Annotated in this window: 112 protein-coding genes, 1 tRNA gene and 1 riboswitch (2 of these 114 only partly in view); of the genes, 54 read left to right on the top strand and 59 right to left on the bottom strand. The window is 66.2% G+C overall.

The window, feature by feature from the left end; translation table 11 throughout:
• The 6 genes from Q1A36_RS03700 to Q1A36_RS03725 all read right to left on the bottom strand — a co-directional run.
• Positions 1-480, bottom strand: partial view of a transcriptional regulator gene (locus Q1A36_RS03700; RefSeq protein WP_299839934.1) — the 5' portion only. The gene continues 1,245 nt to the left of window position 1, outside the view; the window shows 480 of its 1,725 coding nt (coding positions 1-480); it begins with the start codon at positions 478-480; its stop codon lies off the left edge, out of view.
• Between the two features lie 192 nt (positions 481-672).
• Positions 673-2,085 (bottom strand): amidase, encoded by a 1,413-nt coding sequence (locus Q1A36_RS03705; RefSeq protein WP_299839937.1) that lies wholly within the window; start codon positions 2,083-2,085, stop codon positions 673-675.
• A 111-nt stretch (positions 2,086-2,196) separates the two neighbouring features.
• A complete protein-coding gene (locus Q1A36_RS03710; protein ID WP_299839940.1) occupies positions 2,197-2,619 on the bottom strand; it encodes a universal stress protein in 423 nt (140 codons plus the stop codon).
• Positions 2,612-5,461 carry a TRAP transporter permease gene (locus Q1A36_RS03715; RefSeq protein ID WP_299839943.1) on the bottom strand — a complete coding sequence of 950 codons (2,850 nt, stop codon included), beginning with the start codon at positions 5,459-5,461 and terminating at the stop codon, positions 2,612-2,614. The genes Q1A36_RS03710 and Q1A36_RS03715 overlap by 8 nt, the downstream gene beginning before the upstream one ends.
• 83 nt (positions 5,462-5,544) lie before the next feature.
• Entirely contained in the window at positions 5,545-6,516 is a 972-nt protein-coding gene (locus Q1A36_RS03720) for a TAXI family TRAP transporter solute-binding subunit (protein WP_299839946.1), read from the bottom strand.
• Positions 6,517-6,718: 202 nt separating this feature from the next.
• On the bottom strand, positions 6,719-8,041 hold the full coding sequence (locus tag Q1A36_RS03725; protein WP_299839949.1) for an aspartate aminotransferase family protein: 1,323 nt from the start codon (positions 8,039-8,041) through the stop codon (positions 6,719-6,721).
• 42 nt (positions 8,042-8,083) lie between these two features.
• Between Q1A36_RS03725 and Q1A36_RS03730 the strand changes: the two genes are divergently transcribed.
• Positions 8,084-8,629: a carboxymuconolactone decarboxylase family protein gene (locus tag Q1A36_RS03730; protein WP_299839952.1), complete on the top strand. Its 546-nt coding sequence runs from the start codon at positions 8,084-8,086 to the stop codon at positions 8,627-8,629.
• 3 nt (positions 8,630-8,632) lie between these two features.
• Here Q1A36_RS03730 and Q1A36_RS03735 read toward each other — a convergent pair whose 3' ends face one another.
• Genes Q1A36_RS03735 through Q1A36_RS03750 form a run of 4 tightly spaced genes read right to left on the bottom strand, consistent with a single transcriptional unit; the run spans position 8,633 to position 10,849 of the window.
• Positions 8,633-9,289, bottom strand: coding sequence for an alpha/beta fold hydrolase (locus Q1A36_RS03735; RefSeq protein WP_299839954.1), 657 nt, complete (start codon positions 9,287-9,289; stop codon positions 8,633-8,635).
• Between the two features lie 15 nt (positions 9,290-9,304).
• Positions 9,305-9,928, bottom strand: coding sequence for a DNA-3-methyladenine glycosylase 2 family protein (locus tag Q1A36_RS03740; protein ID WP_299839957.1), 624 nt, complete (start codon positions 9,926-9,928; stop codon positions 9,305-9,307).
• Complete coding sequence (locus tag Q1A36_RS03745) at positions 9,925-10,233, bottom strand: hypothetical protein (RefSeq protein WP_299839960.1); 309 nt, start codon at positions 10,231-10,233, stop codon at positions 9,925-9,927. The genes Q1A36_RS03740 and Q1A36_RS03745 overlap by 4 nt, the downstream gene beginning before the upstream one ends.
• On the bottom strand, positions 10,223-10,849 hold the full coding sequence (locus tag Q1A36_RS03750; protein WP_101754188.1) for a GntR family transcriptional regulator: 627 nt from the start codon (positions 10,847-10,849) through the stop codon (positions 10,223-10,225). The genes Q1A36_RS03745 and Q1A36_RS03750 overlap by 11 nt, the downstream gene beginning before the upstream one ends.
• A 65-nt stretch (positions 10,850-10,914) precedes the next feature.
• On the opposite strand from Q1A36_RS03750, the gene Q1A36_RS03755 reads away from it, so the two are divergent.
• From Q1A36_RS03755 to Q1A36_RS03765, 3 genes are all read left to right on the top strand, one after another.
• On the top strand, positions 10,915-11,577 hold the full coding sequence (locus Q1A36_RS03755; RefSeq protein WP_299839968.1) for a pyrimidine 5'-nucleotidase: 663 nt from the start codon (positions 10,915-10,917) through the stop codon (positions 11,575-11,577).
• Entirely contained in the window at positions 11,574-12,767 is a 1,194-nt protein-coding gene (locus tag Q1A36_RS03760; protein WP_299839971.1) for a UbiH/UbiF family hydroxylase, read from the top strand. The genes Q1A36_RS03755 and Q1A36_RS03760 overlap by 4 nt, the downstream gene beginning before the upstream one ends.
• Before the next feature lie 134 nt (positions 12,768-12,901).
• Positions 12,902-13,699 carry a transporter gene (locus Q1A36_RS03765; protein ID WP_299839974.1) on the top strand — a complete coding sequence of 266 codons (798 nt, stop codon included), beginning with the start codon at positions 12,902-12,904 and terminating at the stop codon, positions 13,697-13,699.
• Between the two features lie 9 nt (positions 13,700-13,708).
• Here Q1A36_RS03765 and Q1A36_RS03770 read toward each other — a convergent pair whose 3' ends face one another.
• The 3 genes from Q1A36_RS03770 to Q1A36_RS03780 form a co-directional block, all read right to left on the bottom strand.
• Entirely contained in the window at positions 13,709-14,983 is a 1,275-nt protein-coding gene (locus tag Q1A36_RS03770) for an NAD(P)/FAD-dependent oxidoreductase (protein WP_299839977.1), read from the bottom strand.
• 147 nt (positions 14,984-15,130) lie between these two features.
• The gene (locus tag Q1A36_RS03775; RefSeq protein WP_299839980.1) at positions 15,131-16,810 is read right to left on the bottom strand and encodes a cytochrome c oxidase subunit 1; all 1,680 of its coding nucleotides are present in this window, start codon (positions 16,808-16,810) and stop codon (positions 15,131-15,133) included.
• Positions 16,811-17,030: 220 nt separating this feature from the next.
• Entirely contained in the window at positions 17,031-17,531 is a 501-nt protein-coding gene (locus tag Q1A36_RS03780; protein ID WP_299839983.1) for a cytochrome C, read from the bottom strand.
• Positions 17,532-18,147: 616 nt separating this feature from the next.
• Between Q1A36_RS03780 and Q1A36_RS03785 the strand changes: the two genes are divergently transcribed.
• The gene (locus Q1A36_RS03785) at positions 18,148-18,963 is read left to right on the top strand and encodes a helix-turn-helix transcriptional regulator (RefSeq protein WP_299839985.1); all 816 of its coding nucleotides are present in this window, start codon (positions 18,148-18,150) and stop codon (positions 18,961-18,963) included.
• Here Q1A36_RS03785 and lipB read toward each other — a convergent pair.
• Positions 18,945-19,613, bottom strand: coding sequence for a lipoyl(octanoyl) transferase LipB (lipB, locus tag Q1A36_RS03790; RefSeq protein ID WP_299839988.1), 669 nt, complete (start codon positions 19,611-19,613; stop codon positions 18,945-18,947). The genes Q1A36_RS03785 and lipB overlap by 19 nt on opposite strands.
• 380 nt (positions 19,614-19,993) lie before the next feature.
• On the opposite strand from lipB, the gene Q1A36_RS03795 reads away from it, so the two are divergent.
• The gene (locus tag Q1A36_RS03795) at positions 19,994-20,626 is read left to right on the top strand and encodes a type VI secretion system-associated protein TagO (protein ID WP_299839991.1); all 633 of its coding nucleotides are present in this window, start codon (positions 19,994-19,996) and stop codon (positions 20,624-20,626) included.
• 162 nt (positions 20,627-20,788) lie between these two features.
• Here the strand turns inward: Q1A36_RS03795 and ilvC are convergent, their stop codons facing one another.
• The gene (gene ilvC, locus Q1A36_RS03800) at positions 20,789-21,811 is read right to left on the bottom strand and encodes a ketol-acid reductoisomerase (RefSeq protein ID WP_299839994.1); all 1,023 of its coding nucleotides are present in this window, start codon (positions 21,809-21,811) and stop codon (positions 20,789-20,791) included.
• Positions 21,812-21,940: 129 nt separating this feature from the next.
• Here ilvC and Q1A36_RS03805 point away from each other — a divergent pair, with 129 nt between their 5' ends.
• From Q1A36_RS03805 to Q1A36_RS03820, 4 genes are read left to right on the top strand one after another with little or no spacing between them, the layout of a single operon-like run.
• Complete coding sequence (locus Q1A36_RS03805) at positions 21,941-22,396, top strand: Lrp/AsnC family transcriptional regulator (protein WP_299839997.1); 456 nt, start codon at positions 21,941-21,943, stop codon at positions 22,394-22,396.
• The gene (locus tag Q1A36_RS03810) at positions 22,393-22,860 is read left to right on the top strand and encodes an Lrp/AsnC family transcriptional regulator (RefSeq protein ID WP_299840000.1); all 468 of its coding nucleotides are present in this window, start codon (positions 22,393-22,395) and stop codon (positions 22,858-22,860) included. Before Q1A36_RS03805 ends, Q1A36_RS03810 begins: the two co-directional genes overlap by 4 nt.
• A gap of 30 nt (positions 22,861-22,890) precedes the next feature.
• Positions 22,891-23,352 carry a hypothetical protein gene (locus tag Q1A36_RS03815; RefSeq protein WP_299840003.1) on the top strand — a complete coding sequence of 154 codons (462 nt, stop codon included), beginning with the start codon at positions 22,891-22,893 and terminating at the stop codon, positions 23,350-23,352.
• A 49-nt stretch (positions 23,353-23,401) separates the two neighbouring features.
• Entirely contained in the window at positions 23,402-23,881 is a 480-nt protein-coding gene (locus Q1A36_RS03820; protein ID WP_299840006.1) for a DUF2244 domain-containing protein, read from the top strand.
• Positions 23,882-23,948: 67 nt separating this feature from the next.
• Here Q1A36_RS03820 and Q1A36_RS03825 read toward each other — a convergent pair whose 3' ends face one another.
• Complete coding sequence (locus Q1A36_RS03825; protein WP_299840009.1) at positions 23,949-24,413, bottom strand: GatB/YqeY domain-containing protein; 465 nt, start codon at positions 24,411-24,413, stop codon at positions 23,949-23,951.
• 143 nt (positions 24,414-24,556) lie between these two features.
• Between Q1A36_RS03825 and carA the strand changes: the two genes are divergently transcribed.
• Entirely contained in the window at positions 24,557-25,720 is a 1,164-nt protein-coding gene (carA, locus tag Q1A36_RS03830) for a glutamine-hydrolyzing carbamoyl-phosphate synthase small subunit (RefSeq protein ID WP_299840012.1), read from the top strand.
• A 68-nt stretch (positions 25,721-25,788) separates the two neighbouring features.
• Positions 25,789-28,167, top strand: coding sequence for a glycosyltransferase (locus tag Q1A36_RS03835; protein WP_299840015.1), 2,379 nt, complete (start codon positions 25,789-25,791; stop codon positions 28,165-28,167).
• A gap of 81 nt (positions 28,168-28,248) precedes the next feature.
• Here Q1A36_RS03835 and Q1A36_RS03840 read toward each other — a convergent pair whose 3' ends face one another.
• Positions 28,249-31,059 (bottom strand): glutamine-synthetase adenylyltransferase, encoded by a 2,811-nt coding sequence (locus tag Q1A36_RS03840; RefSeq protein WP_299840017.1) that lies wholly within the window; start codon positions 31,057-31,059, stop codon positions 28,249-28,251.
• Positions 31,060-31,252: 193 nt separating this feature from the next.
• Here Q1A36_RS03840 and Q1A36_RS03845 point away from each other — a divergent pair, with 193 nt between their 5' ends.
• The 3 genes from Q1A36_RS03845 (at position 31,253) to ilvN (ending at position 34,671) form a co-directional block, all read left to right on the top strand.
• The gene (locus Q1A36_RS03845; RefSeq protein WP_299840018.1) at positions 31,253-32,128 is read left to right on the top strand and encodes an arginyltransferase; all 876 of its coding nucleotides are present in this window, start codon (positions 31,253-31,255) and stop codon (positions 32,126-32,128) included.
• Between the two features lie 160 nt (positions 32,129-32,288).
• Complete coding sequence (locus Q1A36_RS03850) at positions 32,289-34,043, top strand: acetolactate synthase 3 large subunit (protein WP_299840020.1); 1,755 nt, start codon at positions 32,289-32,291, stop codon at positions 34,041-34,043.
• 67 nt (positions 34,044-34,110) lie between these two features.
• Positions 34,111-34,671 (top strand): acetolactate synthase small subunit, encoded by a 561-nt coding sequence (ilvN, locus tag Q1A36_RS03855; RefSeq protein WP_101751940.1) that lies wholly within the window; start codon positions 34,111-34,113, stop codon positions 34,669-34,671.
• Between the two features lie 67 nt (positions 34,672-34,738).
• On the opposite strand, the gene Q1A36_RS03860 is transcribed toward ilvN, so the two are convergent.
• Both Q1A36_RS03860 and Q1A36_RS03865 read right to left on the bottom strand, forming a co-directional pair.
• Complete coding sequence (locus Q1A36_RS03860) at positions 34,739-35,101, bottom strand: hypothetical protein (protein WP_299840026.1); 363 nt, start codon at positions 35,099-35,101, stop codon at positions 34,739-34,741.
• A gap of 207 nt (positions 35,102-35,308) precedes the next feature.
• Positions 35,309-36,067 carry a M48 family metalloprotease gene (locus Q1A36_RS03865; RefSeq protein WP_299840029.1) on the bottom strand — a complete coding sequence of 253 codons (759 nt, stop codon included), beginning with the start codon at positions 36,065-36,067 and terminating at the stop codon, positions 35,309-35,311.
• A 233-nt stretch (positions 36,068-36,300) separates the two neighbouring features.
• Between Q1A36_RS03865 and Q1A36_RS03870 the strand changes: the two genes are divergently transcribed.
• Complete coding sequence (locus Q1A36_RS03870) at positions 36,301-36,546, top strand: hypothetical protein (protein ID WP_299840031.1); 246 nt, start codon at positions 36,301-36,303, stop codon at positions 36,544-36,546.
• Here the strand turns inward: Q1A36_RS03870 and Q1A36_RS03875 are convergent.
• On the bottom strand, positions 36,543-36,794 hold the full coding sequence (locus Q1A36_RS03875) for a DUF167 domain-containing protein (protein WP_299840034.1): 252 nt from the start codon (positions 36,792-36,794) through the stop codon (positions 36,543-36,545). The genes Q1A36_RS03870 and Q1A36_RS03875 overlap by 4 nt on opposite strands.
• A 95-nt stretch (positions 36,795-36,889) precedes the next feature.
• Here Q1A36_RS03875 and Q1A36_RS03880 point away from each other — a divergent pair, with 95 nt between their 5' ends.
• Entirely contained in the window at positions 36,890-37,477 is a 588-nt protein-coding gene (locus tag Q1A36_RS03880; RefSeq protein WP_299840037.1) for a nitroreductase, read from the top strand.
• Entirely contained in the window at positions 37,474-38,193 is a 720-nt protein-coding gene (locus Q1A36_RS03885) for an EI24 domain-containing protein (protein WP_299840040.1), read from the top strand. The genes Q1A36_RS03880 and Q1A36_RS03885 overlap by 4 nt, the downstream gene beginning before the upstream one ends.
• Here the strand turns inward: Q1A36_RS03885 and Q1A36_RS03890 are convergent.
• Both Q1A36_RS03890 and mce read right to left on the bottom strand, forming a co-directional pair.
• Positions 38,147-38,419 (bottom strand): DUF1467 family protein, encoded by a 273-nt coding sequence (locus tag Q1A36_RS03890; RefSeq protein ID WP_101751946.1) that lies wholly within the window; start codon positions 38,417-38,419, stop codon positions 38,147-38,149. The two genes, Q1A36_RS03885 and Q1A36_RS03890, sit on opposite strands and share 47 nt — an antisense overlap.
• The gene (gene mce / locus Q1A36_RS03895; RefSeq protein WP_299840045.1) at positions 38,419-38,823 is read right to left on the bottom strand and encodes a methylmalonyl-CoA epimerase; all 405 of its coding nucleotides are present in this window, start codon (positions 38,821-38,823) and stop codon (positions 38,419-38,421) included. The genes Q1A36_RS03890 and mce overlap by 1 nt, the downstream gene beginning before the upstream one ends.
• Positions 38,824-38,969: 146 nt before the next feature.
• On the opposite strand from mce, the gene Q1A36_RS03900 reads away from it, so the two are divergent.
• Positions 38,970-39,707: a response regulator gene (locus tag Q1A36_RS03900; RefSeq protein ID WP_299840048.1), complete on the top strand. Its 738-nt coding sequence runs from the start codon at positions 38,970-38,972 to the stop codon at positions 39,705-39,707.
• Positions 39,708-39,716: 9 nt separating this feature from the next.
• On the opposite strand, the gene Q1A36_RS03905 is transcribed toward Q1A36_RS03900, so the two are convergent.
• The 8 genes from Q1A36_RS03905 to Q1A36_RS03940 all read right to left on the bottom strand — a co-directional run bounded on the left by Q1A36_RS03905 (position 39,717) and on the right by Q1A36_RS03940 (position 48,379).
• Positions 39,717-40,430 (bottom strand): GNAT family protein, encoded by a 714-nt coding sequence (locus tag Q1A36_RS03905; protein ID WP_299840051.1) that lies wholly within the window; start codon positions 40,428-40,430, stop codon positions 39,717-39,719.
• A 23-nt stretch (positions 40,431-40,453) separates the two neighbouring features.
• Positions 40,454-41,623 (bottom strand): DUF1501 domain-containing protein, encoded by a 1,170-nt coding sequence (locus Q1A36_RS03910; protein WP_299840053.1) that lies wholly within the window; start codon positions 41,621-41,623, stop codon positions 40,454-40,456.
• Between the two features lie 9 nt (positions 41,624-41,632).
• Positions 41,633-43,003, bottom strand: coding sequence for a DUF1800 domain-containing protein (locus Q1A36_RS03915; RefSeq protein WP_299840056.1), 1,371 nt, complete (start codon positions 43,001-43,003; stop codon positions 41,633-41,635).
• Positions 43,004-43,078: 75 nt separating this feature from the next.
• On the bottom strand, positions 43,079-44,854 hold the full coding sequence (gene aspS / locus Q1A36_RS03920) for an aspartate--tRNA ligase (RefSeq protein ID WP_299840059.1): 1,776 nt from the start codon (positions 44,852-44,854) through the stop codon (positions 43,079-43,081).
• A gap of 51 nt (positions 44,855-44,905) precedes the next feature.
• On the bottom strand, positions 44,906-45,262 hold the full coding sequence (locus Q1A36_RS03925; RefSeq protein ID WP_299840061.1) for a VOC family protein: 357 nt from the start codon (positions 45,260-45,262) through the stop codon (positions 44,906-44,908).
• 12 nt (positions 45,263-45,274) lie between these two features.
• Positions 45,275-45,934 (bottom strand): CPBP family intramembrane glutamic endopeptidase, encoded by a 660-nt coding sequence (locus tag Q1A36_RS03930; RefSeq protein ID WP_299840064.1) that lies wholly within the window; start codon positions 45,932-45,934, stop codon positions 45,275-45,277.
• On the bottom strand, positions 45,907-46,704 hold the full coding sequence (locus Q1A36_RS03935; RefSeq protein ID WP_299840067.1) for a GH25 family lysozyme: 798 nt from the start codon (positions 46,702-46,704) through the stop codon (positions 45,907-45,909). The genes Q1A36_RS03930 and Q1A36_RS03935 overlap by 28 nt, the downstream gene beginning before the upstream one ends.
• 295 nt (positions 46,705-46,999) lie before the next feature.
• On the bottom strand, positions 47,000-48,379 hold the full coding sequence (locus Q1A36_RS03940) for an FAD-linked oxidase C-terminal domain-containing protein (RefSeq protein ID WP_299840070.1): 1,380 nt from the start codon (positions 48,377-48,379) through the stop codon (positions 47,000-47,002).
• A 169-nt stretch (positions 48,380-48,548) separates the two neighbouring features.
• Between Q1A36_RS03940 and Q1A36_RS03945 the strand changes: the two genes are divergently transcribed.
• The 4 genes from Q1A36_RS03945 to Q1A36_RS03960 all read left to right on the top strand — a co-directional run bounded on the left by Q1A36_RS03945 (position 48,549) and on the right by Q1A36_RS03960 (position 52,380).
• Complete coding sequence (locus tag Q1A36_RS03945) at positions 48,549-49,442, top strand: glycosyltransferase family 8 protein (protein WP_299840073.1); 894 nt, start codon at positions 48,549-48,551, stop codon at positions 49,440-49,442.
• A 10-nt stretch (positions 49,443-49,452) separates the two neighbouring features.
• Complete coding sequence (locus Q1A36_RS03950) at positions 49,453-50,265, top strand: NAD(P)-dependent oxidoreductase (RefSeq protein ID WP_299840076.1); 813 nt, start codon at positions 49,453-49,455, stop codon at positions 50,263-50,265.
• Between the two features lie 97 nt (positions 50,266-50,362).
• Positions 50,363-52,006: a chloride channel protein gene (locus Q1A36_RS03955; RefSeq protein WP_299840494.1), complete on the top strand. Its 1,644-nt coding sequence runs from the start codon at positions 50,363-50,365 to the stop codon at positions 52,004-52,006.
• Between the two features lie 119 nt (positions 52,007-52,125).
• Positions 52,126-52,380: a hypothetical protein gene (locus tag Q1A36_RS03960; RefSeq protein ID WP_299840079.1), complete on the top strand. Its 255-nt coding sequence runs from the start codon at positions 52,126-52,128 to the stop codon at positions 52,378-52,380.
• Between the two features lie 62 nt (positions 52,381-52,442).
• On the opposite strand, the gene Q1A36_RS03965 is transcribed toward Q1A36_RS03960, so the two are convergent.
• The 5 genes from Q1A36_RS03965 to Q1A36_RS03985 form a co-directional block, all read right to left on the bottom strand.
• Positions 52,443-53,000 (bottom strand): F0F1 ATP synthase subunit B, encoded by a 558-nt coding sequence (locus Q1A36_RS03965; RefSeq protein ID WP_299840082.1) that lies wholly within the window; start codon positions 52,998-53,000, stop codon positions 52,443-52,445.
• Positions 52,997-53,644, bottom strand: a complete 648-nt coding sequence (locus Q1A36_RS03970; RefSeq protein ID WP_299840085.1) for a F0F1 ATP synthase subunit B' — start codon at positions 53,642-53,644, stop codon at positions 52,997-52,999. Before Q1A36_RS03970 ends, Q1A36_RS03965 begins: the two co-directional genes overlap by 4 nt.
• An 84-nt stretch (positions 53,645-53,728) precedes the next feature.
• Complete coding sequence (locus tag Q1A36_RS03975) at positions 53,729-53,965, bottom strand: F0F1 ATP synthase subunit C (protein ID WP_101751961.1); 237 nt, start codon at positions 53,963-53,965, stop codon at positions 53,729-53,731.
• A gap of 59 nt (positions 53,966-54,024) precedes the next feature.
• The gene (locus Q1A36_RS03980; protein WP_299840090.1) at positions 54,025-54,780 is read right to left on the bottom strand and encodes a F0F1 ATP synthase subunit A; all 756 of its coding nucleotides are present in this window, start codon (positions 54,778-54,780) and stop codon (positions 54,025-54,027) included.
• A gap of 1 nt (position 54,781) precedes the next feature.
• The gene (locus tag Q1A36_RS03985; protein WP_299840092.1) at positions 54,782-55,159 is read right to left on the bottom strand and encodes an AtpZ/AtpI family protein; all 378 of its coding nucleotides are present in this window, start codon (positions 55,157-55,159) and stop codon (positions 54,782-54,784) included.
• Positions 55,160-55,346: 187 nt separating this feature from the next.
• Here Q1A36_RS03985 and Q1A36_RS03990 point away from each other — a divergent pair, with 187 nt between their 5' ends.
• The 4 genes from Q1A36_RS03990 (at position 55,347) to Q1A36_RS04005 (ending at position 58,370) form a co-directional block, all read left to right on the top strand.
• Positions 55,347-55,712 (top strand): metalloregulator ArsR/SmtB family transcription factor, encoded by a 366-nt coding sequence (locus tag Q1A36_RS03990; protein WP_101751963.1) that lies wholly within the window; start codon positions 55,347-55,349, stop codon positions 55,710-55,712.
• Positions 55,702-56,583 (top strand): PfkB family carbohydrate kinase, encoded by an 882-nt coding sequence (locus Q1A36_RS03995; RefSeq protein ID WP_299840098.1) that lies wholly within the window; start codon positions 55,702-55,704, stop codon positions 56,581-56,583. Before Q1A36_RS03990 ends, Q1A36_RS03995 begins: the two co-directional genes overlap by 11 nt.
• Before the next feature lie 70 nt (positions 56,584-56,653).
• On the top strand, positions 56,654-57,568 hold the full coding sequence (locus tag Q1A36_RS04000; protein ID WP_299840101.1) for a pseudouridine-5'-phosphate glycosidase: 915 nt from the start codon (positions 56,654-56,656) through the stop codon (positions 57,566-57,568).
• Positions 57,569-57,653: 85 nt separating this feature from the next.
• On the top strand, positions 57,654-58,370 hold the full coding sequence (locus Q1A36_RS04005; RefSeq protein ID WP_101751965.1) for a DUF502 domain-containing protein: 717 nt from the start codon (positions 57,654-57,656) through the stop codon (positions 58,368-58,370).
• On the opposite strand, the gene Q1A36_RS04010 is transcribed toward Q1A36_RS04005, so the two are convergent.
• From Q1A36_RS04010 to prfB, 4 genes are all read right to left on the bottom strand, one after another.
• Positions 58,334-59,383: a patatin-like phospholipase family protein gene (locus Q1A36_RS04010; protein ID WP_299840107.1), complete on the bottom strand. Its 1,050-nt coding sequence runs from the start codon at positions 59,381-59,383 to the stop codon at positions 58,334-58,336. The genes Q1A36_RS04005 and Q1A36_RS04010 overlap by 37 nt on opposite strands.
• Before the next feature lie 132 nt (positions 59,384-59,515).
• A complete protein-coding gene (locus Q1A36_RS04015) occupies positions 59,516-60,499 on the bottom strand; it encodes an aldo/keto reductase (RefSeq protein WP_299840110.1) in 984 nt (327 codons plus the stop codon).
• A gap of 85 nt (positions 60,500-60,584) precedes the next feature.
• Positions 60,585-61,127, bottom strand: coding sequence for an isochorismatase family protein (locus Q1A36_RS04020; protein ID WP_299840112.1), 543 nt, complete (start codon positions 61,125-61,127; stop codon positions 60,585-60,587).
• A 24-nt stretch (positions 61,128-61,151) separates the two neighbouring features.
• Positions 61,152-62,279, bottom strand: coding sequence for a peptide chain release factor 2 (gene prfB, locus Q1A36_RS04025; protein WP_299840115.1), 1,128 nt, complete (start codon positions 62,277-62,279; stop codon positions 61,152-61,154).
• A gap of 158 nt (positions 62,280-62,437) precedes the next feature.
• On the opposite strand from prfB, the gene Q1A36_RS04030 reads away from it, so the two are divergent.
• Positions 62,438-62,902 carry a hypothetical protein gene (locus tag Q1A36_RS04030; RefSeq protein WP_299840117.1) on the top strand — a complete coding sequence of 155 codons (465 nt, stop codon included), beginning with the start codon at positions 62,438-62,440 and terminating at the stop codon, positions 62,900-62,902.
• Between the two features lie 190 nt (positions 62,903-63,092).
• On the opposite strand, the gene Q1A36_RS04035 is transcribed toward Q1A36_RS04030, so the two are convergent.
• Positions 63,093-65,642 (bottom strand): PBP1A family penicillin-binding protein, encoded by a 2,550-nt coding sequence (locus Q1A36_RS04035; protein WP_299840120.1) that lies wholly within the window; start codon positions 65,640-65,642, stop codon positions 63,093-63,095.
• 204 nt (positions 65,643-65,846) lie between these two features.
• Here Q1A36_RS04035 and ispG point away from each other — a divergent pair, with 204 nt between their 5' ends.
• The 4 genes from ispG (at position 65,847) to Q1A36_RS04055 (ending at position 69,922) form a co-directional block, all read left to right on the top strand.
• The gene (ispG, locus tag Q1A36_RS04040; protein WP_299840123.1) at positions 65,847-66,971 is read left to right on the top strand and encodes a flavodoxin-dependent (E)-4-hydroxy-3-methylbut-2-enyl-diphosphate synthase; all 1,125 of its coding nucleotides are present in this window, start codon (positions 65,847-65,849) and stop codon (positions 66,969-66,971) included.
• A gap of 41 nt (positions 66,972-67,012) precedes the next feature.
• A complete protein-coding gene (locus Q1A36_RS04045; protein ID WP_299840126.1) occupies positions 67,013-67,561 on the top strand; it encodes a DUF1697 domain-containing protein in 549 nt (182 codons plus the stop codon).
• 113 nt (positions 67,562-67,674) lie between these two features.
• Complete coding sequence (locus Q1A36_RS04050; RefSeq protein ID WP_299840129.1) at positions 67,675-69,258, top strand: flavin monoamine oxidase family protein; 1,584 nt, start codon at positions 67,675-67,677, stop codon at positions 69,256-69,258.
• Positions 69,259-69,271: 13 nt separating this feature from the next.
• Entirely contained in the window at positions 69,272-69,922 is a 651-nt protein-coding gene (locus Q1A36_RS04055; RefSeq protein WP_299840132.1) for a cytochrome c, read from the top strand.
• 75 nt (positions 69,923-69,997) lie between these two features.
• Here the strand turns inward: Q1A36_RS04055 and Q1A36_RS04060 are convergent.
• The 3 genes from Q1A36_RS04060 to Q1A36_RS04070 all read right to left on the bottom strand — a co-directional run bounded on the left by Q1A36_RS04060 (position 69,998) and on the right by Q1A36_RS04070 (position 71,814).
• Positions 69,998-70,074: transfer RNA gene (locus Q1A36_RS04060), tRNA-Ile, on the bottom strand.
• 64 nt (positions 70,075-70,138) lie between these two features.
• Positions 70,139-71,314 (bottom strand): homoserine O-acetyltransferase, encoded by a 1,176-nt coding sequence (locus Q1A36_RS04065; protein WP_299840135.1) that lies wholly within the window; start codon positions 71,312-71,314, stop codon positions 70,139-70,141.
• Positions 71,315-71,388: 74 nt separating this feature from the next.
• Complete coding sequence (locus Q1A36_RS04070) at positions 71,389-71,814, bottom strand: Fur family transcriptional regulator (RefSeq protein WP_299840138.1); 426 nt, start codon at positions 71,812-71,814, stop codon at positions 71,389-71,391.
• A 101-nt stretch (positions 71,815-71,915) separates the two neighbouring features.
• On the opposite strand from Q1A36_RS04070, the gene Q1A36_RS04075 reads away from it, so the two are divergent.
• From Q1A36_RS04075 to Q1A36_RS04090, 4 genes are all read left to right on the top strand, one after another.
• Positions 71,916-72,818, top strand: coding sequence for a metal ABC transporter substrate-binding protein (locus Q1A36_RS04075; protein WP_299840141.1), 903 nt, complete (start codon positions 71,916-71,918; stop codon positions 72,816-72,818).
• Complete coding sequence (locus Q1A36_RS04080; RefSeq protein ID WP_299840144.1) at positions 72,815-73,663, top strand: manganese/iron ABC transporter ATP-binding protein; 849 nt, start codon at positions 72,815-72,817, stop codon at positions 73,661-73,663. Before Q1A36_RS04075 ends, Q1A36_RS04080 begins: the two co-directional genes overlap by 4 nt.
• A 109-nt stretch (positions 73,664-73,772) precedes the next feature.
• Positions 73,773-74,636, top strand: a complete 864-nt coding sequence (locus Q1A36_RS04085) for a metal ABC transporter permease (protein ID WP_299840147.1) — start codon at positions 73,773-73,775, stop codon at positions 74,634-74,636.
• Positions 74,633-75,466 carry a metal ABC transporter permease gene (locus tag Q1A36_RS04090; RefSeq protein WP_299840149.1) on the top strand — a complete coding sequence of 278 codons (834 nt, stop codon included), beginning with the start codon at positions 74,633-74,635 and terminating at the stop codon, positions 75,464-75,466. Before Q1A36_RS04085 ends, Q1A36_RS04090 begins: the two co-directional genes overlap by 4 nt.
• Here the strand turns inward: Q1A36_RS04090 and Q1A36_RS04095 are convergent.
• Entirely contained in the window at positions 75,463-77,160 is a 1,698-nt protein-coding gene (locus tag Q1A36_RS04095) for an amidohydrolase family protein (protein ID WP_299840151.1), read from the bottom strand. The genes Q1A36_RS04090 and Q1A36_RS04095 overlap by 4 nt on opposite strands.
• Positions 77,161-77,201: 41 nt before the next feature.
• Positions 77,202-78,821: a GMC family oxidoreductase N-terminal domain-containing protein gene (locus Q1A36_RS04100; RefSeq protein ID WP_299840154.1), complete on the bottom strand. Its 1,620-nt coding sequence runs from the start codon at positions 78,819-78,821 to the stop codon at positions 77,202-77,204.
• A gap of 220 nt (positions 78,822-79,041) precedes the next feature.
• Here Q1A36_RS04100 and Q1A36_RS04105 point away from each other — a divergent pair, with 220 nt between their 5' ends.
• From Q1A36_RS04105 to Q1A36_RS04115, 3 genes are read left to right on the top strand one after another with little or no spacing between them, the layout of a single operon-like run.
• Complete coding sequence (locus Q1A36_RS04105) at positions 79,042-79,326, top strand: virulence factor (protein ID WP_299840156.1); 285 nt, start codon at positions 79,042-79,044, stop codon at positions 79,324-79,326.
• Between the two features lie 14 nt (positions 79,327-79,340).
• Positions 79,341-80,225: a methylenetetrahydrofolate reductase gene (locus Q1A36_RS04110; RefSeq protein WP_299840159.1), complete on the top strand. Its 885-nt coding sequence runs from the start codon at positions 79,341-79,343 to the stop codon at positions 80,223-80,225.
• Between the two features lie 24 nt (positions 80,226-80,249).
• The gene (locus tag Q1A36_RS04115; protein WP_299840161.1) at positions 80,250-81,230 is read left to right on the top strand and encodes a methyltetrahydrofolate cobalamin methyltransferase; all 981 of its coding nucleotides are present in this window, start codon (positions 80,250-80,252) and stop codon (positions 81,228-81,230) included.
• Between the two features lie 184 nt (positions 81,231-81,414).
• Here Q1A36_RS04115 and Q1A36_RS04120 read toward each other — a convergent pair whose 3' ends face one another.
• The 5 genes from Q1A36_RS04120 to Q1A36_RS04140 form a co-directional block, all read right to left on the bottom strand.
• Positions 81,415-82,185, bottom strand: coding sequence for an enoyl-CoA hydratase-related protein (locus tag Q1A36_RS04120; protein ID WP_299840164.1), 771 nt, complete (start codon positions 82,183-82,185; stop codon positions 81,415-81,417).
• A 78-nt stretch (positions 82,186-82,263) separates the two neighbouring features.
• Positions 82,264-82,731, bottom strand: a complete 468-nt coding sequence (locus Q1A36_RS04125) for a cytochrome c-type biogenesis protein (RefSeq protein ID WP_299840167.1) — start codon at positions 82,729-82,731, stop codon at positions 82,264-82,266.
• On the bottom strand, positions 82,728-84,689 hold the full coding sequence (locus Q1A36_RS04130; protein ID WP_299840169.1) for a heme lyase CcmF/NrfE family subunit: 1,962 nt from the start codon (positions 84,687-84,689) through the stop codon (positions 82,728-82,730). The genes Q1A36_RS04125 and Q1A36_RS04130 overlap by 4 nt, the downstream gene beginning before the upstream one ends.
• Positions 84,690-84,783: 94 nt before the next feature.
• Complete coding sequence (locus Q1A36_RS04135) at positions 84,784-85,305, bottom strand: holin family protein (RefSeq protein WP_299840172.1); 522 nt, start codon at positions 85,303-85,305, stop codon at positions 84,784-84,786.
• Positions 85,296-85,907, bottom strand: a complete 612-nt coding sequence (locus Q1A36_RS04140) for a holin-associated N-acetylmuramidase (protein ID WP_299840174.1) — start codon at positions 85,905-85,907, stop codon at positions 85,296-85,298. Before Q1A36_RS04140 ends, Q1A36_RS04135 begins: the two co-directional genes overlap by 10 nt.
• Before the next feature lie 181 nt (positions 85,908-86,088).
• Between Q1A36_RS04140 and Q1A36_RS04145 the strand changes: the two genes are divergently transcribed.
• Positions 86,089-86,502 (top strand): hypothetical protein, encoded by a 414-nt coding sequence (locus Q1A36_RS04145; RefSeq protein ID WP_299840176.1) that lies wholly within the window; start codon positions 86,089-86,091, stop codon positions 86,500-86,502.
• Positions 86,503-86,649: 147 nt separating this feature from the next.
• Positions 86,650-86,826: a hypothetical protein gene (locus Q1A36_RS04150; protein ID WP_299840179.1), complete on the top strand. Its 177-nt coding sequence runs from the start codon at positions 86,650-86,652 to the stop codon at positions 86,824-86,826.
• 369 nt (positions 86,827-87,195) lie between these two features.
• On the opposite strand, the gene Q1A36_RS04155 is transcribed toward Q1A36_RS04150, so the two are convergent.
• Positions 87,196-88,686 carry an alkaline phosphatase gene (locus tag Q1A36_RS04155; protein WP_299840182.1) on the bottom strand — a complete coding sequence of 497 codons (1,491 nt, stop codon included), beginning with the start codon at positions 88,684-88,686 and terminating at the stop codon, positions 87,196-87,198.
• A 148-nt stretch (positions 88,687-88,834) separates the two neighbouring features.
• Here Q1A36_RS04155 and Q1A36_RS04160 point away from each other — a divergent pair, with 148 nt between their 5' ends.
• Complete coding sequence (locus Q1A36_RS04160) at positions 88,835-89,365, top strand: transposase (RefSeq protein WP_299840185.1); 531 nt, start codon at positions 88,835-88,837, stop codon at positions 89,363-89,365.
• 312 nt (positions 89,366-89,677) lie between these two features.
• On the opposite strand, the gene Q1A36_RS04165 is transcribed toward Q1A36_RS04160, so the two are convergent.
• On the bottom strand, positions 89,678-90,682 hold the full coding sequence (locus Q1A36_RS04165) for a hypothetical protein (RefSeq protein WP_299840188.1): 1,005 nt from the start codon (positions 90,680-90,682) through the stop codon (positions 89,678-89,680).
• 75 nt (positions 90,683-90,757) lie between these two features.
• The gene (gene lepA / locus Q1A36_RS04170) at positions 90,758-92,557 is read right to left on the bottom strand and encodes a translation elongation factor 4 (protein WP_299840191.1); all 1,800 of its coding nucleotides are present in this window, start codon (positions 92,555-92,557) and stop codon (positions 90,758-90,760) included.
• A 100-nt stretch (positions 92,558-92,657) separates the two neighbouring features.
• On the opposite strand from lepA, the gene Q1A36_RS04175 reads away from it, so the two are divergent.
• Positions 92,658-93,083 carry a hypothetical protein gene (locus Q1A36_RS04175; protein ID WP_299840194.1) on the top strand — a complete coding sequence of 142 codons (426 nt, stop codon included), beginning with the start codon at positions 92,658-92,660 and terminating at the stop codon, positions 93,081-93,083.
• On the opposite strand, the gene Q1A36_RS04180 is transcribed toward Q1A36_RS04175, so the two are convergent.
• Both Q1A36_RS04180 and Q1A36_RS04185 read right to left on the bottom strand, forming a co-directional pair.
• Positions 93,080-93,964 carry a DMT family transporter gene (locus tag Q1A36_RS04180; protein ID WP_299840196.1) on the bottom strand — a complete coding sequence of 295 codons (885 nt, stop codon included), beginning with the start codon at positions 93,962-93,964 and terminating at the stop codon, positions 93,080-93,082. The two genes, Q1A36_RS04175 and Q1A36_RS04180, sit on opposite strands and share 4 nt — an antisense overlap.
• Positions 93,961-94,647 carry an HAD family hydrolase gene (locus Q1A36_RS04185; protein WP_299840199.1) on the bottom strand — a complete coding sequence of 229 codons (687 nt, stop codon included), beginning with the start codon at positions 94,645-94,647 and terminating at the stop codon, positions 93,961-93,963. Before Q1A36_RS04185 ends, Q1A36_RS04180 begins: the two co-directional genes overlap by 4 nt.
• 51 nt (positions 94,648-94,698) lie before the next feature.
• Between Q1A36_RS04185 and Q1A36_RS04190 the strand changes: the two genes are divergently transcribed.
• From Q1A36_RS04190 to Q1A36_RS04225, 8 genes are all read left to right on the top strand, one after another.
• On the top strand, positions 94,699-94,884 hold the full coding sequence (locus tag Q1A36_RS04190; protein ID WP_299840202.1) for a heavy-metal-associated domain-containing protein: 186 nt from the start codon (positions 94,699-94,701) through the stop codon (positions 94,882-94,884).
• 185 nt (positions 94,885-95,069) lie between these two features.
• The gene (locus Q1A36_RS04195; RefSeq protein WP_299840205.1) at positions 95,070-95,372 is read left to right on the top strand and encodes a hypothetical protein; all 303 of its coding nucleotides are present in this window, start codon (positions 95,070-95,072) and stop codon (positions 95,370-95,372) included.
• 7 nt (positions 95,373-95,379) lie between these two features.
• A complete protein-coding gene (locus Q1A36_RS04200; protein WP_299840207.1) occupies positions 95,380-96,060 on the top strand; it encodes an NAD-dependent deacylase in 681 nt (226 codons plus the stop codon).
• Between the two features lie 49 nt (positions 96,061-96,109).
• Positions 96,110-96,301, top strand: a riboswitch (cobalamin riboswitch).
• 130 nt (positions 96,302-96,431) lie between these two features.
• A complete protein-coding gene (locus tag Q1A36_RS04205; RefSeq protein ID WP_299840209.1) occupies positions 96,432-97,001 on the top strand; it encodes a TonB-dependent receptor plug domain-containing protein in 570 nt (189 codons plus the stop codon).
• Positions 97,002-98,294, top strand: coding sequence for a TonB-dependent receptor (locus tag Q1A36_RS04210; RefSeq protein ID WP_299840210.1), 1,293 nt, complete (start codon positions 97,002-97,004; stop codon positions 98,292-98,294).
• Positions 98,281-99,084, top strand: a complete 804-nt coding sequence (locus Q1A36_RS04215; RefSeq protein WP_366141542.1) for an ABC transporter substrate-binding protein — start codon at positions 98,281-98,283, stop codon at positions 99,082-99,084. Before Q1A36_RS04210 ends, Q1A36_RS04215 begins: the two co-directional genes overlap by 14 nt.
• Positions 99,081-100,070 (top strand): iron ABC transporter permease, encoded by a 990-nt coding sequence (locus Q1A36_RS04220; RefSeq protein WP_299840212.1) that lies wholly within the window; start codon positions 99,081-99,083, stop codon positions 100,068-100,070. The genes Q1A36_RS04215 and Q1A36_RS04220 overlap by 4 nt, the downstream gene beginning before the upstream one ends.
• Positions 100,067-100,804 (top strand): ABC transporter ATP-binding protein, encoded by a 738-nt coding sequence (locus tag Q1A36_RS04225; RefSeq protein WP_299840213.1) that lies wholly within the window; start codon positions 100,067-100,069, stop codon positions 100,802-100,804. Before Q1A36_RS04220 ends, Q1A36_RS04225 begins: the two co-directional genes overlap by 4 nt.
• A 2-nt stretch (positions 100,805-100,806) precedes the next feature.
• Here Q1A36_RS04225 and parA read toward each other — a convergent pair whose 3' ends face one another.
• Positions 100,807-101,439 carry a ParA family partition ATPase gene (gene parA / locus Q1A36_RS04230; RefSeq protein WP_299840214.1) on the bottom strand — a complete coding sequence of 211 codons (633 nt, stop codon included), beginning with the start codon at positions 101,437-101,439 and terminating at the stop codon, positions 100,807-100,809.
• 276 nt (positions 101,440-101,715) lie between these two features.
• Between parA and Q1A36_RS04235 the strand changes: the two genes are divergently transcribed.
• Positions 101,716-103,971, top strand: a complete 2,256-nt coding sequence (locus Q1A36_RS04235; protein WP_299840215.1) for a hypothetical protein — start codon at positions 101,716-101,718, stop codon at positions 103,969-103,971.
• Between the two features lie 62 nt (positions 103,972-104,033).
• Here the strand turns inward: Q1A36_RS04235 and Q1A36_RS04240 are convergent, their stop codons facing one another.
• The gene (locus Q1A36_RS04240) at positions 104,034-104,357 is read right to left on the bottom strand and encodes an antibiotic biosynthesis monooxygenase family protein (RefSeq protein WP_299840216.1); all 324 of its coding nucleotides are present in this window, start codon (positions 104,355-104,357) and stop codon (positions 104,034-104,036) included.
• A gap of 170 nt (positions 104,358-104,527) precedes the next feature.
• Here Q1A36_RS04240 and Q1A36_RS04245 point away from each other — a divergent pair, with 170 nt between their 5' ends.
• Positions 104,528-105,577 carry a dipeptidase gene (locus Q1A36_RS04245; protein ID WP_299840217.1) on the top strand — a complete coding sequence of 350 codons (1,050 nt, stop codon included), beginning with the start codon at positions 104,528-104,530 and terminating at the stop codon, positions 105,575-105,577.
• Between the two features lie 74 nt (positions 105,578-105,651).
• Here Q1A36_RS04245 and Q1A36_RS04250 read toward each other — a convergent pair whose 3' ends face one another.
• Positions 105,652-106,893 carry a helix-turn-helix domain-containing protein gene (locus tag Q1A36_RS04250; protein ID WP_299840218.1) on the bottom strand — a complete coding sequence of 414 codons (1,242 nt, stop codon included), beginning with the start codon at positions 106,891-106,893 and terminating at the stop codon, positions 105,652-105,654.
• Positions 106,894-107,052: 159 nt separating this feature from the next.
• Positions 107,053-108,282 (bottom strand): 5-aminolevulinate synthase, encoded by a 1,230-nt coding sequence (gene hemA, locus Q1A36_RS04255; protein ID WP_299840220.1) that lies wholly within the window; start codon positions 108,280-108,282, stop codon positions 107,053-107,055.
• Between the two features lie 166 nt (positions 108,283-108,448).
• On the opposite strand from hemA, the gene Q1A36_RS04260 reads away from it, so the two are divergent.
• Positions 108,449-109,575, top strand: partial view of a dipeptidase gene (locus Q1A36_RS04260; RefSeq protein WP_299840221.1) — the 5' portion only. It continues 259 nt past the right edge of the window; 1,127 of the gene's 1,386 nt are visible here — the first part of the coding sequence; the start codon lies at positions 108,449-108,451; the stop codon falls past the right edge of the window.

A 109,575-nucleotide genomic window follows, 5' to 3' on the forward strand; every position in this document is an offset into this window, starting at 1 on the left:
CTGCAGGCTGTCGCGCAGATCGGCCCAGACCGCGCGCTCCATCGCCAGCCAGTCCTCGAATTCCTCGTCGGCAATGTCGAAGCCTTCCAGCAGGTCGACATCGGCGCTGATCCCCGAGGGCAGCGCCCGCGCCTCGTGAATGCTGCGCAGGTCGATCCAGAGGCTGTCCAGTTTCAGGCTCAGCGAGGTGCGATCGACCGTCAGGATCGCCCCCTCCATCTCGGTCAGGGCGCGCTTCAGGTCGCGGATGGTCTGGCGCAGGCTGCCCGAGGCCTTTTCCTCGTCGCTCTCGCTCCACAGCTTGTCGCGCAGCCAGATCCGCGTGCGGGTGCCGCGCGGCGACAGCGCCAGAAGCGCCAGCAGCGCACAGGTCTTCTTGCTTTTCGGGGTCACGTCCCGCCCATCCGCGCCGATCAGGCTGAAGCGCCCCAGCAGATAGAGGCGCGGAAAGCCTGCCATGATGTCGCCTGAATGGGTCATCTCGCCGTCCGAAACTCCGCAGAAGGACATGAAGTCGAAATCGCCAACCGGAAATTAATCAGCTGTGTCCAGATATTGACGACCCAATGTGATTCCACTGTGAATTTAATCCGGCGAAATGTGATCGCCCAACGATTTATTAACAGATCGTGATAGCCACGGCATTTTGCAGTCCGGCGGCAGCGCCCCCGGCTAGATCGCCGGTGGTCGCCGCCCCGGCCAGTCGGTCGCCCTGTGCCACGCCTGACCCATGGCCAGCACCCGCGCATCCGCGCCCACCGGCCCGGCCAGTTGCATCCCCATCGGCAGGCCGGCATCGCCAAAGCCCACCGGCACCGAGAGGCAGGGCAGCCCGGCCAGACTGACTGGCACCACCACCTCCATCCAGCGGTGATAGGTGTCGAGCGGCTGGCCGCCCACCGTCGCGGGCCGGCGCAGGGTCTTGTCGAAGGGCCAGACCTGCGCCGAGGGCAAGGCGATCAGATCGACCTCTTGGAACAAAGCCGCGAGACGCCGATACCAGGCCGAGCGTTGTTCACTGGCAGAATAAAGCTGTGCAGCGGTGAGCCCCTGCCCCTGCTCGATTTCCCAGATCGCCTCGGGGCTGAGCTGCGGGCGCTTTTCGGGGTCGTCATAAAGCCGCCGCTTGCCGCCGGCATTCAGCACCGCGCGGATCGTCGTCCAGGACTGCCACAATTGCTCGGCCGGAAAGGGTGGCGTTAGCTCGACCACCGTTGCACCCAGATCCTGCATCTGCCCCAGCGCCGCCTCGCAGAGCGCCAGAATCCCCGGCTCGCAGGGATAGGCCCCGCCCCAATCGCCCAGCCAGCCGATGCGCAGCCCCTCGACCGGCTGATCCAGCAGCGCGGCAAAGGGCTGGTTCGGGCGGTCGAAGGGCATTTCCGGGTTGGGCCCGGCGAGGGTTTCCAACAGCCGCGCCAGATCCTCGACCGTTCGCGCCATCGGCCCCGATGTGGCCATGGTCGCCAGAAAACTGTCCCCCAGCGCCTCGCCCGGCACCAGCCCCCAGCTGGGCCGGAACCCGTAGACATTGCAGAAAGCGGCGGGGTTCCTGAGACTGCCCATCATGTCCGATCCGTCGCAGACCCATTGCATTCTCGCCGCCAGCGCCGCCGCCGCGCCACCCGAGGAGCCACCGGCACTCAGCGCCGGATCATAGGGATTGCCGGTCACGCCATGGACGGCGTTGAAGCTGTGCGAGCCGAGGCCCCATTCGGGGGTGTTGGTCTTGCCGATGAAGATCGCCCCCGCCGCCCGCATCCGCGCCGGGACGAGATCATCCGCCGTCGGAATATGGTCGGCAAACAGCGGTGAGCCCCAGGTGCTGCGCAGCCCGCGCACCTGCGCCAGATCCTTCACCGCGATGGGGATGCCATGCAGCCAGCCTTCGCCCCGCGCATCCGTGGCGGCGCGGGCCTCGGCCAGCAATTCCTCGCGCGGGCGCAGGCTGACGATGGCGTTGACCTTGGGATTGGCCGCCTCGATTCGGTCGAGACAGGCCTCCATCACCTCGACGGGCGAGACCGAGCGGGTTCGGATCAGGGCGGAAAGGTCGGTGGCGGAGATTTGGGTGAGATCGCTCATGCGGGAAGGTTAGAGCGGGCCATGGGTGGGTGGCAAGACGCGGGGCGGCAGAGGCAGACATGAAAAGGGCGCGGGAGAACCCCGCGCCCTTTTCCGCGTTTTGGCAGAGGTTTACCGCACCACCATCACCGAGACCGGCGAATGGCGCACCACCGCATTGGCATAGCTGCTCAAGAGCATGCTGCGCAGCTCGTCCGGTTTCTGGCTGCCCATCACGATCAGATCGACACCCAGTTTCTTGGCGCTTTTCAGGATCGTCTCGGCGATATGGCCGTGGCCGACATGGGTCTTGACCTTGACGCCCTTCACATGCGCGGCGGCGAATTCGTTCAGGCTGGCCTTCATCGCCTCGAGCACGGTCTTCTCGTAATCCTTGGGCAGGAAGGTGGCGACCATCGAGCTGCCGAAATCCTGCACGATGCCGAGAAGATGGATCGTGCCGCCCTCGCCCGCCTGACGGATCGCGGCGGGCAAGGCTTTCTGCCAGCTTTCGGGCTGGTTGACGGCGATTGGCAGAAGCACGTTCTCAGGCATGGCTCAGCCCTTTCTTGCTCTGGGCGGGCGCCCGGTCATTGGGGTCCTCGCGGCGGCGCTGCAACCAGATGACCAGGCCCAGAAGCAGGAAGGCCGGGATATACATCCAGTATTTCGACGGCGCGTCGGCGGGCTGGCGCACCAGCAGAACCTTCTGATCCCAATCGAGACCGGCCTTCTGCGCCACGCTGTCAAAGGCCACGTCGTCGATCAGCACCTGGTCGCCATCGGTTCTGAGGCCAAGGATGCCGACATTCTGCAGCCGCTCGGCCCCGTCGGCGCCCTCGGGCACCTGCAGAAGCGCGACGAACTCGACCGGATCGCCCACATCGTTCAGACCCTCGACCCGCAGCCGCATGTCGGCGCCGACCGGGGCTTCTCCGATGGCCTGCTCGAGTTCCGCCGGCGGGCGATCGTTCCAGGGCGGCGCGATCATGTCCATCCAGAAGCCCGGGCGGAAGATGGTGAAGGCAATCAGCAGCAGCAGCACGGTTTCCCAGATCTTGTTGCGCACCAGGAACCAGCCCTGTGTCGCCGCGGCAAACAGCAGCATGGCTATCGTCGCGGTGATGAAGACGAAGATGCCGTGGAACCAGTCCGTGTTGATCAGGAGGAGATCGGTGTTGAAGATGAACAGGAACGGCAGCGCCGCCGTCCGCAGCGAATAGCCAAAGGCCACCACGCCCGTCTTGATCGGATCACCACCCGAGACGGCGGCGGCGGCAAAGCTCGCAAGGCCCACAGGTGGCGTCACGTCGGCCATGATGCCGAAGTAGAACACGAAGAGGTGGACCGCGATCAGCGGCACGATCAGCCCGTTCTGCTGGCCAAGCGTGACGATGACCGGGGCGAGCAGCGCCGAGACGACGATGTAGTTCGCCGTGGTCGGCAGGCCCATGCCGAGGATCAGCGACAGGATCGCGGTCAGGAACAGGATCGCCAGCAGGTTGCCGCCCGACAGAACCTCGACCACATCGGCCAAGGCCGAGCCGACGCCTGTCTGGCTGACTGCGCCGACGATGATACCCGCCGTCGCCGTGGCGATGCCGATGCCGATCATGTTCCGCGCGCCCGAGATCAGCCCGTCGATCAGGTCGGCGAAACCGGCCCTGAAGGTCGCGCCGAAGCTGCGGTTGCCGCTGCGATCCTCGCCCCGGAACATGGCCATCAGCGGCCGCTGCGTCAGCAGGATGAAGATCATGAAGGCCGTGGCCCAGAAGGCCGAGAGGCCCGGCGACAGCCGGTCGACCATCAGCGCCCAGACCAGCACCACCACCGGCAAGATGAAATAGAGGCCGGAGCGCACCGTCGGTCCCGGCAGCGGCAATTGCGTCACCGGGGCATTCGGGTCGTCGATCTCCAGCGGCTCCTCGCGCGCGCCGAGCCACAAGAGGCCGATATAGACCAGCGTCAGCAGCCCGAAGACCACCCAGATCGCGGCATCGCCAAAGGCGGGACGGATCCAGCCCATCAGGTAATAGGTCAAGAGCGACAGGATGCAGATGCCCGCAATGATGAAGGCCGTGGTCAGCAGCCGGCGCAGCAGGGGCGGCGGCTCATAGGCGCGCGGCAGGCCCTTCATGCCGGCCTTCATCGCCTCGAGATGGACGATATAGACCAGCGCGATATAGCTGATCGAGGCCGGAACGACGGCGTGCTTGACCACGTCGAAATAGGGAATGCCCACATATTCGACCATCAGGAAGGCGGCGGCGCCCATCACCGGCGGCATGATCTGGCCGTTGACCGAGGATGCCACCTCGACCGCACCGGCCTTTTCGCTCGAGAACCCGACCTTCTTCATCAGCGGAATGGTGAAGGTGCCGGTGGTCACGACGTTGGCGATGGAGGACCCCGAGATCAGCCCGGTCATGGCCGAGCTGACGACAGCGGCCTTGGCTGGCCCGCCGCGCAGGTGGCCCATCAGGCTGAAGGCGACCTGGATGAAGTAGTTGCCGGCCCCGGCCTTGTCCAGAAGCGCGCCGAACAGCACGAACAGGAACACGAAGCTGGTCGAGACGCCAAGCGCGATGCCGAAGACGCCCTCGGTCGTGGTCCATTGATGGTTCACCACTTCCGACAGGTTGTTGCCCTTGTGGGCGATGATGTCGGGCATCCAGGGGCCAAGGAAGGTATAGGCCAGGAACAGCGTCGCCACGATCATCAGCGCCGGGCCGAGGCTGCGGCGCGTGGCCTCGAGCAGCAGCATCAGGCCGGCGACCGAAACCACGTAATCTATCAGGATCGGCGCACCGACGCGGGTGCTGATCGCGGCATAGTTCAGGTAGATGTAGAGGGCACAGAAGGCCGAAACCAAGGCCAGCGCCCATTCCCAGGGCGGCACCCAGGTCTTGGGACTGCCGAGAAGGATGCAGGCGATGATCGCGGCGGCAACCACGGGGATCCACCAGCTGGGAACCCCGGCCTTGGCGCCGGACATGAAGAGAAATGCGAGCAGAACCGGCACGCCCACGGCCAGCGCCAGCTGGAAGGGCGAGCGTTCGGCGGGATAGGCCATGAAGGCCAGAAACAGCGCGAAGGCCAGGTGGATCGAGCGGGTCTCGGTGCTGTCCAAGACCCCGAAGCCGAACATGAAGGGCAGAGGCGAGGCGATCCACAGCTGGAACAGCGACCAGCAGAGCGCGGTCACAAGGATGATCTTGCCGACCATGCCCGCGGGCGTGCGCGCCCCGGTATCGGACGAGGCGACAAGCTCGTCGAGTTCATCCTGCGACAGACCGCCCGCACCTGAGGCGTCCATCTCGACCGCGGCAGCTTCCCATTGCTCGTCATCGCGCTTGGGCTTTTGCGGGTCCGGGTTGTTGGTGTTGTGATCGCTCATCCCTGTCTTCCCTCGTCAGTCTCGTGCTGGTTGTGGAGACAAGGGGCCCGGCGTGAACCGGACCCCTGATTGTTCTGCCTAGATTACTGGATCCAGCCTTTCTCGCGATAGTACTTCTCGGCGCCCGGGTGCAGCGGGGCGCTGTTGCCCTGGCTGACCATTTCTTCCGGGGTCAGGTTGGCGAAGGCCGGGTGCAGGCCCTTGAAGCGGTCGAAATTGTCGAATACCGCCTTCACCACCTCGTAAACCATGTCCTCGGGCACATCGGCCGAGGTCACGAAGGTCGCCTTGACGCCGAAGGTGTTGGTGTCGGCGTCGGTGCCGGCATACATGCCGCCGGGGATCACCGCCTTGGCGTAATAGGGATTGTCCGCAACCAGCTTGTCGATCTCTGGGCCTTCGACCGGCACCAGGTTGGCCTCGACGGTCGAGGTCGCTTCCTGGATCGAGCCGTTCGGGTGGCCGACGGTGTAGATGATGGCGTCGACGGTGTTGTCCCCCAGCGCCGCCGACTGCTCGGCCGGCTTCAGCTGCGAGGCCAGCGAGAAATCACCCATGGTCCAGCCCTTGGCGGCCAGAACCACCTCCATCGTCGCCAGCTGGCCCGAGCCCGGGTTGCCGACGTTGACGCGCTTGCCCTTCAGGTCGTCGAAGGTGGCGATATTGGCGTCCTTGCGGGCCACCACGGTGAAGGGTTCGGGGTGAACCGAAAAGACCGAGCGTAGACCCTCGAACTTCTTGTCGCCCTCGAACTCGGCCGAGCTGCCGTTATAGGCGTGATACTGGATGTCGGATTGCGCGACGCCCATGGTCATGTCGCCGGCCTTGATCGCGTTCACGTTGGCGACCGACCCGCCGGTCGAGGGCGCGGTGCATTTGATCCCGGTCTTAGCCGTGTCGCGGTTCACCAGGCGGCAGATCGACTGGCCGACGACATAATAGACGCCGGTCTGGCCGCCCGTGCCGATGGTCATGAAACGCTCTTCCTGCGCCGAGGCGGTCCCTGCACAAAGTGCAAGCGCAGCGGTCAGGAAAACGGGTTTGAACATGGTCATAGGATGCTCCCTAATTGTACGATTTTGTCCCGCAGCTTCACATACGGGTTATTAACCACGGTAACGCAGTGATCGGGATTGGCAATCGGTAACAATACCTATCACGAATTTTCCTTGCCCGTCAGGCCATTGCACCCCGTATCTTGCGCAGATTCCGATTCGCGCCACCAGACTTCGCGCCACCGGACCACGCGGCGCGCCGTCAGGGCAGCACCGCATCGATGGCGCGACCCAGCCGCTCGACCAGCTGATCCATCTCGTCCTCGGAAATGATGAAGGGCGGCGCCAGCAGCACGTGGTCGCCCTGCCGCCCGTCGATCGTGCCCGACATGGGATAGCAGATCAGCCCCTCGGCAAAGGCGGCCTTCTTGATCTTGCCGGCCAGCCCCAGCGCGGGATCGAACGGGGCTTTCGTCGCGCGGTCCTGCACCAGCTCGATGCCGCGAAAGAGGCCCCGCCCGCGGATGTCGCCGATATGGGCGTGCTGGCCGAACCGCGCCTCCAGCTTCTGTTGCAGCGCCTCGCCCTTCTGCCGCACCTGAGGCAACAGCCCGCGATCCAGGATGGCGCTGACCACGGCAAGACCGGCGGCGGTGGCGACCGGGTGGCCGATATAGGTATGACCGTGCTGGAAGAAGCCGCTGCCCTTGGCGATGGTGTCATAGATGGCCGAGCTGCAGAGCATCGCTCCGATCGGCTGGTATCCGGCCCCCAGCCCCTTGGCGATGCAGAGGATATCCGGGTCCACCCCGTCCTGTTCACAGGCGAACAACGTGCCGGTCCGGCCCATGCCGCACATCACCTCGTCAAGGATCAGCAGGATGCCATACTCGTCGCAGATCTCGCGGATGCGGCGGAAATAACCGGGTGCCGGCGGCAGCGCCCCGGCGGTCGCGCCCACCACCGGTTCGGCCATGAAGGCCATGACGGTTTCCGGGCCAAGCCGCTCGATCTCGTCTTTCAGCGCATTGGCGGCGCGCAACCCGTAGTCCTCGGGGCTTTCGCCCTCGGCCCGGTCGCGGTAGTCGTAACAGGGCGCGATGTGGCTGACGTCCAGCAGCAGCGGCCCGAATTGCTGGCGCCGCCATTCATTGCCGCCCGCCGACAGCGCGCCGATGGTGTTGCCGTGATAGCTTTGCTTCCGCGCGATCAGCCGCGAGCGCTGCGGCTCGCCCTTCTCGACCCAGTATTGCCGCGCCAGCTTGATCGCCGCCTCGGTCGCCTCGGACCCGCCCGAGACGAAATAGACCCGGTCCAGATTCCCCGGCGCATGGTTGATCAGAAGATCCGCCAGCGCCTCGGCCGGTTCGCTGGTCAGGAAACCCGTATGTGCAAAGGCCAGCTTGTCCAGCTGATCCTTGATCGCCTGGGTGATCTCGGGATCGCCGTGACCAAGGCAACTGACCGCCGCCCCGCCCGAACCGTCGAGATAGCGCTTGCCCTCGGCATCGATCAGCCAGACGCCCTCGCCACCAACGGCAACCGGGGGCTGGGACTTGGTATGGCGCGGAAAGACATGAGACATGGCCGGATCCTGCTGCTAGGCTTGCCCAAAAAGGATGCAATGATGGTTAAGGAATTCCAACCCCTTGGCGACAATGACTGGCCGGAATCGGTGGCCGGCCTGAAGGGTGGCTTCGCCACGCGGCTGAACGTCTATCGCACCATGGCCCATCACCCGGCGCTGCTGACGGCTTGGGCACCGCTGCGCCAGCATGTGGTGCTGGATCGGGCGCTGAGCGACCAGCAAAGCGAGGTGGTGATCCTGCGCACCGGGCATAACCTGCAGGCCCCCTATGAATGGGCGCATCATGTCAGCCGTGGCCGCGCCGTGGGCATGGAGGACGCGCGCATCGCCGCCTTGGCCGGTCCCTTGGAGGGAATCGGCGACGGCGACCGCATCCTCGCGCGGGCGGTCGATGAGCTGATGGAAAACGCGCGCCTGCTGCCCTCGACCCGCGCCGACCTGCTGGCGGCGGTGGGCAGTGCGGGCATGTTCGACCTGATGGCGACGGTCGGGTTTTACTCGGTGCTGGGCTTCATCGTGAACAGCTGCGAGACGCCGGTGGACGCGGATGTGGCGGCGGAACTGGCCCGCCGCCCGGCACCCTAGCGGTTACTTCCCCAGCACCTGCTTCATGAAGCCAAGCGAGGCCGACAGCCCGTCGGGCGCGATGCCGTGGCCGGTGCCCTTCATCACATGGGCATAGACCTCGAAGCCGGCGGCGTTCAGCGCCTCGCCGGCCAGGCCCATATCGGCAAAGGGCACCATCGGGTCCTGATCGCCATGCATCAGAAGGACCGGCGGCTTGGCCTTGGCCTCGGCGGCCAGCAGCTCCGGCTGCAACAGCCGCCCGGAACAGCCGATGATCCCGGCCACCGCCTCATCGCGGCGCGGCAGGACGTGCAGGGCCATCATCGTGCCCTGCGAGAAGCCGAAGATGACCATGCGGTCGGCACCCAGCCCCTCATCCTTCAGCACCTTGTCGAGGAAGGCGTTCAGATCGGCGATCGACAGCGCCATCGAGGATTTCGCCTGCGCCTCGCTGGACCCGTCGAGCCAGGGGATCGGAAACCACTGATAGCCCATCGGGTTGTTCAGGCAGGGCTCGGGCGCGTTCGGGGCATAGAAGGCGGTGCCGGGCAGGTGCGGGGCCAGCGGGTCGGCCAGACCCAGAAGGTCCGTCCCGTCAGCGCCATAGCCATGCAGGAAAACCACCACCGCATCGGGTTTTTGCGGCCCGCGCCGCTGCGATTTCAACTCTCGAACCATGCTGTCCCCTGGTGTCTAGCGGACGCCCTCGCGCCCTTTTGCCAACCGGTAATAGGCCCAGAGCCCGCGCGCCGCAACCGATCGCCAGGGCCGCCACGGCTCGGCCAGCTGCACCAGCGCGGCGGGCGCGGGGCGATCGGGCAGGTCATACATGACCTTCGCCGCCTCCTGCAGCGCCAGATCGCCGGCGGCAAAGGCATCGGCCCGGCCAAGGGCGAATTTCAGGTAGATCTCGGCGGTCCACTGGCCGATGCCGGGAAGCGCAACCAGCGCCGCAATCACCTCGTCATCAGGCATCGCGCGCAGCGCCGGCCAGTCGATCCCGGCCCCGGCGATGCCGCGCAGATAGCGGATCTTCGGCCGTGACAGGCCCGCCCCCTGCAAGGCTGCATCATCGGCCCCTGCAATCGCCTCGGCCGTAACCAGTCCGGCCTCGGCCATGCGCCCGGCAATGGCGGCGGCGGCATGGGTCGAGATCTGCTGTCCGACAACAGCATCGACAATCGCTGAGAACCCGTCCGCGCGGCGGCGCAGCGGCAGCGGCCCGAGGTCCGGCAGCACCCTAGCCCAGACCGGGCAAACCTGCGCCAACCAGGCCGAACCCTCGGCGAGGTCCTCGGCACTCTCGATCAGCCTCATTCCATCTCGGCAAAGCGCCCGGCGCGCCCGCCCTTGCGGCGCGGCGTGGTGCGGGCGGCGGTCGCGCCCTCGACCAGCACCTTGACCATCGGATGCCCCGCCTCTCCCGCCGCCTGCGCCTTGGGGGCATGGGTTTCAAGCAGCAGCCGCGCCGCCTCTGCGGCATCGACGCCTTCGGGCAGCGACAGCGCCCAATCGACGAAGATCGACCGGCATTCCTCGGGGGTGATGCCCTCGATGCGGAAGCTTTCGTAGATCAGCCGCTTGGGGTCAGCCCGTTCAAGGCTCAAGGGTTCAGAAGTCATCGGAAGCCGCATCCAGTTTCAGCCGGGTTTCCCAGGCCATCGAGATATGGTTGCGCAGCGCCTTGTCCGCCGCCTGCGCATCGCCCGCGCCGATGGCATCGACGATCGCCTGATGTTCATCCAGCGCCACCGAGCCGCGCCCTTCGGCCGCCAGCGAGGTGCGCGCCATCAAGGCCATGCTGCGATGCACCAGATCCAGCTGCTGCACCAGATAGCGGTTATGCGAGGCCAGGTGGATCTGGTGGTGAAAGCGCCGGTTCGTGCGGGCCAGCACGCGCGGGTTGTCGAGGCTCTTGCGATCCTCTGCGACCATCTGGCTCATCACGCGGACCTCTTCGGGTGTGGCATGACGGGCGGCAAGCCGGGCCGCCAGCGCCTCCAGCTCGGCGCGCACGGTGTAAAGCTCGGCCAGCTGGTTGTGATCCAGCGTCGAGACGATCAGGCTGCGCCCGTCGCGGGTCAGCATGGCCTGCGTTTCCAGCCGTTGCAGCGCCTCGCGGACGGGCGTGCGCGAGACGCCGAAGCGTTCCGCCAGTTCGGATTCGACCAGCCTGTCGCCGGGCTGGTAGACGCCGGCATCGATCGCCGACAGGATCATGGAATAAGCGTCCTTCATGCCCGGCACGTTCTGCCGCACCGGGCGCAATTGCAAGCACCCATCGCAGCCGCTATGCCAAGGCCATGGATTTCAAGGATGTCAGCGTCTGGATCTTCGATCTGGACAACACGCTTTACGACCCCTCGGCGGCGCTCTTCGCGCAGATCGAGCGGCGGATGACCGATTATGTCGTTCGGCAGCTGGGGGTCACAGCCGATCAGGCCGCGCGGCTGCGCGATGATTACTGGCGTCATCACGGCACCACGCTGGCCGGGCTGATGGCCGAGCACGGGATCGAGCCGGGACCCTATCTCGCCGACGTGCATGATATCGACATGTCGGTCTTACAGCCTGATCCGGCGCTGGCTGCGGCGATCCGCGCCCTGCCCGGCCGCAAGATCATCCACACCAATGCCGACAGCGCCTATGCAAACCGGGTGCTGGACCGGCGCGGGCTGAATATCTTCGACGCGATCTGGGGCGTCGAGGAGGTGGATTTCCACCCCAAGCCCGATGCCCGCGCCTATGCCCGGGTGATCGAGGCCGAGGCCATCGACCCGGCGCGTGCGGCCTTCTTCGAGGATGATCCGCGCAACCTGATCGTGCCGCATGACCTGGGGATGCGCACCGTGCTGGTCGGCATCGGCCGTCACGGGCCGGACGAGCTGGCCGCCGATCACGAACACGGGCCGCATGTGCAGCACCGCACCGATGATCTCGCGGCCTTTCTGAAGGGGCTGGCATGAATAGCGGCGATCCGATCGACATCCTGATCTCGGGCGGCGGTCCCGCCGGGCTGATCGCGGCGGCGGCCTTCGGGGCGCAGGGGCATCGCGTGCTCTGCGTCGATCCGGCCCCGCCGGTGACTGACGAGGCCGGGGCTGGCGCCGATCTGCGCAGCACCGCCTTCCTGCGCCCCTCGGTGGCCTTTCTGGACCGCATCGGCCTCTGGCCGCGCCTTGCGCCCCATGCCGCGCCGCTGGAGATCATGCGCATCGTCGATGCCGGCGGGGCCGAGCCCAAGGCGCGGCTGGTCCGCGATTTCGATGCCGGCGATCTGGGCGACGGCCCCTTTGGCTGGAACCTGCCCAACTGGCTGATCAGGCGCGAGGTGATGGCGCGGCTGACCGAACTGCCGAATGTGGAATTCCGCCCCGGCACCGGCACCGCCGGTCTGATCGCCCGCGACGATTCCGCCTTCGTCACCCTGACCGACGGACAGCACCTGCGCGCAAGTCTGGTGGTCGCGGCGGATGGCAGGAACAGCCCGGTGCGGCAGGCGCTTGGCATCGGGGTCAAAACCTATCGCTACGGCCAGAAGGCGCTGGCCTTTGCCGTCACCCATGAATTTCCGCACCGGAACGTCTCGACCGAGGTGCATCGCAGCGGCGGTCCCTTCACGCTGGTTCCCCTGCCCGATCGCGACGGCCAGCCCTGCTCGGCCGTGGTCTGGATGGCGCGCGGGCCCGAGATCGCCCGGCTGCAGGCCCTGCCCCTGCCCGAGTTTACCGAGGCGCTGAACGACCGCTCGGCGGGTATCCTTGGCGAATTGACGCTGGTGACACGGCTGACCACCTGGCCGATCATCAGCCAGATTGCAGATCGTTTCAGCGCGCCGAGGGTGGCGCTGATCGCCGAGGCCGCGCATGTGGTGCCGCCGATCGGGGCGCAGGGGCTGAACATGAGCCTCGCCGATCTGGCCGCGCTGGTCGATCTCAGCGCCGAGGATCCCGGCAATGCCACGGCGCTGGCCGGTTATGGCCGCGACCGGCGGGCCGAGGCGCAGGCGCGGCTGACCGGGATCGATGCGCTGAACCGGATCAGCATGGCCGAGGCCCGCCCGCTGCGCGATCTGCGCGCGGCGGGCCTCGGCGCGCTGCACGCGATCAGCCCGCTGCGCCGGCTGCTGATGCGCGCCGGCATGGGCGGGGACTGACCCCGCCAGCCCTGCGCCGGACGCTGCGACCGATGCGCGCAGGGGCTGCTCTCGCCTCCTCTTGTGCACGCTGGGGGTGTAAGTTGACGCAGCGGCAAGATTTCCCTCGCCGCTGTGTTTGAGAGATCGAAACGATGTCCACATGCATCAATCTTTTCCGGCTTACGGGCCTTGCCCTGCTGGCCGCCCCGGCGGCCTTCGCACAGGATGTCAGCGACCTGGCCAAGGACCTGAGCAACCCGGTCGCCTCGCTGATCAGCGTTCCCTATCAGCTGAACTATGATTCCGGCATCGGGCCGGATGGCAATGGCACACGCAGCACGCTGAACGTCCAGCCGGTCGTGCCGTTTTCACTGGGCGAGGACTGGAACCTGATCTCGCGGACGATCATCCCCTTCGTCCATGTCAGCGACATCGTCCCGGGCGAGTCGCGCTCGGGCATGGGCGACGTGGTGCAGAGCTTCTTCCTGTCGCCCAAGGCGCCAACCGATGGCGGGCTGATCTGGGGCGCGGGTCCGGTCTTCCTGCTGCCGACCGCCACGAATGATCTGGGGGCTGACCAGTTCGCCGCCGGTGTGACCGGGGTGGTGCTGAAACAGAGCGGGCCCTGGACCTTCGGCGCGCTGGCCAATCACCTGTGGGATGTTGGCGGCGGCTCGGACGCGACCGATATCAGCGCAACCTTCTTCCAGCCCTTCGTCAGCTATTCGACCCCGGATGCGATGACCATCTCGTTCAATGCCGAGGCCACCTATGACTGGGTGCAAAACGAGGGCTCGCTGCCCTTGAACCTCGTGGCAAGCAAGGTGGTGAAGGTGGGTCCGAACCTACTCAGCGTCGGCGGTGGCATCCGCTATTGGGCGGACGCGCCGGAAAACGGCCCAGATGGCTGGGGCGCCCGCGCCGTGGTGACATTCCTCTTCCCGCGCTGAGGCGGGGTTCTACCGGACCCGGGGCTTCTCGCCCTGGGTGATCAGCCGGGCAGAATTCTGCCCGGTCATGAAGCTCCACACCCAGCTCAGCGCCACCGCCAGCCGCGAGCGGGTGCCGATCAGGAAGTAGATATGGGCAATGCCCCAGGCCCACCAGGCCGGCCAGCCCCGCATCCTGAGCTTGCCATATTCGATCACCGCCGCGTTGCGCCCGATGGTGGCGAGGTTCCCCATCGAGCGGAAGCGGAACGGTCCCGGCAGCTTGCGGCCGGTCAGCCGGGCGCGGATCACCCTCGCGGCGTAATTGCCCTGCTGCTTGGCCGCCGGTGCCACGCCCGGCACCATCTGGCCCTCGCATTCGACATGGGCGGTATCGCCCAGCACGAAGATCTCGGGCTGGCCCGGCACGGTCAGCTCGGGCGATACCATGACCCGCCCGGCCCGGTCGGCCTCGGCACCCAGCCATTCGGCGGCGGGCGACGCCTGCACCCCGGCCGCCCAGATGACCGTGCGGGTGGCGATGAAATCGTCGCCCAGCCTGATCCCCTCGGCGGAGATGTCGGTCACTGGCTTGCCGATCAGCACCTCGACCCCGCCCTTCTCTTCCAGCGCCTCGGCGGCATAAGCCGACAATCCGGGGCTGAAGGCGCCAAGGATCCGCGGCCCGGCCTCGATCAGCAGGATGCGGGCATGGCGGGTGTCGATCTGGCGGAATTCCTCGGGCAACACGCGATGGGCCAGTTCGGCGATGATGCCGACCAGTTCCACCCCGGTCGGACCGGCGCCGATGACGGCGAAGGTCAGGAAGGCCGCGCGCTCGGCCGGGTCGCGACTCATCTCGGCCCGTTCGAAGGCCAAGAGCAGCCGGCGGCGGATGGTGGTGGCATCCTCGAGTGTCTTGAGACCGGGGGCGTGTTCGGCCCATTCGTCATGGCCGAAATAGGCATGGCGCGCGCCGGTGGCGATGACCAGGATGTCATAGGGCACCCGCCCGCCGTCCTGCAGCAGCACCTGCCGCGTCTCCTTGTCGATTCCCGTCACCGTTGCCAGCAGCGTGGTCACGTCCTTGCGCCGCGCGAACAGCCGCCGGATCGGCCAGGCCACGTCCGAGGTCGCCAGCAGCGTCGTCGCCACCTGGTAGAGCAGCGGCTGGAACAGGTGGTGGTTGCGCTGGTCGATCAGGGTGATCTCGCAGCCGGCGCCCTTCAGTTCCTTGATCAGCTGCAGCCCGGCAAATCCCGCGCCGATCACGACCACCCGCCGGCCTTCGGTATCCTCTTTCATCGTCAACCTCCTGCCACTCGTTCACCCTGCACTTGGGGACGGACCCTCGTCAAATGAAGGAGAACGCGGCGTCAGGACTGATTGCCAGAATGGTAAACGGCCCCGCATCGCTGCGGGGCCGTTTCCGTCTCATCACCGATCAGGCGCTTAATGCGCGCGGTTGTGATCCCAGTCCGACTGCTTCGGCAGCTGCTCGAAGGTGTGCTCCGGCGGCGGCGACGGCAGGGTCCATTCCAGCGTGTCGGCATATTCGTTCCAGTAGTTCGCGACCCCGACCTTCTTGCCATAGAACAGCGTGTAGAAGACGATGCCGATGAAGAACAGGAACGAGGCGAAGGACAGATAGGCGCCCATCGAGCTGATATTGTTCCAGAAGGCGAACTCGACCGGGTAGTCGATGTAGCGGCGCGGCATGCCCTGGCGGCCCAGGAAGTGCTGCGGGAAGAAGATCAGGTTCGAGCCGATGAACATCATCCAGAAGTGCAGCTTGCCGGCCCATTCCGGGTACTGGCGGCCCGACATCTTGCCGATCCAGTAATAGACCCCGGCAAAGATTGCGAAGACGGCACCCAGGCTCATCACGTAGTGGAAGTGCGCCACGACGTAATAGGTGTCGTGATAGACGCGGTCCAGCGGCGCCTGCGACAGCACCACACCGGTCACGCCGCCGACGGTGAACAGGAAAAGGAAGCCGAAGGCCCAGAGCATCGGCGTCTTGAACTCGACCGAGCCGCCCCACATCGTCGCGATCCACGAGAAGACCTTGATGCCCGTGGGCACGGCGATGGTCATGGTGGCCAGCATGAAATAGCTTTGCTGGGTCAGCGACAGACCGACGGTGTACATGTGGTGCGCCCAGACGACGAAGCCCAGAACCCCGATCGCGGCCATGGCCAGAACCATCGGCAGGTAGCCGAAGATCGGCTTCTTCGAGAAGGTCGCGATCACCTGGCTGATGATGCCGAAGCCCGGCAGGATGATGATGTAGACTTCCGGATGGCCGAAGAACCACAGGATGTGCTGATAGAGGATCGGATCACCGCCACCCGAAGGATCGAAGAAGGTGGTCCCGAAATTGCGGTCCATCAGCAGCATGGTAATGGCACCGGCCAGAACCGGCAGCGACAGAAGGATCAGCCAGGCGGTGATGAAGACCGACCAGGCGAACAGCGGCACCTTGAACAGGGTCATGCCGGGGGCACGCATGTTCAGGAAGGTGGTGATGATGTTGATCGCACCGAGGATCGAGCTGGCACCCGACACGTGGACGGCGAAAATCGCCAGGTCCATCGAATAACCGCCTTCACTCGTCGAGAGCGGCGGGTAAAGCACCCAGCCCACGCCCGAGCCGGCCTGCTCGTTGCCACCCGGGGCCAGAAGCGAGGCGATGCCCAGGCAGACGCCGACGACATACATCCAGTAGCTGAGATTGTTCAGCCGCGGGAAGCTCATGTCCGGGGCACCCAGCTGCAACGGCATGAAATAGTTTCCGAAACCGCCGAAGAGCGCCGGGATGACGACGAAGAACATCATCAGGACGCCATGATAGGTGATCATGACGTTCCAGAGATGGCCGTTGGGCGTGCAGACTTCGCCCGCCGCCGCAGCGATGAACCGTGCGCCTTCAAGGCACATGTACTGGACACCGGGATGCTGCAGCTCCATCCGCATGTAGACGGTGAAGCTGACCGAGATCAGACCCACCAGACCGGCGGTGAACAGATACAGGATGCCGATGTCCTTGTGATTGGTGGACATGAACCAGCGGGTAAAGAACCCGCGTTGGTCGTGATGGTCGTCGTGGCCATGTGCGGCTGCGTCTGCCATGCGCGATCTCCCTCGTAAGTCGTGCGGCCGGCGTTGAGACCGGCAATATTGCGCGCCTTTGTAGACGAGGCCTTAGAACGCGGCAATGCGTCCTTTGGCCTAAAACGCAGCGCCCCCGCCAAAAAATGCGTTTTCGGCGGGGGCGCTCTGGATTTTCCGGGCGGCGGTTTGTCGCAGCCGCCTTGACTTGCCTGGCCGGCGAACGGGTTGGGCCGCGACCTTAGTTGGTGGCGGGTGCCTCGCCCGATTCGCCCTCGGCTGCCGGTGCGGCAGCGGCATCAGTGGCCGGGGCCGCAGCTGCGGCATCGGGCGAAACCGAAGCCAGATAGGCCGCGACATCCGCCTGACCCTTGTTCAGCTTGAAGGTCATCTTGGTCTTTGCGGCCGGATCGCTGGTCTTGGATTCCAGCCAGTCATTGGGGTTGGTGATGTAAAGCGCCAGCTCTTCCTCGGTCCAGACGAGGTCCGGGTTCATCTCGGCGGCTTCCTTGATCCCGTCACCATAGGCATAGCCTTCCTGGCCCGCGACCTTGCGGCCGACGACGTTGAACAGGTTCGGGCCGACGCCGCCGCCCTTCACGATATCGGTGCCCGAGGCATCCTGAATCATGTGGCAGGCCTTGCACTTGCGAAATTCTTTCTCGCCGGTGGCCACGTCCTGCGCCAAGGCCGGGCTGACAAGGGCCAGGGTGGCCACGGCGCTGATGATGATCTGTTTCATTGCAACTCCTCAACTGCAAGAATTGGTTCTCCCGGCCAGTTATAGGTCTGCAAACACCCGGCTGCCAATGGTCGGTTAGTCGCAATTGCGCGACCAGCCAACCCGCAGCGCGACAGCGGGCAAAAAAGAGCTGGCGTCGTTAACAATTGCGTAGCCAGCTGCGTCAAACACGACTCTCGCGGTCTGACACACGCAGGAGTATAACGATCTCGTCTTCGGACAAGGACGGCTGGCCAAAGGCCCGACAGCACATTCTCCTCCTCGGCAGGCGCATCGGCGACCTGCTTGCGCTGATCGGGCCGGATGCTCACACGGACGGGATCAACCGGGCCCTCCCTGGCGGAACATCCGTTCGATCCGGCTGCCGCGCTTGACCGGGACTGGAGAGGATGGCGGGCCGCGCAATGCCTCGGGGGGGGCCGGTACTGCGCAACCGTTCGGTTGCGCTGACGTGTCGCGATACCGCTATCCTCGACCAGCACCTGCGGCTTCAGGGCCGGAACGGCGCTTGCCTGACGGGCGGGTTGCGGGCTGTGCAAGTGCAGCAATTTCGTTGAAAGCCGGCGCGAAAAGCGCGATAATGATGTCTTTCAGCGTGTTTCGCCCCCGTTCCGCCATGAACGTTTTGCAGGTCTTTGGCGCGAACCTGCGTCAACTGACAGCCCTGCGCGGCCCGCAAACGCTGGTGGCCGGTCAGCTTGGCATTAGCCGCGTGCAGTTCCAGCGCTACCTGCGATCGGAATCCTTTCCCAAGCCCAACGTGTTGCAGCGCATCTGCCGCTTCTTCGGCGTCGATGCGCGCATCCTGACCGAAATCCTGGCCCCCGAGCAGCTGGCGATGCTGCGCAATGGCCGCACAATTGCCGATGCGCCGCCCCGTGGCGATCTGGGGATGCAGGAGGCCATGGCCTATGCCTGCCCCGACCAGGACTACTTCACCCCAAGCCGGGAATTGCCCGATGGCATCTACCAACGCTGGCGGGGGGCGAAATCGCGGCTCGATTGCGCCTATGTCAGCCTGATCCAGATCCGCACGCTGGAGCGGGCGCGGGTGGTGCGCAGTTTCGACATCCGCGGCGTCTGCGACAGCAAGGACCGCGTCACCGGCCGCCAGCGCGAGTTTCGCGGGGTGCTGCTGCATTGCCAGGCGGGCTATGTCGGGCTGTATTTCCACAGCGAGCCGGGACGCCATGTCACCATGACCTTCCTCACGCCCTTCGAACTGAACTACCAGCCCGCCGCCGTGGGCTTCAGCTGCCTCGCCCGCAGCGCCATGCCCGATCATGCCCGGATCACCCGCAGCCTGCTTTTGCATGTCCCGAAAGACTGCGGCGCCCGCCTGCGCGCCGGTCGGCAGAGCGGTTTTGTCCCCTGGGACCGGGTGCCCAAGCAGGTCCTGCCGCTGATCGCGCCTCAGGACGAGAGGTTCTGATCCGCCCCGGCAAAGACCGCGTCGAAACTGCGCCGCAGCGCCACGTCCAGATCAGCCATGCCGACGGGCAAGCCCAGATCGACGAGGCTTGTCACGCCATGGCCGCTGATGCCGCAAGGGACGATGCCGCCGTAATGGCTCAGATCCGGTTCGACATTGATGGCGATGCCGTGAAAGCTGACCCAGCGGCGCAGCTTGACGCCGATGGCGGCGATCTTGTCCTCGCGCGGGGTGCCGTCGAACAGCGGCACCTTGTCGGGCCGGGCAACCCAGACGCCGACGCGGCCCTCGCGGATCTCGCCCTTGAGCCCGAACTCGGCCAGCGCGGCGATGACCCAGTTTTCCAGCCGCTGCACGAAGGCCCGCACATCCCGCCCGCGCCGGTTCAGGTCAAGCATGACATAGACGACCCGCTGCCCCGGCCCGTGATAGGTATATTGCCCGCCCCGCCCGACCGCGTGCACCGGAAAGCGCGCCTGCAACAGGTCCTCGGCCTTGGCACTGGTGCCGGCGGTATAAAGCGGCGGATGCTCGACCAGCCAGATCAGCTCATCCGCCTCGCCCGCGTGGATCGCCGCGACGCGCGCCTCCATCACGGCCAGCGCCTCGTCATAATCCGTCAGACCGGGGGTTGTGAGCCATTCCACCATGGGGGGGATGTGGCACTGGGTGGCGACGGGTGCAAGATCGAAGCTGGTGCCGCCCGACGAACCGCGACGCAGCAGAGGGTCAGTGGCCTGCCGTGGGTGGCCGTTGCGGCAGATCGTCGGGGTGCTTTATGGCGCAAAGCGCATCGAACGGCTGTTCAGCGCGGATGGCCACGCAAGCGGCCAGCCGCCGGGACGACGGGCCGCTGGCCCGGCGGCGCGATGCGCCTTGTTCCGGGTCGGGTGTGTCACGGGAGATGGCAATAAGCACGGTCATGTGCGCAAACTGAAATGTGTGTACTCTCCAAGGCCAAGCCGAGTATATTTTCTCGCAAGCTAAGTGAGTGCCACCTGAGACTATGTATTTGATTTTTGGAGCGAATATGAAGAAATTTCTTCTCTCATTTGCGCTGGTTCCGACGATCGCGATTGCGGCCAACGATCCAAAGGCATGCCACTCGAATATCGGGGATGTAGAGCGGCTCGCCTGCTATGACAACGCTACAGAATACAGCGTGCCTGCCGAGACAGATTCCGCCACATCAGCATCGTCACCTGTGCAGTCTGCTGAAGCTGGGAAGCAATGGCATGTCGAGATTGATGGAAGTGCCCTTGATGATCGCAAGGACGTCTATCTTCGGGTTACCAGCGATGAGGCAGAGGCAACGGGCTACGGAAATACGAGCTATGCCACGCTCTTTGTACGCTGCATGAAGAACTCGACAAACGCCTTCATTTCCTTCAGCAGCTATACCTCGGATGGTCAGTCAGTCAAATATCGCTTGGACGATGGACCCATGCGAACGGTATGGATGGAACCAATCAACGGTGGCGATGGAATTGGTATCTGGTCCGGCGCTCGCGCAATTCCCTTCATCAAAGATCTCTTGAACAAAGAAAAATTGGCGGTCGCATACGAATCATACAGTAACGCCAACTTGGAATTCACGTTCGACGTTTCGGGCTTGCGCGCCAAGATTGGCCCGCTCAGTGAAAGTTGCGGCTGGACCCCCTAATCGTTCTTGAAGCTGATTACTTTTGGACTGCCGAATGGAATGGCTTGCACTCTAGCACAGCAAAGAACCTTTCAACCTAGTCAAAGTATCACTTCAACCATTCTCAAAAACGGAAGCGGGGGACCAGAAGGCCCCCCGCGAATCCGCTCTTTGCTCGCGAAATCAGTTCCGCGCCTTGTCGACCATCTTGCCCTTGGAGATCCAGGGCATCATCTCGCGAAGCTTGGCACCGACCTGCTCGATCTGGTGCTCGTCGTTGATCCGGCGGGTGGCCTTGAAGCTGGGCTGGCCGACCGAGTTTTCCTGCATGAAGTCGCGGACGAACTTGCCGGTCTGGATGTCGCGCAGCACCGCCTTCATCCGGGCCTTGGTCTCGTCATAGGGCAGGATGCGCGGGCCGCTGACATATTCGCCATATTCGGCGGTGTTGCTGATCGAGTAGTTCATGTTGGCGATGCCGCCTTCATAGATCAGGTCGACGATCAGCTTCACCTCGTGGAGGCATTCGAAATAGGCCATTTCCGGCTCGTAGCCGGCTTCGACCAGCGTCTCGAAGCCCATGCGGATCAGCTCGACCAGACCGCCGCACAGCACCGCCTGCTCGCCGAAGAGGTCGGTCTCGCATTCCTCGCGGAAATTGGTCTCGATGATGCCCGAGCGCCCGCCGCCAATGGCCGAGCAATAGGACAGACCGATATCCATGGCCTTGCCCGAGGCATCCTGATGCACGGCCACCAGGCAGGGCACGCCGCCGCCCTTGACATACTCGCCGCGCACGGTGTGGCCGGGGCCCTTGGGCGCCATCATGATGACATCGACGCCGGGCTTCGGCTCGATCAGGCCGAAATGCACGTTCAGGCCATGGGCGAAGGCAATCGCCGCGCCTTCGCGCAGGTTGTCATGGACGTATTTCTTGTAGGTCTCGGCCTGCAGCTCGTCCGGCATGGTGAACATGATCAGGTCGGCCCATTTGGCGGCCTCGGCGATCTCCATGACCTTCAGGCCTTCGGCTTCGGCCTTGGCCGCCGAGGGGCTGCCCGGACGCAGGGCGACGACGACGTTCTTGGCGCCCGAATCGCGCAGGTTCAGCGCATGAGCGTGGCCCTGCGAGCCGTAGCCCAGAATGGCGACTTTCTTGTCCTTGATGAGGTTCACATCGCAATCGCGATCGTAATAGACACGCATGTCGTGGTCCTTTGTTAACCGATGTGGGGTTTCTACGCCCTAGCCTCGCCCTTGTCCTGTTCATTCATCACGAATTTTGCCATGATCTCGAAAAAATCATGCGCGCCAGATGAACGGACCGAAAAAATCATGCCCGACACCACCGACCGCCGCATTCTGCGCCACCTGATGGCCGATCCCGACGCCCCCGCCGCCGAACTGGCCGAACGCGCCGGGCTGACCACGGCAAGCCTGTGGCGGCGGCTGGAAAAGCTCAGGGCGCAGGGGGTGCTGAAGGCGATCGAGCAGCGCATCGACTGGCGTGCCCTTGGCTGGGAGGTCGAGGTCAGCTTGCGCTTTACCCTCGACAAGACCGACCCGCGCGCCTTCGACGAATTCATCGCCGCCGCCCGCAAGGTGCCGGAAGTGACCGAGATCCAGACCTTTCTGGGCAGCGTCGACCTGCGCCTCTCGGTCATCGCGCGCGATATGTCGCATTGGCAGCGCATCTATCGCGACAGCATCCTGACCCTGCCCCATGTCAGCGACAGTGACGCGCTGATGCTGGTCTCGACCATCAAGAACAGCACCGAGGTTGCGCTGTGACCGAGATTGACACCACCGATCAGGCGATCCTGCGGCTGCTCTCGCGCGATGCGACGCTGAGCGCGGCCTCGATCGGCCGCAGCCTCGGGCTGACCCAGCCCGCCACATGGCGGCGGATCAAGCGGCTGACCGATGCCGGCGTGCTGGCCGGGCGACGGGTGGTCCTGGACAATGCCGCGCTGGGGTTCGGGGTGACGGTGTTTCTGGGCATCCGCCTTGCCACCAAGGGCCGCACCAGTCTTGAAGATTTCGAGCGCGCGGTGACCGCGATCCCCGAGGTTCAGGTGGTTCAACATGTTCTGGGCCAGTTCGACTACCGGTTGCGAATCACCGCCCGAGACATTTCCGATTTCGAGCGCATCCTGCGCCGCAGGATCATGACCCTGCCCGGCGTCGGCCAGGTCGAGGCCAACGTGATGCTGTCCGAGGAACGCCGACCGGGGCCGCTGGGGGCCGCGACGTGACCCTCGCTCGCCGCCCAAGGAGATAATCCCATGCCTGCCCGCCGCCTCTGGCCCACCGTCCGCAACCTGATCCTTGCGCTGCTGAATGCCACGCTGATCCTTGTGGCCCTGTGCCTCTGGCTCGCGTGGCGGCTGACCTCCGAGGTCCATGCCGTGACCGCGGACGTGGCCGGGGAGCTGGCGCAGAACCTAGTCCCGGTGCAGCCGCTCAGGGACGAGGTGGCGGCGCTGACCGGCGAGGTGGCGGGGCTGCGCGCCGATCTGGCGGCGGTGCGCGAGGGGACCGCCCTGCCCGAGGCGGTGGAACGCTTGGGCGTGGCGGCGGAGGGGTTGCAGGCGCGGCTGGCGGGGCTGGCCGAGAAGACCGAGGCGGTGACGGCCGATCCGGGCCTGTTGATCGACCGCGCCGCTGCGGCGGCAGCCGGGAAACTGGGTGACGAGGCGCAGGAACTGATCGGCTGCCGGGCGGCAGCATCGGCCAGCGGCGGCTGATCCTTCGGGACCGTTGCGCTTTGCGCCGCGACCCGGCAGAAATCGCCCCATGCCATATGCGTGGACCAACAGGAACGAGGGCGGGGCCGAGCTGGTGCTGTGGCCCTTCCGCTCCTTGCCGCGCAAGGGGTTCGTCTGGTTCATCGGTGTGACGGTCGTGCTGCTGACCGTGCCCTTGGCGGCGGTTCTGGGCACGGCTGTGCTCTGGGGACTTCTGCCCTTCATGGCGCTGGCGGTGGGCGGCATCTGGTGGGGACTTCAGCGCAGCTATCGCAGCGGCGAGACGCGCGAGGTGCTGCGCATGGACCGCCAGCGGCTCAGCATCCATCGCAGCGATCCGGGACGCGCCGCGCGGGACTGGGAAACCAATACCTACTGGGCGCGCCCGGTGCTGCGCAAAGGCCCGGTCGAGGATTACCTGACCGTCACCGACGGAAAGCGCGAGATCGAGCTGGGCGCGTTCCTGACGCCCGAGGAACGGCGGGAACTTCACGGGGAATTGCTGCGCCGGCTGGCCGACCTGCGCTGACCCGGCAAAAGAAAACGGCGCCTGACCCAAGGCCAGACGCCGCATTTTCGCTTCGCAAGCGGCCTGTTCAGGCCAGCAGCTTTTCCTTGACCATCGGGCCGACGGCGCCGAAATCCATCTGCCCGGCATGGCGGGTGCGCAGTTCGGCCATCACCCGGCCCATGTCGCGCACGGAATCGGCACCCAGATCGGCAATCGCCTTCTGCACCGCCTCGGCCGATTCCTCGGCCGACATCTGGCGCGGAAGATACTCCTGGATCACCTTGATCTCGTTGTATTCCTTCTCGGCCAGCTCCATCCGGCAGCCCTCTTCGTAGGCGCGGGCGGATTCCTGGCGTTGCTTGACCATCTTCGACAGGATGGCGATCAGGTCGGCATCGCTCAGCACCGCCTCGTCGCCGGCACCGGTGCGCGCGGCGATCTCGCGGTCCTTGATGGCCGCGCCGATCAGGCGCAGCGTCGACAGCCGCTCGCTGTCGCGGGCTTTCATCGCTTCCTTGGTCGCGGTCTGCAGTCGGACACGCAAATCCATTGTCTGATCCTTGCTCATGCTCCGCCCATCTGGCGGAAAGCCGGTCATTTAGGGAGTCTGCCGCCGCAAATCAAGCCGCGCCGGCTTGACCCCGGCACCCGCCCCCCCTATTGACAGGCCGATTTCAAGACAGAGGTGCCGCGATGGCCGACAAACCCACAGCCTGCCTGGCGCTTGCCGACGGCACGGTGTTCTTTGGCCAGGGCTTCGGCGCGACCGGCGAGGTCGTGGCCGAACTGGTCTTCAACACCGCCATGACCGGCTATCAGGAGATCATGACCGATCCCTCCTATGCCAGCCAGATCGTCACCTTCACCTTCCCCCATATCGGCAATACCGGCGTCACGCCCGAGGATGACGAGGCGCCCGAGCCGGTGGCCAGCGGAATCATCGTGAAATGGGACCCGACCGAGCCGTCGAACTGGCGCGCCACCAGCGACCTTGTCGAGTGGATGGAGCGCCGTGGCCGTATCGGCATGGGCGGCGTCGATACCCGCCGGCTGACCCGCGCGATCCGGTTGCAGGGCGCGCCTCATGTGGTGCTGGCCCATGACCCCGAGGGGAATTTCGACATTGCCGCGCTGGTCGCCCGCGCCCGCGACTGGAAGGGACTGGTCGGCCTCGATCTGGCCAAGGATGTCAGCTGCGCCCAGAGCTATCGGTGGGATCAGGGCCTGTGGTCCTGGGAAAAGGGCTTTGACGAGACGCCCGAGCGCCCCCATGGCGAGAAACCCTTCCGCGTCGTGGCGCTGGATTACGGTGCCAAGCGCAACATCCTGCGCTCGCTGGCCTCGACCGGGGCCGAGGTGACGGTGCTGCCGGCGACGGCCACCGCCGAAGAGGTGCTGGCCCATGATCCCGAGGGCGTCTTCCTGTCGAACGGCCCCGGCGATCCGGCGGCGACCGGCGAATATGCCGTGCCGATGATCCAGACGCTGCTGGCGCGTGACCTGCCGATCTTCGGCATCTGCCTCGGCCATCAGATGCTGGCGCTGGCGCTTGGTGCCAAGACCATCAAGATGAACCACGGCCATCACGGCGCCAACCACCCGGTGAAGGATATCGAGACCGGCAAGGTCGAGATCACCTCGATGAACCACGGCTTCGCGGTGGACAGCCAGACCCTTCCCGAGGGCGTCAAGGAGACCCATGTCAGCCTCTTTGACGGCAGCAATTGCGGGCTCAGGGTCGAGGACCGGCCGGTCTTCTCGGTGCAGTATCATCCCGAGGCGGCACCGGGTCCGCAGGACAGTTTCTACCTGTTCGAACGCTTTGCCGAGGCGATGGCGCAAAGGCGCGCGGGCTGAAAACGCTGCTTTAACAGCTTTTTAACGCCTGACATGCAAGCAATGGGTGAACCGCAGGGAGTCGCCCGATGCTGCCCATTGCTTCCGAGCCTGCCGAAGACCCCGCCAACCCGATCACGGCTGCCGCCGCACCGGATCGCGCTGACAATGTCCTGCCCCTGCCGGGGCCGGGCCTTCGCTCTGCCGCCCTTGCCCGTTACGGGGCAGCACTCGACGCCGCGCCCCAACCGCGCGAGCTGCGTCCGCTCGGCCAGATCCTCCTCGAAGACGGCGCGGTCAGTTCCGAGCTTCTGCTGCGCGCGGCGGTGCTGCGCCGGCGACAGGACGCCCGGCTCGAGGACATCCTGCTGGCCCAGGGCTGGGTTACTGAAGACGCGCTGACCCGGGCGCTGGCCCGGCAATGGCGCACCAATACCGTCGATCTGCAGGCCCAGCCCCCCGATCCGCGCCTCATCGACGAGTTGGGGGCCGAGTTCTGCATGACCCATGCCCTCGTTCCCTGGCGCCGCACCGCCGGGCTGACTTGGGTCGCCACCGCGCGGCCCGAGGCTTTCGCCCGCCTGTCGCAGGAGTTTCCCGAGGGGTTTGGCAACCTGCGCATGCTGCTTTGCTCGGAAGTCGCCGCGCAGGAGGCGATTCTGCTCACCCGCCGCACGCAACTGATCCGCGCCGCCGAGGCAAGGGTGCCAGCCCCGGAAAGCTGCCGTCAGGCCAGCCGGGGCCGGGCGACCCGGATCGCGCTGGGGGCGATGGCGATGCTGGCGTTTGGCCTCGTCTTCGCGCCGGTGGCGATCCTCGCCGCACTGGCGATCTGGGTGATGGGCACGCTGGTCTGCGTGACCGTGCTGAAGGCGCTTTGCTTCGCGGCAACCCTCGCTGGAGAACGGGCCGAGCGGCGGGCCAAGGCCGATCTGGCGGCGCTGAGCCGCACCCCGCCCGAGATGACCGGACCGCTGCCACTGATTTCCGTCATGGTGCCGATGTTCGCCGAAAGCGACATTGCCGAGCGGCTGGTCGGGCGGCTGGCGCGGCTGACCTATCCGCGCGAGCTGACCGATATCCTGCTGGTGATCGAGGAAGGCGACCGCATCACCCGCGACGCGCTGGCCGTGGCCGGCCTGCCGCGCTGGATCCGCGTCGTCACCGTGCCCGACGGCCCGATCCGCACCAAGCCTCGGGCGCTGAACTATGCGCTGAACTTCTGCCGCGGCCAGATCATCGGGGTCTGGGATGCCGAGGACGCGCCCGAGCCCGAGCAGCTGCATAAGGTCGCCCGCCGCTTTCACTTCGCCCCGGAGGACGTGGCCTGCCTGCAGGGGGCGCTGGATTTCTACAACCCCCGCACCAACTGGCTGGCGCGCTGCTTCACCGTCGAATATGCTGGCTGGTTCCGCGCCATCCTGCCCGGCGCGGCGCGGCTGGGGCTGGTCATTCCGCTTGGCGGCACCACGCTGTTCTGCCGCCGCGCGGCGCTGGAGCAGGTGGGGGCCTGGGACGCGTGGAACGTCACCGAGGATGCCGATCTCGGCGTGCGATTTGCCCGTCGCGGCTTGCGCACCGAGATGCTGGACACGACCACCGATGAAGAGGCCAATTGCCGCACGGTGCCCTGGGTCAAGCAGCGCTCGCGCTGGATCAAGGGCCATGCGCTGACCTGGGCCGTGCACATGCGCGATCCGCGCCGGCTGCTGGCAGAGCTGGGGGCGAAACGCTTCATCGCCTTCCAGGTGCAGTTCCTCGGATCGCTGTCGCAATACCTGCTGGCCCCGGTTCTGCTGAGCTTCTGGCTGATCGCCCTTGGCCTGCCGCATCCGCTGGCTGCGCCGCTCTCGACGCTCTGGCCGGGTCATGCGGTCGCGGCGCTGGTCGCGCTGCTGCTATCGGCCGAGGCGGTCAACATCGCCATCGGCCTCTGGGCGGTGCGGGGTTCGAAGCGCGGGCATCTGCGCCTCTGGGTGCCGACGCTGCATGTCTATCACCCGCTTGGCTGCCTCGCCGGCTGGAAGGCGATCTACGAGGCCGTTGTCAAACCCTTCTACTGGGACAAGACCGTGCATGGCGTCTATGACGGGCCGCAGGATCAGGCCGAGACCGAGGCCCTGCCGGCGGCGATGCCGCAGAACCCCGCCGCGCATCTGCCGGGGACGGTGGCGATCCCGGTGCTGGGCGTGCTCGATGACGGCCGCGCAAGGCGGACCCCGCCCGCGCCCGAGCTGCAGGACAGGCTGCGCGAGTTGCTGGTCGCCTCGAACAGTATTCTGGGACAGGACTCGATGTCGGGAACCGCCGAGGACGAGCCATTCGGATCAGCGCAGGAGATGTCGGCGCCTGCCGCTGCCCCGCGCCGTGATCGTGGAAGCGATGCCGGCGCGCGCGGAAAGATGCCCGCGCCCCTGCCCCGCCATCTGCAACTCTCTTTCATGCGCCGCAGGCGCGGGGCCGCCTGATCGCGCGGCCATTTTCGGCACCACATGACCACAACCCGGCGCGTCCCTGCGCCGGGTTCTCGCCGTGCCAAAGCTGCCCGTTCACCCCTCGACCTCGACCGTCGGCAATTGCGCGGCGATGATCGCCTCGGCCTCGCGCCCCTGCCGCGCCAGCGTTTCGGCCAGCGCGTCCAGCGTCGCGGCCCCGGTCTCGCGCAGCAAGAGGTCCTGCCCGCCCGCGCCGATTTCCTCCATGTCGAGCGGCCGGTCGGTCAAGAGCCGCCCCGAGGCATGCAGCCGCCAGAGGAAACGATGCGCCGACAGCAGCCTGTCGGCCTCGGCGCCCGCGATCAGCCCGGCGCGCTTGCCGGCGCGGACCTGCGCCGCCACACCGCGCGCGGGATCGCCCGTGCGCAGCGCGAAGGATTGCGCCAGAAGCTCGATATCCTGCAGATGACCCGGCCCGATCTTCGCCTCCCAGGCCCCGTCCGGGGCCTTGGCGCGGAAGATGCGGCCGCGCATCTCGGCCAGGTCGGGCATCACCTGCGCCGCGCCCCCCCGATCCTGCAGCACCCTGTGACGCAACGCCTCGACCTGATCGGCCAGCGCCGCGCCATCCGGGCCGGCAGCAGCCACCGGACGGGCGCGGGTCAGGGCCAGATGCTCCCAGGTCCAGGCCTCGGTCATCTGGTAATTCTCGAAGCTCTGCACCGAGGTCGCCACCGGCCCCTGCCGCCCCGAGGGACGCAGCCGCATGTCGACCTCGTAAAGCCTCCCCTCGGCGGTCGGTGCGGAAACGGCGGTAATCATCGCCTGGGTAAGCCGCGCGTAATAGGGTCGGGTCGCCAAGGGGCGCGGCCCCTCGGACATCTCGGCCCCCTCGGCGTCATAGATGACGATGAGATCCAGATCCGAGCCGGTGTTCAGCTGCCGCGCCCCCAGCGAGCCCATGCCTAGCACAACAGCCCCGCGCCCCGGGGGCGGGCCATGGCGCCGCGAGAACTCCTCGACCGTCACCGGGAACAGCGCGGCGATGGCGGCATCGGCCAGATCGGCATATTGCACCGCCGCCTCGTCGGCATCGATCAGTCCCCGCAACAGGTGCACGCCGATGCGGAAATGCCATTCATGCGCCCAACGCCGCGCCGTATCCAACGCCTGTTCATAGCCACCCCCCGGCGCGTCCAGCGCCGATTTCAGCGCCGCCGAAAGGCTGGACTGCAAGCCTTCGGCCCGGGGCCATGGCGCAAAGAAGCTGCCGCCCAAGACCGCGTCCAGCACCGCCGGGTGGCGCGAGAGATAGCTGGCCAGACCCGGCGCGGTGCCGCAGATATCGACGATCAGCTCGATCAGCTGCGGATTGGCCTCGAACAGCGAGAACAGCTGCACCCCGGCGGGCAGGCCCGACAGGAAGGCATCGAAGCGCGCCAGCGCCTCGTCGGGATGCGAGGCGCGGGCCATGCGCGACAGCAGTTCGGGCTGGACTCGGCGGAAGATCGCGCGCGCCCGGTCCGAGCGCAGCGCCGGGTAATCCGCCCAACGGGCGATGATCGCCTTGGCCTCGTCCGAGAGATCGGGCAGCTTGCCGGCCTCGCCCGGCGCGAAGAAGCTTTCGGTCAGTTCGTGCACCCGCTCCAGCCGCGCCTTCAGCCGGGACGACCATGCCTCCACATCCGCCTCGCCCATCATCTCGGCGATGATCTGCAGCCCCTCGTGATCCTTGGGCAGGCTGTGGGTCTGGGCGTCATGCACCATCTGGATGCGGTGCTCGATGTCGCGGTGCTGGCGATAGTGATCGGTCAGCTCGTCTGCAACCTCGGTCGGGATCCAACCCTTCGCGGCCAGCGCCGCCAGCCCGCCGACGGTATCGCGCCGGCGCAGGTCGGGATCGCGGCCGCCGGCGATCAACTGGCGGGTCTGGGTGAAGAACTCGATCTCGCGGATGCCGCCCCGGCCCAGCTTCATGTTGTGGCCCGGCACCTCCAGCCGCCCGCCCAGACCCTTGTGGTCGCGGATGCGCAGCCGCATGTCGTGGGCGTCCTGGATGGCGGCGAAATCCAGATGCTTGCGCCAGACGAAAGGCCGCAGTTCCTCGAGAAACCGCTGCCCCGCCTTCAGGTCGCCCGCCGCCGGGCGCGCCTTGATATAGGCCGCGCGTTCCCATGTGCGGCCCTCGGCCTCGTAATAGGTCAGCGCCGCCGAGGCCGAGATGCAGACCGGCGTCACCGCCGCATCGGGGCGCAGCCGCAGGTCGGTGCGGAAGACATAGCCATGCTCGGTATTGTCCGACAGCGTCGCGGCCATCTTGCGGGTGGCGCGGATCAGCGCGGCGCGGGCCTCGTGCTGGTCGTCGGGATCATAGGCGTCATCGTCATAAAAGACGATCAGGTCGATGTCGGAGGAATAGTTCAGCTCGCCGGCGCCGCCCTTGCCCATCGCCAGCGCGAAGATGCCGGCGGCGTCCACCTCGCGGCCCTCGCGCGGGGCGGGCAGCTTGCCGCGCCGCGCCTCGGCGGCGACATGAACACGCAGAGCCAGATCGACGGCCCGGTCGGCCAGAGCCGAGATCGCGCCCGTCACCTGTTCCAGCTGCCAGACCCCGCCCAGGTCGGCCAGCGCAGTGAACAGCGCCACCCGCCGCTTGGCCTGTCGCAGCGCCACGCCCAGATCATCGGCATCCAGCGCCTCGAACCCCGCGGTGACGGCGGCCACCGGGTCGTCGAGGTCCAGCGCGCCGGCCAGCCAGTCGGCTTCCTGCTCGATCAGCCCGGCGAGGTAGGGGCTGCAGCCCGCCGCGCCGGCGGCGAGGTCGACAACCGGGGCGGGCAGGCCGGCCAGCGCCTCGCGCGCGGCCTCGGCACGGACCGAATCATGGGGGATGGGCGAATGGCTGATCGAGGCGGCAAAATCCATGCCAGCCACACTAGCCATCGCGGGAATCGCGTCAACGGCCCCCGAACGGCCCCCGGAGGACTGCGACAATGCTTGGCGCGTCCGGCAAAGGTTGGTAGGGTTCCGCCAATTGGCGCGATTATCAGGAGCGTCGGCGAGCGCCGGCGAGGTGCATGACGACTGACCTTTCCAGGCTTCTTGCGGCAGGCAGCTGATGCGCCATACCCTGCCCCATGCGCCGCAATTCTATGTGACGGCTCCGCAGCCCTGCCCCTATCTGCACGGGCGGGCCGAGCGAAAGCTGTTCACCGCGCTGCACGGGGAAAACGCTGCCGAGTTGAACAACGCGCTGTCGCGCCAGGGCTTCCGGCGATCGCAGAACGTGCTCTATCGTCCCAGTTGCGAAAGCTGCACCGCCTGCATGTCGGCGCGCATCCGCGTCGCGGATTTCCAGCCCTCGCGCACGCAGCGCAAGCTCCTCCGCCGCAATGCCGCGCTGCGGCGCCTGTCGACCAGTGCCTGGGCAACCGAGGAACAGTACGAGCTGTTCCGGCATTATCTCGACCATCGCCATGCCGATGGCGGCATGGCCGACATGGACATCTTCGAATTCGCCGCGATGATCGAGGAAACCCCGGTGAAAAGCCGGGTGATCGAATATCGCGGCCCGCGCGCGCTTGGTGACGGGCAGAAGCCCGCAGCCGCCGCCGCCGGCGCGCCTGCCGGGGGCAAGGCGGCCGAGGATCACCTGGCCGCCGTCTGCCTGACCGATGTGCTGGATGACGGGTTGAGCCTCGTCTACAGCTTCTACGACCCGGACCTGCGCGCGGCCAGCCTGGGCAGCCATATCATCCTTGATCACGTCGAACTCGCCCGCTCGGCCGGGCTGCCCTATGTCTACCTGGGCTACTGGGTGCCGGGCAGCCGCAAGATGGATTACAAGGCGCGCTTCTCGGCGCTGGAGATCTACAAGGGCGGGGTCTGGCAGCCGATCGGCGACCCCGAGAGCCATAACAGCGAGACCCATCCGCTGTCGGTCGATCCGATCGTCGAGCAGGTGGCACGGATTTCCCTGCCGCAACCCGAATGAAACTTGCGCCACAGGCGTGCTTCTGGAAATAAAATTACAAAAAACGCGATTTTCGCGTCATTTTCTCCGCGAATTGGCATTGACCCTTCCCAACCGCCCCCCTAGTTTGCGGCAGCGCGGCGTAAATCCGCGCCTTATTTTTCATTACGGAGAGACGGACATGTCCCGAAGCATGACGGGTGCGAAAATGGTGATTGAAGCTCTGCGCGATCAGGGCGTCGACACCGTATTCGGCTATCCGGGGGGCGCCGTGCTACCCATTTATGACGAGATCTTCCAGCAGAACGACATCACCCATGTGCTGGTCCGCCACGAACAGGGCGCGGTCCACATGGCCGAGGGCTATGCCCGCTCGACCGGCAAGCCGGGCGTCGTTCTGGTCACGTCGGGTCCCGGGGCGACCAACGCGGTCACCGGGCTGACGGATGCGCTCCTGGATTCGATCCCGCTTGTCGTCATCTCGGGGCAGGTTCCGACCTTCCTCATTGGCACCGATGGCTTCCAGGAGGCCGATACCGTCGGCATCACCCGCCCCTGCACCAAGCATAACTGGCTGGTGAAGGACACGGCGCAGCTGAGCCAGACCATCCACAAGGCCTTCCACGTCGCCACCTCGGGCCGCCCCGGTCCGGTGCTGATCGACATCCCGAAGGACGTGCAATTCGCCGAGGCCGATTATGTCGGCCCGAAACAGGTCGAGCCGGGCGCCTACCAGCCGGCGCGCAAGGGCGATCTGCAGGCGATCACCCGGCTGGTCGAACTGATGGAACGGGCCGAGCGCCCGATCTTCTATACCGGCGGCGGCGTGATCAACTCCGGCACAGCGGCCAGCCAGCTTCTGCGCGAACTGGCCGATGCGACCGGCTTCCCGGTGACATCGACGCTGATGGGTCTGGGCGCCTATCCGGCATCGGGCAAGAACTGGATCGGGATGCTTGGGATGCATGGCCTCTACGAGGCCAACCTGGCGATGCATGGATGCGACCTGATGATCAACCTGGGCGCGCGCTTCGACGACCGCATCACCGGCCGCGTCGCCGATTTCAGCCCCGGCTCGGTCAAGGCCCATATCGACATCGATCCCTCGTCGATCAACAAGGTCATCCATGTCGATATTCCCATCGTCGGCGATGTCGGCCATGTGCTGGAAGACATGCTGAAGGTGTGGAAATCGCGCGGCCGCAAGGTGAACAGCGCGGCCTTGAGCAAGTGGTGGGAGAAGATCGAGGGCTGGCGCTCCAAGAACTGCCTCGCCTATCGCAACTCCGACAAGATCATCAAGCCGCAGCACGCGCTGGAACGGCTGGAGGCGCTGACCAAGGGGCGTGACCGCTATATCACCACCGAGGTCGGCCAGCACCAGATGTGGGCCGCGCAATACCTGCATTTCGACCAGCCGAACCGCTGGATGACCTCGGGCGGTCTGGGCACCATGGGCTATGGCCTGCCGGCCTCGATCGGGGTGCAGATGGCGCATCCCGAGGCGCTGGTCATCAACGTCGCGGGTGATGCCAGCTGGCTGATGAACATGCAGGAAATGAGCACGGCGGTGCAGTTCCGCCTGCCGGTGAAGCAGTTCATCCTGAACAACGAGCGTTTGGGCATGGTGCGGCAATGGCAGCAGCTGCTGCATGGCGAGCGTTACAGCCAGAGCTGGTCCGACAGCCTGCCCGATTTCGTCAAGCTGGCCGAGGCCTTTGGCTGCGCCGGCGCGGTGGTGCGCGACCCGGCCGATCTCGACGCGGCGATCCAGGCGATGCTGGATTATGACGGTCCCTATATCCTCGACGTGCTGGTCGAGAAGCATGAGAACGTCTTCCCGATGATCCCCTCGGGCCGCCCGCATGACGAGATGCTTCTGGGCGACGCCGAGACATCCGGCGCGATCCAGTCGGGCGGCGCGGTTCTGGTTTGACCGGCCGGCGGCGGGGGCCCTGCCCCCGCGCCCCCGGGATATTTGCTTGAAGAAGAAAGACCGAGCGATGAATGCACTGAAGATCCAGAAGGGCGCATCGAGCCATTCGGCCTATGACCTGCGCGACCCCAACGCCCAGGTCGAGGAAAGCCATACCCTCGCCGTGCTGGTCGAGAACGAGCCGGGCGTGCTGGCGCGCGTGATCGGGCTGTTTTCCGGCCGTGGCTACAACATCGACAGCCTGACCGTGGCCGAGGTTGACCATACCGGCCACCGCTCTCGCATCACCGTGGTGACGCGCGGCACCCCCGCCGTGATCGAGCAGATCAAGGCGCAGCTGGGCCGCATCGTGCCGGTGCACGAGGTCCATGACCTGACGGTCGAGGGGCCCTCGGTCGAGCGCGAGCTGGGCCTCTTCAAGGTGGCCGGCAAGGGCGAGAAGCGGGTCGAGGCGCTGCGCATCGCCGAGATCTTCCGCGCCAACGTGGTCGATTCGACGCTGGAAAGCTTTGTCTTCGAGATGACCGGCACGCCGGCCAAACTCGATGCCTTTGCCGAGCTGATGCAGCCGCTGGGTCTGGCGGACATCGCCCGGACCGGCGTGGCGGCGCTGGCCCGCGGGCTCTGAACGCAAACGGGGGGCGGCTGCCGCGCCCCGCCCCTTCCCGTCATCATTGATGATTGCGCTCTGCGGCTCAGCCGGCCCAGCCCGCGACGCGGCGCAGCCGGTCATCCCGCGCATCCTCGGCTTCGTAGTCCTGATCTACACGCTTGCCGTTCGAGGTGACCAGCCGCAGCGGCGGCTCCTCGCGCGCGGCGTCGCGCAGCACATCGGGCAGTCCGGGGCAATGCTGGGGGCCGATGATCGAGACGGCCCGGGCATGGCGCAGATCGCCGATGGTCTCGAATTCGAGCGACAGAAGATCGCCGGCACAGGGCCATTCACTCTGGCCGATCAGATGTTCCGGTCCCTGAAGATAGGCGAGCGCCCCATGGTCATCGCACCAGATGACGGCTTTCTGCCGCTCGGCGCTGCTCCAAACCACCACGCCAATCATCTGGCGCTCCTTCTTCCTGCGACTGCTGGCGCGCGACCGCGCCGCCGACTGTTTCCATCACGATTGATTGAACCATATGGGCCAGTTCAGCCTGAAGAAAGCGGAATCTGACGCGGAATCCTCAGTTTCTGACCAATCCCGCATCGGGCTGCAGAAAAACCGCATGTGTGTCATTTCGGTCCCACAAGGGGGACCGAAACCACGGGGTCAGCGGGCGCGGCCGCTGGTGTAATCGGCAACGGCGCGATCGACCTGCGCGATGCGGGCGGCGCGCGAGGGGTGCGAGCCGAGGATGCGGTCGCCCGGATCGGGGATGCGCTCGAAGAAGCGGGCGCCGTGGCGCGGGTCATAGCCGGCGTTCAGCGTGATCAGCGCGCCCATGTAATCGGCCTGCAATTCCCATTCCTTCGAGAAGGTGCGGGATGAGATCGAGGCACCGATCTGTTGCGCGGTGCGCACCATCTCGGGGTTGCCGCCGGTATAGCTGCCAAGGATGCTGCCCAGCACCGCCCCGGCCTGCGCAGCGCGGTTCTTCTGGTCCAGGTGGCCGAGGATGTGGTGGCTGGCCTCGTGGCCGACGACGAAGGCCAGCTCGTCCGCGTTCCGGGCCGAGGCGATCAGCGCCAGCGTGAAGCCGATGATCGGGCGGCCGGTCGAATCGACGGTCTGGAAGGCGTTCGGCTCCAGCCCGGCGCGGTCATCGACGACGAACTGGAAATCGCAATTGATCGGCTGGCTGCGGCGCTGCAGGCATTCCCGCTCGACCGCCGGCTCCATCTTGCGCATCACGGTGACGAAGGACCGCGCTGCCGCCGAAGCCGTGTTCGGATGATCGGCCGAAGGCGAGGGGGTGATCGGCACGCTGTCACTGGCCGGCGGCATCACCACGCCGCCCGGAACCGGCGCGCAGGAGGCCAGTCCCAAGGCGGCCCCCAGCGACAGGCCTGTCAATTTCGCGATCTGCATTTCACTGCCCTCGTGCATCGGTCAGCCGTCTCGGCGGCTTTCCGCTGACTTTACCCTCTGCGGACGGGCGCGCAAACCCCCCGGTTGCATCTTATCGACCCGTTCACGCAGCCGTTCACGCGATTGTCGGCCGCGAGGTTGCGCCGATCCGCGGAACCGGATCAGATGGCCGGCAGCAGCGGGCTGCCCGACCCCTGCCCCAGCCAAGGCCAGCGAAGGAAGGAATCACCTGAATGTTCACCATCGAGCATGATTTCGATGCCACCGTCATCACCCTGATCGACGAGGCCGATGCCGGGACCCGCCCGCTGAACGAGGATGTGGTGATCCTGACCTTCGACGACCGGGTGGTGGTCGAGCAGATGACACCCGAGGGCAACGAGGTGGCGCGGATCACCTTCACGCTGGAACAGCTGGAGGAATTGCGCGCGGCGCTGGACCTGCCCGAGGGCAATTACCGGCTGAACCGCGGAGATTAATCCAGCCGGAACTGCTTGTCGCGGCCGGTCGCGCCGCGGATCAGCACCAGCCGGGTCTTGGCCACGCCAAGCGCCTTGGCCAGAAGCTTCTGCACCTCGGCATTGGCGCGCCCGCCCTCGGGCACGGTGGTCACGAGCACCCGGACCCGCCCGACCTCGTCCAGCAACACGGCATTCTTCGCGGCGCGCGGCGTGACGCGCACCGCGATCACCGTGCCGGGAACGGCCAGATGGCTGAGATCGCTCATGCGCCAAGGGTGCAGCGGCGGGGCGCGCGCCCGCAACCCCTGTTCAACCCCCACGGCGCAGCCTACATCACTGCCGAAGTCACGAGGAGAGCCGCATGGACCATCGCAACGACGCCGCATTGGAGTTTCTGGCCCATCGCCGGTCCTATCCGCCGAAACTGCTGCGCGAGCCCGGCCCAGACCGCACCGAGATCGAGCGCCTGCTGACGCTGGCCGCGCGCGTGCCTGACCATGGCAAGCTGGAACCCTGGCGCTTCCTGGTGATCGAGCGGGCGGCGCTGGACCATCTGGCGCCGCTGGTGCGGCAGGAGGCGCTTGCCGCCGGGCAGGATGCCGCCGGGGCCGAGAAGGCCGCAGCGGCCTTTGCCTCGCCGGTCATCGTCGCGGTGATCTCGACCCCGGTGGAAAGTCCGAAAGTGCCGGATTGGGAACAGTTCCTGTCGGCCGGCGCGGTTTGCCTGGGGCTGGTGAACGCGGCGTTGGCTTCCGGCTGGGGGGCGGCCTGGCTGACCGGTCTGGCGGCGCTGAACCCCGGATTCGGCCGCGCCCATCTGGGCCTGCAGGAGGGCGAGAAGATCGTCGGGCTGGTGCATCTGGGCACGCGCGGCGAGACGCCGCCCGAGCGTCCGCGCCCCGACATCGCCGCGAAGACCAGCTACCTCACAGCGGGCGGCGCGGCATGACCTTCACGCGCGCGCTGGCCCTCGGTTGGGCCGATCTGTTCCGCCCGCGCATCCTGTCGCTGCTGCTCACCGGGATCGGGCTGACGCTTCTGCTGTTCGTGGCGCTGCAGGCCGGGGTCTTTGCGCTGGTGCGCGTCTTTACCCCCGGCAGCTTCACCCTGCCCTGGATCGGCACGGTGGTCGATGTCGGCAATGCGCTCTCGTGGTCGTCGCTGGCGCTGTTCCCGCTGATGGGCTTCTTCCTGATGGCCCCGGTCGCCGCCGCCTTCTCGGGGCTGTTCGCCGAGCAGGTTTCGGACCGGGTAGAGCTGATCCATTACCCGAACGATCGCGGGCAAGGCGTTGATTTTCTGGACGGTCTGCTGGAATCGCTCGGCGTGATGGCGGCGGTTCTGGGGGTCGCGATCCTGTCGCTGATCGCCACGCCCTTCCTTGGTCCCTTCGCGCCGGTGCTGTTCTATGCCGCGAACGGCTGGCTGCTGGGGCGCGAGTTCTTCCAGATGGCCGCGCGGCGGCATCTGCAGGCGCCGCAGGCCAATGCGCTGAGGCGCGCGCAGGGCGGCCAGATCACCCTGACCGGGATCGCCATCGCGGTCCTGTTGACGGTGCCGGTGCTGAACATCGCCGTGCCGGTGCTGGCCTCGGCGGTGTTCACCCACCTCTTTCACCTCATACGCCGGTCAGCCGGCCCCAGGCTTCCAGATCCTCGCGGGTGATCACCCCGCCGAGGATGATATAGGCGCAGATGCCCCAGAGTACCGCCGAGATCAGCGTGGACCACAGCATCTTGCGCTTCAGCCGGGGATTGTCGGGCGCACCTGCGGGCGTGCCCGGCACCACCTCGCCCGCCTCGGCCTGACTGCGCTGGCCGATGGGCAAGAGGATGAACAGCACCAGGAACCAGATCACCGCGTAAAGGACGATGCCGCCGGTCAGGTTCATCAGACTTGCTCCAGCTCGATCAGGGTGCCGTTGAAGTCCTTGGGATGCAGGAACAGCACCGGCTTGCCATGGGCGCCGATCTTCGGCTCGCCGGTGCCAAGGACTCGGGCGCCCTCGGATTTCAGCTTGTCGCGGGCGGCGATGATGTCCTCGACCTCGAAGCACATGTGATGGATGCCGCCCGAGGGGTTCTTGTCCAGAAAGCCCTGGATCGGGCTGTTCTCGCCCAGGGGATAAAGCAGTTCGATCTTGGTGTTGGGCAGTTCGATGAAGACCACGGTGACGCCGTGATCGGGCTCGTCCTGCGGCGCGCCGACCTTTGCGCCAAGCGTGTTCTGGTATTGCGCCGAGGCGGCCCCGAGGTCGGGCACGGCAATGGCGACGTGGTTCAGGCGTCCGATCATGATGGTCTCCGCAGGGCCAGGGGCTTTGCGCGTGGTTCTAGGACGGCTGGCCCCGGAGGGAAAGGGAAACAAGGCCGCAGTTAACCTGATATTAGCGATTGGGAGTTTAGGTGGAGCAATGGGAGAATCGCAACGAGGACAAGGTGATGCTGACAGAAGTTGGAAAGGAAACACCGGGACAGGGCCTGCCGCAGTGGAAAATCGACCTGCCGAACCGCCCGCTGACCGGCCTGACGGTGCTGGTGGTCGAGGATTCGCGCTTTGCCAGCGAGGCCGTGCGCCTGCTGTGCCTGCGCTCTGGCGCGCGGATCCGTCGGGCTGATTGCCTGCGCTCGGCCGCGCGGCACCTGCAGACCTATCGCCCCTCGGTGGTGATCGTCGACATGGGTCTGCCCGACGGCAATGGCGCCGACCTGATCCGGCGCATGGTCGCGGCGCATCCGCGCGTGCCGGTGATTCTCGGCATGTCGGGCGATCCCGACAACGAACAGGCGGCGATGGAGGCGGGTGCCAACGGCTTTCTGGCGAAGCCCGTCGAAAGCCTTGCCGCCTTCCAGCAGATGGTGCTGCGTCACCTGCCCGCCGCCGTGCGGCTTGGTGGTCCTCGCCTGCTGCCCGATGACGTGATCGCCCCCGATGCCACGGCGCTGCGCGACGATCTGCTGCATATCGTCGAGGTGATGGCCGCGGCCGAGAATACCGGCGCGGTGGATTACATCGCCGGCTTCCTTGCCGGGCTGGGCCGATCGGCCCATGACCCGGCGCTGGAAGATGCGGCCAACCTGCTGGCACGCGACCATGCCGACGGACGGTCCCTTGCGGCGGATCTGACCCGGATCAGCGGGCTGGTTTACGAGCGGCTGGCGGCGGCAAAGGGGATTTGAGGGGCCGCCCTACCCGTCCACCCGCCCCGGCAGCGCCGCTGCGGTCAGCGCGTTCAGGCTGGCGCGCTGCTGGCCATCCGGATCGAAATTCTGCGGCGAAAGCCAGGTGTCATAGGCCTGTTTCAGCATCGGCCACTCGCTGTCGATGATCGCGAACCAGGCGGTGTCGCGGTTGCGGCCCTTGGTGATCATGTGGTGGCGGAAGGTGCCCTCGTAGGTAAAGCCAAGCCGGATCGCCGCCCGGCGCGAGGGGGCGTTCAGACCGTTGCATTTCCACTCGACCCGGCGATAGCCCGCGTCGAAGGCCCAGCCCACCATCAGCATCAGCGCCTCGCTGGCCGCAGCCGTGCGCTGCAGCGGCGGCGACAGCTGGATATGGCCGATCTCGATGACGCCATTGGCAATGTCGATCCTGAGATAGGAGGCCACGCCCAGCACAAGGTCCGAGGTCAGATCGCGGATGGCGTAGAAACAGGGGTCAGCGGATGCCGCCATGGCAGCCTGCCAGTCGCGGTAATCCTCAACCCGCGCGAAGGGCCCATAGCCCAGGTAATCCCAGACCTGATCGCCGCCCCGGTTGGCGGTGAAAAGGTCGGCGGCATGGCGCGAAGGGTCCAGCCGCTCCAGCCGGACGAAACGGCCATCGATGCTGGCAGGTCCCGGCGGCGGTGGCGGGGTGAAGGCGGACAGGGCGTCGCCCAGGGGGCGGGGATCGGTCGGCATGGGCGCATCCTCGGGCAATCGGCTCAGGCCAGAATGCGCGGATCGTCCCCCATGTCCAGACCCGGAAAGATGCTGGTCTCCAGCTGGTTGCGCGGGATGCCATAGAGGCCCGCCATGGCCCAGGCCGCATGGGCGCGCACGTCGCGCAGGGGCATCAGGTCGCGCCCGGCATAAAGATCGCCCTCGCCCAGCCCCGGCCAGTCGCCGATGACCCGGCCGCCGCGGATCGCGCCCCCCGCCATCAGCATCGCGCCGCCGGTGCCGTGATCGGTCCCGTTCGAGCCGTTCTGCCGCGCGGTGCGGCCAAACTCGGTCATCGCCAGCACCGTGGTCCTGCCCCAGTTCGCCCCCAGCCCCTCGCGCAGCGCAAGGATCGCATCCGACAGCCGGGTCATCGCCTTGCCGATCACGGCAGGCTGGTTGGCATGGCTGTCCCATCCGGCGACCGAGAAGCTGGCGATCCGGGTCTCGCCGTTCAGCCGCGTGGCGGCGAAACGCCCCAGCCCGGCGGCATCGGCGCGGCTGCGGCGCTCGGGCTGCATGGTATCGGCAGCGATCTGGTTCGCCTCTGCCGCCGCGTCGCGGAACAGCGCATCCTCGTGATAGACGTGATCCAGCAGCAGCTGCGCCTGCGGCGACAGCTCCAGCTCGGCATCGGGCGCCCAGCTGCGCGCCGGCGCCTTGCCCGAGAGGATCAGCATCTCCTCGACGCCCACCGAATAGGCGGTCTCGGAAATTGCCCCCGGCATCGCCTGCAACAGCCTGTTCAGCCAGCCGCCCTGGCGGAAGCGCACCGGCAGGTCATTGCCGGTTCCCGCCTCCAGAAGGTCCTGCCCGTCGAAATGGCTGCGCTTGTCGCGGTAGGGGGTCGAGACCGCCGGCACGAAGCCCAGTTCGCCCGCCTGCCACAGCGGGTAAAGCGCCGAGAGGCCCGGATGCAGCGCATAGAAGCCGTCGAGATCCAGCGCGCCTTTGGCCGGCCCCATCGCCAGCGTCGGGCGAAGCCGTGCCAGTTCCGGGTCGCCATAGGGCTGCAGCACATCCAACCCGTCCATCGCCCCGCGCAGGATGATGACGACCAGCCGGTTCTCGCCCGGGGCCGCGGCAAAGCTCATGCTGCTGAGCAAGGGATGGGCGGCGGCGGAACAGCCGATCAGGGCGGTGGATTTCAGAAACAGCCGGCGGCTCAGCATGATCGCCCCCTATCGCCTGTTGAAGTCGTTCGAGGCCAGCACCATCGCCACCCCCTCGCGCGCCGATTCCGCCTTGGGAACGGCCCAGTTCAGCGCCTCGCCGGCGGTCGACCCCAGCGCCGTCCGCAGGAAATCACGCGGGTCGGGTAGCGTCTCGAGCAGCCGCGCGGGCTGCTTCAGCGAGAATTCGATCCGCGCCGCCAGACCCTGTGGGGTGATCCAGTCGGCGGCCGGCTCGGCCCAGCCATCGGGACCGACCGGCTGGTACCAGGGCTGACCCATCCGGGCCAGCGCCGCGCCGAGATCGTTCCTGATCCGGCGCGGTTCGATGGCAAGGATCGCCTGCCCCGGCACCCCAAGCGCGCGCAGGGCGCTGGCGACATAGTCGAAGGGCTGGCGCACCTTCTGGCGGAACCGGGCGGCCAGATCGGGATGGCTGACCAGCACGGCATAGACCTGCGACAGATCGCCGCCGCTCTCGCGCCAGATCGCGCTCAGGTCATCCACCAGCGCCGGGCTGGGCTCGTCGGCGACGAAATGCACCGCCAGCTTGCGCGCAAGGTGGCGGGCAGTGTCGGGATGGCGCGCCAGATCGGTCAGCACCGCATGGATATCCTCGATCCGCGCCGGCTCCTCGCCGCCATAGCTGCGGCCCAGCACGGTTTCGGCCCCCGGCTCGGCCCAGTTCTTCAGGAACAGCTCGTCGGTCTTGGGCCGAAACACCAGCCCGGTCAGCAATTCCGCCAGTTGCCGCACATCGTCCTGGTCATAGCCCGCATCGACGCCAAGCGTGTGCAACTCGATCGTCTCGCGGGCGAGGTTCTCGTTCAGGCCCATCTTGCGGTTCGGGTTGTTTCGCGCAGCGCGGGAATTGGGCCCGATCGAGCGTCCCTGGTCGAGGTAGCGCAGCATCATCGGATGGGTGTTGGCGGCGATCAGCATCGCCTCGAACCGGCCACCGAGATGCGGCCGGATGGCCTCGTCGATGAAGGCCAATCGCAGATGGTGGGTATTCGTGGCAAGGGATCGGGTGGTAAAGTGATCGGACCAGAACTGAACCAGCCGCTCGCCGAAACCGGCGGGGGCATCCACGGCACGGGCCAACCGCTGCTGCAACTCGACCATCGGAATCAGCGCCAACTCGCGGTTCAGGGCGCGAAACTCTGCCTGCCCCTCGCTGCCGCTGTCCATGCGGTTCCGGCCAAGGGCCGAATGCCGGTTCATCGTTTCCCGCGCCTGATCCAGCGTCACCGCATCGGGTCCGGGTGCGGCAGCGGCCACGCTGTCCAGCACCTCGCCCGGGGTCTCGGGCGGCGGCATCAGCGGCGACAGACCGAAGCCCAGCCTTATGGCCGCAAGTTCGGGAAAGGAAACCGACATCTCTGACCATCAACACAAAACGCCGGAGGCAACGCCCCCGGCATCTTATCGCATGTCCCGCGCGGGGATGTCAGATCACTCTTTCGGCAGGGCGCGCAGACGCAGTTCGCGCATCTGTTCGTTGGTGGGTTCGCTCGGCGCGCCCATCATCAGGTCCTCGGCCCGCTGGTTCATCGGGAACATGATGACCTGACGGATGTTCACCTCGTCGGCCAGCAGCATCACGATCCGGTCGATCCCGGCGGCGCAGCCCCCGTGCGGCGGGGCGCCATAGCGGAAGGCCTTGACCATGCCGCCAAAGCGCTTTTCCACCTCGTCATGGCCATAGCCCGCCAGTTCGAAGGCCTTGAACATGATCTCGGGCTTGTGGTTGCGGATCGCGCCCGAAATCAGCTCGTAGCCGTTGCAGGCCAGATCGTATTGATAGCCCTTCACTGCCAGCGGATCGCCGTTCAACGCCTCGAGACCGCCCTGCGGCATCGAGAAGGGGTTGTGCGAAAAGTCGATCTTGCCCTCATCGGTCTTCTCGTACATCGGGAAATCGACGATCCAGGCGAATTTGAACTGGTTTTCCTGCGTGAGCCCCAACTCGCGGCCAATCTCGTTCCGGGCGCGGCCGGCGACGGGTTCGAACTGTTCGGCCTTGCCACCAAGGAAGAAGGCGGCATCGCCCTCGCCCAGACCCAGTTGCAGGCGGATCGCCTCGGTCGGCTCCGCCCCCAACGCCTTGGCGATCGGGCCAGCGGCCTCGGTCGAGCCATCCTCGGCCTTGCGCCAGAAGATATAACCCATGCCCGGCAGGCCCTCTTTCTGGGCGAAGGCGTTCATCCGGTCGGCGAACTTGCGGCTACCGCCGGTCGGCGCGGGAATGGCGCGGACCTCGGTGCCCTCCTGTTCCAGCAGCTTGGCGAAGATGCCAAAGCCCGAGCCGCGGAAGTGATCGCTGACGTCCTGCATCTCGATCGGGTTGCGCAGGTCGGGTTTGTCGCTGCCGTATTTCTTCAGCGCCTCGGCATAGGGGATGCGCGGCCAGTTGGCATCGACCGGGCGACCATTGCCGAATTCCTCGAACAGGCCCTGGATGACCGGCTGGATGGTGTTGAAGACATCCTCCTGCTCGACAAAGGACATCTCGACGTCGAGCTGGTAGAAATCGGTGGGCGAGCGGTCGGCGCGCGGATCCTCGTCGCGGAAGCAGGGCGCGATCTGGAAATAGCGGTCGAACCCCGCCACCATGATCAGCTGCTTGAACTGCTGGGGGGCCTGCGGCAGGGCATAGAACTTGCCCGGATGCAGGCGCGAGGGCACGAGGAAGTCGCGCGCGCCCTCGGGCGACGACGCGGTGATGATCGGCGTCTGGAACTCGGTGAAGCCCTGATCCCACATGCGGTTGCGGATCGAGCGGACGACCTTCGAGCGCAGCATGATGTTCTGGTGCAGGCTTTCGCGGCGCAGGTCGAGGAAGCGATAGGCGAGGCGGGTTTCCTCGGGATATTCCTGGTCGCCGAAGACCGGCAGCGGCAGCTCGTCGGCGGGGCCGAGGACTTCCAGCCCGGTGGCATAGACCTCGATCTCGCCGGTCGGCAGCTTGGGGTTGATCAGGCTGGCATCGCGCAACTTGACGCGGCCATCGACGCGGATGACGGTCTCGGCCTTCAGCTTCTCCATCACGGCAAAGGCCGGGCTGTCGCTGTCGGCGATGACCTGGGTCATGCCGTAATGGTCGCGCAGGTCGACGAACAGCACGCCCCCATGATCGCGCACCCGATGAACCCAGCCCGACAGGCGGATGGTTTCCCCGGCATTGGCGGCGGTCAGTTCGGCGCAGGTATGGCTGCGATAGGCGTGCATGGCGGACCTCTTTCGTTCAGCCCCTGCTCAAAGCGCGGCGCGGGGCGGAAGTCAAGCGCGCGGCTGCCAAAGTTCGATCGGATTGCCCTCGGGATCGTGGATTCGCGCGAAATTCCCGACCTCGCTGTCCCATTCCTCGGGCCGGGTCTCGACCGCGATGCCGGCCACCTGCAACCGGGCCATCATGCCGGCCAGATCGTCCACACGCAGGTTCAACAGCCATTGCCGGTCGGCGGGGAAATAGTCGGTATCCTGCCGGAAGGGCGCAAGGATGGTCGGACCCGCCGCCTGCTGCCACGGCCCCTCGCCCCGCCAGCCGATGCCCAGGTGCCGGTCATACCAGGCGGCCAGCGCCTCGGGATCGCGGGCGCGGAAGAAGAAGCCGCCGATTCCGGTTATCTGCGCCATGCCCCTGCCCCCTCAGAACGGCCGCACCACGTTGCCGCTGTAGAAGTAATAGCCCATGCCGACCGCGAACAGCATGTTGCCCGCGACCGCGTGCAGCATCCATGCGGCGGGGAAGCCGTGGCGCAGATAGGCACGGGCAAAGAACCAGCCGCCGATGAAGGTCATGATCGCCACGATCCAGGACCAGTACATCAGGTGGGCAAAGGAAAACACCGCCGCATTGACGGCGATGCCCGCCTTGCCCTGCGGCAGAAGCGCGCCATAGCGATGGAAGAACAGCGGCCTGAAGATCAGTTCCTGCGGCAGCGCCGACAGGATCGGGTAGAGCGCCCAGATCAGCAGCAGGAATTCCGGCCGGGTGCGCAGGATGCCGAACAGCGCCTCGGGGCGCGAGATGGACAGGATCACCACCCCCGCGACCAGCGTGGCCAGCGCGATCCCGGCGATCTCGTGCCAGGGCATCCGCCGGCCCCGGATCAGGTTGCGCCACTGGAATCCGCCGGTGCGCCACAGAAGCACGAGGCCCGCGAGGCTGAAGAGGAACAGCGCCGTGAACATCCGCTCGGGCGGCAGGCAGAGGGCAATGGCCAGCGGCGCCCCGATATAGAGCGCCGCGAATTCGACCCAAAGCCAGCGTCGCGAGCCTATCGCGACAGATGCGTCTGCAGCCATCTTGCCCAATCCGCGCTCGACCCGGCGAAGGCGTTCAGGTCCACGTCGCCGCGGATGCCCGGAACGATGCCGGTGCCGGTATATTGCCAGAAGGTCCAGTTCTGACCGGGATAGCGCGCGCGGGGATGATCGGCAACCGAGCGCAACCAGAACTCGGCCCGCATCGTGCCCAGCTGGTTGTCCTTGTAAAAATCGACCGTGGTATAGATCAGCGGGCGCTGGCCGTAATACTGTCCGACGATCTGCATGAAGATCTCGGCCTCGCGCTTGATCTCCTGCGGCGGCGGGCGGCGCGGACAGGTGCGCGAGTTGGTCCATTCCAGATCGATGACCGGCGGCAGAGCGCCGCGTTCACGCGGGACGTTGCGGATGAACCACGCCGCCTGTTCGGCGCCTGAGCGGCAGAAGTAGAAATAGTGATAGGCGCCGCGCGGGATGCGGGCCGCACCCGCCTCGCGCCAGTAGCGCTGGAAGTTGGGGTCGCTGTGATCGCCACCCTCGGTCGCCTTGATGAAGGCAAAGCTGATCCCGGCGCCGCGCACCTGCGCCCAGTTGATGTCACCCTGCCAGCGCGAGATGTCGATGCCGTGGACCTGCTGGCCATAGGGATGACCCGAGCGCCAGACATGCGGATCGCTGTCGCCCAGCTGCGGCGTATTGCCGCCGACATAGACGGCCCCGCCGCCTCCGCCGCGCGACGGCGTTCGGCCACAGCTGACGACCACCGTCACCAGCATCATGGCTATGATCAGTTTTACAAGAAATTTCATTGCTGCCCCGAAACACTGCTCTGCTTTTTTTCCACTTATCGCAAAGCCGTGAACAAAAGTCACCGGGCCGTGTCGGTCACGACTGCGTCAGAACGGTGAAAGGCAGGGGGCGAAGAGCGAGCGCTGGCCCGTGGGTGGGCGCCCGAGCGGCTCGTCTGCGCGCTTTATGGCGCCAAGTCCCTCTCTTGCCGGAACTCGGGACCAGCCGCACCAAAGCGCCTACCCGCCCGTACGGGCAGGCGCTCGCCCGGCGGCGCGATGCGCCTTGTTCCGGGCGGGGTCTGTGGTTCGGCACTCAGCCCCGGTCCGGCACCAGTTTCCCCGGGTTGAGGATGTTGTTCGGGTCCAGCGCCGCCTTGATGACGCCCATGACCGCCCAGGCCTCGCCATGCTCCTCGGCCATCAGCGCGCGCTTGCCGATGCCGACGCCATGCTCGCCGCTGATCGTGCCGCCGACGGCCAGCGCCCGCTCGGCCATCCGCCGGGCCAGCGCCTTCGCACGCTTCAACTCATCCTCGTTGCCCGGCTCGACCAGCAGGGCCGAGTGGAAATTGCCGTCGCCCACATGGCCGAGGATCGGGCCGACCATGCCGTCGGCGGCAATATCCTCATGCGCGGCGGCGACGGCTTCGGCCAGTTTCGACATCGGCACACAGATATCCGTCACCATCGCCGTGCTGCCCGGACGCACCGACAGCTGCGCCGGATAGGCCTGGTGGCGCATCTTCCACAGCGCGTTCCGTTCCTCGGGCGTCGCCGCCCATTGGAAACCCTGCCCGCCGAATTCCTCGGCCAGCGCGCCGAAGCTTTCGGCATCGGCGGCGACACTGGCCTCGCTGCCGTTGAACTCGATCAGCAGATGCGGCTGTTCGGGGAAATCGCGCTTGGCATAGCTGTTGAAGGCGCGGACCGAGACCTCGTCGATGAACTCGATCCGGGCCATCGGGATGCCCGACTGGATGGTGGCGGTGACGCAATCGACCGCCCCCTCCAGCGTCGGGAAGGCGCAGACGGCGGCGGCGATCTTCTCGGGCTGACCATGCAGGCGCAGGGTCAGTTCGGTGATGATCCCCAGCGTTCCTTCCGAGCCGACCATCAGCGCCGTCAGGTCATAGCCGGCACTGGATTTCGCCGCCCGCGTGCCGGTGCGGATGACCCGGCCATCGGCCAGCACCACCTCGAGCGCCAGGACATTGTCGCGCATGGTGCCATAGCGCACAGCCGTCGTGCCGCTGGCCCGCGTGGCGGCCATGCCGCCAAGGCTCGCATTGGCGCCCGGATCGACCGGGAAGAACAGCCCGGTGGCGCGCAGTTCGGTGTTCAGCTCCTCGCGCGTCAACCCGGGCTGGATCGAGACCTGCATGTCCTCGGCCCGGATCTCCAGCACCTTGTTCATCCGGCTCATGTCCAGCGTGATCCCGCCCTTCACCGCCAGCGCGTGACCTTCCAGCGAGGTGCCGGTGCCCCAGCCGATCACCGGCACCAGATGCGCATTGCAGAGCCTGAGGATCGCCGAGACCTCTTCGGTCGTCTCGGGCCAGGCCACCGCATCGGGCGGCGGCGCGCTGTGATAGCTTTCCGAGGCGCCATGCTGGTCGCGGTCGACCTGGGTGACAGAGAGCCGCGCACCCAACAGGGACTGCAATTCGGCAAGGACGGAATCGGGGATCGGCATCACACAACCTCTGATAGGAGGATTGCAGCCTATCGCGCCCCGTGGGGATGGGAAAGCGCCCCTGCCACTGTCATAATTCCTGCATGAAGCTGACATCTTCATGTCATGCAGGGGAACTAGCCTTGCATCAGGTTCGTTTCAGGGTTGTGAGGCAAGGAACTGTTCCGCAATGACATCTGAACGTATCAGCCAGTTCTCTCATCCGGTCGAATGGCGCAGCGGCTATCGCATTGCGCCCGGTCTGCGTGCCGAATTGCCGGCCCGGGCCGAGCGTGCCTTTGTCACGCTGGTGACGAATGCCGATTACCTTCCCGGGGCCGAGGCGCTGGTCCGCTCGCTGAGGTTGTCGGGCACCGATGCCGACATCGCGGTGATGCACCGCCACATCCCGGCCGAGGGGCTGGCGCGGCTCAGGGCGCTTGGCGCGCGGCTGATCGAGGCCGATCTTCTGCCCACAAGCGAGGGGTTCGACGCGCTGCACGCCCGCGATGCGCTGCACGCCCGCGCCGCCTTCACCCGCGGCAGCAAGCCCGATTTCCACACGCCGCTCGACAACTTCGTCAAGCTGCGGCTGTGGCAGCTGGATTACGCGCGCTGCGTCTTCATTGATGCCGATGCGGTGGTGCTGCGCCCGGTGGACAAGCTCTTCGACTTTCCCGAATTCTGCGCCGCGCCGAATGTCTATGACGGGCTGGACGGGTTCCACCGGATGAATTCCGGCGTCTTCACCGCCCGCCCCGATGCCGAGACCTTCCGCCGGATGCTGGCGCGTCTGGACCGGCCCGGCCTCTTCTGGCCGCGCACAGACCAGACCTTCCTGCAGGAGTATTTCCCCGACTGGCACGGCCTGCCGATCCAGTACAACCTCTTGCAATATGTTTGGATGAACCTTCCCGACCTGTGGAGCTGGGACGACATCCACATCCTGCATTTCCAGTATGAAAAGCCCTGGGACGATCACGCCAAATCGGCCGAACTGGCACCGCTGATCGCGCTGTGGCGGCAGATTGCCGAGGGAGGGCCGATCCCGGACCTCGCCGCCCAGCAGCGCCCCGCCGCGTGAAAGGCGCGCGATGCGGATCGCGCTGACCGGGGCCAGCGGCATCGTCGGCGGGTTCATGGCCCATGCAGTCCGCGCTGGCGGTCACGATCTGAACCCCCTGCCCGGCTACCGGCTTGGCGATGCGCCGGACCTCTCGGGCCATGACGCGCTGATCCATGCGGCCTTCGCCCATGCGCCGGGCCGCTATCGCGGTGGCGAGGGTGATGATCCCGAGGGGTTTCGGCGGCTGAACCTCGACGGATCTCTGCGCCTGTTCCGGGCGGCGGTGGAGGCGGGCGTGTCGCGGATCGTGTTCCTGTCCTCGCGGGCGGTGCATGACGGGCATCCAGCCGCAACGCGGCTGACCGACGACCTGCCGCCCGCGCCGACCAATCTCTATGGCGAGGTGAAGGCAGAGGCCGAGACGGCCCTGCGCGCTCTGCCACTGCACACGGTCTCGCTGCGCGCGACCGGCGTCTATGGCCCCGGCAAGGCGAACAAATGGCACGGGCTTTTCGCCGATTACCTGGCCGGGCGCCCGGTGCCTTCCCGCGTGGCGACCGAGGTTCATGGCGATGACATGGCTTCCGCCGCGCTCTTGGCGCTGCGGCCCGAAGCGCCCGCTACGCTGAACGTCAGCGATCTGGTGCTGGACCGTCACGACCTTCTGGCCGAGGTCGCCCGCCTGACCGGCTGCCGTCACCCGCCGCCGCCCCGCGCCGATGCCTCTGCCCTGCGGATTGCCGATTGCAGCGGGCTCATGGCGCTCGGCTGGCGGCCCGGCGGCATGGATTTGTTGCGCGCCACCCTGCCAAGCCTGCTGGACCAACGCGCCGATCTGTGATTCGCTGGTCCCTCAAGGGGATGGAGCGATGAGTTCAGGCAAGCGCAGCTGGATCGTCAGGGGCTGGCATTATGCCATCGGCCGCAGCCGCCATGCGATGCGGGTGATGCTGGAACATGGCCCGAACAAGCTGGAATTCTGGTTTCTGGCGCTGCTGATCGGGGTCGGCGCGGGCTTCGCCGCGCTGGGGTTCCGGCTGGGGATCAGCGCCCTGCAACGCACCATCTATGGCGCCGATGACCTGACACTGGCTAGCGCGGGGGCGCATCTGCCCTGGTATTGGGTGCTGGTGGTGCCGATCATCGGCGGCTTTGTCGTGGGCGTGATCCTTGACCGCTTCACCCCCGACGGGCGCGTGCGCTCGGTGCCCGACGTGATCGAAGGGGCGGCGCTGGATGGCGGGCGAGTCGAGGTCAAGGCGGGGCTGGCCTCGGCGGCGGCCTCGCTGATTACCCTGGGCTCGGGCGGCAGTTCCGGGCGCGAGGGGCCGGTCGTGCATCTGGCGGGCGTCATCTCGACGCTGGTCGCCAGCCGCATCAAGGCCAGCCCGATGACCGGGCGCGATCTGCTGGGCTGCGCCGTCGCCGGTGCCGTCGCCGCCAGCTTCAACGCGCCGATCGCCGGCGCGCTGTTCGCGCATGAAGTGGTGCTGCGCCATTTCGCCATCCATTCCTTCGCCCCCATCGCCATTGCCGCCGTGGCGGGCACGGTCATCAACCGGCTGGAATTCGGCGGGCTGACCGAGTTCACCCTGACCCAGCAAGCCTCGCTGGCCTTCAACGTCGAGCTGCCGGCCTTCATGCTGCTGGGCCTCGTCTCGGCGCTGGTCGCCGCCGCGCTGATGAAGGCGGTGCTCAGCGCCGATGCACTTGGCAATCACCTGATGTCCGGGCGCAGCTGGCCGCGCTGGATCAGGCCGACGGTGGCGGGCGGGTTGCTGGGGCTGATCGCCATCCCCTTCCCGCATATCATCGGCGTCGGCTACGAGACCACATCGGCGGCGCTTCAGGGACGCATCGGATTGTCCGAGGCGGTGATCTTTGCCGTGGTCAAGGCGGTGGCCGTGGCGATCACCCTTGGCGGGCGCATGGGCGGGGGCATCTTCTCGCCGGCGCTGGTCATGGGCTCGCTGACCGGGCTGGCCTTTGGCATCGTCGCCACCGGCATCCTGCCCGATGTGTCGGGCTCGGTGAACCTCTATGCGCTGGCGGGCATGGGCGCCGTGGGTGCGGCGGTGCTGGGCGCGCCCATTTCAACCGCGCTGATCGTCTTCGAGATGACCGGCGACTGGCAGACCGGAATCGCGGTGATGACCGCCGTGTCGCTGTCCTCGGCGCTGGCCTCGCGGCTGGTGCATCGGTCCTTCTTCCTGACGCAGCTTGAAAACCGCGGCGTCCGCATTGCCGAGGGGCCGCAGGTCTGGCTGCCGCAGAAGATGCGCATCACCGCCATCCTGCGCCCGATTACGGCCGAGAACGCCCCGCCCGCCGATTTGGTCCGCAATCTGGTCGCCACCGGCAAGGCGCTCACCGAGGGGATGCGGCTCTACCAGGCGCTGGCCGAGTTCGAGCGCACGGGTGCCGCCTTCCTGCCGGTGATCCGCCCGCCCGAGGAGGCAGACCAGGGCGACGACCCCGACAGCCTGCCCGATCCCGAGATCCTCGGCGTTGTCTATCACGTTGATGCGCTGCGGGCGCTCAATCAGGCACTGGCCGAGGCGGCGGCGGAAGAGCATGGATAGGCGCGCGGTTCACCAGAATTAACTTATATAAACTTGACCTGTTACTGCCTCGGAAACAATCTCGTTACCGGAAAGTATATTTTTACTTTCCGTGTTTCATTTGGTTTGGAGTTTCTCTTATGCATAAATCGATCATCGCACTTGCCTTCAGTGCCATCCTGGCGACCGGACCGGCAATGGCGTCCTATTCGCCGGAAACCGGGCAAGTTCCGCAAGCCAGCCTCGACATCGTCGAAACCGTGGACGCGGCGACCGTTCCCGCCGCAGATGGCACGATGCAGCTCGCCATTGCCTGGAATGGCTGCTCTGACCCCTGGTATTATCGCAGCGGGTGGCAGGTGCTGGCTGAACTGATCTGGGACGTCTGCGGATAATAAAGGAAAAACCCCGGCCATGTCTGGCCGGGGTTCGATTCACTGTCCCGTCGTGAACGACGTCAATTCAGGCGGCGCGCCACTTCTTCGATGGCGTCGTCGATACCGGCCGAGCGCTGGCCCGAGGCCACCTGCTTGCCGAGGATGTCCGAGGCGGCGGCAACCGCCGTCTGCACGGCGCGATCGCGGACCGCGCGCACGGCATCGCTTTCGGCGCTGGAGATCTGGTCCTCGGCCGCCTTCAGGCGACGGGCGATCGACAGTTTCAGATCGGACTGGGCCTTGGCGGCCTGGGCTTCCGCCTCGCGCTTGGCATTGGCGATGATCTCGTCAGCCTGGGTCTTCACCTCGCGCTGGCGGCGCTCGTAGCTGGCATAGATCTCCTGCGCTTCTTCACGCAGGCGCTTGGCCTCGTCCAGATCGGCACGGATGCCGTCGGCACGCTTGTCGAGCATCCCACCGATGATCGAGGGCACCTTCATGTAGATCAGGATGCCGACGAAGATCAGGAAGGCGATGGTGACGATGAAGTCGGTGTTCTTCAGCGAAAAGAACGGACCGGTCGCGGCAAAGGCCGGGCTGGCCGACAGAGCCAGAAGGGCAGCAGTCAGTTTCTTCATTGCCGAACCCCCTTCAGGCGGCTGTCCACCGCGCCATCGATCTGTGCCTGATCGGCATTGCCACCGAAGATGCGGACCAGTTCGGCCGTGACATCCTTGGCAACCGTCTGCGCGTCGGCCTGGGCCGAGTCGCGGATCTGGCCGATACGCTTTTCCGATTCCACCGTGCGGGCGGCGATCTCGGCATCGGCATCGGCGATGGCGGCATCCAGAACCTTCTGGATCTCGGCCTTGTTCGCCGCGACGATCTTCTGCGCCTCGCTGCGGGCCTCGGCCAGCGCCGCGTCATAGGCGGCTTCGGCGTCCTTGGCCTTCTGCTTGAATTCCTCGGCCGCCATCAGATCGCCGGTGATGGCGCCCTGACGGTCCGACAGGACCGAAGCGATGCGAGGCAGGGCAATGCGCGACATCACCCAGTAAAGGATCAGCATGGTGACCACGAGCCAGAAGATCTGGTTCGGGAAGGTGCTGAAATCCAGCTGCGGCATACCCGAGCTGGCGGCTTCGGCCCCCTGCGCAGCAGCGGCTTCCGCCCCGTGCGCCGCAGCGTCGGCCCCCTGCGCAGCCGCGTCGACCGCGCGGCCGGCAACGTCTTCGCTATGTTCGGCCGCAGTATTGGCGGCCTCTTGCAACAGGCTGATCATGTCCTACCCCTTGGCCTTGAAGGTCACGATGGGATGGGGGCGCGGATCACGCACACCCCATCCCGCCGCAAGGATGAGGCTGGATCAGACTGCGAACATCAGCAGAAGCGCGACGAGGAACGCGAAGATCCCCAGAGCTTCCGCGAAGGCGATGCCGATGAACAGCGTCGCGGTCTGGCCAGCGGCGGCCGACGGGTTGCGCAGGGCGCCCGACAGGAAGTTACCGGCAACGTTGCCCACACCGACGGCGGCAGCGCCCGAACCGATAGCAGCAAGACCGGCACCGATGTACTGACCCAGCTCTGCGATATTCCCTTCCATGAGATGTCTCCTTGCGGTTGGAAGTTGTGAATGAGGGTGAATGTCCCGACGATCCGGCCTCAGTGGCCCGGATGCAGCGCGTCCTTCAGATAGACACAGGTCAGGATGGTAAAGACATAGGCCTGGATGAAGGCCACCAGCACCTCGAGCCCGTACATGGCGGTGACCGCCAGGATCGAGACGGGCGAGACCAGCGCCAGCGCGGCGAAGCCCGCGAAAACCTTGATCACGGCGTGACCGGCCATCATGTTGCCGGCAAGTCGGATTGAGTGGCTGACTGGGCGGACGAAGTAGCTGATGACTTCGATCACCGCCAGCACCGGGCGCAGCACCAAGGGCGCCGACGTGACCCAGAAGAGGCCGAGGAAATGGGTGCCGTTCTTCACGAAGCCGATCACCGTCACGCTGATGAACACCGCCAGCGCCAGAACGGCCGTCACGGCGATATGCGAGGTCACGGTAAAGGCTTTCGGCAAGAGGCCCAGCATGTTCGCGAAGACGATGAACAGGAACAGGCACATGATATACGGGAAGTATTTCAGCCCGTCCTTGCCGACCACGTCACCGACCATCTTGTGGACCATGCCATAGCCCAGCTCGGCGATGGACTGAACCCGGTTCGGCACGATGGCGCGGCCACGGGTGCCCATGACGAAGAGCGCGATGATCGCGAGGAGGATGATCCCCATCCACAGCGTCACGTTGGTGGGCGTATACCACTGGACTGGACCGTCGCCGAACAACGGCTTGACGATGAACTGCTCCATCGGGTGGAATTCCAGCCCTGTGCTTTCGCCCTGCGCTTCGGTCGCCACGTCAGCCCCTCTCGTCCTTCTCGGCCGCTTCGGCCGGTTGTTCCGTCTCGCCGGCCGCTCGGACCGACCGCTCGCCCAGTTCGGCCGCGGTGCGCATCATGGTTTTGACGCCGGCCGCGAAGCCGAGGAATATGAACAGGATCAGCATCAACGGCATGGTGCCGAACAGCTTATCCAACCCGAACCCGATGCCGAAACCGAGACCAAGCCCCGCCACCAGCTCGATCACCATGCGCCAGGCAAGGTGCGCCTGATCATGGGATGCCATTGGCTTCGGCCCGTCATCGATCCGCGTTTTCTTGGCCAGCCGCTCCTCGAAGTCGCGTAGCCGGGCGGCATCTTTCGCCCTCTCCGCATCTTCCAGGGGCCCTTCGGCCATGTCTCACGCCCTCGTTACAGGTTGGCCGGGTGATAGGGGCTGGAGCCGCCCGAGTCAAGCAAGCTGCGGAAGATCGCAAGTAACTGAATTTGCTGTGATTTGAAAAACGCCTCAGGCCGGAAACCGCGCTTGCATTCGGGAAGTGGCGCGGCGATAGTCAACCGCCCGGTTAAGCATCAGCGACCAGATGAGCCTTCAGATCGACCCTCTCGACCAGATTTTCGCTGCCCTCGCCGACCCGACTCGGCGGCGGGTGCTGTCGATGCTCTTGGAAGACGACATGGCGGTCAGCGATGTGGCCGAGCCCTTCCAGATGAGCCTTGCGGCGATCTCGAAGCACCTGGCGGTGCTGGCCGCCGCCGGCCTGATCCGGCAGGAGCGGCGCGGGCGGATCACCTGGTGCAAGCTGGAACCCGCCGGAATGCGCGCGGCCTCGATCTGGATGCAGGGTTTCGGCCAGTTCGATCCGGTCGATCTTGACGATTTCGAGCGTTTTCTGGAAATCGAGATGGCGGATTGGGCCGAGGACAAGGGAAACGATGATGACGAGTAAGCCAGACATCCTCTGCATCGGGGCGATGCTCTGGGACGTGATCGGGCGGTCCACCCGCCCGATGCAGGCCGGCCATGACGTGCCGGGCCGGATCGCCCATATCCCGGGCGGCGTGGCGCTGAACGTCGCCATCGCGCTGGCCCGTCGCGGGATGCGGCCTGCGGTGCTGTCCGCCGTCGGGACGGAACCCGAGGGCGATGCGCTGGTGGCGCAATCCGTCCGGCTGGGGGTCGTGGTCGAGCACATCCTGCGCGACCCGGACCTGCCGACCGACTGCTATATGGCGGTCGAGGACAATGCCGGGCTGGTCGCCGCCATTGCCGACGCTCATTCGCTCGAGGCCGCGGGCGATCGCATCCTCGCGCCGCTCGATGGCGTGCTGAAGGGCTGGGGTGGCCCGGTGGTGCTGGATGGCAACCTGACCGAACGCCTTCTCGCGCAGATGTCGGCGGATCCGCGTCTGGCAAAGGCCGATCTGCGCGTGGTCCCGGCCAGTCCCGGCAAGGCCGAGCGGCTGGCCCCGCTGATCGCCGCCGGGCGCGGTTGCTTCTACCTGAACCGGCTGGAGGGCGAGATCCTTGCCGGTATCCCCTGCGCCGATGCGGTCACGGCGGCCGAGGCGGTGGTGGCGCGGGGCGCGCGCCGGGTCATCGTCACCGATGGCGGCGAGCGTGTGGCCGATGCCATGGCCGGCCAGCCCACCCTGACCGCCACGCCCCCCGCCGTCCGGATCGCCCGGATCACCGGCGCGGGCGACTGTTTCCTCGCCGCGCATCTGGTGGCCGAACAGGCCGGCGCGGCGCGCGAGGCGGCGCTGATGGCCGCGACGCAGGCCGCCGCCGCCCATGTCGCGGGCAAGGACCTGCCCTGACTGCCGCACGCGCTTGCCAGAGGCGCCGCATCATGGCACCAGCCCCCGAGCAGCAGACGGAGCCAGCCCGATGACCCAAGCCCCCCTTTCCTACTCGCCCGAGGTTCAGGCCGCGCTCGATGCCGGCCAGCCGGTCGTGGCGCTGGAATCGACGATCATCACCCACGGCATGCCCTGGCCCGACAACCTGGACATGGCGCGCAAGGTCGAGGCGGCGATCCGCGAGGGCGGGGCCGTGCCCGCCACCATCGCCATCATGGGCGGACGCATCCATATCGGCATGGACGATGCCGCGCTGGAGGCGCTGGCGAAAACCCCGCCCGCCGAGGTGATGAAGCTGAGCCGCGCCGATCTGGCCGTCTGCATCGCCAATGGCCGCACCGGCGCGACCACCGTGGCCGCGACGATGATCTGCGCTGCACTGGCCGGCATCCGGGTCTTTGCCACCGGCGGCATCGGCGGCGTGCATCGCGGGGCGGAGCTGAGCTTCGACATCAGCGCCGACCTGCAGGAACTGGCAATCAGCCCTGTGACCGTGGTGGCGGCAGGGGCCAAGGCCATTCTTGATCTGCCGAAGACGCTCGAGGTGCTGGAAACGCTCGGCGTGCCGGTCATCGCCTATGGGCAGGACGACTTCCCGGCCTTCTGGTCGCGCAAATCGGGCCTTGCCGCGCCGCTGCGGATGGACGATCCGGCCCAGATCGCTGCCGCCGCCGAGATGCGTGCGGCCCTTGGCCTGCCCGGCGGGCAGCTGGTGGCGAACCCGATCCCCGAGGGCGACGAGATCGCCGCCGCGGTCATCAACCCGGTGATCGAACAGGCGCTGGCCGAGGCCGCCGAGCAGGGCATCGCCGCGAAATCGGTGACGCCGTTCCTTCTGTCGCGCATCTTCGAGCTGACCGAGGGCCGCTCGCTGGCCTCGAACATCGCGCTGGTGCTGAACAACGCCCGGCTGGCGGCGCGGATTGCCGCCGCCATGCGCTGAAAGGCGCGTTAACCGTCACCAGCCTTTCACTTGACCGGCGGCGCGAATCGCGGGCTGATGGCGGCGTTCTTTTCCGCTGGACATCATGCGCCATCCCGACGACCTGCCGCCGCTGCACCCGAATCCCGCGCCCCTGCGCAAGCCCGGACCCGTCGCCGCCCTGCGCGCCTCGTTCCTGACCGGGCTGGTGGTGGTGGCGCCCATCGGCATCACCGTCTGGCTGATCTGGACCCTGACCGGCTGGATGGACAGCTGGGTGCTGCCGATGATCCCGGAACGCTGGCGGCCCGAACAATGGATCGGCATCCCGCTGCGCGGCGTGGGCGTCGTGGTGTTCCTGCTGGTCACCATCCTGATCGGTTGGGCGGCCAAGGGCTGGTTCGGGCGTTCACTGATCCGCACCGGAGAGCGCATCGTCGACCGCATGCCCATCGTCCGTTCGGTCTATGGCGGGGTGAAGCAGATCGCCGAGACCATCCTGTCGCAGAACGAGGCGCGCTTTGACCGCGCCTGCCTGATTGAATATCCGCGCAAAGGGTTGTGGGGCATCGGCTTCGTCGCCGGCCCGGCCAAGGGCGAGCTGGCCACCGCCACGCAACGCGAGATGCTGGCGGTGTTCCTGCCGACCACACCCAACCCGACCTCGGGTTTCCTGCTCTATGTGCCGGCGGAGGATGTGCATGTGCTGGACATGAGCATCGAGGACGCGGCCAAGCTGATCATCTCGGCCGGGCTGGTCTACCCGGCCGGTCAGGCGGCAAAGGATCAGGAAAACAGCGCCGGCAAATCCACCGTGTCCTGATTGTTCAGCGCATCGGCGTGGTCCGCAAGGAACGCGTCCGCCGCCACCTGTCCCGCCGCCCGCATCCGGTCCAGCATCTGCGGGTTGGGCAGCAGCTTCGAGCGCGCGTTCAGGTCGTTCATCAGCACGTCGTCCATGATCATGTGGATCAGCGGGTTCTTCATCTGCCGGTCATTGATCCGCTGTTCGGCCCAGAGCTTCTTGACGAAGTTGATGGCGCGCAACTCGCGCAGCAGGCTGCTGTTGAAGCTGACCTCGTTGATCCGGTCCTGGATCTCGGCCGGCGTCTTCGGCAGTGCCTCGCGCGTCATCGGGTTGATGTTCACGATGACGATGTCGCGCGGCAGGGCGGGCGCGAACAGCGGGTAAAGCGCCGGGTTGCCGGAATAGCCGCCATCCCAATAGGCCTCGCGCCGCCCGGTCTTGGCGTCATCGATCTCGACCGCGCGGAACAGCGTGGGCAGGCAGGCCGAAGCCGTCACCGCCTCGCAGGTCGCCTCGGTCCCGGTAAAGACCCGGATGCGGCCGGTTCGGACATTGGTGGCGTTGATGAAGAGACGCGGCCCGCCCTCGCCCCAGAAGACCGGATGCGGCATGGATTTCAGGATCGGCAATAGCGGGTTGGAATAGAGCGGCCCGTAATCATAGGGGCTGAACACCCGGGTCATCCCCTCCAGCCAGGCGGCGGGGGTGAACAACTCGGCCCAACGCTGCATCCCGCGCGGCACCATCATGTTCGAGCTGAGCCAGCGGATCATGCGGTTGTCGCTGACCTGGCTCACGTTTTCCCAGATATAGGTCAGGTTCTTCTTGGCCGCCTTGCGCCCGGCCCGGCTGTTGCCAAGCGCCAGCCCGGCCTTGACCGCCGCGCCGTTCAGCGCCCCGGCCGAGGTGCCGCTGATGCCGTCGACGATCAGCCAGTCCTCGTCCAGCAAGCGGTCCAGCACGCCCCAGGCAAAGGCCCCGTGCGCACCGCCGCCCTGCAGCGCCAGATTGATGTGTTTCGGTTCCAAATCAGATACCTGCCTCTATTTTGCAGGCGCAGCATAGCAAAGCGCGACAGGCTTTGCACGGCGTTGCTGATCCCCCCCCATCACGGCGCCGCGTCATATCGCCCGGATGTGAAGCGCCGTGAGGCCTTGCGCTCAGCAATAGGCCTCGGGCCCGCGCGACATGGCGCGGTTATAGCGCGCGCCATGGGCAAAGCCGACCGGCAGCAGCGTCTCGATCTCGGCCAGTTGCCCGGGCGTCAGGACCAGGTCGCCGCCCTTGGCATTGGCCTCCATATGCGCGGTGCTGCGCGATCCCGGCAGGGCGATGACATGGGGCGCACGCGACAGAAGCCAGGCCAGCGCCACGGCTTCGGCGCTGTGGCCGATCTCGTGCGCATAGTCCGCGAAACGGGCGATTTTCTCCATGTTGCGCGGGAAATTTTCGGCATCGAAGCGCGGCATCCCGCGGCGCAGATCGCCCTCGCGCAACTCCTCAGGCTTGGGCGGCGCGTCGGTCAGCACGCCCCGACCCAGGGCCGAGAAGGCCACCAGCGCCGCGCCATGCCGGGCGCAGGCCTGCACCAGCCCCAGTTCCGGCAGCCGGGTCCAGAGTGAATATTCCGACTGCACCGCGGCAATGGGCGCCACCGCCGCCGCGCGCTCCAGCGTCGCGGGCGCGATCTCGGACAGGCCGATGGCGCGGATCTTGCCCTCATCCCGGAACCGCGCCATCTGGCCGATCACCTCCTCGACCGGGACCGAGGGGTCGCGGCGGTGGATGTAATAGAGGTCGAGATGATCGACCTTCAGCCGCTTCAGCGAGGCTTCGAGGCAGGTGCGCAGGTAATCGGGTTCGTTGTTGAAGGGCCGTTCCTTCTCGCGGGTGATGCCGACCTTGCTCGCCAGCACCACCTGATCACGGCGGGTCTTGAGGAAACCAGACAGCAACTCCTCGGCCCGGCCCTTGCCATAGACATTCGAGGTGTCGAAATGATTGATGCCGAGATCAAGGCAGCGGGCCATGCAGCGCAGCGCCTCGTCGGGATCACCGGCCGCATAGGCGCCGACGAAATTCATCGTGCCAAGCGCCACCGCGCCGATCTCGGGACCATCCGCGCCCAGTTTCCGTGTCTGCATCACCGACCCCTTTCACCTGTTCCGGGGCAACCCTGCCCGGCGGGGCGGGAAATGGAAACCCCGAGCCGGGACATGCGCGCCTGTATCAGCCCGCGAGCAGATCGTCCGTATCGACCAGCCGGGCGAAATCCGCCGCCAGGTGCGCCATGGTCACGTCGAAGATGGTCCGGGCGGAAAGACCCGCCGCCGGCAGGTCGAAACCCATCACCGCATCGCGGATCACCTGCATCCGGAAACCCAGATCGGCGCCGGCGCGGACGGTGGAGTTGACGCAGAACCCGGCAACTGCCCCGGCGACGGCCAGATCGGTGATGCCCGCATCGCGCAGGAAGCGTTCCAACCCGGTCGATGCGAAAGCCGATGACGTGTGCTTGATGAAGACCGGCTCGCCCGGCACCGCCTGCGTCTGCGGAATGGGCTGGCTGGCCGGTGCATCGGCGTGCAATTCGGCGGCCGGATCGCGCTCGTGATGCAGGACATGGATCACCGGACGCCCCTCGGCCCGGAAGGCCGCCAGCAGCGTCGCCAGCCGGTCCGGCGCATCGGCGTTGAGGCAGTCGCGGCCTTGCGCGATGCGGTCGACCATCAGCATCTGCATGTCGACGACCAGAAGCGCGGTTTTCGTCATCACTCCCGCGCCCCCATCAGCCGATCAATCCTCGGCATTTGCCTCGGCGCGCGACTTGCCCGCCACGTCGAGCGCCAGCGTCGCCGCCATGAAGGCGTCCAGATCGCCGTCCAGCACGCCCTGCGTGTCGCTGGTTTCCTCGCCGGTGCGCAGGTCCTTCACCATCTGATAGGGCTGCAGCACATAGGAGCGGATCTGGTTGCCCCAGCCGGCATCGCCCTTGGCGTCGTGCTGGGCGTTGATCGCGGCGTTGCGGCGGTCAAGCTCGGCCTGGTAGAGCCGCGATTTCAGCGCCGCCATGGCGTTGGCCCGGTTCTGGTGCTGCGACTTCTCGGAACTCGTGACCACGATCCCGGTCGGCAGGTGGGTGATCCGCACCGCCGAGTCGGTGGTGTTGACGTGCTGACCGCCGGCGCCCGACGAGCGATAGGTATCGATGCGGATCTCGTTATCGGGGATGACGATCTCGATATTGTCGTCCACCACCGGATAGACCCAGATCGAGCTGAACGAGGTATGGCGCCGCGCCGCGCTGTCATAGGGCGAGATGCGCACCAGCCGGTGCACGCCCGATTCCGATTTCAGCCAGCCATAGGCGTTATGCCCGCTGATCTTGTAGGCGGCGCTGCGGATCCCCGCCTCGTCGCCCGCCGATTCCGACATCAGCTCGACCTCGTAGCCCTTCTTCTCGGCCCAACGCACATACATGCGCGCCAGCATCGAGGCCCAGTCACAGCTTTCCGTGCCGCCCGCGCCCGCGTTGATTTCAAGGAAGGTGTCATTGCCATCGGCCTCGCCGTTCAACAGCGCCTCAAGCTCCTTCTGCGCCGCTATCTCGGCCAGCGCCTTCAGATTGGCCTCGGATTCGGCGACCAGATCGGCATCGCCCTCTTCGCCCGCCAGTTCCACCATCTCGGCATTGGCCTCGAGATCGGTGCTGATCCGGCGGTAGGTCTCGACTGCGTCCAGAAGCGCCTGCCGTTCCCGCATCAGCTTCTGCGCCCGCGCCGGGTCCGACCACAGGTCGCCCGCCTCGATCATGGCGTTCATCTCTTCCAGCCGGTGAGGCGCGGTTTCCCAATCCATCCGCTGGCCCAAGAGGGTCAGGGATTTGCGGATGGCATCAATCGTGGACTGAGTTTCTGCGCGCATCAGCGGATTCCTCGGGATTTGTGTCGAAGCGGGTAGATAGCGCGCAGCCGGCCCGGGAACAAGACCGGGCGGTGCCGCAGGTGATCGCGCCGTCTGGTCATGCGCGCGTTCGGGCCTATGCTGGAGCGAGCCGAATGCCGCCCGCGAAAGGTCCCGCCATGCGATCCGCGATCCGCCCTGCCCTCTTCCTCTGCCTCGTCACCGCCGCCTGCGGCCCTGCCCCCGGCCTGCGCCCGGCGGGCGGCGGCTGGGGCGATGCGCCCGCCGTCAGCGACCGCGACTATGCCCTGCGCGATGCCGCCATCTTCGGCCTGACCGGACAGGAATCGCTGGACGAGGCCGGGGCGGTGATCCAGTCGCGGCTGGCGCTGGCCGAGCCGCCCGAGGGCATTTTCGCCGAGACGCTGAAGATCTATTCGGGCGAGATCATCGGGCTCGACCGTGGCGCGGTGGTGCTGACCCAGAGCGGGCTGCCCGATGACGCGGTCGAGACCGAGCAGCACGTGATCGAATTTGCCATCGACGCCGATACCGGCGCGGCGGCGGCCACGGCTTATGGCACAAGGCAGAAATGTCGGCGCGGCGGCAATCCGGACCAGTTCACCAACCGACCCTGCCCCTGACGCGTCGTGAGACGGCCGGCGGACGACCGCAGGCTTCCGCTGCCGGCGGTTGGACCATGCGCTTTATGGCGCAAACATGTCGAACATCTGATCGGCGCTGAGCGCCACCAGAGCTGACGCCCGCGCGGGCGGTCGTCCGCTGGCCCGGCGGTGCTGCGCACCGTGATTCCGGGCCGGGTCTTTGGACGAGCTAGTAAAGCCCACCCGAGGACAGCGTTCCGAAGTCGGCCTTCTTCGGGATCACCCGCTTCTGGCCGGTCGAGGTGGTGACGGCGGTGGCGCCGACGCCGGGGGCCGAGGCCTCCCAGGGCAGCACCACATCGCCATCGCCAAAGCCCGCGACGATGACCGGCGAGGACCAGCTGGGGTCGCTGCCATCGCGGAAATATTCGGCGATCACGTCATCGCCGGTGGCGTTGTCGGCCATGCGCTGACCGGTCCGGCGGTTGATCTTGACCCAGTAGCCGCCGGGCGGAACCTTGAACTCGGTGCCGCCATATTGCTTCACCGCCTCGCGCATGAAGGCGTTGAACACCGGCACACAGAGCGTGCCGCCAAAGGCGTTCTCGCCAAGGGTGCGCGGCGTGTCATAGCCCAGGTAGCAGCCGGCGACGATGTTCGATGAAAAGCCGATGAACCACACGTCCTTGGCGTCATTGGTGGTGCCCGTCTTGCCGGCGATCGGCACCGGCAGGTTCACGCCCTTGCCCGAGCCACGCTTGACCACGCCTTCCATCATCGAGGTCAGCTGATAGGCGGTCACTGCGTCCATCACCCGCTCGCGGTTGTTGTCGATGACCGGCCCCTGCCCGGCGGGCAGCGCCTGCTGGCCGCAGCTTTCGCAGATCCGCTTGTCATGGCGATAGACGGTGCGGCCACGGCGGTCCTGCACCCGGTCAACCAGCGTCGGCTCCACCCGCTCGCCGCCATTGGCGAACATGGCATAGGCCGCGACCATCTTGAACAGCGTGGTCTCCTGCGCGCCGAGGCTGTTGGCGAGGAACGGGTCCAGATGGTCATAGACGCCGAACCGCTCGGCATATTCGGCCACCCGCTCCATGCCGATATCCTCGGCGATGCGGATGGTCATCAGGTTGCGCGACTGCTCGATCCCGGTGCGCAAGGGCGTCGGGCCGTAGAAATTGCCGCCGGCATTCTTCGGCGTCCACAACCCCTGCGGCGTGTTGATCTTGATCGGCTCGTCCACGACGATGGTGGCAGGGGTGTAATTGTTGTCCAGCGCGGCGGCATAGACGAAGGGCTTGAAGCTCGAGCCCGGCTGGCGCATCGCCTGCGTCGCCCGGTTGAAGACCGAGGATTGGTAGGAAAAGCCGCCCTGCATCGCCACGACGCGGCCGGTATTCACGTCCATCGCCATGAAGCCGCCCTCGACCTCGGGCACCTGCCGCAAGGTCCAGCGGATGAAATTGCCGCTGCCATCCTCGGTCATGGCGCGCACCAGCACCACATCACCGACCGAGACCAGATCGCCCGCCACCTGCGCGCGCGGGCCCAGCTTGCCATCGGCCTGACGCTTGCGCGCCCATTGCACGTCCTTGGCCGGGATCCAGTGGCCGTCGCCGTCTTCCTCGATACCCTCGATGCCGATGCGGGCATCGCTTTGACCCAGTTCCAGCACCACCGCCGGCATCCAGCCCGGAATGTCGCGCGGCGCCTCGGTCTCGAACAGCGCCCCGCGCCAGGCGGCCTCGTCGGTCAGCTGCGCGGCCGGGATGGTCAGGCCGGTGCCGCGCCAGACGCCACGGCCGCGGTCGTAATCCTCCAGCGCCTCGCGCAGCGCGTCGGCGGCGACGCTCTGCATGTCGGGCTCTACCGTGGCGCGGATGGTCAGACCGCCGCCGAAGAATTCCTCTTCGCCGAATTCCCGGCTCAGCTGGCGGCGGATCTCGTCGGTGAAATAGTCGCGCGGCGGCAGCTGTTCCTGGAACGAGGGGAAATCGCCGTTCTGGACCGAGCGCAAAGGCAGCTTGGATTCGCTCTCATAGGTCGCCTGCTCGATATAGCCGTTCTGCCACATCTCGCGCAGGACATAGTTGCGCCGCTCCGTCACCCGGTCCTTGGCGCGGACGGGGTGATAACGGCCGGGTGCCTGCGGCATGGCGGCCAGCGTCGCGGCCTCGTGCGGGGACAGTTCGCTGAGCGTCTTGTTGAAATAGGTCTGGGCGGCGGCGGCGACGCCGAAGCTGTTCTGGCCGAGGAAGATCTCGTTCAGGTAAAGTTCAAGGATCTGGTCCTTGCTCAGCGTATCCTCGAGCCGCGTGGCGAGGATCAGTTCCTTCACCTTGCGTTCGATGCTGCGGTCGCTGGACAGCAGGAAGTTCTTCATCACCTGCTGGGTGATGGTCGAGGCGCCGCGCACATTGCTGCCGCCCGAGCGCACGGCCTCGAGCATGGCGCCGATCATGCCGCGCGGGTCATAGCCCGGATGGGTGTAGAAATTCTTGTCCTCGGCGCTGATGAAGGCCTGCTTCACCAGATCGGGGATCTCGTCGATCGGCACGAACAGCCGGCGCTCCTGCGCGAATTCGTCGATCAGCCGGCCCTCGCCGGAATAGATCCGGCTGATGGTCTTGGGCGTGTATTGCGCCAGCGTCTCGTGGCTGGGCAGGTCGCGCGAATAGATCCAGAAGATCCCGCCAATGGTCAGCGCGACGAAGACGGCAGCCGTCACCACCCAGGAAAAGATGCCACCGAAGAAAGAAAAGATGCTGCGCAGCAAGGACCGGACCTTTCGTGAATCGCCTGCCTCTATAGTCTCTGGGCCGGGGCGCGTCAAAACAACCTTGGGTTATTGGCCCGCGCCAGCCCGGCCCCGTTCACAGCCCCGTTCACAGCCCCGTTCACAGCCTTGCGCGCGGACCCGCTTGGCATTGCCGCCCGCCCCCCGATGGCGTATCTGCGGGGGCGAAACCCGGAGGTCCCGATGACCCACAACCCGATCCGCCCCTGGCGCAACATCGAGCGGCGCAAGTCGCGGCAGATCATGGTCGGCAATGTCCCGGTCGGCGGCGATGCCCCGATCTCGGTGCAGACCATGACCAACACCAATGGCCATGACGTCAAGGCGACGCTGGCGCAGGTGATCGCCGCCGCCGAGGCCGGTGCCGATATCGTCCGCATCAGCGCCCCTGATCAGGAAACCACCAAGGCTTTGCGCGAGATCTGCCGCGAAAGCCCGGTGCCGATCGTCGCCGACATCCATTTCCACTACAAGCGCGCCATCGAGGCCGCCGAGGCCGGCGCCGCCTGCCTGCGGATCAACCCGGGCAATATCGGCGATGCCGCCCGCGTGCGCGAGGTCATCAAGGCCGCCAAGGACCACGGCTGCTCGATCCGCATCGGGGTGAATGCCGGCAGCTTGGAAAAGCACCTCCTGGAAAAATACGGCGAGCCCTGCCCGGATGCGATGGTCGAAAGCGGCCTCGATCACATCAAGATCCTGCAGGACAACGACTTCCACGAGTTCAAGATCAGCGTGAAGGCCTCGGACGTGTTCCTGTCCGCCGCCGCCTATCAGCAACTGGCCGAGGCGACCGATGCCCCGATCCATCTGGGCATCACCGAGGCCGGCGGCTTTGTCGGCGGCACGGTGAAATCCGCGATCGGGCTCGGCAACCTGCTGTGGTCGGGCATCGGCGACACCATCCGGGTCAGCCTCTCGGCCGATCCGGTGCAAGAGGTGAAGGTCGGCTTCGAGATCCTGAAATCGCTGGGTCTGCGCACGCGCGGTGTGCAGATCATCTCCTGCCCCAGCTGCGCGCGTCAGGGGTTCGACGTGATCCGCACGGTCGAGACGCTGGAACAGCGGCTGGAACATATCAAGACGCCGATGTCGCTGTCGATCATCGGCTGCGTGGTGAACGGGCCGGGCGAGGCGCTGATGACGGATATCGGCTTCACCGGCGGCGGCGCGGGCAGCGGCATGGTCTATCTGGCGGGCAAGCAGGCGCACAAGATGACCAATGCGCAGATGGTCGACCACATCGTCGAACTGGTCGAGGAACGCGCCGCGAAGCTCGAGGCCGAGGCGGCGAAGGCAGCCGAGTAAACCTCCTTGCCGGCGGGTCGTCCCGGCGGCAGGGTGTCGGAATGAACCCAGACCAAGACATCTGGATCGCGCTGATCCGCGCCATCGGCGGCGGCACCCATGCGAAACTGTCGATGGCCGACCTGCGCGGGGCCTGCGCGGCGCGCGGGTTGAGGGACGCGCGGACGATTCTGGCCACCGGCAATGTCGTCTTCCGCTCGGCCCTACCCGAAGCCGAGATCGGCGATCATCTCAACGGGATCATGGCGGCACATGGGCTGACGAATGCGGTGTTCCTGCGCCGCCCGGCGGAATTGCGGCAGGTGCTTAGCGCGAACCCCTTTCCCGAGGTCGCGACGGAACGCCCCAGCCGCCTGCTGGTGATGTTCCTGTCGCAGCCTCCCGACCCTGCCGCCGATACCCTGCCCGCCGGCTATCCCGGCCCGGAACGCCTGCGGCTGATCGGGCGCGAGGTCTTCATCGACTATCCCGAAACCATCGGACAATCCAAGCTGACCCCGGCCCGGCTGGAACGGCATTTCGGCCAGCCCGGCACCGCGCGGAACTGGAACAGCCTTGGGCGCATTCTGGCTGCCTGCACGCCGGGCTGATCCGGGACCGTGCCTTAAAGGCGACTATTTGCGGATTCTGCACGTGAAGGGGGAACAATCCGCTCACGGGTCTGTTATCGTCCTACCTTGGTAGCATGGGGGAGGGACCAGTTATGTCACCATTCGGAACCATGTCGCGGCGCAGCCTGCTGACCCTGATCGGGGCGACGGCGGGCAGCGCGGCGATGCTGCGGGCGATGACCACGATGGGTCACGCGCAGGAAAGCGATTACAAGCCGGTCAAGCTCGAGGGCGATCCCAAGGGCGCCTCGGTCGTCATCCTTGGCGCCGGTCTTGCGGGCATGACCGCCGCGCTGGAACTGCGCGATGCGGGCTACAAGGTCACGATCCTCGAATACCAGAAACGTGCCGGTGGCCGCTGCATGACGCTGCGCGGTGGCGACGAGGTGCATGAGATGGGCGGGTTCGTCCAGAAGGTCGGCTTCTCGGAAGGCCAGTTCTTCAACAACGGACCCTGGCGCATCCCGCATCACCATCAGGGGGTGATCCATTATTGCCAGCGCCTCGGCGTCGCGTTGCAACCCTTCGTGCAGGAAAACCTCAGCGCCTATCTGCATTCCAAGGATGCCTTCGACGGCAAGCCGCAGCGCCAGTCCTGGATCAAGGCCGATTACCAGGGCTACGTGACCGAGCTTCTGACCAAGGCCGTCAATGCCGGCGCGCTGGATGATGAAGTGACCGGCGAGACCAAGGACATGCTGCTGGAAAGCCTGCGCGAATACGGCGCGCTGGACAAGGACATGCGCTATGCCAGCAATATCGGCACCTCGAACCTGCGCGGCTATGACAAGCCCGCTGGCGGCGGCATGACCTCGGCCCCCGTTGCCTCGACGCCCATCGGGCGCGACGACTTGCTGCGCTCGGGCCTCTGGCATCACCTGCGCGAGCATGACATCTACGAACATCACGCGCCTCTGTTCCAGCCCATCGGCGGCATGGACATGATCGCCCGCGGCTTTGCCAACGAGGTCGGCGACCTGATCACCTATGACGCCCGCGTCACCCGCATCGCCCAGAGCGAGACCGGCGTGACCATCGATTACGACAGTTCCTCGGGCGAGGGCCAAGGCGGGCAGGTGACGGCGGATTACTGTGTCTGCACCATCCCCTTCTCGGTTCTGGGCCAGATCGAGGCCGACCTGTCCTCGGACCTGCAGAACGCCGTCGATACCGTCTGGTATTACGAGGGCTTCAAGGCCGGGCTGGAAATGAAGCGCCGCTTCTGGGAGCAGGACGAGAAGATCTATGGCGGGATCACCTTCACCGATCTCTCCATCGGCCAGATCAGCTATCCCTCTGCCGACATGATGAGCGCCGGGCCGGGCGTGCTGCTGGGCGCCTATCAGTTCGGCAAGCCGGCCTTCGAATTCACCGCGCTGACGCCCGAACAGCGGATCGAACGCTGTCTGGCCGATGGTGAAAAGATCCACGGGCCGAACTATCGTCAGGAATTCAGCGCCGGCGCCACGTTCGGCTGGCACCGCAATTCCTGGACCCTTGGCTGCTATGGCCATTGGGACGAATATGGCGAGACCTTCTTCAAGGCCTGCGAGGTCGATCGCCGGCTGGTCTGCGCCGGAGAGCACCTGTCGCAATGGCCGGGCTGGCAGGAGGGTGCCATCCTGTCGGCGCTGGACGCCATCACCCGCCTGCATCAACGCGTCATCGCCGGCTGAGGAGGAGCAAGAGATGAAACCCACCATTCCGACCCTTCTGGCGGCGCTGATGCTGGCCGCCCCGGCCTTCGCACAGGACACCGCAACCGAGGCCGCCCCCGAGACTGCGGAAGCCGAAGCGGCAACCGCCGAGGCCACTGCGGTCGCCGAGGCCGATGCCACGCTCCCGGCCGCCGAGGATGCCGCCCCCGGCACGGCGCAGGCCATGCCCTTGACCCAGACCATCACTGACATCATCACCGACGCGCCCGACAGCGCGGCGGCGGAAGCCGCTGCCGGGGCGCTGACCAGCGCAACCGCGCCGGGCCTTGATGATGGCAGCGAGCAGCTTGGTTTTTCGACCGGCGAGGAAATCTACCAATATCTCTGCCGGGGCTGCCATCAGTATGACGGGTCCGGGGCCAAGGGCGCCGGTGCCTACCCGGCGCTTGCGGGCAACGAGAACCTCGAATTCGGCGACTACCCGGTGATGCTGGTGGTCAATGGCCAGAAGGGCATGCCGCCCCTTGGTCATATGCTGTCGGACGAGCAGGTCGTGGCCGTGGTCAGCTATATCCAGACCAGTTTCGGCAACAGCTATACCGAACACCCGACGGTCGAGACGGTCGCCGGCGTCCGCCCCGAAGACCCGACGGCCAGCGCCGGCGGTTCGGGCGGCAACTGACAGGGCGGCGCGCTGGCCGCTCAGGCTAGCGCGTCCCGCCGCAAGGCGCTGATCTTCATCGATGAATCGGGATCGTGGTAGGCCCGGCAGGACTTGAACCCGCAACCAAGGCGTTATGAGCGCCCTGCTCTAACCAATTGAGCTACAGGCCCCCAATGATCGCCATCCTCGTAGAACCTGCGCCGCGCCCGGTCAAGGCGCGGCGCAGGGTCGGAATCATTCGGCGTCGAGGAAGGCCTTCAGCCGGTCGCTGGCCTGGGCGATGTTCAGCACCCCGTCCAGATGGCCGCGGGTGCCCTGCAATTCGACGATCTCGACCGGGGTGCCGTCGGACTTGATGATCCCGGCGGTCTCGCGCACGGCGTCACCCGGGAAGACCAGATCCTCGTCGGTATGGATCAGCATCACCGGCACGTCGATCTTGAGCAGGCCCTTGTAAATCCCGTCCTCGGGATGGCCGGCGACGAATTGCTGGCAGGCGCGCACCAGGTAGAGGAAATGGTTGGCATCCGAGACACCGGCCCGCGCCGCGCCCGCCTTGTTCAGCGCATCGACCACGGCATAGTCATTGGCCCAGGCCTTGCCCGGATCGGCGCCCTCGGCCGCCCAGTTGCGCCCGAAGGTGCCATTGGTCCATTCCGCCGAATTGGCGTGCAGCGTCACCACCTTCAGCGCATCGGCCAGCCCGGCATTCGGCGCTTCACCCTCGTAATAGTCGCCGCCGTTCCAGTTCGCATCGAGCTTGATGGGCGAGGCCCAGACATCCAGCCAGGCGATCAGGTCGGCATCGGCCCAGCCCGAGGCGATGACCGGGATCACCCGCTCCAGCAGGTCCGGATGACGCGCGGCCCATTCATAGCTTTGCAATCCGCCCATCGAGGCGCCCATGACCGCGTGCCATTTCGGGATGCCCAGCTGATCCATCAGTCCCTTCTGCGTCTCGACGAAATCGCCGATGGTCAGGATCGGAAAATCCATGCCCCAGGGCTTGCCGGTCGCCGGGTTCACCGAGGCCGGGCCGGTGGTGATGACATTCGGGTCATTGGCACCAAGGTTCACCGGGCTGTCTACCGAGACGACGAAATACTTGTCGGTATCGATCGCCTTGCCCGAGCCGATGATCGCGTCCCAATAGCCGGGTGCCGCATCGGTCTCGGCATATTTCCCCGCCGCATGGCTGTTGCCGCTGAAATAATGCGGAATCAGGATGGCATTGTCCCTGGCCGCGTTCAGCGTGCCATAGGTCTCGTAGCCCAAGGTCATCTCGGGGATGGTCGCGCCGCCATCGGTGGTGAAATCGTTCAGGGTGAAGGATTGCTTCTCGACGAGAGGTTCGTAGGCGAAGGCAGGGCCGGCGGCGATCAGCGCGGCGATAAGGGTGAAATGTCTCATGCAAATATCCCGGTTGGTTTCCCTATCCCGGTATCGAACAGAGACCTTGAGGATTCGTAAAGGCGTAATTCAACCTATGCGGTTTGCTTGCGGCGCACATACAACTCTAACCGGTGATGGACGATCTCATAGCCCATCTCGGCGGCAATCTCGGCCTGCAGGCGTTCGATCCGGTCATTGGTGAACTCGATCACCTGCCCGGTCTCGACGTCGATCATGTGGTCGTGGTGGCGCTGGTCTGCCGGTTCCCACCGCGCCGGCTCGCCCTGGAATTCCAGCTTCTCGATGACGCCCTGCGCCTGCAGCGTGGTCAGGGTGCGATAGACGGTCGCCAGCGACACCCCTGCCCCCGCCGCCTCGGCGCGGCGGTGGAGTTCCGTCGCATCGGGGTGATCGGCGCAATCGGCCAGCACGCTCAGCAGCAGCTTGCGTTGGCGGGTGATGCGGACGCCGGCATCGCGGAGCGCGGTTTCGAGTTGAAGGGCACGGGACTCGGTCATGGGACTGTCATGCCCCAGCACGGCACCAGTTGCAACTAGCCAGTTGCGAACCAATCGCAACTGTTGACAGTTGAGAATCATTCGCAGATACCGATGACATCATGACCCCGAACCCGATCCGGACGCTCAGCCGCCTTGCCCTTGCCGCCCTCTTTCCGCTGCTGCTGGCCCAGCCTGCACTGGCCGAGCGGCTGAAGGTCGTCACCACCTTCACCATCATCGCCGACATGGCCCGCAACGTGGCGGGCGATGCGGCGGATGTGGAATCGATCACCCGGCCCGGTGCCGATATCCACGCCTACCAACCGACGGCGGGCGACATGATCCGGGCTTCGGATGCCGGACTGATCCTTGCCAACGGGATGAATCTCGAGGCGTGGTTCCAGCAGTTCATCGACAAGCTGGGCGATGTGCCGGTGGCGGTGGTCAGCGAGGGGGTCGAGCCCATCGCCATCCGCGGCGGCGATTATGACGGCAAGCCCAATCCCCATGCCTGGATGTCGCTCTCGAGCGCGCTGATCTATGTGGACAACATCGCCGCCGCGCTGGAAAAGGCCGACCCGCAGAACGCCGCGACCTACCGGCAGAATGCCGCGGACTACAAGGCGCAGATCGAGGCCGCGCTTGGCCCGCTGCGCGAGGCCGCCCATGCCCTGCCCGAAAACCGCCGCTGGCTGGTCAGTTCCGAGGGGGCCTTTTCCTACCTGACCCGCGATTGCGGGCTGAACGAGCTGTTTCTCTGGCCGATCAATTCCGACGGCCAGGGCACGCCGCAGCAGGTGCGCCGGGTGATTGACACGGTGCGGGCGGAAAAGATCCCGGTGGTCTTTTCCGAATCCACCGTCTCGAACCGCCCCGCCCGCGCCATCGCCGCCGAGACCGGGGCGCGCTATGGCGGGCAGCTTTACGTCGACAGCCTGTCCGAAGCCGATGGCCCGGTGCCGACCTATCTGGACCTCTTGAAAGTCACCAGCGAAACCATTCTGACCGAGTTGCAGAAATGACCGATGGCATCACCGTCTCTGACCTGACCGTCACCTACCGCAACGGCCATACGGCTTTGCGCGAAGCCAGCCTGACCGTGCCGGAAGGCTCGATCACCGCGCTGGTGGGGGTGAACGGCGCGGGGAAATCGACGCTTTTCAAGGCGCTGATGGGTTTCATACCTGCCGCGCAGGGCAAGATTACCGTCTTGGGCGGCAGCGTTGCCGAGGCATTGGCGAAAAACCTGATCGCCTATGTGCCGCAGGCCGAAGAGGTCGACTGGACCTTCCCGGTCCTCGTCGAGGATGTGGTGATGATGGGTCGCTATGGCCATATGGGCTTCCTGCGCCGCCCGCGCGCCGTGGACAAACAGGCCGTCACGGAGGCCCTTGCCCGCGTCGGCATGGCCGAGTTCCGCCAGCGCCAGATCGGCGAGCTGTCGGGCGGCCAGAAAAAGCGCGTCTTCCTTGCCCGGGCCTTGGCACAGGAGGGCCGGGTGATCCTGCTGGACGAGCCCTTCACCGGTGTCGATGTGAAGACCGAGGAGGCGATCATCACGCTGCTGCGCGAGATGCGGGCCGAGGGGCGGGTGATCCTCGTCTCGACCCATGACCTCGGATCGGTGCCCGAATATTGCGACCGGGTGGTGCTGGTCAAAGGCACGGTTCTGGCCTCGGGGCCGGTCGCCACCACCTTCACGCCCGAGAACCTGAAACGCGCCTTCGGCGGCGTGCTGCGCCATTTCGTCCTTGGCGGCGCGGCGCTGCATGACGATCCCGATGCCCGCGCCGTCGATGTCTTCAGCGACGACGAACGCCCGCTGATCTTCTATGACCAGCAGGCCCGCACCAAGGACAGCGCATGATGCAGCCCGCTTCTTCTTCACCGAAATATCCCACGGGGGGTCGACAATCGGGGCGCCATCGGTCCGAGAACCGATTGGCGACGGGGTGTGAAACCCCCGCAGGGCACCCATGATCGAGACCCTGCTGATCCCCTTCCAATACGGCTTCATGTCCAATGCCATCTGGGTCGCGGCGCTGGTCGGGGGCGTCTGCGCGTTCCTCTCGGCCTACCTGATGCTGAAGGGCTGGAGCCTCATCGGCGACGCGCTCAGCCATTCCATCGTGCCGGGTGTGGCCGGGGCCTATATGCTGGGGCTGCCCTTTGCCATCGGGGCCTTCCTGTCGGGCGGGCTGGCGGCGCTGGCCATGCTGTTCCTGAACACTCGCACCGGCCTGCGCGAGGATGCGATCATCGGGCTGATCTTCACCAGCTTCTTCGGGCTGGGGCTGTTCATGGTCTCGCTTAACCCCATGGCCGTCGACATCCAGAGCATCACCATGGGCAATATCCTCGCCATCCCGCCCGAGGATGTGCTGCAACTGGCGATCATCGGCTTTGTTTCGCTGGCGATCCTGCTGATGAAATGGCGCGATCTTCTGGCGGTGTTCTTCGACGAGACCCATGCCCGCACCATCGGGCTGAACCCGACCCGGCTGCGCGTCCTGTTCTTCACCCTGCTCTCGGCCTGCACGGTGGCGGCGATGCAGACGGTGGGGGCGTTTCTGGTCGTCGCCATGGTGGTGACGCCCGGCGCCACCGCCTACCTGCTGACCGACCGCTTTCCGCGCCTGATCGCGCTGTCGGTCTTCATCGGCGCCTTCACCTCGGGCTTCGGGGCCTATCTGTCCTTCTTCCTCGACGGCGCGACCGGCGGGATCATCGTGCTGCTGCAGACGCTCATCTTCCTCGCCGCCTTCATCTTCGCCCCGACCCACGGGATGCTGGCCGCCCGCCGCCGGGCACGGCGGGCCTTGCGCGAGGTCGCGCCATGATCCTTCTCGCCCCGCTCGATTACGGCTTCATGCGCGAGGCCTTCGTCATCGCCGCGATCATCTCGATCCCCTCGGCGCTGCTCTCGTGCTTCCTGGTCCTCAAGGGCTGGAGCCTGATGGGCGACGCGATCAGCCATGCGGTGCTGCCGGGCGTGGTTCTGGCGCATCTGCTGGGTTGGCCGCTGGTCATCGGCGCCTTCGCGGCCGGCATGGGTTGCGCGCTGGCGGCGGGCTTCCTGCAGGAGAACAGCCGGGTCAAGCAGGACACCATCCTTGGCGTGGTCATGTCGGGCATGTTCGCCGGCGGAATCGTCCTCTATGTCGCCACCGGCCCGGCGACCGACCTGTTCCATATCCTCTTCGGCAATATCTTTGGCGTCTCGCAGGAGCAGATCCTGCGCACCGCGCTGATCGCCCTGCTGGTCAGCGGCGGCATCCTGATGAACTGGCGGGCGCTGACGCTGTTCAGCTTCGACCAGGTGCAGGCCCGGGTGATCGGGCTGCCGGTCCGCTGGCTGCACTACGGGCTCTTGGCGGCGATCTCGCTGACGGTGGTTGCCATGCTGACGGCGGTGGGGATCATTTTGGCCGTGGGTCTTCTGATCGCGCCGGGGGCGATCGCCTTCCTGGTCACGCGGCGGATGCAAGCCATGCTGGCGGTGGCCTCGGCGGTCTCGCTGATCTCCTGCCTTGCCGGGGTCTGGCTCAGCTTCTGGATCGACAGTGCGCCTGCGCCGACCATCGTTCTGGTGCTGACCGGCTTCTTCGTCGCGGCCTTCGTCTGGCGGCAGCTCCGCACTCGCCGCGCCACCGCCGGGCAGCCGGCTTAACCCGCGTCAAACAGCGCGCGCCAGGCCGGGTTCCCGCCGTGATGCGCCGCGAGTCGGCGGAACTGCGCGCCCTCGGGCCGGTCGAGACCAAGCCAGCTTAGCGCATTGCCACCCATGATGCGCTGCTGTGCGGCCTTGTCGGGGGTCAGCCTGCCAACGAAATCGCGCATCATCCGGTGATAGTCCGGGTGATCCGGCTCGCGCGCGATCATGTGCCAGTCGCTGCCATAAAGCATCCGCTCGCCCGCCAGCGGATAGGTCGCCAGGAAGGCCTGCGTCATCGCCAGCGGCCCGCCCGGCGCGCTGTCCACATCCCGCGCGGCCTCGTCCCAATATCCGGTATCGAAATAGAGGTTCCGGTCCTCGGTCATCATCTGCCCCAGCCGCACCTGCCAATTTGCCTCCTGATGGCGATTGAATCCGCCGAAATGCGCAAGGTTCACCCGCAGATCGGGATGGTCCCGCAGCACCGGCGCCCATAGCCAGGGGGCGGAATAATCCTTGGTCCCCGGCCCCGCCCCCATGCTGTGCGAGGCATGGGTGGCGATCGGCACGTCATTCTCCGCGCACCAGCGGTAAAGCGCCCCAAGCGCCCGGTCCAGCGCGGCGCGGGGCGGCGGGTTCCGGGCGATGTCGGGGCGGGCATGGGCAAAGCTGATGGCACTGTTGTCATCGGGGCGAAAGCCCATCGGCGGATAGAGCTTGACCCCGGCAAAGCCCTGCTCGGTGATGGCGCGCTGCACTCCTTCCAGCACGGATGCGCCCTCCAGCGCCGCACGCAGCGGACAGAAGGGCACGAAATTGAGCACCAGCACACGGGCCTCGCGCTGGCTCAGCCGCGCGGCCAGATCGACCTGCTGGGCCATCGGGCTGACGCTCTGCGGTTCGGTCGCATTGAGCCACAGCGCCATGTCGACCAGATGGTTGCAGAAGATCCGCGCCTCGGTCGGCCGGCCATAAAGCCGCGCGGCCTGATCCCGGATCACCACACGGTCGCGCGTCATCAGCATGGCCCATTGCAGCGTGTTCGACAGACTGAGGCTGGAGGCCGTGGCGCTGCGGCGGTCGGGGTTCAGCAGACCCGGCGCCAGTTGCTGCCCGGTGCTCGGCACGGCGCGGCGGGCGGCGATGATAGGTTGATCTCCGGCTGCCATCCCCGCCGCCGCCTCCCCGACCGGCACGCCCGCCGCATCCGACAGCGCCGACAGGAGTTGCTGGTCGGGTTCCGGCAACAGCACCGCCGCCGCCTCGCCGGATGCGGCGCTTCGCATCGCCCGGCTGGCGGCTAGCTGCGTCTCGGCCCGGGCCTGCGCCGCGCCGAAATAGCCGTCGATGGCGCGGGCCAGCCGCGCCTCGTCCTGGGCCGGGTCGATCCGGGGCAGCGGTGCCTGGCCCAGATCCGCCAGTTCCGCCGCCGCATCGCGGGTGCCCTGCAGCAGGAAGGTTACGATCATCTCGGCGAAGGGACCGATCACGGCGACCGGGAACGTGCTGCCAAGATCGGGCAGGATCACCTGCCGCAGAAAGCCTAGCGCCGGCACGTCGCGGCCATTGAAGAGGTGCATATGGGCGTCGATGGCGCCCGCACCCAGATCGGCCTGCCGCCCCGGACGGGCAAGGCCCGAACCGCAGCCGGACAGTGCGAGGACACCCGAGGAAAGGGCGGTGGCGGTGAACAAGCGGCGACTGATCATGGCACATCTCGGCTGACACTTCCGCGCCAGCCTAGCATGGCTCACGCGCCGGTTGCATCCCGCAGGATCATCGCCGCCGCCTTTTCGGCGATCATCGTCACCGGGGCGTGGGTATTTCCCGAGGGGATCATCGGCATGATCCCGGCATCGGCAATGCGCAGCCCCGCCAGCCCGCGCAGCCGCAACTCGGGATCGACCACGGCCATGGCGTCCGTGCCCATGCGCGTGGTGCCGACCGGGTGGAAGATCGTCGTGCCGATTGCGCCCGCCGCCTGTTCCAGTTCGGCCTCGCTTTGCAGGCTCGCCCCCGGCAGGGTTTCGACCGGCGCGAATTCGGCCATGCGCCGCGTCGCCATCAGCCGCCTTGCGTGACGGATGCTCTCCACCGCCACCTCGCGGTCGCCTTGGGTCGAGAGGTAATTCGGCGCAATGGCCGGGGCCTCGCCGGGGGTGGCGCCGCGGACATGGCTGGTGCCCCGGCTTTCGGGGCGCAGGTTGCAGACCGAGACGGTGAGGCCGGGATAGGGGTGCAGCGGCTCGCCGAACTTGTCCAGGGACAGCGGCTGGACGTGGTATTCGATATTGGCCGTCGCGAAACGGTCCGAGGAGCGCGCGAAGATCCCCAGTTGCGAGGGCGCCATCGCCATCGGGCCAGACCGCCGCAGCGCATATTCCAGCGCAATCCCGGCCTTGCCCCAGAGGCTCGCCGCCCGGTCGTTCAGGGTCCGCGCGCCCGTGATGCGGAAGACGCTGCGCAATTGCAGATGGTCCTGCAGGTTCGCGCCAACGCCCGGCAGGTCCAAGACCACCGGGATCCCGAGCGAGGCCAGATGCGCCCCCTGCCCGATCCCCGACCATTCGAGCAGCGCCGGCGAATTGATCGCCCCCGCCGCCAGCACCACCTCGCCCCCTGCGCGCGCCAGATGCCGCTGCCCGCCCTTCTGGAAGATGACGCCGGTGATCCGGCCCTCCTCGATCACCAGCCGTTCCGCCTCGGCCCCGGTCTCGATGCGCAGATTCGCCCTTCCCCGCGCCGGGTCCAGAAAGGCCTTGCGCGCGTTCCAGCGGATGCCGCGCCGCTGGTTCACCGGGAAGTAACCCACGCCCTCATTGTCGCCGGCGTTGAAATCCGCGCAGACCGGCAGGCCCATCTCCTGCGCCGCCTCGGAAACCGCATCGAGGATCGGCCAGCTCAGCCGCTGCTGTTCCACCCGCAACTCGCCCTCGGTGCCATGCAGGTCGCTGGCCTCGCCGTAATGGCGTTCCGAGCGGCGGAAGAAGGGCAGCACGTCCTCCCAGCCCCAGCCCGGATTGCCCGCCTGCCGCCAGCCATCGTAATCGGCCGCCTGCCCGCGCATGTAGATCATGCCGTTGATCGAGGAACAGCCGCCCAGCACCCGCCCGCGCGGATAGTTCAGCGCCCGCCCGTTCAGCCCCGGCTCGGGTTCCGTCTTGTAGCACCAGTCCACCGCCGGGTTGCCCATCGAGTAGAGATAGCCCACCGGCACATGCACCCAGAAGCGGTTGTCGCTGCCGCCGGCTTCCAGCAGCAAGACCCGGTGGCGCGGATCGGCGCTGAGGCGGTTGGCCAGCACGCAGCCGGCACTACCCGCGCCGACGATGACGAAATCATAGGTTCCGAAGTCGCGTGTCTCATCCATGAGGGGACGCTAGCGCGCGGGTTTTCGCCGCGCAACCGCCCCCGTTCCTGGCCCCGCTCATGAAGATCATGCAAAGGTTTCACGCCCCCGCTTGTTGCACCGGCGCATCTCTGGCGTCACAAGCGAAGGGCGGTGTCGCAAATGGCCCGCATCATGGTCGCAAGCGGTGGATCAGCCCCGCCGCGCGCGCCCTATTGAGGCCGGTAAGGAGGATCCCCGCATGTCCGGACTGACGCTTGTCTATTGGCGCGACATTCCTGCCCAGGTGACGATGGGCAAGGGCCGCAATGCGACCCGTATCGTGCTGAACGAGCGTTTCGAACAGGCCATCGACCGCGCCGCGATGAAGGCCGGTCTGGCGGGAACCGACGATTACCTGAACCAATGGCGCCGCGCGCCGGCGGAGGGGGATGACCCGCAGGCCGAAGCCACCCGGCTCGAGGCCGAATACGACAAGGACCGTCTGAAGGCATTGATCGCCAATGACGGCTGGAACCCGGTTTAATACAGGCTGAAAAGATGTCGCTCATGCAGTTTCGGACGCCCAAGAAGGATACGACCTCGCCCCTGCCCGCCTTCCTGACGGGCGCCTCGATCGAGGTGATGCCGAAAACGGCCGAGAAGATCGCCGATTTCCGCGCGATCCTGCCGGCGGGCACGCAGGTCTTTGTCGCCCATATCGACGGCACCGATCCGGCCGACATGCAGGCGACCGTGACCCGTCTGGCGCGCGAAGGCTTTGCACCGGTGCCGCATATCCCGGCCCGCGTGGTGCCGTCGCAGGCGGCGCTGGCTGACTGGATCGCCGCCTATCGCGGCGCCGGCGCGACCTCGGCACTGCTTCTGGGCGGCGGGCTCAGCACCCCGCGCGGTCCCTTTGCCGATTCGATGCAGATGCTGGATACCGGGCTTTTCGCGGATTTCGAGCGGCTCTATGTCGCCGGCCATCCCGAGGGCAACCGCGACATCGACCCAAATGGCGGCGAGGCCGAGGTGCTGCGCGCCCTTCGCTGGAAGCAGGACTTCGCACAGCGGACGGATGCCCAGATGGCCGTGGTGACGCAGTTCTGCTTTGACGCGAAACCGGTGATCGAATGGGCCAACCGGATGCAGGCGGTCGGGCTGAATCTGCCGATCCGCATCGGTCTGGCCGGCCCGGCCAAGCTGCAGACCATGCTGAAATTCGCCATCATGTGCGGCGTCGGCCCCTCCTTGCGCGTGCTGCAGCGCCGCGCCCGCGACGTGACCAAGCTGCTGGTTCCCTACGAGCCGACCGACTTCATCACCGCCATCGCCCGCCACAAGGCCGCCAATCCCGGTTTCGCCATCGAGGCCGCGCATATCTTTCCGCTTGGTGGTATCACCGCCTCGACCGACTGGCTGAGCCGCGCGAAAGCGGCCTGACCGACTAGCCCTGAAAGGCCCATAATGACCCGCACCGTTCTGGAATCCGCATCGAAGACCGTCATCATCGGCTTTGACGAACCCTTCTGCGTCATCGGCGAGCGCATCAACCCCACCGGCCGCAAGAAGCTGGCGGCCGAGCTTGAGATGGGCGATTTCTCGACCGTCGAGAAGGACGCGCTGGAGCAGGTGGCCTGCGGGGCGACGGTGCTGGACGTGAACTCGGGCGCGGTCTTCACCAACAAGATGGCCGAAGATCCGCGCTATGCCGACAACAACTTTGTCGAGCCGATGCTGATGCCGGAACTGATCACCCGGATTCAGGCGCTGGTCGATGTGCCGCTCTGCATCGACAGCTCGGTTCCCGGCGCGCTGAAGGCCGGGCTCGAGGCCTGCAACGGTCGTCCGCTTCTGAACAGCGTCACCGGCGAGGAAGAGCGGCTGGAACTGGTGCTGCCGCTGGTCAAGAAATACAACGTGCCGGTGGTGGCGATCTCGAACGACGATACCGGCATCAGCGAGGACCCCGAGGTCCGCTTTGCCGTGGCCAGGAAGATCGTCGAGCGCGCCGCCGATTTCGGCATCCCGGCCCATGACATCGTGGTTGACCCGCTGGTCATGCCGGTCGGCGCCATGGCCTCGGCCGGGCAGCAGGTCTTTGCGCTGGTGCGCAAGCTGCGCGACGAGTTGGGGGTGAACACCACCTGCGGGGCGTCGAACATCAGCTTCGGCCTGCCGAACCGCCACGGCATCAACGCGGCCTTCCTGCCCATGGCCATCGGCGCCGGCATGACCAGCGCGATCATGAACCCGGTCCGCGCCGCCGAGATGGAGGCGATCAAGGCCGCGAACTTCCTGATGAACCATGACCCGAATGGCGGCGAGTGGATCAAGTTCAGCCGGGTGATCGAAGCCGTCCATGCCGGCACCTCCTTCCCCGAGGCTGCTGCTGCGGCAGCCGCTGCCAGCGGTGGTCGTGGCGGGCGTCGGCGCGCGCGGGGGTAGGCGCAGCGGCTCGACGCAGAGGCAGCGCCCGACCGCAGGGTGGGCGCTGCAAACATCTCGTGGATGCGCCTTTATGGCACAAATATATCGAACGACTGTTCGGCGCTGAAGGTCGCCAAAGCGCCCGCCCATGGGGGGCGGTCGGGCGCTGCCTGTGCTGGTCGCACAGGCGGGGTTGCAGGCTTTACCGCCCGCTGAACTGCGCCGGACGCTTCTGCAAGAACGCCTGAACGCCCTCGGTGAAATCACGCGAATTCGCCGCCTCTTTCTGCATCCGGGCTTCCAGCTTCAGCTGGTCCTCCAGATCATTGTCCAGCGATTGCGACACCAGCGTGCGGATGCGGCGATAGGCGCCGCTGGGGCCGGCGGCCAGCTTGCGCGCGGCAGCGGCGACGCCCTCGACGAATTCCTCGTCGGGAAGCGCCTTCCAGATCAGGCCCCACTCTTCAGCCTGCTTCGCCGGAACCCCCTCGGCGAAGAGCATCATCCCCATGGCGCGGGCATGACCCACCAGGCGCGGGATGAACCAGGTGCCGCCGGCATCGGGGATCAGGCCGATGCGGGTAAAGGCCTCGATGATCTGGGCGCTTTCGGTGGCGATCACCACGTCGCAGCAGAGCGCCAGATTGGCCCCAGCCCCCGCCGCCACGCCGTTGATCGCGGCGATCACCGGCACCGGGCAGTTGACGATGGCTTGCAGCATCGGTTCGTATTCGTCGCGCAGCACCGCCTCGACATCGGCGGCGGCGGCGAAGTCGGTCAGGTCCTGACCCGAGCAGAAGGCCCGTCCCGAGCCGGTCAGCACCACGCAGCGCACATCCGCCCCGACACCGCTGATGGCGGCGGTGATCTCGGACCGCATCCGGCTGTTCAGCGCGTTCATCACGTCGGGCCGGTTCATCACCACGGTCGCAATGCCGTCGCGGACGGAAAACTGGATGGTCTCGAAGCTCATGGCGGTCCTCCCTCGGGTTCGCGCCATCTTGCCCAGATTGACGCGAAGGGAAAGCCCGGACGAAACGTCACGGGTTGATCATTCCCTCACGTCACCCATGATGGCCTTAAGCCGAGCGCGTTCCTGGTCGCTGAGCGGCGCAAGCGGGGCGGTCTCGGCCCGCTCGCGCGCGCGCAGGAAACGCCAGCCGACCAGCAGGGCCAGCAGCGCCATCAGCGGCCCGGCCAGCCACAGAAGCAGGTTCGCCCCGCGCGCCGGCGGTTCGAAGAGGACGAACTCACCGAAGCGGTCAGTGACCGCCTCGATCACCTGCGGGTTGCTGTCGCCCGCGACCAGCCGCTCGCGCACATAAAGCCTGAGGTCGCGGCTGATCGGCGCATTCGATTCGTCGATATTCTCGCCCTGACAGACCGGGCAGCGCAGCTTTTGCGAGATCTCTCTCGCGCGCGCCTCGAGCGCGGCATCGGGCAGCACCTCGTCGGGCTGAACGGCAAGGGACAGCGTTGGCAGCAGCGCCAGTGCGAGGATGGCAAGAACGCGCCTCATTCCGCCGGCACCGCGTTGACCGGCGCCTTGCGCGCCCCGGCAGCCACCCGGTAGCGGCGATCCGAAAGGCTGATCAGCCCGCCAAGCGCCATCAGGATCGAGCCGAGCCAGATCCAGTTGGCGAAGGGTTTCACATAGGCCCTGACCGCCCAGCCCCCGCCTGCCTGCGCATCGCCGATCACCACATAGATGTCGCGGAAGATGCCAGTTTCGATGGCGGCCTCGGTCGTGGGCATGGCCTGCACCGGGTAGACCCGTTTCTCGGGGTGAAGCGTGGTGATCTCGCGCCCGTCCTTGGCGATAGCGATGGCCGCCATGGTCGAGAAGTAATTCGGGCCCTTGATCTGGTCCACCGATTGCAGGGTCATCTGGTAGCCGCCGACCTCATAGCTTTCGCCGATCCGGGCCACGCGGATATCCTCGACCTGCCAGGCGGTCAGCAGGGACACACCGATGAAGGTGATACCCAGCCCCGAATGCGCTACCGCCTTGCCCCAGTCGGCGCGCGGCAGGCGCAGAAGGCGCGAGAGCCCGGACTTGCCGGTGCGGTGCACCAGTTCGGCGACCGACCCGGCGATGAGCCAGCTGCCCAAGCCCGCACCGATGACGGCGATCGCGGAATGGCCGCTCGACACCGCCCAGATCAGCAGGGCGATGGCCAGCGTGACCGCCAGCGCCCCGCGCAGCGGCCGGATGGCACGGCTGACCTGCGCCCGCTTCCAGGGCAGGATGGCGCCCACCGGCAGAACCAGCGCCAGAACGATCATGAAGGGCGTGAAGGCCTGATTGAAGAAGGGTGCGCCGACCGACAGTTTCCGGTCCCAGAAGAATTCGGCCACCAGCGGCCAGATGGTCCCGATGAAGACGACGAAGGCCGAAACCGCCAGAAGGATGTTGTTCAGGACCAGCGCGCCCTCGCGCGAGACCGGAGAGAACACCCCCTTGGCCGCCATCGCCCCGGCCCGCGCGGCAAAAAGCGTCAGCGCCCCGCCCACGAAGACCGCGAGGATGCCCAAAATGAAGACCCCGCGTTCCGGGTCATTGGCGAAACTGTGGACCGAGGTAATGACGCCAGAGCGCACGATGAAGGTGCCGATCAGCGAGAAGCCGAAGGCCATGATCGCCAGAAGGATCGTCCAGCTTTTCAGCGCCTCGCGCTTTTCCACCACGATGGCGGAATGCAGGAGTGCCGCCGCCAGCAGCCAGGGCATGAAGCTGGCGTTCTCGACCGGATCCCAGAACCAGAAGCCGCCCCAGCCAAGTTCGTAATAGGCCCACCACGACCCCAGCGCGATGCCGATGGTCAGAAACAGCCATGCCGCCAGCGTCCAGGGCCGGACCCAGCGCGCCCAGGCCGCATCGACGCGCCCCTCGATCAGCGCGGCCACGGCAAAGCTGAAGGATACCGAGAGCCCGACATAGCCAAGATAGAGAAAAGGCGGATGAAAGGCGAGGCCGGGGTCCTGCAAGAGCGGGTTCAGGTCGCGCCCGTTGAAGGGCGGGTTGCCCAAGCGCAGGAAGGGGTTCGAGGTGAAGATGATGAAGGCATAGAACGCCGCACCGATTGCCGCCTGCACCGCCAGGACGCGCGCCCTCAGACTGGGCGGTAGGTTGCCCGAAAACGCCGCCGCCGCCGCGCCGAAGAGCGCGAGGATCATCACCCAAAGCAGTAGCGAGCCCTCGTGATTGCCCCAGACGCCAGTGACCTTGTAGAGCATCGGCTTGTCGGTATGGCTGTTCTCGTAGACCAGCTTCAGCGAGAAATCGGAAGTGACGAAGGCCACGGTCAGCGCCGCGAAGCTGATCGCGGTCAAGCCGAACTGTGCCAGCGCCGCCGGCCGGGCGCTGTCCATCCAGCCGCGATTGCCACGCGCCGCGCCGATCATCGGCACGACCATCTGATAAAGCGACACCGCAAAGGCGAGGATCAGGGCGAAATGGCCAAGTTCAGCGATCATGGAACCTCCGGTGGTTGGCTGGCAGTGTAACCCCGCGAATAAGGGGGGAACAGTCCCCCCTTGGCCGCAGAAGGTCAGTTTTGCGTGTGACCCGCTAGACCTTGGTCGCAGCCCAGTCCCTGAGCGCGGCGTTGTCGGCGAAATCGTCGCCGGTTCGCGTCGCGGTGATCGGCAACGCGGCCTCTGTCATCGCCTGCGCAGGCCGGGCGGGAATGCCGCCGCGATTGCGGAAATGATACGCCTCGCGGGCGCCGAAATAGAAGCTGACGATCGCGCCAAGCAGCCACCAGAGCGGCTCGGGCACCAGCGCGAGGCCCTGCATCCGGGCCGAAAACCCGATCGGCTCGATCATCGCATAGGCGAACAGCCCGATCACCCCCAGCGTCATCAGCGGCCGGGGCATCCGGTTCAGCCCATCGACGAAGCGGTTGAACCCGCCTGCCGGCGCCGCCTGAAACTCTTGCCCCAGCTGGGTGAGGGCGCGGGCATAGGCCTCTTCGTCCAGCTCCATCCGCCTCGTGGCGTTCGCTGTAAAAACTTCGGCCATGCCGGTCGCGGCCTGACCGACGGCACTGACGGTCGGCCCCATGCCGATCAAGCGGTCGATCATCCCCATCTTGCGGTCCTTTCGCGGTGCTGGCTGGCGCTGAGGTGATAGGCGGGAGAGATGAATTCTTCGGCCCGGGTGATCCAGCCGCCCTTGCCGCCATCGCGGCGGCGCGCGTATTTGCGGCTGGCCGGGCGCTGGTCGGCCAGGGCGTAGTAGTAATTTCGCCGGGCAATGCCGTAAGCATCGCCCAGGTGGCGCGGCGCGGCCTCGGCTGCCGCGCGGGCGCTGGCGATGGTTGCCGGCCCGACCTGACCGTCATCCTCGCAGGGAAATCCCATGCGGCTGACCAGCCGCTGCAAAATCTTCACCGCATTCGCCCCGGCATTCACATACATGTCGAAGGTGCTGGCCTGCACCGCCTCGGGCAGTTCGTTCAGGCGCGGGCGCTGGAAGTAATGCTCGACAAAGATCTGCCGCGCCTCTGCCCGTGTCAGCGCCCGCACATCCGCGACATCCACCCGCCCGTCGCGGTTCAGATCGCGGCCCAGCCTCTGCAGCGTGCCAAGCGTCACGCCATAGTGCGTCGCCCCGCCCGGATCGTCCGGGTCATCGACAAAGCCCCCCTCGCGTGCCACGACCTCGGCCGCAATCTCCTCGACGCTTGGCATCTGCTGTCCCCTTTCCGCGATCACCTGCGGCAAGACTGCGACAGGCTGGTTAAGCCAGGATGAACCGGGCGGGCGTTGCGCGCGGCCTCACAAAGGCGTGAGGCGCTGCGTCCGATCCCGGATCGCCTGCGTGTCTGTAATTAACCGGCCCGTGACGCCGGCACATGACAGGAGGAAGACCATGAAAACCCTGACCTTTACCGCCTGCCTGATGGCGCTCTCTGCCGGCTCTGCCCTTGCCCAGGACGCGATGGCCCCGATGGTGGAGGCGAGCGACCAGAGCGTTGCCAATGGCATCGTCAGCGCCACCAAGGTCGTCGCCCCGGCCAATGGCTGGCTGGTCGTGCACCGCACCGATGCCGAGATGAAGCCCGGCCCGGTCGTGGCATATGCGCCGATCCGCGAAGGTGAAACCGCCGATGTCGCCGCCATCCTGACCGAGCCGGTCGCCAGCGGCGACATGCTGATGCTGATGGTCCATGGCGAGGATGGCGGCATGACCACCGGCAGCTTCGAATACACGCTGGGGGCCAAGGAAGACGGCCCGATCCGCATCGATGACAAGCTGGTCATGGCCACGATCACGGCGCAGTAAACCTGCGTGTCAGTCTGGCAGGCCAAGGCCCCCCGCGCTGTTGCGGGGGGCCTTTTGCTGTCGTCCCGCTGGAAACCGACCGCCGCCCCGCCGCGTTGGGCCGGCAAGAATGACCCGAACCCGGAGAGCCCGATGAAAAACCCCTGGATGAGCGCCTGGCTCACCGCCGCCAACAGCATGACCGGCGCGGCGCGTGGACAGATGATGTCCGAGTTGAGCAAGGCACAGACGCAGATGATGGAGGACTGGCAGAAGGCCTGGATGGAGGCCTGGATGGGGATGTGGTTCCCCGGATCAGCCAAGGGCAGCAAGCGGCGGAAATAGGGTCGCGCCGATCCCGCGAGCTTGCCCTCTGCTGCCGCGCATGGGCTGCTGGACCGGGTTTCCGAGTAAGCAGCACGGATGTGACGCCAATGGCCACTGGCAGGGTGATGCGGGTCGCAGGGATCGCCCTGCTGAGCCTGATGGGCATCCTGCTTGCCACCACGGTGGCGATCATGCTGCTGGCGAGGATGACGTTCTCGGCACCCGAGAGGGCACGCGCCTGCGATGATGCGGCTGTAAGCGAGCACGCATCTTGGATGCGCGCGGGCACCTTGGGCTTGACGGGAGTGCACCGGCCAAACCCGCCAATCGGCGCAAATGAACATGGGGGGCCTTTGCCCCCCATGCGGTTGATCTGCGGGATCAGCCCTATTCGGTGGACACGGCCTTCAGCATGACGTGGAAGATCACGTTCTGCTCGACCACGCCGCTCAGAAGATGCGCCCAAGGCCCTGCCGCCATGATCGGCACGTCGACCGCAGAATGGGTTTCCGAGGTCATCGGCACCAGCGATTCCTGCAGGTAGTCGATATTGGTGGCCTGTTCCTGGGTCAGTTCCTTGCGGGTGCCGGTATAGTCATTCGCGCCCTCTTCCTGCACCATGACCGAGCCGGGGCCGTTCATGTAGCCGGCGACGGTATAGGGCTTGCCATCGAGACCCTTCGCCAGCGTCTCGGCATGCTCGGTCCCGTTATCGGCCACGTCATAGCAGAGGCCGGTGATCGGCGTTCCTCGACCGCAATAGCCATTGAACTCCAGCCCGTGACCATGGTCAGCGGTGACGATGACCAGCGTGTCCTCGGTATCGACCATCGTCAGCGCCTTTTCGATCGCCAGGGCAAAGGCCTCGCCATCGGCCACTGCGCGGGCCATGTTGCCATCGTGGTTGGCGTGATCGACGCGGCCACCCTCGATCATCAGGTAATAGCCGTTCTCGTTGCCCTGCATGTTCCTGATCGCCACCTCCGTCAGATCGGTCAGCGAGGGCTCGGTCTCGGGGCGATCCGCCTCGTAGCTCATATGGCTCGCGCCATAGAGCCCCAGCAACGGCTTGGCCGGGTCGGCGGCCAGCGTGGTCTCGCGGTTCCAGGCATATTGCCAGCCCTTGGCCTTGATCTCCTCGACCAGGTTGCGGTCGAGCCGCTGGCCCTCGCCGCCATTTTCATCGCTGATGCCATTGGGCAGAAAGCCCCGGCTGCCGCCGCCTAGCGCGAGGTCGATGAAGCCGGCATCGATGGCATCGACCATCTGCGCCGCGATGTCCTTCTGCGCGCAATCGGGGGGCAGTTGGCTGTCATCCTCCCAGTCACGCTGCGCGCTTTTGGCGAAGACCGCCGCCGGTGTCGCATGGGTCAGCCGCGCGGTCGAGACGATGCCCACCGACTTGCCCATGTCGGTGACGATCTCGGCGAAGGTGGTCAGCCCGGCCGTCGCCGCCGCATCGCAACTGTCGAAATCGCCCGCATCGTCGATGTTCACTGTGCCGTTGCGTGACTTGATCCCGGTGTTCAGCGCGCTGGCGGTCGGCGCCGAATCCGGCGTCTGGCCGTTCGAGGTATAGGTCTTGGAGAGGCCCACGAAGGGCAGCTTTTCCTGCGGCAGCACGAAATCGTCGCCGAGGCCCCCGGCCTTCTGCCCCATCCAGATCCGCGTGGCATATTGGGTCGAGAGGCTGTTGCCATCTGCCACGAACAGGATGACGTTCTTGGCGCGTTTCGTGTTGGGCGCGATCGCCTCACGCGCGGCGATGACGGCCTCGGCATCGGTGTACCATTTGCTGTCCTTCTGAGCGATCGGCACCTCGGCGAAAGCCGGCAATGCAAGAGCGGCAGAGATCAGCGTTGCGAGTCGAACAGACATGATTTCCTCCCCTTTTCATGATCCGAGAGTCAGTAAGGACACGAAATCGTGAGCAGAGCAAATGTAGAGTGCTTCGCGTGGGGGTGGAGTTGAGGGGTGGTCGTGAGGCCGTTCACCCGGAGTTAACGGTTCCGCGCGAGCTTGGCGCATGTCGCGCTATCTCCGCCCGCGCCTGCCCGGCGTGCCGATCTTCTTCACCGTCACGCTGGCGCAGCGCGGCAGCTGGCTGCTGATCGAGGAGATCGAGCGGCTGCGCATGGCCGTTGCCGCGACACGCTCCGCGCGGCCCTTCGCGATCGAGGCCTGGGTGGTCTTGCCGGATCACCTGCATTGCATCTGGCGCCTGCCGGATGGGGATACGGATTATGGTCTGCGGTGGGGCGCGATCAAGGCGCGGTTCACCCGGGCGGTGACGGCGGAGGTGGGGTGGAACCCCACCCTACGCTCGGCATCAATGGTGGCGAAGGGCGAGGCAGGGCTGTGGCAGCGGCGCTTCTGGGAGCATCATATCCGGGATGAGGCCGATCTCGCGGCGCATCTGCGTTATTGCTGGTGGAACCCGGTGAAACATGGACTGGTCGAGCGGCCCGAGGATTGGCCCCATTCGTCGTTCCATCGGGACAAGGCGGCGGGTCGGGTGGATTGGGTCAGTCGGTTTGATCGTGATGCTAATGCGTAGGGTGGGGTTTCACCCCACCATTTGGGCCGGTCCGGTTCAGGTTGGCGTTGGTTGATGTGGCGCACGTGGATGGTGGGGTGGAACCCCACCCTACGGTTGATCGTCGCGCGCCCCGAAAATTAGGCCCATTTGTCGTTTCATCGCGATCGGGCTCGCGGGCGCGTGGATCGGGTCAGCCGGTTTGATCGCGACGCCAATTCGTAGGGTGGGGTTTCACCCCACCATTGGGCCGGTCCGGTTCAGGTTGGCGTTTATTGATGTGGCGCGCGTGGACGGTGGGGTGGAACCCCACCCTACGCTTGCTACGCTCGCTTAACGATTTTGTGTATTCACGGGCGGCAAGGGTTGTTGCGCACTATCTGAATTTGGCGCCTTGCCACTCTCGCTAGAATACCTTCCCAGTATATATCCTGAAAGACCGCCGAGCAATGCGGAAAGTTCCTTTCCCTCTAGTATCCCAGTTATTCCAAACAGAATAATTGCAATAACCAAGCTAAACAACGTGATAAATTGGATAGCACTCGGCGTCGAGAACATCGACCGTCGAACCTCACCGTCCACGAAGAGTAGAATAAAAAATGCAACAATCATTGCGCCTATTATCCATGAAAAATATAGGCTTACATCAGATTTAAATTTCTGATCGAGATTATCTCGACTGATAGCATCCCCAATCTTTCTATCGAGCTCGTCGAATATTGTTTCAAGTTCAGAAATTTTCCGGCGCGCCTCCGGGAGACGGGTCTCACTTTCCCGAACGAGCACTAACTGCCTTTCCTGCTGGGCGATCTGCGTCTTCAGGAAATTAGGATCGCCAAAGAACGGAGGGCAAGGCTGGGGAGGAGTCTTGCCTTCTGATATGATACTGTAGCAGCTACCAATGGCTTTTAACTGATCCAATCCCATTTGCAGAAGGTTTGAGTCGCCGAAGAGTGCTACTCGCTTTTCGGCCTGTGAGAGCTCAAGCTTAGCCGCATCGAGATTAGAAGATATTCTGTTTCTCAGTGCTCTAAGACTGTTAAATCGGTCAGCAGAGCTCAAATCCGGGCGATCCGCTGCATTCATTTCGGTCCGATACTGCTGCGTCGAGAGTGAATCAATAAACGGTAGCGCCAGACCTCCGGACGTCATATTAGGAAGCGCGACTCCCGCTGCACTTCCCGTTGGAGGGGGCACGGGGGCGACGTCAGGGGGATCTGGCGAAATCTGGTTGAAAAATGGTTCGCTATCTCCAGGCAATGGAGTTGATAACGATTGCGCGGCCGAAAAACCAACGAACGAGTGGATGAAGAAAAGAAAGAGCAAGAAAATGCGCATCACGAATCCCCTCGTGCGAGCAATTACTCTCATAATGTCGCACAGGAATTCACAAAGTAAAGAAAAAGCGCTTAATCACCCATCCATCTTCAACGCCTGAATAAACGCCGTCTGCGGAATTTCCACCTTGCCGAACTGGCGCATCTTCTTTTTCCCGGCCTTCTGCTTCTCCAAGAGCTTCTTCTTCCGCGTGGCGTCGCCGCCATAGCATTTCGCCGTCACGTCCTTGCGCATGGCGCTCAGCGTTTCGCGGGCGATCACGCGCGAGCCGATCGCGGCCTGGATCGGGATCTTGAACATGTGGCGCGGGATCAGCTCTTTCAGCTTTTCCACCATCACCCGGCCACGCGACTCGGCGCGGTCGCGGTGGACCATGATCGACAGCGCGTCGACCGGCTCGTCATTCACCAGGATCGACATCTTCACGAGGAAATCCTCGCGGTATTCCGACAGCTGATAGTCGAAGGACGCATAGCCCTTGGTCACCGATTTCAGCCGGTCGTAGAAGTCGAAGACCACCTCGGCCAGGGGCAGGTCATAGACCACCATGGCGCGCTGGCCGGCATAGGTCAGGTCCAGCTGGATGCCGCGGCGGTCCTGACACAGTTTCAGCACGTCGCCCAGATATTCGTCGGGGACCATGATCGTCGCCTTGATCCGCGGCTCCTCGATATGGTCGACATAGGTCAGGTCGGGCATGTCGGCGGGGTTGTGCAGGTCGCGCACTTCGCCGTCGTTCATGTGCAGGCGGAACACCACGCTTGGCGCGGTGGTGATCAGGTCCAGATCGTATTCGCGTTCCAGCCGGTCGCGGATCACCTCGAGATGCAGGAGGCCCAGGAAGCCGCAGCGGAAGCCGAAGCCGAGCGCGGCCGAGGTTTCCATCTCGTAGGAAAAGCTCGCATCGTTCAGCGCCAGCTTCTCGATGGCGTCGCGCAGCGCCTCGAAATCATTGGCATCGACCGGGAAGAGGCCGCAGAAGACCACCGGCTGCGCCGGCTTGAAGCCCGGCAGCGGCGTCTCGGCGCCCTTGCGCTCGTGGGTGATGGTGTCGCCGACGCGTGTGTCGCGGACCTGCTTGATCGAGGCGGTGAAGACGCCGATCTCGCCCGGGCCCAGCTCGGCGATGTCCTGCATCTGCGGGCGTAGCACCGCCAGCTTGTCGATGCCGTAGATGGCGCCGGTCTGCATCATCTTGATGCGGTCGCCCTTCTTCACCATGCCGTCCATCACCCGGATCATGACGACGACGCCCAGATAGGCGTCATACCAGGAATCGACCAGCATCGCCTTCAGGGGCGCATTGCGGTCGCCTTTGGGCGCGGGCAGGCGCTGGACGATGGCTTCCAGCACGTCGGGAATGCCAAGCCCGGTCTTGGCCGAGATCGGGATCGCGTCCGAGGCGTCGATGCCGATGACATCCTCGATGTTTTCCTTGACCCGCTCCGGCTCCGCCGCCGGCAGGTCGATCTTGTTCAGCACCGGGACGATCTCATGCCCCGCATCGATGGCCTGATAGACATTGGCCAGCGTCTGCGCCTCGACCCCCTGGCTCGCATCGACGACCAGCAGCGAACCTTCGACCGCGCGCATCGAGCGGCTGACCTCGTAGGCGAAGTCGACATGGCCCGGCGTGTCGATCAGGTTCAGCACGTATTTGCGCCCGTCCTTGGCCGGATAGTCGATGCGCACGGTGTTCGCCTTGATGGTGATGCCGCGTTCGCGCTCGATATCCATGCTGTCCAGAAGCTGGGCCTTCATGTCGCGTTCGGCGACAGTCCCCGTCATCTGGATCAGCCGGTCGGCCAAGGTGGATTTGCCGTGGTCGATATGGGCCACGATCGAGAAATTGCGGATGAGATCAAGGTCGGTCATGGCCGGGCTATACAGGGGCGCAAGAGCCGCGGAAAGAGGGTTTCGAGCGGCACTGGACGCGACACTGGACAGGCCCGGCGCAGGGGCGCAGGATCGGGGAATGGCGAGTCTATGGCAAACGGGTGTGACGGCGCTGGCGCTCTGCGCGGGCATGGCGGCTGCGGCCCTGGCGGTCGAGCCCGACCCCTTCGGGCCGCTGGCGCCCTTCCGGCCCGGAGAGGCGCTGGCCGCGCGCGCCGCCACCTGCGCCACCCTGCCCGACTGGGTGGGTTACGCGCCCGAGACCGGGGAGCGGATCAGCCTGACGGTGCGCGGGCGGTTGAGCGCGGTCGAAAGTGACGGGGTGCTGGCCTACCTGGTGCTCTGCGAGGCAGCAGATGTGCAGGTGCTCTGCGTCACCTACGAGACCGGCGGCTTTGAACCGGGCGACGGGGCGGTCCTGGCCGGCGGCTTCATCCGCGCCGAGGGGCGGCGGGTGATGCTGGACCCCTGCCTTGCCAGCGATCCGCGCGCCTCTGCTGATTAGCTGCGCCGCGCCGCCCGCCGGCGCAGCTGCGCCTCGCGCCACATGGCATAGACGCCCGACAGCACGATCACCCCGGCCCCGGCCAGCGTCCAGAGGTCCGGCCGCTCGCGCAGCACCAGCACGGCAAGGATCAGCGCAAAGACTAGCCGCGTATAGCGGAAGGGTGCGATCAGCGACAGATCGGCCAGCCGCACCGAGACGACCATGGCCTGATAGCCCGCCAGCCCGACAAAGACGCAGGCCAGAAGCAGCAACCATTGGTTCAGGTCCAGCAGGCGCAGCCCCTGCCCCTCGGCTATCATCAGCACGAGCCCCGACAGGGCGATGGCGATGAAGGCGGTGATGGTCAGCAGGCCCGATCCGACATCCACAGGCACCCGCCGCGTGGTCAGGTCGCGCATTGCCGCGAAGAAGACCGAGGCGAGCGCCAACAGGGCCGCGGGGTGAAAGGCCTCGGTCCCCGGCCGCATGATCATCAAGACGCCCAGAAAGCCGAGCGCGACCGACAGCCAGCGCCGCCAGCCGACATGCTCACCAAGGATCAGCGCCCCGCCCATCGTCATCGCCAGCGGCAGTGCCTGGGTGATGGCCGAGACCGAGGCCAGATCGCCAAGTGCCAGCGCCGCCACGAAGGTCAGCGCCGTCAGCCCCTCGCCCAGGCTGCGCAGAGCCACCACCGGCCGCCGCGCGGCGCGCCAGCCGATTGGCTGCCCGCGCAACCGGATCAGAAGCGCAAAGAGCACCGCCCCCAGCGCCCCATGCAGGAACAGCACCTCGCCGATGCTCAGCCGCACGGCCAGAAGTTTCAGCAACAGGTCCTCGATGGCGAAGAAGGCCATGCCCAAGACCATCAGCCCCGCCGCGCGGGCATTGCCGGTCATGGGGTCAGCTTTGCGACAAGGGCCGGCAGGTCGGCGATGCGCTCCAGCCGGTGAAAGCGCGGATGATCGGGGTCCGCGCCCTGTTCATGCAGCCAGGTCAGGTCATGCGGGATCAGCACCGCATTGCCGCCGGCCTGCAGCACCGGCAGGATGTCCGAGTTCATCGAATTGCCGGCCATCAGGAAACGGTCCGGGGTGATGCCGTGGCGGGCGAAGACCGCGGCATAGGCATCGGGGGTCTTGTGCTGGACGATCTCGATGGCGTCGAAGCGCTCGGCCAGCCCCGACAGCGCGATCTTGCGCTCCTGGTCCAGCACGTCGCCCTTGGTGATCAGGATGCGGCGCCGGTCCGACAGCGCCTCGACCGCCCCCGCCGCGCCCTCCAGCAGATGCACCGGATGGGCGAGCATCTCCTGCCCCATCGCCAGGATTTCCGCCACCGCCTCGCCCGGCAAGCGGTTCTCGGTCAATTCCAGCGCGGTCTGCACCATCGACAGCATGAAGCCCTTGATGCCGTAACCGTAACGCGCCAGATTGCGGCATTCGGTGTCGAAGAGATGCGCGGCGATGCGCTCGGGCGGCGCGTGGCCCGCGAGCAGGCGGGCGAAGCCAGCCTGGGTGCTGCGGAAAAACGTCTCGTTTTCCCAAAGCGTGTCATCTGCGTCGAAACCGATCCATTCCATGCCCGCGGGTGTGGCTGGCCCGTGCGGGGCCGTCAAGCGAAAGGATATCCGATGGAGTTCACCGTTTCCGACATGACCTGCGGCCATTGCAAGGCCGCGATCGAGGAAGCCGTCACCGAGGCCGGCGGCACCGCCCGGATCGACCTTGCGACGAAGCGCGTCCGGGTCGAGGGAATCAACGCCACCGAAGCCGAGGCGGCGATCCGCGGCGCCGGCTATTCGCCCGAGCCAGCCTGAGCCGCGCCGCGCCGTGACGCCACAAGATGTTGATGTTGCGGGCGGCCCGCCGCTGACCAATGGGTTATACCCAAGAGATTGAGCGACGCCCCGGAATTTGCTATATCTGGGGGCATGACGGTGTCACAGGAGACGGGCGACAAGCCCGCGGCACCGGATGACGAGGAACCGAGGAGACAGTCCCAATGCTCAACCGCATCATCATTGCGGCCGCCGCCGTCGTGCTGACCACCCCTCTGGCCATGGCCGGCCCGATCGACAGCGCCTGCGTGCGCTCGGACCGCGCGCGTGGCAATGCGCCGCTCTGCGGCTGCATCCAGCAGGTCGCGAACCAGACGCTGTCGCGGTCCGACCAGCGCCGCGCCGCCAGCTTCTTCCGCGAGCCGCACAAGGCGCAAGAGGTCCGCATGTCCAAGCGCGATGCCGACAACGCCTTCTGGTCGCGCTACAAGCGCTTTGCCAGCAGCGCCGAGGCCTATTGCCGCTGAGCCGGCTTTGCGCGTCACCGTTCTGACCGGCGCGGGCATTTCCGCCGAAAGCGGGCTTGCAACCTTTCGCGCCGCCGATGGCTTGTGGGAAAACCACCGGGTCGAGAACGTGGCGACGCCCGAGGCCTTCGAACGCGATCCGGACCTGGTCCACCGCTTCTACAACCAGCGCCGCGCCCGGCTGGCCGAGGTTCAGCCGAACCCGGCCCATCACGCGCTGGCCGATCTGGCGCGGCTGCATGACCTGACACTCATCACCCAGAATGTCGACAACCTGCACGAGCGCGGCGGCAGCACAGACGTGATCCACATGCATGGCGAGTTGACCCGCGCCCTCTGCGCCGCCTGCGGCCATCGCTGGCCGGCGCCTCTGGTCATGCAGCCCGCCGATCCCTGCCCCGCCTGCGGCGCCCCCGCCACCCGCCCCGACATCGTCTGGTTCGGCGAAATGCCCTATCACATGGAGCGGATCTGGCAGGCGCTTGAGGCGGCCGATTTGTTCGCAGCGATCGGCACCTCGGGCAATGTCTATCCGGCCGCGGGCTTTGCCCAGCACGCCGCCCGCCGGGGCATCCCCTGCGTGGAAATGAACCTTGCCGCCAGCGCCAATACCCGCGATTTTTCCGAGCGCATCCTCGGCCCGGCCAGCGAGACGGTGCCGGACTGGGTGGCCGGGCTCGGCCGCTGACGCCGCCGCGCCCGCGCCGATAGGTCTTGCCCCATTCCCCGCCTTCGGTTAATCCCCGCCCTGCCTCGGTTCCGGGAGTGATCCCGGTGAAAAGGGAACGCGGTGCAATTCCGCGGCTGCCCCCGCAACTGTCAGCGGCGAGCGAGGCCGGACATGTCACTGTTCGCGGTTGCGGATGGGAAGACCCGGCCAAGCCCCGACCCGCGAAGCCAGGAGACCTGCCAGGGCCATCACCCTGACCGCATGCGGGGCGCATGTGCGAAACGGTTTGTCCGTCGCGGTGGTTCATTGACCCGTCCGGCCGGAACCGCCTTCCCACCGGATCACCCATCCCCGCCCGCCACGACCGGGCGCCCTGAAGGACCGAACCGATGCAACTCCGCCACCTGCTGGCCGCCTCGACCGCGCTGACCGCCCTTGCCGGCCTCGCCGCCGCGCAGGAGGCCGCGCTGCCGCCGGTCGATTACGTGCTGCCCGAGATCACGCTGATTGCCAGCGGCGAAGAAACCGAACTGTCCCGCACCGGCCGCTCGGTCTCGGTCATCAGCGATGAGAACCTGCGCCAGCCGGCCCGGCCGGTTTCCGCCACGCTTCAGTCCCTTGCCGGGGTGACGCTGCGCAACTCCGGCCCGCTTGGCACCACCTCCAAGATCTCGGTGCGCGGAGCGCCCGGCCAATATGTTCCGGTTATGATCGACGGTATCGAGGTCAGCGACCCGGCAGCCGGTCAGCCCTATTTCGATTTCGGCGGCCTCACCGGCACCGGAATCAGCCGGATCGAGTTGTTGCGCGGGGCGCAATCGGCGCTGGTTGGATCGCGCGCCATCGGCGGGGTGATCGATATCCAGAGCCTGCGGCCGCAACAAAACGGTTTGCATCATGGGTTCAACCTCGAGGCGGGAAGTGACAACACCCAGGCTGCCACCTATGGCGTAACCTGAATGGACGAGGCGACCGAACTGACCTTTTCGGCCAGCCGGATCAAGTCGCATGGGTTCTCGGCCCGTGATGAGGATGACGGGAACTTCGAGGCTGACGGCTATGATGCCACCCGGCTCAGCTTCTATGGCGCACGCCATCTGAACGACCAGACCACCATCGGTCTCAACGGCTTTTGGGAGGATAGTAGCGGCAATTTCGACGATTACGACGGTGACGTTACCGGAACATCTGGCAATGACACCACTACAGGGAAAAGCTTCGGCCTCCGCGCCTTCGCGAACTTCACCATAGGCGCGGTCGATCACAAGATCAGCCTCACTCGCTATCGCATGGACCGAACGAGCAGCGCGGATTTCCAGCCGCCGACCTACGCACCAAACATTGTGGTGACCGACGAATTCATTGGCAGCCGAACGAAGCTGAGCTGGCAAGGTGCCACCGATATTGGCGCGCATGGGGCAAGGCTGATCTTCGGTGCAGATACCGAGAAGGAAACGGCGCAGAACTTTGACGATGCCCGGCTCTCCGGTGCCTATGTCGAGATCACCGCACCACTTGGCACCGATGTCGACCTGAACGCCTCGATCCGCCGCGACGACCATTCGCTTGCCGGTGGTTTCACGTCTGGCCGCATTGCGGCGGTCTGGCGCGCGCGCGAGGATCTGCTGGTCCGCGCAGCCATCGGAAACGGGTTCCGCGCACCCTCGCTTTACGAACTCTATGGCCCCTACGGAGAACCGGCGCTGACGCGCGAAGACAGCGTTTCAGCAGAACTCGGTGTGGAAAAGCGCTGGGGTGACACCGGCCATCTGCGCGCCACCGCCTTCTGGCTGGATGCCGACAACCTGATTGGTTTCGATGAATCATCGACCATCTGCGGCCAGCCCTACGGCTGCTACGCCCAGGTCGACGGCAAATCCCGCCGACGCGGCGTGGAGCTGGATGGCCGCTATACTCTGTCAGGCGGCGTGACCTTTACCGGTGCCTATACCTATACCGACAATCTCGACTCGACTGGTTGGGTCGATGTGCCCGAGCATGTCCTGTCGCTAGGCGCCGAAACGAGTTTTGCCAGCGGCACCACCGCAGGTCTAAGCCTGCATGCCGAGGCGGACCGGGCCGACGGACTGCCCAGCTTTACCACGGTCAATCTGGCGGTGAGCCATCCGGTGACCGACGAGGCCGTAGCCTATCTCCGTGTCGATAACCTGCTGGATCGCGACTATCAGCTTGTGCGCGGATACGGCACCTCGGGCCGCGCCATCTATGCGGGGGTCCGTGCGGAGTTCTGATCTGATCCGTGGCGTGGCGGTGGCGCTTGTAGTCGCCCTGCCGGCGGTCGTGGGAGCGGAGGCGCCCGGGCGGGTGGTGTCGATGAACCTCTGCACCGACCAGATCGCCATGCTGCTGGCGGCGCCGGGGCAACTGGTGTCGGTCAGCGATCTGGCCGCCGACCCGAACATGTCGCCGATGGCCGAGGTGGCCGCGGGTTACACGCCGAACTATGGCCGCGCCGAAGAGATCTACCTGATGCGGCCCGATCTGGTCATTGCCGGGCAATATGCCTCGGGACCGGCGGTGGCGATGCTGCGCAGGCTGGGGATCCGGGTCGAGGTGCTGCCCCCGGCCGAGGATTTCGACGCCATCCGCGACCAGATCAGCCAGATCGGAAACTGGCTCGGGCGCGAGGCCGAGGCAGCGAGGTTGATCGCCGAGTTCGATTCCGGACTTGCGGCGCGGGCCAAGGACGCCACGCACGGTCGGGCGGCGCTCTATTATGCCAATGGCTACACCTCGGGCCGCGCCACGCTGGCCGGGGCGATCGTCGCGGCGGCGGGTTACGACAATATCGCCGGCGATTATGGCATCGAGACGACCACCGCCCTGCCCTTGGAACTGCTGGTCATGTCCGAGCCCGACCGGCTGATCACCGGGGCGAAATGGCCCGGCCAGTCGCGCTCCGAGGCCATTCTGGACCACCCGGCGCTGAAACAGGCGGCCCCCGGCATGGCCGAGGTGACCGACCGCGACTGGGTCTGCGGCACGCCCTTCGTGCTCGATGCCATCGAGGCGCTGCAATGAGCCGTCTGATGCTCGCCCTCGCGGCGCTGGTGGCGCTGCTGTTCCTCGTTTCGCTGACAACCGGCCCGGCGGGCATCGGCTTTGCCCAAGGCCTGCGCGCGCTGCTCATCGGCGGCGATGGCCCCTTGCCCATCGTCATGCGCGAAATCCGCCTGCCCCGCGCGTTGCTGGGACTGGGCGTCGGCGCGGCGCTGGGGCTGTCGGGCGCGGCCTTGCAGGGCTATCTTCGAAACCCGCTGGCCGAGCCGGGGCTGATCGGGGTCAGCGGCATGGCGGCGCTTGGCGCGGTCATCGCAATCCAGACCGGGCTTTCGGCCAGCCTCGCCCTTGGCCTGCCGCTGATGGCGCTGGCCGGCGCGGCACTTGGCGTGGCGGTGCTGATGGCGCTGGCCGGTCCGCGCGGCGGCTCGGTGACGCTGATCCTCGCCGGCATCGCCATCTCGGCGCTGGCCGGGGCGGGGACGCAGCTGGTGCTGAACCTCTCGCCCAATCCCTATGCGGCGAACGAGATCGTCTTCTGGCTGATGGGCTCGCTGGCCGACCGATCCATGCTGCATGTGGCGCTGGCCTTGCCGGTGATGATCCTCGGCGGGCTGATCCTGATGCGGCTTGGCCGTGGCCTCGACGCGCTGACCCTTGGCGAAAGCGCCGCAGCCGCCATGGGCGTCTCGCCCGGCCGGTTGCGCTGGCTGCTGGTGGCGGGCGTGGCGCTGATGATCGGGCCGGCGACGGCGGTGGCGGGGACCATCGGCTTCGTCGGGCTGGTGGTGCCGCATCTCTTGCGCCCGCTGGTCGGCGCGCGGCCCTCGCACCTGCTGCCGGCCTCGGCGCTTGGCGGGGCGGCGATGGTGCTGGCCGCCGATATCGCCGTGCGGCTGATCCTGCCCGAGCGTGACCTGAAGCTGGGCGTGCTGACGGCACTCGTCGGCGCGCCGCTGTTCCTGCACCTGATCTGGAAAACACGCTCGCGCGGGGGCCTCGGATGAGCCTTCTGACGCTGGATAACCTCTCGGTCACCCGCCGCAACCGCCCGGTTCTGCGCGGGGTCTCGCTCAGCGTCGAACCGGGCGAGTTCGTCGGTCTTCTGGGGCCGAACGGCGCGGGGAAATCGACACTGATGGAGGCGGCACTGGGGTTGATCCCCTTTGAAGGCCGTTCGGATCTGGCCGCCTTCCCCGCGCGCGACCGCGCCCACCGCGCCGCCTATCTGCCGCAATCGCGCGAGATCGCCTGGCCGATCAGCGTTGAAAATCTGGTGGCGCTTGGCCGCATTCCCCGGCCCGGTGCCAGCGGGGCCGAGGATCGCGCCGCCATTGACGCGGCGATTTCGCGCATGGGGCTGGAACCGTTCCGCGCCCGCACCGCCACGCGGCTGTCAGGCGGCGAACAGGGCCGGGCGCTGATCGCAAGGGCGCTGGCGCAGGAAACCCCGCTGCTTCTGGCCGATGAGCCGGTGGCGGGGCTCGATCCGGCGCAGCAACTGGCCTGCCTGCGGCTTTTCCGCGCCCTGGCGGGTGAAGGTCACGGCATCCTCGCCTCGATCCACGACCTGGGGCTGGCGGCGCGCTTCTGCACCCGGCTGGTGCTGCTGGCGGGTGGCGAGGTGCTGGCCGATGATGCGCCGGGCGAGGTGCTGACGGCGGAGAACCTGAGCCGCGCCTTCGGCATCAGCGTCTACCGCATCGACACCCCGCACGGACCGGCGATCCTGCCGATCTGAGCCTAGCGTTTTGCGAGGATCTCGTCCGTCAGCGCCTCGATCTCGATCCGCGCCGGGGTGGCCTTGGGCTTTTCGGCGGCCCCAAGCCCCTGCCCCAGCGTCTCGGCATAGGCCACGCGATTGGCCAGCTGCGTCGCCGCGATCTCGGCGCCGAGTTCCGCGCATTTCTCGGCGATCTCGGCACCAAGCCTTGTCCCGGCCTTGGTGCGATTGAGCACGATCAGCACCGGCGCCTTCTCGCGCCGAGCCAGGTCAAGCACGCCCTCGGTCGCCCACAGGTCCACATGGCTCGAGGCGACCGGCACGATCACCAGGTCGGCCACCCGCAGCGCCGGGCGCAGGTCGCTGTCGATCTTGGGTGGCGTGTCGATGATGACGTAGTCGAAGCGCTTTTTCAGCTTCTCGGATTCGTAGGACGCGCCCCAGGCCGAGGAGGTCGAGAAATCCAGCGCCTCGTCCTCGGCATAGTGTTCGCTGCGCTCCATGAACCAGCGGCCCATGCTGCCCTGCGGGTCGGTATCGACCAGCGCGACCGAATGCCCGCGCGAGCGCAGCGCCACCGCGAGATTGACCGCGATGGTCGTTTTGCCCGATCCGCCCTTCTGCTGGGCCACGGTGATGATCTGTCCGGCCATGCCTGTCCCTTCCTCCGCTTTTCCGCAGGTTACTGTGGCCGACCACAGGATGCACGGGCAATTTTGCAGCTGCAGCATGGGCTGGGGAGAATACGGTTAATGAGCCTAATTGAATAAAAGCCTGCAAATTATATTCAGATTGAATTTCACATTAATTTATATTAATAAATATAAATCCAGCCGGCCGGACAATTCCATCAAATTATCAAATGCCGCCCGACGGGCGACAGCAACCCTTGGCGCGCGTCCCTGACCGCGCCTGTGTAAGAGGCTGAAATGTTTCGTTTGTCTGGTCTGATCGGGCGCTGTCGGCGGCTCGCCGCGCTGGCCCTGCTGGTGTTTGTCGCCCTGATCTCCGCTCCGACACAATCCCGCGCCGAATGGGGCGGATGGGAATCCTTGGGCGGCGTGGTGCTGGAAGAACAAAGCTGCACAAGCTGGGGGGCGAACCGCATCGACTGCTTCGCCCGCGGCACCGACCGCGCCATGTACCACCGCTGGTGGGATGGCAGCAATTGGGGTGGCTGGGAGAACCTGGGCGGCGTGATCCTCGATTCGCCCGAATGTGTCAGCTGGGGGGCGAACCGCATCGACTGTTTCGCCCGCGGCACCGACGCGGCCATGTATCACCGCTGGTGGGACGGCAGCAACTGGGGCGGATGGGAGAACCTTGGCGGCGTGCTGCTGGACAAGCCCGATTGCGTGACCTGGAGCGCCAACCGCATCGACTGTTTCGCCCGTGGCACCGACGCGGCCATGTACCATCGCTGGTGGGACGGCCGGAACTGGGGCGGATGGGAAAACCTCGGCGGCGTGCTGCTGGACCGGCCCGACTGCACCAGCTGGGGCGCGAACCGGATCGACTGCTTTGCCCGTGGCGCCGACGCTGCGATGTATCACCGCTGGTGGGATGGTCGGAACTGGGGTGGGTGGGAAAACCTCGGCGGCACCATCCTGGAAACCCCGAACTGCACCAGCTGGAGCGCGAACCGCATCGACTGTTTCGCACGTGGCACCGACCGCGCGATGTATCATCGCTGGTGGGATGGCCGGAACTGGGGCGGATGGGAGAACCTGGGCGGCATCCTGCTGGAAAACGCGGATTGCGTCAGCTGGGGCGCGAACCGCATCGATTGCTTTGCCCGTGGCCTTGACCGCGCCATGTATCACCGCTGGTGGGATGGCCAGAACTGGGGCGGATGGGAAAGCCTTGGCGGCACCATCCTCGAGCAGCCCGAATGCGTCAGCTGGGGTGCGAACCGGCTGGACTGCTTTGCCCGGGGCACCGATCGCGCCATGTGGCATCGCTGGTGGTCCGAGGTGCAGCCGCGCACGGTGCGCGCGCTGACCATCCGGCGCCACAACACGCTGGCCATGACCGATGGGCAGGCCGACAGCATCCTGAACGATCTGGGCACGGTGCTGACCCGCAATGACGGGCCGGGCGATGTCGCCTGCGCCGTCGGCGTGACCCGCAACGGCGCGGTCGGCGCCTTCGCCGAGACCGATGGCAACCTGAACACCAATGCCGAGGTGCAGCAGGTCTTTGGGCTGAACGGCAATATCAAGGTGGTGCCGACGGTCGATTTCTGCGGCTCGGCCGGCTTCAACACCTCGATCATCGGCTGCGGCCAGACGCCGGGCGCGTCCTTCATCACCGAGCGCTTCACCGCCACGCAGGAGGGTATCCTCTGGGCGCATGAGTTTGGCCATAACACCGGCCTGCCGCATCGCACCGATACCTCGGATGCGCTGATGTTCCCCTCGATCGGCTCGAACCGACTGCGCATCAACGCCAGCGAATGTGGCTCCTACGGCGGTTCGGCGCTGGTCTCGGCCTTCATCGTGCCGGTCGACATGACGGTCGAGGCTGGCGGGGGCAATGAGGCCGCGCTGATGCCGGTCGAGGAGTTCGTGCGCCAGGTCTGGTTCGAGGGCCTGCCGCTGGACGTCGCCGCGCGCTACAGCCCGGCGGATGCCCAGACCCTGCTCAACATGCTGAACGACCCGGCCGAGGTGCTCTATCACGAGAACATCGCCAATGTGATCGGCATGATCGGCGATCCGGCCTCGACCGCCGCCCTGATCGACTATGTCGAACAGGGGCCGTCGGGCGAGGGCACTGCCGAAGGCATCGAGCCCGACCGGGCCGCCGCGATGGCCGAGAAGGGCCGGGTCTCGGCGCTGGTGGCGCTTGGCTATATCGCCAACCGCGCGGAGGATCCGGCGGCGCTGGATTACCTGATCGCCAGCACCGAGCCGAGGGTCTGGGCCGAACGCGACTTCGCGCCGGTGATGGGCCTCTCACCCGAAAGCGGGGCGCAGGACCGGACGCTGAGTGAATATGCGCTGATCGCGCTTGGTCTCAGCGCCCGGCCCGAAGCCATCGCGCATCTGGAAAGCCTGCAGGGCGGAGGGCTGCGTGACGGCGGCTTCCGCGCCACCATCCAGTCCGAGATCGGCACCGCGCTGGATATCGCGGGCGAGGTGCAGACCGAGGGCGACGTGGTCGACTATTACCGCAACCGCTGAGGCGGGACGTTGGGGAGGAACGGGCGGCGGGTCACTCGGCCGCCCTTTTTCGCGCGCCGGGGTCAGGCGCGGAAAACATCCTGCACCTCGTACATCACCGGCTCGAAGCTCTTGCACATGGCATGGATGTCGCGATTGCGGCGGCGCATTTCCTGACTGCGCAGCATCGCCTGGTAATCCTTGCGGTCGCGCCACTGCGAATAGGTAGCGATGCGGGTATGGGCGTCGTTCAGATGAATCGCGCCCGAGATGAAGCCGGGCTGCTGGCTGATGACCTGGTCCCATGCGGCCTGCAGCAGTTCCAGCACATCCTCGGCGCTGCCGGGGGTCACATCAAAGGTGCAGATGACGGTCTGGCCGTCGAAATCGGCGCGGATATCGGGCATGGCTGGCCTCCTTCACAGAGCTTGGCTTGTCGCAAGGTTAGGCCGATTCTCGCTGCGCGGAAAGACGGTTAACGGGGCATGTTCGGCAAGCCGCCGCCATCGGCAAAGCTGCCCATTGTCCCCCGGGACGCGACGGTGCATGTAGGGTGGCAAATTGTTTGGAGCTTGAAATGATCCCGGTCTTCGACGGGCACAACGACTACCTGCAGCGCGCCGTGGCGGCTGGTCCTGCGGCCGATGATCTGTGGCTGAGGGGCGATGGCAGCGGCCATATGGACCTGCCGCGCCTTAAGGCGGGCGGCATGGTCGGGGGCTTCTTCGCCATCTGGATCCCGGCCCGGGACAACCCGAATGGCGCGGCGGCGGCGGCGGCGATGGAGAACCCGCCCTATGCCCTGCCGCTGGCCGGCGAGATCGACCATGACAGCGCCCTGCCCCATGCCTTCGAGCAGGCGGCGGCGCTGTATCGCATGGAACGGACCGGCACGCTGGACGTGGTCCGCAGCGCCAAGGGCATCCGCGACAGCATCGCCGCCGGCCGCATCGCCGCCATCCTGCATATCGAGGGGTCCGAGGCGATCCGCGACATGGATGCGCTGCATCTGTGGCATCAGGCCGGGTTGCGCTCGCTGGGGCCGGTCTGGTCGCGGCCGACGGTCTTCGGCCATGGCGTGCCCTTCGAATATCCCGGCGGGCCGGACCAGGGGCCGGGGCTGACGAGCGCCGGGCGCGACCTGATCCGCGCATGCAACAGGCTGCGCATCATGATCGACCTGTCGCATCTGAACGAGGCCGGGTTCAACGACGTGGCGGCGCTGTCGGATGCGCCGCTGGTCGCCAGCCACAGCTGCGTCCACGCGCTCTGCACCACGCCGCGCAACCTGACCGACCGGCAGCTGCGGGTCATCGCCGAAAGTGACGGGCTGGTCGGGCTGAACTATGGCGTCAGCTTCCTGAACGCCGATGGCCGGCGCGTGCCCTTCACCGGCTTCGACCCGATCTTGCGCCATCTCGACCATATGCTGGCAATCCTCGGCGAGGATGGCGTGGCGCTGGGGTCGGATTTCGACGGCGCGCTGATGCCCGCCGACCTGCCCGATGCAGCGGCGCTGCCGGCCCTGACCCAAGCCATGCTGGATCACGGCTATGGCCAGACCCTGACCCGCAAGATCGCCGCCGAGAACTGGATCGGCGTGCTCGAGCGGACCTGGGGCGGCTGAGGCTGACGGCCCAACAACAAAAAGGCCCGGCTCGCACAAGCGCGCCGGGCCTTTTTTGTAGTCCGCCAAGGCACCTATTCGGTGCGCGGCGCCTCTTGGCCGATCTCGCCCGGCACCGGCCCCGCCTGTGCCACGGAAATCATCTGCGCCAGTTCGGGATCGGCGGTCAGGTCGGCAAAGGCGTATTTCGCGGTGACGCTGTTCGCCGACAGCTCGACGTTCTTCACGACCTGCGGGCCGGGCGCGGCCGGGCCATAGGTGCGGCCATTGACGGCGAAATAGACGGCGCCGGAATTGCCGGTGCGCAGTTGCGGCGGCTCTTCGAGATTGGGCAGGCTGAAGCGTTCCCCCGCATCCATGATCTTTTCCAGCAACACCGTGCCATCCGAAGCCGTCACCCGCACCCAGGCGGGACGCGCGGCCAAAAGCTCCAGCGCCGGCGCATCGGGCGCAACCGTGCGCACGGCCAGTTGCTCGGCGGGAAGTTGCGGGCCGAAATCCATCGGCTGGCCGCCCGAGGCCACCACCGTCTCGGGCGCGGCCCCCGTCCCGGTCGTGCCGGTGTTGGCCACCACCGTCTCGGCTGGCGCGGGCGGCAGGGTCAGACCCGGATCGATGGCCGAGATCGGCCCGTCGCGGGCGGTCAGCACCGGCGCCTCGAGGATCTGCGGGCGATAGGCCCGGTCCAGCGATTCCGGCTGCGGCAGGCTGGCGGCCAGGTCGACGCCCTCGCCCTGGTCCAGTTCCGGCTGCGGCAGGCCGCCGGCCTGCACCGGGTCCAGATCCGACACCACCGTCGGCGCGTCATCGCCCGGCGTCACATTGACCCGCTGCACTTCCTGCAGCACCGACCAGCCGCCATAGCCCAGACCGGCGATCAGCGCGATCAGCACCACCAGCGAGCCGATGGCACGCGGCTCGACCGAGGACCAGAAGCTTTCGGGCTGGGGAATGAACAGGGCGCGGGGATTGGCCAGCGCCTCGGCCGGATCCGAGGGGCGGCGTGCGGGCTTGGGCCCGGCCGCCGAGGCCGACATGCCATGGGTCGGCTGGAATCCCGATTCCGCGCAGAAGCGGCGGAAGGTCCAGTCCGGATCCATGTCCAGGTAGCGCGCGTAGGACCGCACATAGCCCGAGATGAAGCTGGGCGCGTCAAAGGCGGTGATGTCGCAATTCTCGATCGCCGCCACATAGGAGGCGCGAATGCGCAACTCGCGTTGCACATCAAGCAGCGACTTACCCTTGGTGGCACGCTCGCCGCGCATGATGTCACCAAGGCGGGTGTCATCGTCGTAAAATCCAGTGGTGTCCGTCATCGGAGCCACCCCTTCTTCCGGGCCAGTTGCCCGAATACCGCTCATACCGAACTGCCTCACAGCGCGATTATTGATTACCCACGCGAATCACGAGGATAACGACCTTTGTCTGAAAAAAGATTATCACGGATGTGAGAGCCTCACACCCCCTCGCGCATTTTACGCCACGATTTCGGCGCGATTCAACGCACAACGTGACCAGAGTGCATCCATCGCGCGAATGAGATGCTCGATCTGCTTGCTGTCATGAACCGGCGACGGGGTGAAGCGCAGACGCTCGGTTCCGCGCGGCACGGTGGGGAAGTTGATCGGCTGAACATAGATGCCGAAATCGGCCAGCAGCATGTCCGACAGCATCTTGCAATGCACCGGATGGCCGACATGGACCGGCACGATATGGCTGCCATGATCGATGATCGGCATCCCGAGGCCCTTCAGCCGCATCTTCAGGATGCGGGCATGAAGCTGCTGGGCATCGCGCAGCCTCTGACCGCCCTCGCCCTTGAGGAAGGCGATCGAGGCCGCAGCCCCTGCCGCCACCGCCGGCGGCAGCGAGGTGGTGAAGATGAAGCCCGGCGCATAAGAGCGGATGGCATCGACCATCTTGGCCGAGGCGGCGATATAGCCGCCGAACACGCCAAAGGCCTTTCCAAGGGTGCCGTTGATGATGTCGATGCGCGCGCTCAGCCGGTCACGTTCGGCCACGCCGCCACCGCGGGGGCCATACATGCCGACGGCATGAACCTCGTCGAGATAGGTCAGCGCACCGAATTCCTCGGCCAGGTCGCAGATCGCGCCGATCGGGGCGAAATCGCCATCCATGGAATAGATCGATTCGAAGGCGATCAGCTTGGGCGCGGCCGGATCGTCGGCGGCCAGCAATTCGCGCAGATGCGCAAGGTCATTGTGGCGGAAGATCCGCCGCGCGCCGCCATTGCGCTTGATCCCCTCGATCATCGAGGCATGGTTTAGCGCGTCGGAATAGATGATCAGGCCCGGGAACAGCTTGGGCAGGGTCGACAGCGTCGCATCATTGGCGATGTAAGCGCTTGAAAACACAAGCGCCGCCTCCTTGCCATGCAGGTCAGCCAGTTCGGCTTCAAGCTGCTTGTGATAGACGGTCGTGCCCGAGATGTTGCGGGTTCCGCCCGAGCCGGCGCCGGTCGCGTCCAGCGCCTCGTGCATGGCGGTCAGGACGACCGGATGCTGGCCCATGCCCAGATAGTCATTGCCGCACCAGACGGTAATGTCCTGCTTGGTGCCGTCGGGACGGGTCCAGACCGCCTGCGGATACCGGCCCTTGCTGCGCTCGATATCGATGAAGGTGCGATAGCGGCCTTCCTCGTGCAGCTTGTTGATGGCCTGATCCAGTTGGGCGTCGTAGTTCATCCCGGCGTGTCCCTTGCATAGCTGGCTGGGTGCGATCATGGTCTGATCACGCGCGTCCTGTCTTAGTTACAGTCCATGCAACAGAAATGACAGGGCCAAATTGTCGCAATGCGGCGAAAGACGTATGCCGAAAACAGATAAAATCTCTCGGAAAGGATAGCACAGAATGGCGGAGCAATCGAGGCTGGACGAGGTTCTGGCAGCACTGGATGCAGGCCAGCCTGCGGCGATCGAACGGCTGCTGGGTTTCCTGCGCATCCCCTCGATTTCCACCGACCCGGCGAACAAGGGCGATGTGCGCGATGCCGCAGAATGGCTGTGCAATGAATTGAAATCGCTCGGTTTCGAGGCCTCCGTGCGCGACACCACCGGGCATCCGATGGTGGTCGCCCATTCGCAGCCGGGCGGTGCGCGGCCGGTGCTGTTCTATGGACACTATGACGTGCAGCCGGTCGATCCGCTGGAGTTGTGGGACAAACCGCCCTTCGAGCCGGCGCTTGAAGAGACGGCGAAGGGTCCAGTGATCCGCGGTCGCGGCGCATCCGATGACAAGGGACAGCTTATGACTTTCGTCGAAGCCTGCCGGGCGTGGAAATCGGTGCACGGCGCGCTGCCCGCCGGCCTCACCCTGCTCTTCGAGGGCGAGGAGGAATCGGGCTCGCCCTCGCTGCGGCCTTTCCTCACCGAAAACGCCGAAGAGCTGAAGGCCTCGCTGGCGCTGATCTGCGATACCGGGCTTTATGCCGATGGCCGCCCGGCGATCACCACGCAGCTGCGCGGGCTGGTGGGCGAAGAGGTCATCATCCACGCTGCCGACCGCGATCTGCATTCGGGCAGTTTCGGCGGGTTGGCGGCCAATCCGATCATGATCCTATCCCGTGCGCTGGCCGCGCTGAAGGACGAGAATGGCCGCGTCACCCTGCCCGGCTTCTATGACGGGGTGCAGGAGCTCAGCGACGAGCTCAGCCGCGACTGGCAGGCGCTCGGTTTCGACGCCGGTGAGTTCCTGTCCCGGGTCGGGCTGAAGCACCCGATCGGCGAGAAGGGCCGCACGGCGCTGGAGATGGTCTGGAACCAGCCCACCGCCGAGATCAACGGCATTGCCGGCGGCTATGCCGGCGAGGGGTTCAAGACCGTGCTGCCGGCCGAGGCCCGCGCCAAGGTCAGCTTCCGCCTGACCGGCCAGCAAGACCCGGCCAAGATCCGCAACGCCTTCCGCGCCCATGTCGAAAGCTTCCTGCCCGCCGATTGCCGGGTCGAGTTCCACGAACATGGCGGCAGCCCAGCCAGCGT

Origin of the sequence: uncultured Paracoccus sp. (assembly GCF_947487305.1) — a bacterium.
In the GTDB taxonomy this organism is placed as follows: Bacteria; Pseudomonadota; Alphaproteobacteria; order Rhodobacterales; family Rhodobacteraceae; genus Paracoccus.

Bases quoted from the DNA above. Each gene is read 5' to 3' on its own strand.
- Q1A36_RS03705 (WP_299839937.1), bottom strand. From the start codon at position 2,085: ATGAGCGATCTCACCCAAATCTCCGCCACCGACCTTTCCGCCCTGATC.
- Q1A36_RS03710 (WP_299839940.1), bottom strand. From the start codon at position 2,619: ATGCCTGAGAACGTGCTTCTGCCAATCGCCGTCAACCAGCCCGAAAGC.
- Q1A36_RS03715 (WP_299839943.1), bottom strand. From the start codon at position 5,461: ATGAGCGATCACAACACCAACAACCCGGACCCGCAAAAGCCCAAGCGC.
- Q1A36_RS03720 (WP_299839946.1), bottom strand. From the start codon at position 6,516: ATGACCATGTTCAAACCCGTTTTCCTGACCGCTGCGCTTGCACTTTGT.
- Q1A36_RS03725 (WP_299839949.1), bottom strand. From the start codon at position 8,041: ATGTCTCATGTCTTTCCGCGCCATACCAAGTCCCAGCCCCCGGTTGCC.
- Q1A36_RS03730 (WP_299839952.1), top strand. From the start codon at position 8,084: ATGGTTAAGGAATTCCAACCCCTTGGCGACAATGACTGGCCGGAATCG.
- Q1A36_RS03735 (WP_299839954.1), bottom strand. From the start codon at position 9,289: ATGGTTCGAGAGTTGAAATCGCAGCGGCGCGGGCCGCAAAAACCCGAT.
- Q1A36_RS03740 (WP_299839957.1), bottom strand. From the start codon at position 9,928: ATGAGGCTGATCGAGAGTGCCGAGGACCTCGCCGAGGGTTCGGCCTGG.
- Q1A36_RS03745 (WP_299839960.1), bottom strand. From the start codon at position 10,233: ATGACTTCTGAACCCTTGAGCCTTGAACGGGCTGACCCCAAGCGGCTG.
- Q1A36_RS03750 (WP_101754188.1), bottom strand. From the start codon at position 10,849: ATGAAGGACGCTTATTCCATGATCCTGTCGGCGATCGATGCCGGCGTC.
- Q1A36_RS03755 (WP_299839968.1), top strand. From the start codon at position 10,915: ATGGATTTCAAGGATGTCAGCGTCTGGATCTTCGATCTGGACAACACG.
- Q1A36_RS03760 (WP_299839971.1), top strand. From the start codon at position 11,574: ATGAATAGCGGCGATCCGATCGACATCCTGATCTCGGGCGGCGGTCCC.
- Q1A36_RS03765 (WP_299839974.1), top strand. From the start codon at position 12,902: ATGTCCACATGCATCAATCTTTTCCGGCTTACGGGCCTTGCCCTGCTG.
- Q1A36_RS03770 (WP_299839977.1), bottom strand. From the start codon at position 14,983: ATGAAAGAGGATACCGAAGGCCGGCGGGTGGTCGTGATCGGCGCGGGA.
- Q1A36_RS03775 (WP_299839980.1), bottom strand. From the start codon at position 16,810: ATGGCAGACGCAGCCGCACATGGCCACGACGACCATCACGACCAACGC.
- Q1A36_RS03780 (WP_299839983.1), bottom strand. From the start codon at position 17,531: ATGAAACAGATCATCATCAGCGCCGTGGCCACCCTGGCCCTTGTCAGC.
- Q1A36_RS03785 (WP_299839985.1), top strand. From the start codon at position 18,148: ATGAACGTTTTGCAGGTCTTTGGCGCGAACCTGCGTCAACTGACAGCC.
- lipB (WP_299839988.1), bottom strand. From the start codon at position 19,613: ATGGTGGAATGGCTCACAACCCCCGGTCTGACGGATTATGACGAGGCG.
- Q1A36_RS03795 (WP_299839991.1), top strand. From the start codon at position 19,994: ATGAAGAAATTTCTTCTCTCATTTGCGCTGGTTCCGACGATCGCGATT.
- ilvC (WP_299839994.1), bottom strand. From the start codon at position 21,811: ATGCGTGTCTATTACGATCGCGATTGCGATGTGAACCTCATCAAGGAC.
- Q1A36_RS03805 (WP_299839997.1), top strand. From the start codon at position 21,941: ATGCCCGACACCACCGACCGCCGCATTCTGCGCCACCTGATGGCCGAT.
- Q1A36_RS03815 (WP_299840003.1), top strand. From the start codon at position 22,891: ATGCCTGCCCGCCGCCTCTGGCCCACCGTCCGCAACCTGATCCTTGCG.
- Q1A36_RS03820 (WP_299840006.1), top strand. From the start codon at position 23,402: ATGCCATATGCGTGGACCAACAGGAACGAGGGCGGGGCCGAGCTGGTG.
- Q1A36_RS03825 (WP_299840009.1), bottom strand. From the start codon at position 24,413: ATGGATTTGCGTGTCCGACTGCAGACCGCGACCAAGGAAGCGATGAAA.
- carA (WP_299840012.1), top strand. From the start codon at position 24,557: ATGGCCGACAAACCCACAGCCTGCCTGGCGCTTGCCGACGGCACGGTG.
- Q1A36_RS03835 (WP_299840015.1), top strand. From the start codon at position 25,789: ATGCTGCCCATTGCTTCCGAGCCTGCCGAAGACCCCGCCAACCCGATC.
- Q1A36_RS03840 (WP_299840017.1), bottom strand. From the start codon at position 31,059: ATGGATTTTGCCGCCTCGATCAGCCATTCGCCCATCCCCCATGATTCG.
- Q1A36_RS03845 (WP_299840018.1), top strand. From the start codon at position 31,253: ATGCGCCATACCCTGCCCCATGCGCCGCAATTCTATGTGACGGCTCCG.
- Q1A36_RS03850 (WP_299840020.1), top strand. From the start codon at position 32,289: ATGTCCCGAAGCATGACGGGTGCGAAAATGGTGATTGAAGCTCTGCGC.
- ilvN (WP_101751940.1), top strand. From the start codon at position 34,111: ATGAATGCACTGAAGATCCAGAAGGGCGCATCGAGCCATTCGGCCTAT.
- Q1A36_RS03860 (WP_299840026.1), bottom strand. From the start codon at position 35,101: ATGATTGGCGTGGTGGTTTGGAGCAGCGCCGAGCGGCAGAAAGCCGTC.
- Q1A36_RS03865 (WP_299840029.1), bottom strand. From the start codon at position 36,067: ATGCAGATCGCGAAATTGACAGGCCTGTCGCTGGGGGCCGCCTTGGGA.
- Q1A36_RS03870 (WP_299840031.1), top strand. From the start codon at position 36,301: ATGTTCACCATCGAGCATGATTTCGATGCCACCGTCATCACCCTGATC.
- Q1A36_RS03875 (WP_299840034.1), bottom strand. From the start codon at position 36,794: ATGAGCGATCTCAGCCATCTGGCCGTTCCCGGCACGGTGATCGCGGTG.
- Q1A36_RS03880 (WP_299840037.1), top strand. From the start codon at position 36,890: ATGGACCATCGCAACGACGCCGCATTGGAGTTTCTGGCCCATCGCCGG.
- Q1A36_RS03885 (WP_299840040.1), top strand. From the start codon at position 37,474: ATGACCTTCACGCGCGCGCTGGCCCTCGGTTGGGCCGATCTGTTCCGC.
- Q1A36_RS03890 (WP_101751946.1), bottom strand. From the start codon at position 38,419: ATGAACCTGACCGGCGGCATCGTCCTTTACGCGGTGATCTGGTTCCTG.
- mce (WP_299840045.1), bottom strand. From the start codon at position 38,823: ATGATCGGACGCCTGAACCACGTCGCCATTGCCGTGCCCGACCTCGGG.
- Q1A36_RS03900 (WP_299840048.1), top strand. From the start codon at position 38,970: ATGCTGACAGAAGTTGGAAAGGAAACACCGGGACAGGGCCTGCCGCAG.
- Q1A36_RS03905 (WP_299840051.1), bottom strand. From the start codon at position 40,430: ATGCCGACCGATCCCCGCCCCCTGGGCGACGCCCTGTCCGCCTTCACC.
- Q1A36_RS03910 (WP_299840053.1), bottom strand. From the start codon at position 41,623: ATGCTGAGCCGCCGGCTGTTTCTGAAATCCACCGCCCTGATCGGCTGT.
- Q1A36_RS03915 (WP_299840056.1), bottom strand. From the start codon at position 43,003: ATGTCGGTTTCCTTTCCCGAACTTGCGGCCATAAGGCTGGGCTTCGGT.
- aspS (WP_299840059.1), bottom strand. From the start codon at position 44,854: ATGCACGCCTATCGCAGCCATACCTGCGCCGAACTGACCGCCGCCAAT.
- Q1A36_RS03925 (WP_299840061.1), bottom strand. From the start codon at position 45,262: ATGGCGCAGATAACCGGAATCGGCGGCTTCTTCTTCCGCGCCCGCGAT.
- Q1A36_RS03930 (WP_299840064.1), bottom strand. From the start codon at position 45,934: ATGGCTGCAGACGCATCTGTCGCGATAGGCTCGCGACGCTGGCTTTGG.
- Q1A36_RS03935 (WP_299840067.1), bottom strand. From the start codon at position 46,704: ATGAAATTTCTTGTAAAACTGATCATAGCCATGATGCTGGTGACGGTG.
- Q1A36_RS03940 (WP_299840070.1), bottom strand. From the start codon at position 48,379: ATGCCGATCCCCGATTCCGTCCTTGCCGAATTGCAGTCCCTGTTGGGT.
- Q1A36_RS03945 (WP_299840073.1), top strand. From the start codon at position 48,549: ATGACATCTGAACGTATCAGCCAGTTCTCTCATCCGGTCGAATGGCGC.
- Q1A36_RS03950 (WP_299840076.1), top strand. From the start codon at position 49,453: ATGCGGATCGCGCTGACCGGGGCCAGCGGCATCGTCGGCGGGTTCATG.
- Q1A36_RS03955 (WP_299840494.1), top strand. From the start codon at position 50,363: ATGCGGGTGATGCTGGAACATGGCCCGAACAAGCTGGAATTCTGGTTT.
- Q1A36_RS03960 (WP_299840079.1), top strand. From the start codon at position 52,126: ATGCATAAATCGATCATCGCACTTGCCTTCAGTGCCATCCTGGCGACC.
- Q1A36_RS03965 (WP_299840082.1), bottom strand. From the start codon at position 53,000: ATGAAGAAACTGACTGCTGCCCTTCTGGCTCTGTCGGCCAGCCCGGCC.
- Q1A36_RS03970 (WP_299840085.1), bottom strand. From the start codon at position 53,644: ATGATCAGCCTGTTGCAAGAGGCCGCCAATACTGCGGCCGAACATAGC.
- Q1A36_RS03975 (WP_101751961.1), bottom strand. From the start codon at position 53,965: ATGGAAGGGAATATCGCAGAGCTGGGTCAGTACATCGGTGCCGGTCTT.
- Q1A36_RS03985 (WP_299840092.1), bottom strand. From the start codon at position 55,159: ATGGCCGAAGGGCCCCTGGAAGATGCGGAGAGGGCGAAAGATGCCGCC.
- Q1A36_RS03990 (WP_101751963.1), top strand. From the start codon at position 55,347: ATGAGCCTTCAGATCGACCCTCTCGACCAGATTTTCGCTGCCCTCGCC.
- Q1A36_RS03995 (WP_299840098.1), top strand. From the start codon at position 55,702: ATGACGAGTAAGCCAGACATCCTCTGCATCGGGGCGATGCTCTGGGAC.
- Q1A36_RS04000 (WP_299840101.1), top strand. From the start codon at position 56,654: ATGACCCAAGCCCCCCTTTCCTACTCGCCCGAGGTTCAGGCCGCGCTC.
- Q1A36_RS04005 (WP_101751965.1), top strand. From the start codon at position 57,654: ATGCGCCATCCCGACGACCTGCCGCCGCTGCACCCGAATCCCGCGCCC.
- Q1A36_RS04015 (WP_299840110.1), bottom strand. From the start codon at position 60,499: ATGCAGACACGGAAACTGGGCGCGGATGGTCCCGAGATCGGCGCGGTG.
- Q1A36_RS04020 (WP_299840112.1), bottom strand. From the start codon at position 61,127: ATGACGAAAACCGCGCTTCTGGTCGTCGACATGCAGATGCTGATGGTC.
- prfB (WP_299840115.1), bottom strand. From the start codon at position 62,279: ATGCGCGCAGAAACTCAGTCCACGATTGATGCCATCCGCAAATCCCTG.
- Q1A36_RS04030 (WP_299840117.1), top strand. From the start codon at position 62,438: ATGCGATCCGCGATCCGCCCTGCCCTCTTCCTCTGCCTCGTCACCGCC.
- ispG (WP_299840123.1), top strand. From the start codon at position 65,847: ATGACCCACAACCCGATCCGCCCCTGGCGCAACATCGAGCGGCGCAAG.
- Q1A36_RS04045 (WP_299840126.1), top strand. From the start codon at position 67,013: ATGAACCCAGACCAAGACATCTGGATCGCGCTGATCCGCGCCATCGGC.
- Q1A36_RS04050 (WP_299840129.1), top strand. From the start codon at position 67,675: ATGTCACCATTCGGAACCATGTCGCGGCGCAGCCTGCTGACCCTGATC.
- Q1A36_RS04055 (WP_299840132.1), top strand. From the start codon at position 69,272: ATGAAACCCACCATTCCGACCCTTCTGGCGGCGCTGATGCTGGCCGCC.
- Q1A36_RS04065 (WP_299840135.1), bottom strand. From the start codon at position 71,314: ATGAGACATTTCACCCTTATCGCCGCGCTGATCGCCGCCGGCCCTGCC.
- Q1A36_RS04070 (WP_299840138.1), bottom strand. From the start codon at position 71,814: ATGACCGAGTCCCGTGCCCTTCAACTCGAAACCGCGCTCCGCGATGCC.
- Q1A36_RS04075 (WP_299840141.1), top strand. From the start codon at position 71,916: ATGACCCCGAACCCGATCCGGACGCTCAGCCGCCTTGCCCTTGCCGCC.
- Q1A36_RS04080 (WP_299840144.1), top strand. From the start codon at position 72,815: ATGACCGATGGCATCACCGTCTCTGACCTGACCGTCACCTACCGCAAC.
- Q1A36_RS04085 (WP_299840147.1), top strand. From the start codon at position 73,773: ATGATCGAGACCCTGCTGATCCCCTTCCAATACGGCTTCATGTCCAAT.
- Q1A36_RS04090 (WP_299840149.1), top strand. From the start codon at position 74,633: ATGATCCTTCTCGCCCCGCTCGATTACGGCTTCATGCGCGAGGCCTTC.
- Q1A36_RS04095 (WP_299840151.1), bottom strand. From the start codon at position 77,160: ATGATCAGTCGCCGCTTGTTCACCGCCACCGCCCTTTCCTCGGGTGTC.
- Q1A36_RS04100 (WP_299840154.1), bottom strand. From the start codon at position 78,821: ATGGATGAGACACGCGACTTCGGAACCTATGATTTCGTCATCGTCGGC.
- Q1A36_RS04105 (WP_299840156.1), top strand. From the start codon at position 79,042: ATGTCCGGACTGACGCTTGTCTATTGGCGCGACATTCCTGCCCAGGTG.
- Q1A36_RS04110 (WP_299840159.1), top strand. From the start codon at position 79,341: ATGTCGCTCATGCAGTTTCGGACGCCCAAGAAGGATACGACCTCGCCC.
- Q1A36_RS04115 (WP_299840161.1), top strand. From the start codon at position 80,250: ATGACCCGCACCGTTCTGGAATCCGCATCGAAGACCGTCATCATCGGC.
- Q1A36_RS04120 (WP_299840164.1), bottom strand. From the start codon at position 82,185: ATGAGCTTCGAGACCATCCAGTTTTCCGTCCGCGACGGCATTGCGACC.
- Q1A36_RS04125 (WP_299840167.1), bottom strand. From the start codon at position 82,731: ATGAGGCGCGTTCTTGCCATCCTCGCACTGGCGCTGCTGCCAACGCTG.
- Q1A36_RS04130 (WP_299840169.1), bottom strand. From the start codon at position 84,689: ATGATCGCTGAACTTGGCCATTTCGCCCTGATCCTCGCCTTTGCGGTG.
- Q1A36_RS04135 (WP_299840172.1), bottom strand. From the start codon at position 85,305: ATGGGGATGATCGACCGCTTGATCGGCATGGGGCCGACCGTCAGTGCC.
- Q1A36_RS04140 (WP_299840174.1), bottom strand. From the start codon at position 85,907: ATGCCAAGCGTCGAGGAGATTGCGGCCGAGGTCGTGGCACGCGAGGGG.
- Q1A36_RS04145 (WP_299840176.1), top strand. From the start codon at position 86,089: ATGAAAACCCTGACCTTTACCGCCTGCCTGATGGCGCTCTCTGCCGGC.
- Q1A36_RS04150 (WP_299840179.1), top strand. From the start codon at position 86,650: ATGAGCGCCTGGCTCACCGCCGCCAACAGCATGACCGGCGCGGCGCGT.
- Q1A36_RS04155 (WP_299840182.1), bottom strand. From the start codon at position 88,686: ATGTCTGTTCGACTCGCAACGCTGATCTCTGCCGCTCTTGCATTGCCG.
- Q1A36_RS04160 (WP_299840185.1), top strand. From the start codon at position 88,835: ATGTCGCGCTATCTCCGCCCGCGCCTGCCCGGCGTGCCGATCTTCTTC.
- Q1A36_RS04165 (WP_299840188.1), bottom strand. From the start codon at position 90,682: ATGCGCATTTTCTTGCTCTTTCTTTTCTTCATCCACTCGTTCGTTGGT.
- lepA (WP_299840191.1), bottom strand. From the start codon at position 92,557: ATGACCGACCTTGATCTCATCCGCAATTTCTCGATCGTGGCCCATATC.
- Q1A36_RS04175 (WP_299840194.1), top strand. From the start codon at position 92,658: ATGGCGAGTCTATGGCAAACGGGTGTGACGGCGCTGGCGCTCTGCGCG.
- Q1A36_RS04180 (WP_299840196.1), bottom strand. From the start codon at position 93,964: ATGACCGGCAATGCCCGCGCGGCGGGGCTGATGGTCTTGGGCATGGCC.
- Q1A36_RS04185 (WP_299840199.1), bottom strand. From the start codon at position 94,647: ATGGAATGGATCGGTTTCGACGCAGATGACACGCTTTGGGAAAACGAG.
- Q1A36_RS04190 (WP_299840202.1), top strand. From the start codon at position 94,699: ATGGAGTTCACCGTTTCCGACATGACCTGCGGCCATTGCAAGGCCGCG.
- Q1A36_RS04195 (WP_299840205.1), top strand. From the start codon at position 95,070: ATGCTCAACCGCATCATCATTGCGGCCGCCGCCGTCGTGCTGACCACC.
- Q1A36_RS04205 (WP_299840209.1), top strand. From the start codon at position 96,432: ATGCAACTCCGCCACCTGCTGGCCGCCTCGACCGCGCTGACCGCCCTT.
- Q1A36_RS04210 (WP_299840210.1), top strand. From the start codon at position 97,002: ATGGACGAGGCGACCGAACTGACCTTTTCGGCCAGCCGGATCAAGTCG.
- Q1A36_RS04220 (WP_299840212.1), top strand. From the start codon at position 99,081: ATGAGCCGTCTGATGCTCGCCCTCGCGGCGCTGGTGGCGCTGCTGTTC.
- Q1A36_RS04225 (WP_299840213.1), top strand. From the start codon at position 100,067: ATGAGCCTTCTGACGCTGGATAACCTCTCGGTCACCCGCCGCAACCGC.
- parA (WP_299840214.1), bottom strand. From the start codon at position 101,439: ATGGCCGGACAGATCATCACCGTGGCCCAGCAGAAGGGCGGATCGGGC.
- Q1A36_RS04235 (WP_299840215.1), top strand. From the start codon at position 101,716: ATGTTTCGTTTGTCTGGTCTGATCGGGCGCTGTCGGCGGCTCGCCGCG.
- Q1A36_RS04240 (WP_299840216.1), bottom strand. From the start codon at position 104,357: ATGCCCGATATCCGCGCCGATTTCGACGGCCAGACCGTCATCTGCACC.
- Q1A36_RS04245 (WP_299840217.1), top strand. From the start codon at position 104,528: ATGATCCCGGTCTTCGACGGGCACAACGACTACCTGCAGCGCGCCGTG.
- Q1A36_RS04250 (WP_299840218.1), bottom strand. From the start codon at position 106,893: ATGACGGACACCACTGGATTTTACGACGATGACACCCGCCTTGGTGAC.
- hemA (WP_299840220.1), bottom strand. From the start codon at position 108,282: ATGAACTACGACGCCCAACTGGATCAGGCCATCAACAAGCTGCACGAG.